This window comes from Paenibacillus sp. J31R34 (assembly GCF_059383715.1).
Genome location: NZ_JBXENU010000007.1, coordinates 115,343 through 230,685, shown reverse-complemented (window position 1 = coordinate 230,685; position 115,343 = coordinate 115,343). Strand labels below are relative to the sequence as shown.

Below are 115,343 nucleotides of genomic sequence, written 5' to 3'. Positions count from 1 at the left end.
ATGGCGGCATCCATTGAGGAAGTAGCCTATGAGATGGGGGGAGCGTCAGGCATTGCGATCATCGGAAGTATGTCAGGCCTTGTATACACCTTGGCTATGAAAATTCCTGCCGGACTCCAGGTTCCGGGTAATGTGAAAGACAGCCTGGATGAAGCGCTTCTGGCTGCAGAAGGATTGCCCGCACAGGCTGCCGAGGCGTTAAAAGAAGCAGGTCGTGCGGCTTTTGATCAGTCCTTTTTCGCGATTATTGCGGGGGTAACCGTATTTTTGGTGGCAGCCTCGATCATCGTTGGTTTGACGGGAGCTCGTTCAAAGAAAAGAAGCGCCGCCCAGTCTTAATCGAGTTAAATAGCCAAGTAAGTAAGGTTAACATTTTCCGTAAGGGGATGGTTTGTAAATGATTCATCAATTGATAGTGATTGCATGCATGGTAGCCGGGATCACCTATTTCATTCTCGCAGGGAGAAACATCATTAAAGAAGACAGCATTCAGCATGATTTGCTGCTTGAAAAGTTAAAGCAAAAGGAAGAGATACGGCTGAAGGTTAGCTAGAAGATTGGTTAGAAATTTGGCTGAGGAATAGATAAAATCCAAGAAAATAGATCGGAAAAATAAAATATTATTCCAAATGCCAATTTTCCACACAAATAGACTATTCAAACTGTAATCTTCTGTGTTACAATACGATTTAATCGAATATGAATCTTCAGGGCAGGGTGCAATTCCCTACCGGCGGTAAGGATGCGTTCGGAGCATCCAGAGCCCGCGACTCCTGGCTGCTTGCAGCCGGGACTGATCTGGTGAGAATCCAGAGCCGACGGTATAGTCCGGACGGGAGAAGATCAGAACCAGCTTGTTAAATGACAATCATTTAACAGGTTTGTTGATGATGCCCTTGTCAGATTGCTGACAGGGGCATTGTTTCTTTTTCATAATAAAAGAAGGTTCAATTCAAAACTTTCTCAGGAGGTTTTTGAATTGCAGAACACATTAGAGCTGGCTGGCGAGAAAGCGGGCTGGCGAACATCACGAATTGCGGGCATAAACGGTATATGGTATGTGGCGCTTGGGGCGACACTTTGGGGGCTTGACCCGCTGTTCCGTATTTTATTGCTCAAAAGCTTCACATCGGCGCAAATTGTATTTATTGAGCATATTTTGCTCGCTTTTTACGCAGTGCCTGTATTGTTTAAATTCCGCCGCACATTAGTCGGCAAGCTGTCGATTGGTGTCATTGGCGCGCTGCTATTTATTTCTTGGGGCGGCTCGGCAGTAGCTACCGTATTATTCACCGCTGCCTTTTCACATGGGAGCGCCAATGCGGTGCTGCTGCTTCAGAAGCTCCAGCCGTTATTTGCCATATTGCTCGCCAGAGTTTTGCTGAAGGAAAAGCTGCCACAGAAATTTTTCGTCTTTTTGCTGGCGGCGCTGGCAGGCACGTATTTGTTGACCTTCGGCTTTGGATCTCCGACTGTGGGCCTGCATGATCTTGCTTTGCTCAGCTGCCTCTTCTCGATAATCGCGGCGGCATTATGGGGTGGCTCGACCGTTATGGGCAAATATTTGCTGCAAAAGAAATTATCCTTTTCCATAGTGACGTCCCTTAGGTTTCTGCTTGCTCTGCCGCTGCTCAGCGTTATTTTGCTCGCAAGCGGCGACGCATGGAGTATGAACGCACAAGGCAGTCAGCTGTCGCTCATTGCCGTCAATTTATTGTTTCAAGCGTTTTTCCCAGGCTTAATCAGCATGCTGCTGTATTACAAAGGGCTTTCCTCAACTAAAGCTGTATACGCGACGCTTGCTGAGCTTTCCTTCCCTGCCGTTGGCGTATTGATTAACTGGCTCGTATTTGGCCAGTCGCTGACGTTAGGGCAGCTTAGCGGCTTCCTGCTTATCTGGCTGACGTTATGGCTCATGAGCCGAAGCAGCAATGAACAGGCAGCTCAGCAACCACAAGCTGCTGCTTAAACTGAGGCTTATTCACAACCCCTTCATTCCCAATGTCTTCATCGTATATCGCTGCTGCGTGCGCCATATACTGTATGAGGGGAATGAAAGGGGTTGGCTTGTTTATGGAACTGTTTACCGTTACGCTGCCTTCCAAGCTTCAATCAACGGCAGCTGGCTTAGCGGCCTTAATGGCACAATATACGAATGAGGATTTACATATTGAAGCAGCGCCCCAGAGTCAGTTGGTGCAGTTCGATTTGGAGTCCGAGGGCACCATTATGTGCCAGTCGGCAACGCCTTATTTTCAACTGAATAAGCATGGAGAAATACTGTACCACCGCGCTGCCAAAGCGCTCGCTGAATATGTTGTAACCAATTTGGAATCGGAAATGCTCATTAGCATCATTAAGAAAAAATATCAGGGCGGCCATTCCACTGACGTCTCCGTCATCGAAAAATATTGCAGCCAGCTGATGCAGGATACCGATCTGGATGGCTTGAACGCCAAGTTTCTGGATGCGGATAGAAAGCGACGCAAGCTCAAGGTAGCCGAAGAAATCGAACTGTATTTGAATGAAAATACACGACTTGACCTTGGCGGCATCGCTACCTTCAGGCTTCATGGGTATCGTCACGAGCTAGGCGACATTGTGGAATACGCTCTGGATGAATATGTGCTCGATAAGCAATATCAGGAGTTTATTTCGCTGCTCAAATATTTTGTTGGGCTGCAGCAATCGAAGGTCGCCATTGTCCATTTGGTTCATAAAGGCAACCATGATTTTATGCTGTATAATGACAAATTTCAATTGTTCGAGCCGAAGCCGCATTCCGACCGCCTGGTGGCCGAAATGCTGGAAACGGAAATGAACATCGAGGATATGGTTATCAGCTCGCTGATTGCCGCGTCTCCTAAGCAAATTGTCGTTCATACGCAGCATGTCGATATGCAGGTCATTCGGACGATTGAAACGATTTTTGACAACCGGGTATCGGTGTGCAGTGATTGTGTGTTGTGCTCCCACGCAATGGGGGAATGGAATGATGGTGTTACTCAGCCTTAAAATAAGTAAGTAATATGAATCAGCATGATGAACTAGCCAAATAAACTAGCTGCAGGCTCGCCGATATTCGGCGAGTTTTTTTCAAATGAAAGAAATACATAAATAATACAAAATTGTGTATTACACTATGACATAGAACTGTACTTTAAATTGGGAAGAAGGAACACGCATGACGACCGTACTCGTAGTGGATGACGATCCGCATATCCGGCAGCTGCTCCGTTTGTTTTTGGAAGATGAAGGAATGGACATTATAGAGCAAAGCAATGGCGTAGACGCTTGGGACTACTATAGCAATCATCCGGTTGATCTTATTATTCTCGACATTATGATGCCGCAGATGGACGGCTGGGAGCTGTGCAGAAGAGTGCGCGAAGCGGGGGACAAGCCGATTATGATGATTACCGCCAAAGGGGAGGCGCCCGAGCGAATTAAAGGCTTTCGGCTGGGCACCGACGATTATATGGTAAAGCCTTTTGACCCGATGGAGCTGGTGATGCGGGTGAAGGCGCTGTTGAAGCGATATCGCATTTCAATCTCACAAATTGTGCGTTTAGGACAAGTAACACTTGATAAAACGAGCTATCAAATTCGCTATAAGGATACAGGCTCAAGTGAATCCATACCGCTTAAGGAATTTGAGCTGCTGTTTTTGCTGGCGAGCTATCCGGGCAAGCTGTTCAAGCGTGATTCATTAATTGAGCAAATATGGGGCTACGATTACGAGGGCGATGAGCGGGCTGTGGATACGCATGTTAAGCGACTGAGAGAGCGTTTTGCCGCGTATGAGCAGGATTTCAAAATCGTGACGATCTGGGGACTTGGCTACCGGCTGGAGGTATATCGTGATTAAATCGCTGTATGTCCGCTTTATTCTTATGTTTGTCGCATCGGTTATGGCGAGCGTCATTTTAAGCTTTTTCATGACCCATTTTCTGTTTAGTCATAAGCTTCGAACCTACGTTCAGGACAATTTAATTGTCAGCGGCAAAACGATAATCGAATCCTACAAAGATTCGTACCCCAACAATTTGGATGCTTTAATGGAGGGCATAACCGCGCTGCCGATTTTCACCTTTATCGTCTATGACGAACAAGGCAGACCGCTTCACGCAACCGACAAGGTTGCCGGACATAAGTTGAATGTGGATGGGGAAAATTTGCGCAGCGTGCTCAGCGGCGGTGTTTATCGGGGCGGGGCGGACAAAGATTATGACCGGCTCGTCGTCGGGCTCCCTTTTCAAATTGAAGGACAAGCCTACGCCTTGTTTATAAAGCCTGAAACGAATGGCGTTGCCAACCTCGCTTTCGGCTATTTCCGCATGCAGCTTATTCTCGTTCTATTAATTGGTACACTTCTCGTCATCGTGACCTCCCGCTATATGGTGCGTCCTTTGAAGCATCTAACCTCGGCTACCCGAAAAATGGCGAAAGGCGATTTCAGCATCAGGCTCGCTACAAAACGCAAGGATGAAATCGGCGAGCTGACGGCAAGCTTTAATCAGATGGCCCAGGAGCTCGATTCGCTGGAGCGGGTGAGAAGGCAGTTCGTCTCGGACGTCTCTCATGAAATTCAGTCTCCGCTTACTTCAATTAAAGGCTTCACTATGGCGCTTAAGCAGAAAAAGCTGGATGAGGAAAGCCGTCTTCGCCTGCTCACCATTATTGAGGAGGAGAGCGACCGCCTATCACGGCTGACGCAGGATTTGCTTAAGCTGTCCTCGCTTGAGCATGACCAAATTCAGCCGAATATGAGCAAATATCGTTTGGATGAGCAGCTTAAGGATGTCATGATTGCCAGCGAGCCGCTTTGGTCCGCCAAAAGCATTAAGCTCGAACTGGATCTGGAGCCTGTAACTATTTCGGCAGATGAGGATAAGCTGAGCCAGCTTTGGACGAATCTGCTGAGCAATGCGATTAAGTTCACAGGGGCTGGAAGCGTCATTGCAATTAGCTTGGCGGCAAGCCAGCATAGCGTGACCGTGTCGGTTGCTGACAGCGGAGTGGGCATTCCGGAGGAGGAGCTTCAGCATATTTTCAAGCCCTTTTATAAAATAGATCAAGCCCGCGAGCGTGCGGTTGGCGGAAATGGCATCGGCCTCTCCATTGTTAAGCGGATTGTCGAGCTCCATGCAGGGGAAATCAGGGTAGCGAGTACGATGGGCAAAGGGACGACGATGACAGTCGTACTACCGCTAGTTCCTCCAGATAAATCCAATTAGGGCTGCCAGCGTCCCTGTACATAATTAGTACAAAATTACTCGCTATGATGAAGGAGGTTATACAGCGAGAGGAGAGATATACTTTGAATAGACTGACCAAATTTAGTTTGAAAAATGGCGTTGCCGTCATTTTATTATGCGTTTTGGTGCTGGGGTATGGCTTGTATGCCTCCACGCAAATTAAGCAGCAGACGTTTCCGGATTTGGATTTCCCGGCCGTGTTCGTACAGGCGATTCAGCCTGGCGCCTCTACGGAGGAGATCGAGTCAGAGGTTGCAAAGCCCATTGAAGACCATTTGAAGCGTGTGCAGGGCTATGAGTCGTTAACGAGCACCTCTGCTGAAAATGCAGCCAGTATTTTTATCCAGTTCCCATTTGGTACTGACATGGATAAAAAATACAGCGAAGTTGAAGCTGAGCTCAGCAAGCTGAAGCTTGCCAATAATGCCAGTGTAACGGTGCAGCGCTTGTCGGCAAATAGCCAGCCTATTTATCAAGCGGCTGTATTCGCTGCCGAAGGAGATTCGGCAAAGCTAGCTGATGAGCTGCAAAACAGCATCGTGCCTGAGCTGCAAAAGCTAGCTGGAGTAGGAAGCGTTACGCTAAAGGGCGGTACGACGAATGAGTTAAGCATTGTTGTAGATAAAAATAAAGCGGCGCAGCATGGCATTACGCTCAGCTCCATCCGCACGGCGCTTCAGGCGCTAGACTACGCCCTGCCACTGGGCTCGGTGTCGCAGGAAGAGACGGTTATACCAATCCGGTTGACCGGCAGCCTCGATACCTTGAAGCAGCTTGAAGAGCTGAAGCTGGCGGCAACGGCTGGCGGCGGCACCGCAGGCTCAGCGACAGGCAGCGCTGGTGGAGCGGGTGCTGGCGGTATGCAGGGCAATGCGGCTAATCAAGCTGCTCCTGGCAGTGCCACAGGTTCTGCATTAGGAAACGTTGCCGGGTCAGGCGCAGCATCAATTGGTTCTGAAGCTTCAGCCGGTGCGGTCACCTCAGCTGCTATCACGCTGGGTGATATTGCCGACATTAAGACGGTATCGGAGCAAAATGAAATTACCCGCTTTAATGGCGAGCCGAGCTTTGTTATCTCGATTCAGAAGACGCAGGATGCCAACACGGCGGATGTGTCTGACAATGTGAGGGAGCTGCTCACCACTTATCAAGGCAAAGGCGAGCTGGAGTATCATGTCATTGTAGATCAAGGACAGGAAATTAAAGAATCCGTATCCGGCCTCATTCGTGAAGGCTTGTATGGCACATTGTTTTGCGTGCTCATTATTTTCCTGTTTTTGCGCAATGTAAGGGCGACGATTATTTCGATTTTGTCGCTGCCGATTTCTATTTTTGCCACGATTGCGATTATGGATCAAATGGGCTACACGCTTAACATTATGACGCTGGGCGGCATCGCGGTTTCCGTCGGGAGGATCGTCGATGACAGCATCGTCGTTATAGAAAATATATATAGATGGCGGCAGGAAAAAGGCGAGAAAATGAGCGGCAAGGAGCTAGCCTACCAAGCGACCCGCGAAGTGATCGGGGCGGTAGCCTCTTCCACGGCGGCGACGATCGTCGTCTTCGCTCCGCTCGCTTTTGTCAGCGGGATCATTGGACAGTTTTTCCGTCCGTTTTCGATTGCTGTCGTTCTCTCCATTACGATCTCGCTATTAGTGTCGATGATGCTGATACCTGTGCTGGGCAGCCGCTTTTTCAGAAGCGTTAAGCCGCATACGAAGGAAAGCAGACTTTCAAATGGTTTTGAAAAAATAATCCGCAGCGCACTGAAGCGCAAAGCGCTCGTATTAGGATCTGCTGTCGTGCTGCTAATAGGCTCGCTGGGTTTGATTCCTTTAATTGGTGTTGCTTTTCTGCCGACAAGTGCGACTCCAAGCTTAGCTATTGATGTTGCCCTGCCAGCGCAAAGCAGCCTGAAGCAGACGGACGATGTCAGCGGCGAGGTGGAGGCCTATTTAAGTAAGCTGGAAAACGTAGAGAGCTACGAGGTTTCCGTTGGGGGGGCAGGCGCTAACCCGCTGCTATCTGGCGGCGGCAATAATAAAGCGACAATCACGGCTCAATTTACCGAAGGAAGCGATATGGCGGAGTTGACCTCGAAGCTGCAGACTGAGCTGCTGGCAGTGGTCACTGCGAAGCAGGCAGGCACGACGCTCAATATTAAAGCGGGCGAACAGCAGGGACCGCCTTCGGGTAACAATATTGATGTCAGCATTTATTCGGACAGTGCGGACAAGCTGGCGCAAACGGCCATTCAAATCGAAAAGCTAATGAAGGAAAGCAGTGATTTGAAGGATATTACGAACAATATGGATGAGGTAACGCCTAAATGGGTCGTTTCCCTTAACCAAAGCGGAATAGATGCCAATATTAGCCCCTATCTAATTATGCAACTGACCGGCGAGCAGCTTCGACCAGTCGATGCGGGCACTTACAAAATCGATAATAAGGAACAAGCAATCACGTTGTCGTATAAACAGCAAATTGCCACTAAGGAAGAGCTCGAAAATATACAGATTCCTACTGCAGCGGGCATGAAGAAGCTGAAGGATATCGCAGATATAACCGAGCAGAACGCCTGGATCAAGGTTAGCCATGACGATGGCAAAATGTACGCTCTTGTCAGTGGAACGGTGAAGGATGACAGTGCCGTATCGGCAGTGACTAAGCTGGTGCAGGCGGATATCGACAGTCTGACAATACCTTCTGATGTGGAGCTCAAAGTAGGCGGCGGCCTGCAAATGATTAATGACGGGTTCTCAAGTCTCGGCATCGCCATGGCGGCAGCGATTGGCCTCGTGTTTATAATTATGAGCATGACGTTCGGAGGCTTGCGGACACCGCTTATTATTTTAGCCTCGCTGGTGTTTATTCCGATTGGCTCACTGAGCGCCTTGCTTCTGACAGGCCAGTCGCTGTCTATGAGTGGCATGATTGGCATGCTGATGCTGGTCGGTATCGTCGTCACCAATGCGGTCGTACTGCTTGATCGGGTGGAGAAAAATCGCAAAGCGGGCATACCGATTACTGAAGCGATCGTAGAGGCGGCTAGAACAAGGCTTAGACCGATTTTAATGACGGCTTTTGCGACGATGCTTGCGCTTGTTCCGCTTGCGTTATCCGGCTCCTCGACGAGCCTCATTTCAGGTGGACTTGCGATCACGGTTATTGGCGGCTTGTTCAGCTCGACGCTGCTTACACTGATCGTCATGCCGGTCATTTATGAAATGGTGTGGAAAAAACACAAGGTTAATGAAGCGGATATGTTCGATGACTAGGAATGAGGAAGAGGGAGTGAGACCGATGACTGGACGTAAAGGAAGAAGATTTATGATGTTTGGCGTGTTTGCTGTACTGATGCTTGGGGCTGCTTTCGCTGAGGTGCCGACTCGGCAGGGCAGCGGGGTGGCGCTGATGCCGCTCTTCCTCATTCTGCTTTCTATCAGCGTATATCGGATCGTTCGCGTACGCCGCCGCAGCATCTATAAAGGAAAAGGATTGTCGTAGGCCTCGCATAATAAAGACGCTTAAGGCAATGTGCGTCCTAACGCTTGACCTGCTTGCTATTCAGGACTATAATTATGCTGATATAAGATGAAAAGGCATTGATAAAGACATGTATTTACACATTCAACTGGTTCAGAGAGAGGAAACAAGGCTGAAATTTCCTTCCAGATCAATGTAAATATACCCCTTTGTAGCTGTATAGCCGAACGTGCTTCAACTAGTGAAGCGCCATTAAGCTGTACCGGAAATCTCCGTTACCAGATGAATCAAGGATTGGCTGCAGCCGGGATGAAATACGCTGATAAGCGTTAGGCGAGCAATCGAATTAGGGTGGAACCACGAGCTTACAAGCACTCGTCCCTTCGCGGGATGCGTGCTTTTTTTGCGTTCAGAACGCAGCAGCTTGGAAGCTTAGCGAATGAAAGGATGATAACGATGGCGATTAAAGTAACTTTGCCGGATGGCGCAATAAGGGAATATGTTGCAGGAACAACAATTGAAGAGGTGGCTGGCTCAATCAGCAGCGGACTGCGCAAAAATGCAATTGCCGGTAAAATTGACGGGAAAACCGTTGATGTTTACACACCTATTAGCGAAGATGCAAAGGTTGAAATCGTAACCTTGGATTCGGCCGATGGACTGGAAGTATACCGTCACAGCACAGCGCATTTGATGGCACAGGCGATCAAGCGCATATATGCCGATGTTGATCTTAAGCTCGGTATTGGTCCCGTTATTGAGGATGGCTTCTACTATGATATCGATATGGAGCAGTCGATTACTCCGGAAGATTTGGTGAAAATCGAGAAGGAAATGGATAAAATTGTTCAGCAAAATCTCGACATCCGCCGCCGCGTCGTCAGCCGTGATGAAGCGATTGCCGTATTTACCGATATTGGCGACACGCTTAAGCTGGAGCTCATCCGCGATCTTCCTGTGGAATCGGAAATTACGATTTATGATCAGGGCGAATTTTTCGACCTATGCCGTGGGCCTCACCTTCCGTCTACTGGACGGATTAAAGCCTTCAAGCTGCTCAGCGTAGCAGGCGCTTACTGGCGCGGAGATTCCAAAAACAAAATGCTGCAGCGTATTTACGGAACAGCGTTCCCTAAAAAAGCACAACTGGATGAGCATTTGCACTTCCTTGAGGAAGCGAAAAAACGCGATCACCGCAAGCTTGGACGCGAGCTGAAAATGTTCACGTTCTCGCGCGAGGTTGGCCAAGGCTTGCCGCTCTGGCTGCCGAATGGCGCGAAAGTTCGCCGTACATTGGAGCGCTACATCGTGGATATGGAAGAGCGTCTTGGCTATGAACATGTATATACGCCAGTACTGGCTAACGTAGAGCTTTACAAGACATCCGGCCACTGGGAGCACTACAGCGAGGATATGTTCCCGAAAATGGTGCTGGATAACGAAGAGCTTGTTCTTCGTCCAATGAACTGCCCGCATCATATGATGGTTTTCAAAAGCGATATGAGAAGCTACCGCGACTTGCCGGTGCGTATTGCAGAGATGGGAACGATGCACCGTTATGAAATGTCCGGTGCCCTGACTGGCTTGCACCGCGTTCGCGCGATGACGCTGAACGACGCGCATATTTTCTGCCGTCCGGACCAAATCAAGGAAGAGTTTGCCCGTGTTGTCAACCTAATTCGCAAGGTATACGAGGATTTCGGCATTAAGGAATATCGGTTCCGTCTATCGTACCGTGATCCACAGGATACCGAGAAATATTTCCAAAATGATGAAATGTGGGAAATGTCGCAGCGTATGCTTCGCGAAGTTGTCGAGGAGCTGGATCTGCCATTTTTCGAGGCAGAAGGCGAAGCGGCTTTCTACGGTCCGAAGCTGGACGTTCAGATCAAAACCGCGCTGGGCAAAGAAGAGACGCTGTCCACAGCACAGCTGGACTTCCTTCTTCCAGAGCGTTTCGAGCTGGAATACATCGGCGAAGACGGCAAGAAGCACCGTCCAGTCGTTATTCACCGCGGCATCATCAGCACAATGGAGCGCATGACGGCATTCCTGCTTGAGAATTTTGCTGGCGCGCTGCCGCTGTGGCTGTCGCCGATTCAAGCGAAGGTTATTCCGGTTTCCACCGTTTATGAGGAATATGCGCGTGAAGTGGCTGAGAAGCTGCAGGAAGCGGGCATTCGCGTAGAAAGCGATCTTCGCAATGAGAAGCTTGGCTACAAAATTCGCGAGGCGCAAATTGAGAAAGTGCCGTATATGCTCGTTGTCGGGGAGAACGAAATGCAAGCTGGCTCGGTCTCGATCCGCAAGCGCGGCGAAGGCGATATCGGTGCAAAATCGATTGCCGAAACAGCTGAATTGCTGGAGCAAGAAATCAAAACAAAGGCAATATAAGAGCAGCTAGCAGCAGCTCGTCTGCATAAAGCTTGTGCCACTTGGGTAATCTTCTTCAGAGGAGGAAGTGCCCAAATGGTTACAAGCTTTTTTCAATATAAAAAAATGCTGCTCGCAATTGCGGCGCTCGTACTGCTTTCGATCTGTATAACGACATTTCCAGACAAGAAGCCCGATCAGGCGGCATTGACGCAGCATATGCCGGCAATAGTCGCTCCAGAGGCGCTCCCGCTTCAAACCGTCAAGCAGCAGTTAGCGCCGCAAAAATCGGCATACGATAAAGTGAAGGTCGTCGCAACGGGCTACACCGCCGGAGTTGAATCGACAGGAAAGCGGCCCGGCCATCCGAGCTATGGAATTACTTATTCGGGCGTGAAGGTTCGCAGGGATATGGTTTCCACGATTGCGGCTGATCCGAGGCTGTTCCCGATTGGCTCCCTGCTCTATATTCCCGGATACGGGTATGGTGTTGTCGCCGATACGGGATCAGCTATTAAGGGCAGCCGAATCGATTTATATTTCGAGACGACGGCTGATGTGTTCAAGCAATGGGGCAAGCGTACAGTGGAGGTAGAGGTCATTCGCAAAGGCACCGGCAAGCTGTCTCAGGCTTGGCTCAATAAGGTAAACAAGGCTGCTGAAGCTGGAAAAGGCTTGCCCGAGGCTTACCTTGAATCGTAACAAAAGCATGCATATTAGAGCCATAACCCGCCATACTAACATGGACGGGGAGGTGAAAAACCAACATGGCCAAGAACAAAAACAATAAAGCAGCTCAATCGAACCAAAAGCTGAATACCGAGTTTGCACAAGAATTTGTGCAAAACAATGAAACGAGCAATACAGCCGCTAAATCGACTCAAAAAAAGCAGAAATAACTCGCTGCCCCAATAAATAAGCGAGAAAAGGAGCCGCTATGGCTCCTTTTCTCTAACCTGGCGAATGGGTATTGAAATGAGGAGATAAAAAACAGTTTTCAAACGAACCTGTTTTATTGTATGATTACGGTGTAACGAATAATCACATGATAAGACAGGTGAACTCTCATGACTGATCCTATAACATTCACAAACTATTCGGCTTCAGAGCATCGCAGAGCTGCTGAGGTGCTTCCATTCATTGACGCTTATATCGCCAAGAAGGAACAGGAAATTATCGAGATCGAGCAAATGGTCGAGCGTTACGAGAATCGCCGTCTCAAGGAAGAGAGGGCTTATCAATCGATGTCTGCTTTCAGACGCATGTTGTCGGGAAAGAAGCCGGATCATCATTTGGCGGTAGAGCATATCCATTTCGTGCGCAAGCCGATGGAGAAGGTTCGTGCGCTAAGACTTGAAATTGAAAAAGTACGCATCATTCAAAGCAGCTCGGCTCCAACTGATATGGTCACGGTTCCCTTTGAGCTGGCGAATGATTTACTATAATTTGCTATAGGACATAGAAGAGAATTTTCAATCCTTTTCAATAAAACAAAACCTCCACTTTCCCGGATGCTTGGCATCGCTGGGGTTGTGGAGGTTTTTTGTAAACTTATACCGCTGTCAATTGCTGCTTTTATGGCGGTCTACATCAAGAAAATCCGTATCGTAGCTGTAAGCGGGAACGCCGTGAATACCAACGTCCAGACCGATTAGCTCCTCGTCTTTGGAGACGCGAACCGGCATGATTTTGCGGATAAGCCATAATACGCCCCAAGTGAATACGAAACCCCATACAGATACGGTGACGAGGCCAAGTGCTTGTACACCTAGCAGCTTCAAGCCGCCCCCATAAAATAAGCCGTAATAGCCTTGTCCAACCTCGCTTGCGAGCTCTGGCTTAGCGAATAACCCGAGTGCCAGCGTACCAATGCTGCCGCTAATGCCGTGTACCGCGAAGGCGCCGACAGGATCATCGATTTTTTTGCTTTCCATGTATTCCGTCGCGAGCACCATCATAATGCCGCAAATCGAGCCGATGAAGATGGCAGCGCCGTCAGAGACGAATGCGCAGCCAGCGGTAATGCCGACAAGCCCGGCAAGCGAGCCGTTAATAACCATCGGGGGATCGGCTTTTTTATAACGAAACATCGTAAACAATATGCAGGTGGCTCCACCCGCTGCAGCGGACAGCATCGTCGTTACGGCGATATGCCCGATGGAGGTGTTCGTCGCGCTTAATGTACTTCCGGCATTAAAGCCGAACCAGCCGAACCAAAGGATGAATGCGCCAACGGATGCGAGCGGCAAATTGGAGGGCGAAACAATATTCACCTTGCCATCCGGGCTGAACTTGCCAATACGAGGCCCGACGAAAATGGCAGCAGCAAGAGCGGCAAATCCGCCAAGGGCATGGATAACAGCTGAACCGGCAAAGTCAATCATGCCGAGCTTGCCAAGCCAGCCGCCCGTTGACCATACCCAGTGGCCCGCGAGCGGGTAAATGAGTCCGGTCATGGCGATCGTCAGCAAAATGTAGGCACGGAAGTGGATGCGTTCAGCCACGGCTCCGGATACGATAGAGATGACCGCTATAACGAAGGCGCATTGGAACAGCCAATACGTTTCATTGGAAATATTAAGTACAATATGAGAAAGATCGCCGCTCAGCAGGAAGCCGCTGGAGCCAAACAGGCCGCTTACGTCTTTGCCGTACATAATAGCGAAGCCGAAAAAATAAAAAACGAGCGCTCCAAAAGCAATATCAACGAATACCTTCATAATGATGCTGACGGCATTCTTTTGACGGACGAAACCTGCCTCCAGTAGAGCGAAGCCGCCCTCCATCAGCAAAATCATAGCCGCTGTCAAGACAACCCAGATTGTATCGAGACCTCTCGACAGTTCTGACAACTCCATTGCGTAGGCCAACCCCTTATTATCGGATATAAAATGATGTTACTTTTCTAATTCGTTGATCATTATAATGAGTCAGAGTTGACAATGTCAACGCTTTTATGTAATGTTTCGTGACGCATGTCAGGTTTGGCTGGTGTAATATTCCTTTGTCTCGGTCTAGAGACCGAGCTGGATTTCAATCGGCCGTCCCTTTCTTGTGTTTGGAGAGTCCGTTATACTTAGACGTATCAAGTAATGAACCAATTGAAGGCAGGAGTTGATTACCTTATGAATGGCAGCTTTTTCAATCGATTTATAACAGCTGGTATCGTTATTGCGATAGGTGTTGTCTTTTTTCTTAATCAAACGGGTATCATTTCCACCCAGCTCAGTATTGGAGAAATGATCTCCAACTTCTGGCCGCTTATTTTAATCGTCATTGGGCTAAAAGGGGTATTTTCGAAAGATTCCCATAAGCATGGCGGCGGCTTCTGGGTGATGATTATTATTGGCGTCGTGTTTCTTGCCCGTAACATGGGCTGGTCGGATTGGGCCATAGGCGATATTATTCCGTATATTTGGCCGATTATTATTATTTTGGTCGGCATTAATATGCTTCGCAAGCCGAGCAGGAAAAGACGGAAGCAGGATGTGCCTCCTTCCGATGACTGGAAATCTTATGATGGTTATGGGGACGGCGATGTACCTCCGGCACCGCCGCTGCATCCGGGCCCAACCGATCCTTTTTCTCCTGAGCAGGAGCAAAAACAAGCTGGTTCCGTTAATGGAGCACCATTTCAGCAAAATGGCTTTGAAGGTGGTAAATCTAAAATAAATTTAGAGAAGGAACAGCCGATTGGCAGCGTGTGGAAAGAGCAGGCCAAGCAGCATTACCGCGATCAGCGTAAAGAATGGAAGCAGCAGTATCGGGAACAGCGCAAAGAGTGGAAAAATGAAAAAAATCACTACAGCGGTAAAAGCGAGTGGTGGAACAATGATCCGAATACACAGACCCGCTCTAATTTCATTGGCGATATTCATATCGGCCATGATCATTGGGAGCTGCAGCCAATCAACATTTCGCATTTTATCGGCGATACCGTTATTGATTTAACGAAAGCACAAATTGCTTACGGGGAAACGAAGATCACGGTATCCTCTTTTATCGGCGATGTGAAAGTATACGTCCCTAACGATTATGAAGTGGGTATTCACGTGCAGAGCAGCGTCTTCATTGGCGATGTGAAGTTTCTTGGCAAAAAGGAGCAAGGCATGTTCAAGTCGATGGATATGGCATCACCTTCCTATGCGGAGACGGATAAAAAAATAAGGCTGGTCGTTAGCTCGTTTATTGGCGATGTGCGTGTCACGAGGGTGGGATAAGCGTTTATGATGGTTCGGTTGCTTCGCAGTGGAAAATGGGAATTGATATCCATGTTTGTGCTCGCTGCTGCTCTGGCTTATGGAGCGGCGGCGATGATCGCTTATGGACTCATGCCAAATGCAGGAAGATGGGAGCTGGGGCTGACAGCCTCAGCCGTCTTCCTGCTTGTTGCTGCGTCTTGCGGTTATTGGGCCGGGAGGCGCATACAGCGCAGAGTGGATACGCTTCAGCTTGCGATGAAGCAGGCTGTTAACGGCAATTTTGAAATTCGGATTGCCGAGCGGGGCGGCTTGTCCTTCACCGAGCTTTATGAGGAATTTAATGTGCTTGCGAGGCAAATGGAGGAGCGGATGACTTACATCCAGCGCACAGGCGAGGAGCAGGTTATGGCCGAGGCTGCCTCTAATGAAGCGGCGGTGCTGGAGGAGCGTAAAAGGCTTGCCCGTGACTTGCATGATACGGTAAGCCAGCAGTTGTTTGCGATGCATATGTGCGCCTCTTCGCTGCCAAAGCTTCAGCAGGTGGATAGCGAACGCGCGGCTGAGGTGCTGGGCCAGTTAATCGAGATGTCAACGCTTGCCCAGAAGCAAATGCGCACCTTTATCGCCCAGCTTCGTCCGATGGAGCTTGAAGGCCGTACGCTGCGCCAAGCGCTGGACAAGTGGTTTCCTGATTATTGCCGGCAAAACCATCTGCAAGGCGAGCTGGATTGGCGTCTGACTGAGCCGCTCTCGGAAGCGAAGGAGCATCAGCTTTTTCTCATCGTGCAGGAGGGGCTAGCCAATATCGTAAAGCATGCGAAAGCCGTAGGCTGCTCGCTAACGCTATCTGAAAATGAACGGCAAATTGTGCTGAGCTTGCAGGATGATGGAGCGGGCTTTCGGGTAGATGAGGTCAAACGGGGGTCTTATGGGCTGTCAACGATGCACGAGCGTGCCCAGAAGCTTGGTGGGACGGCAGAAATTATAAGCAAGCCAGGCAGCGGGACGAGGGTCAAGGTGTCTATTCCAAAAATATGGCGGGGGAGCGATAAAAAATGAACAGCCAGGAAAAGTTGAAAATCATGATTATTGATGACCATGATATGGTTCGAACAGGGCTGCGCACGTATTTAATGCTGGAGCCAAAATTTGAAGTCGTTGCAGAGGCTGGCAGCGGGCAGGCTGCGCTTGATAAGCTTGATGCCGGCATTCCGAAAGGGATGCCTGATGTCATGCTGATGGACTTAATGATGCCTGAAATGGATGGCATTGAAACGACGAGACGGGTCATGGCGAAATATCCGGATGTGAAAATCGTCATGCTGACGAGCTTTTTGGAGGATGATAAAGTGTATGCTGCTATTGAGGCAGGGGCGGTCAGCTATGTGCTGAAGACGGTTTCGGCCGAAGAGCTTATTTATGCGCTAAATGGCGCTTCGAAAGGCATGCCAGTAATGACCGCTGATGTATCTCAGGCTTTGACGCGTGGCCTCCGGCAGCGTACAGCGCAATCAGGTGATGAAGGACTGACGGAGCGGGAGAAGGAAGTGCTGCTGCTAATTGCCGAGGGACGTTCTAACAAGGAAATTGGCGAAGAGCTGCACATTAGCATTAAGACGGTCAAGACGCATGTCAGCAATCTATTAATGAAATGCGAGCTGGACGATCGGACACAGCTCGCGGTGCTCGCTCATCGCAAGGGCTGGGCCAAAAGCCAATAATCAGTATTCAAAAATAAACCATATCGTTTTTATCTATCACATAATGCAGCAAAAGGCGGGCTATACTAATGATGTACAGCGGCGAGCTGAGCCGCACTAAAGCGTACATAAAAGGAGCGTCTTGCTATGATTTTGCTGTCATCGGAGCTGGAAGCCAGCCATCAATCCTTTATTGAAACCCGCGATATGCTGACGCAGCATACGTTCGCTTTAGGCGGCAATTGGGATTATGCTGCTGGTTCGTTCGATCGCCCATTGGATGAAGCTCATAAAGTATGGCTGCGGATTCCTTTTGAAGTGACAGATGGCACCATCGATAATAGCTCTTCGGATACGGATGCCAGTATTAAGCTGGGAACGCCTTATGTGCTTAAGCATTTATATAATGAAGGCAATGACGAGGAAGCCTCGGTGCGGCTGGTAGGCGCCTTATTCGATCAATTTCAATCGCCGATTGATCCAGATGCTGACATTGAAAGCGAATGGGTCGAGCGGGCCAAGGACATATTGCAGCAGGTAGAGCGGGCATTGTCCTGAGCTTGAGCTGACATTTGAATCGTAAAATTAGCATGAAAAACTCCCTCTCATTGGTGATTGGGAGTTTTTTTTATGTATGTTTAAATGTCTTTTAAGATTGTTTTAAGGTAGAATGTGCATGATAGGAGTACAACAATTAACCAGCAAGCAGACTCTAGAGACTGAATTGCTTCATTGTATACCGATGAGGAGGAAACGGGAATGGACGATCAGAATAAAAAGAACGGCTTTGATGATTTTTTCCAAAATCGTGAGGACGGGCAGCAGAAGCAGGAGGACAACGTTCAGCCAGTCCAAGCTGATGAAGCATCTGCTGATTCTTCTGAACAGGCAAGCAAGCCTTCCTACTACTATTCTTACGGACCGTTTAAGTCGGGCGCACCCGATAATAATGTGCTAACTGATGGGTCAGGAACAGGCAATCAGCCTATTTCAACTCCAGCACAGGCATCCAGCCAGGAATCTGCTGCGGCATCCCAGCCGTACAGCCAGCAGCAGGGGGATCAGGCAAGCTTTGCTGATTCTATGCCTCCTGCCCCAGTAAGGCCGTTCAGTTCATCGCAGTCATCCGCAAGAGGCGGCTGGCAGGTGAAGGAGCCGCAGCGCAGAACGTCATTCAAAGCGATGTTTTCTTCGTTTATAGCTGGGGTTTTAGTAGTAGGCTCTTTAATGTATGCGGCGGATGTGAATAATTGGTTTAGCAAGCCGGCGGAAGCGACCGTATCCCAGCAGGGAACCGCTACAGCGACGGGACAAAACAGCGGGCTTACAGCAGCATCCGACAGACCGGACGACATTGCTAAGCTGTTCGAGGCATCAAGCCCGGCTGTTGTGAAAATTGAGACCTTTGCTTCGCCTGCAAGAAGCAATGGCGGTTCATCGGCTGATTCTTTCTTTGAGCAGTTTTTCGGTCAAGATTATCCGGGAGCAGGCAGCCAGGAGCAAAACAACAACAGCAATGGATTGCAGGCAACGGGCAGCGGTACCGGATTCTTTTTCGACGCCTCCGGTTACATTCTGACGAACCAGCATGTTGTTGGCGGTGCAGAGAAAATCGAAGTCACGGTGCAAGGTTATGACAAGCCGCTAACAGCGCAGCTGCTGGGCTCTGATTATAATTTGGATTTGGCTGTGCTTAAAGTAACGGACACAAAAGCTTTTCCTACTTTGAAGCTGGGCAGCTCCGACAGCATTAAAATCGGCGATTGGGTCGCGGCGATCGGCAATCCATATGGCTTCGACCATACGATTACCGTTGGCGTGCTGAGTGCGAAGGAGCGTCCAATTTCCATTCCGGATGAGCAAGGAACACGCAACTACGAGCATTTGCTGCAAACGGATGCCTCGATTAACCCAGGCAACTCTGGCGGACCACTGCTTAACGTAAATGGCGAAGTAATCGGCATTAACACGGCTGTAAGCTCCCAGGCGCAAGGAATCGGATTTGCGATTCCAACAAGCACGATCCAAGGCGTATTGGAGAATTTGAAAAATAACGTTGAAGTTCCGAAGGATCCAGTACCGTTCATCGGAGCAGAGCTGGCTGATGTAACGGATGCTATGGCGAAGCAGCTAGGCATGGATAAAGCGGAAGGCTCCATTGTCAGCAATGTGTATTATAACTCTCCTGCCTACTTGGGCGATTTGAAACAATTTGACGTTATTATCGGCATTGACGGCAAAGTGTACAACAACACGCAGGACTTAATCGCGGCGATTAAGAAGAGAGCGGTTGGCGATGAAGTGCAGTTGAATATTATCCGCAAAGGTGCGAAAATGGATTTGACGGTCACCATTGGCGACCGCAACAAGTTCAACGCAGAATAATAAAGCAAGCAGCATATCGGTGCAGCCGGTGCTGAATGGTTAATCAGGCGCAGAGGCGAACAATCTCTCTGCGTCTGTTTTTATGAAGCTTAAAGAATATGGGGGCGTACGGATGAGAACACAAATTATAGTTGTGGACGATGATGAGAAAATCACCTCTTTATTAAGACGGAGCCTGATTTTTGAAGGATATGAAGTGACGACTGCAAGCAATGGCTTAGAGGGGCTGAAGCTGCTAATGACAGCGGAGCCGCAGCTGCTTATACTCGACGTTATGATGCCGCATGTAGACGGCTGGGAAGTATGCCGCAGAGTACGCGAAGGCGGAAGCACGGTTCCGATTTTGATGCTGACAGCGAAGGATGATATTACCGATCGGGTGAAAGGGCTGGATACAGGAGCTGATGATTATCTGGTGAAGCCGTTTGCACTCGAAGAGCTGCTTGCCAGAGTTCGAGCGCTGCTGCGACGCAAGTCGGACAAGATTGAGGATACGGGCAGCAAAATCGTCTACGAGGACCTGGCACTTGATCAAGATGCCCGCGAAGCGATTCGAAATGGACGGCGTATTGAGCTGACAGCCAAGGAATATGATCTGCTGCTGCTCTTTATTCAGAATCCGCGCCGCGTATTGACCCGTGATGTCATTATGGAAAAAATATGGGGCTACGACTTCAGCGGAGAGTCGAATGTGCTTGAAGTTTATATTGCGATGCTGCGCCAGAAAATGGAGGAGGGCGGCGGCAAGCGCATGATTCAAACCGTTCGTGGTACAGGCTATGTGCTGCGGGGAGAGGGCTGATCAGCGATGACCATACGGCTGCGTTTAACTTTGTGGTATTCAGCTTTGCTCGCGATGACGCTGCTGATATTTGGTTTTGCCATCTATATATTTGTTAATTTTAATACTTATGGGCAGATGAAAGATCAGCTGAAGGGCGAAGCGGACAGCTACAATGTATTTGTGCGGGAAACGGAATCCAATGAGCTCAACCTATTGATTGCCCCTTCACAAGGGCGGTTTTATGAGCGTTCCTTTTATTTGCAAATTGTCAGATATAAAGAGGGCATTATTAATGCGAGCAAGGAGCTGCTCAGCTCAGGCATAAAATATCCGATTCCTGACGTGAAGGATAATGTGCAGGCAGGCTTCATAAAGGCTAACATTAAGGTAAATGATGCGAATGTAACGTTTTTAATTTATCAACGTCCCATTTACAGTGATGATTCCCAGACGGACCTGGTTGGTCTTATACAGGTTGGTGCCATCGTTACTAGCGAGGAAAGTTATTTGAAGGCTTTAAAGACGATTTTGTTTACCGCATCGGTTATCGCTGTCTTGATAGCCTTTACAGTTGGCTTGCTGCTGGCTCGACAGGTGCTTTGGCCAATTGAACGCGTCATTAAATCAACTGAGAAAATTCAAAGCGGTTCTGATCTTAGTGTGCGTATTCCAATGAGTGGCCCTAATGACGAAGTCGGACGGCTTGTCTATAATCTCAACGTCATGCTGGCCCGTTTGGAGACGGCCTACAATGAGCTTGATGAATCCTACAAAGCGCAGCGCAGATTCGTCTCGGATGCGTCGCATGAGCTGCGGACGCCGCTGACGACGATTCGAGGCAATATTGAGCTGCTTCAGCGAATGTGGGAAAAAACGAAGGACCCGAATGCATTGGATGGCATCGTGCTGGCGCTTGATAACCAGCGCTTCGGCCTTACGGTTGAGGCCATGCAGGATATTGCAGCGGAATCCCGCCGTATGTCGACGCTTGTTAATGATTTGCTGGCGCTTGCCCGTGCGGATGCCGGCTATGAAATGGAGAAGACGGTTGTATCGATGCAGCCGCTTGTCGAGGAGGTTGCACGTCGTGCCCAGCTGCTCCCGCGTACTGCTGAGTGGCGCGTAGGCGACCTGTCTCCGCTCAGCGGTATTGAGGTCAGAGGCAATCAGGATTATTTGCAGCAGCTGCTGTTTATTTTTATTGAGAATGCTTTCAAATATACGGTAGAAGGCCATATTGAGCTTAGCGTGCGCAGCAAGGACAATCAAGTCGGGATTACGGTCAGCGATACGGGCATGGGGATGGACCCTGAGGAAGTGCCGCATATATTCGACCGTTTCTATCGCGTGGACGAATCACGCGGCAAAACGGTTGGAACGGGGCTTGGATTATCCATTGCAAAATGGATTATTGATGAGCATCGCGGCTCCATTGAAGTGCTGACGCGCACAGGTGAAGGGTCGGAGTTTACGATCTGGCTGCCCATAGTCTTTTCTGAGACGACAGATTCGTCTATAATAGAAGGAACGGATCGAACTTTGGGCTAATGCCCACAGTTCAGAAAGCAGGTGCACCAACATGCAAATTGTTAAAATTTCACCGCGGGGCTATTGCTACGGCGTCGTTGACGCTATGGTACTCGCACTGCAAACGGCTAGAAACCTTGAGCTGCCGCGGCCAATATATATTTTGGGAATGATTGTGCACAATGCGCATGTGACGGAAGCGTTCGAGCAGGAAGGCGTTATTACGCTGGATGGGGAGAACCGTCTGGAAATTTTGGAGCAGGTTGAAAAGGGAACGGTCATATTCACCGCACACGGCGTTTCCCCAGAAGTTCGCAGGCGGGCCAAGGACAAGGGATTGACGGTTGTGGATGCAACCTGCCCTGACGTAACGCGGACGCATGATCTGATTCGCGAGAAGATGGCCGAGGACTACCACATTATTTATATTGGCAAAAAAAATCACCCGGAGCCAGAGGGTGCCATTGGCGTAGCCCCAGACCGGGTACATCTTATCGAACGTGTTGAGGATATCGATTTGCTGGAAGTGCCGGAAGGCAATATCGTCATTACGAATCAGACAACGATGTCGCAATGGGATATTCGCCATATTATCAGCAAGCTGATTGAAAAGTTTCCAACGGCGGAAGTCCACAATGAAATTTGCCTGGCAACGCAGGTTCGCCAGGAGGCCGTAGCAGGACAGGCAGGGGAAGCCCAGCTATGTCTCGTCGTGGGTGATCCGCGCAGCAACAACTCCAACCGCCTGGCACAGGTGTCGGAGGAAATTGCAGGCGTTACCGCTTATCGTGTGGCGGATGTGTCGGAAATTAAACGGGAATGGCTCATTGGCATTGAGCGTGTAGCCGTTACTTCGGGCGCTTCGACCCCTACGCCGCTTACGAAGGAAGTTATTACGTATTTGGAGCAATACAATGACGACGACCCTGCAACATGGGAAATCGTACGTACTGTCAATATGGAGAAGCTGCTTCCCAATGCCCGCAAAAAGTCAGTTGTTGCGCGCCCGGAAGTGCCAGAGACGCCGTAAGGCGTCTTTTTTCTGCCTTTTACCCTTGACGGGAAGCGCCGCTTCTTATATAATCACTTTAACAAGTAAAAGCATAAAAGCCGCAAAGCATAGAAGCGTCGAAGCGAACAAGCGTTTAAGTGAAAAAGGAGAGATTAAAATGATCGTTATTACTAACCCACATATTGAAGAAGCAAGAATTGCTGAAATTGTTACCCATATTGAAGCAGCAGGTGTTCAAGCCCATGTATCAAGAGGAACAGATCGGACCGTAATTGGTATTATAGGGAGCGCGACACCTACACTAGCCGAGCATCTTCGCCAGCTCAAGGGCGTTGAAAATGTGATTAAAATTTCCAAATCCTACAAGCTTGCAAGTCGTGATTTTCACCCAGATGATACCATTATTGACATTAAAGGCGTTAAAATTGGTGGAAATCATTTAGTTATTATGGGCGGACCATGCGCAGTTGAAACACCAGAGCAAATCGATGAAATTGCTCGACTGGTTAAAGCGGCAGGCGGGCAGGTGCTTCGCGGTGGAGCCTTTAAGCCTCGCACAGGCCCATACAGCTTCCAAGGCGTGGGTGTTGAAGGCTTAGTCATGATGGCAGAAGCGGGACGCAAGCATGGCTTGCTAACGATTACCGAAGTGATGACGCCGGAATACGTAGATGTATGCGCCGAATATGCGGATATTCTCCAAGTCGGCACGCGCAATATGCAAAATTTCGACCTGCTCCGCAAGCTGGGAACGATTCAAACCCCTGTATTGCTGAAAAGGGGCTTCAGCTCAACGTACGACGAATTCCTCAATGCAGCGGAATATATTCTTGCCGGAGGCAATCCGAACGTTATGCTGTGTGAGCGCGGAATCCGAACATTCGAGACCTACACAAGAAATACACTTGACTTGTCAGCTATTCCAGTATTGCAAAGCCTCAGCCATTTGCCAGTGATCTCTGACCCGAGTCATGGCACGGGCCGCCGCGAGCTTGTAGAGCCAATGTCGAAGGCATCCGTAGCTGCTGGAGCGAATGGGCTGATCGTCGAAATGCATACAGATCCAGATAATTCGATGACTGGGGATGGGGTACAATCGCTGTTTCCTGACCAGTTCGCTAATTTATTAAAGGATTTAGAAAAGCTCGCACCAATTGTTGGAAAAGAATTTAACACGGAGAAGGCGCCAGCAGAAGCTTTCAAAGAGTGGAAAATATAATCGACCTATAAAGCCGTTAATTCCTATGAAAATAAAGGGATTACGGCTTTTCCTTTTGCCGTGTAGGAGGAATTGTGAACAAATGTGTAAACCTGTAAGTATAGCTAACATGCGAATAAAAAATACCTCACATAACTATTGACGATGATAATATCGTAGTTTTATAATAACGTCATGGTTTGGAACGATAGGAGAACGTTACCCGTTCAATACTAAGCAAATGTTCGGAAATGGAGGAAATATCTGATGTCAGTTCAAAATGTTTTGGACACAATTAAAGAAAACAACATTCAGTTTGTAGATTTCCGGTTCGTGGATCTTTTTGGTCATGCGCACCACATTACCCTTCCTTCGACAGAAGTTGACGCCGATACTTTCGTAAATGGTGTAGCTTTTGACGGTTCCTCGATCCCGGGTTTCCGTGGAATCGAAGAGTCGGATATGGTTATGATGCCAGATCCTGAATCGGTATTTATCGATCCTTTCACTGATCACCCAACTCTAAATGTAATGTCTAACATTCATACGCCTGATGGCGAACGCTACGAGCGCGATCCGCGCAGCATCGCTCAAAAAGCGGAAGAGTTTCTGCAAAAATCCGGTGTAGGCACGACAGCATTTTTCGCTCCTGAATCCGAATTTTTCATCTTCGACGATGTTCGCTACGAAAGCTCGATGAACACTTCCTTCTATTCGGTTGATTCCGAAGAAGCTGGCTGGAACACTGGCCGCAAAGAAGAAGGCGGAAACCTTGGCTTTAAAGTTCCAGTTAAAGGCGGTTACGTTCCAGTAGCTCCGGTTGACTCCCAACAAGACATCCGCAGCGAAATGGTTCGCCTGATGCAAGAAGCTGGTCTTCGCGTTGAGCGTCATCACCACGAAGTAGCAACTGCTGGTCAAGCAGAAATCAACTTCCGTTTTGATACGTTGACTAAAACAGCTGACAATCTATTGCTTTACAAATATATTGTTCACAACACAGCTCGCCAATATGGAAAAGTTGCAACTTTCATGCCTAAACCGCTGTTTGGCGATAACGGTAGCGGTATGCACGTTCACTCCTCCATCTTTGATGGCGACACGCCTTTGTTCTTTGAAAAAGGTGCTTACGGCAACCTGAGCCCGCTGGCTATGCACTACATCGGCGGAATTTTGCACCATGCTCCAGCTTTGATCGCGCTCACTAACCCGAGCACTAACTCGTTCAAACGTCTGGTTCCTGGCTACGAAGCTCCAGTTAATCTGGTGTTCTCCAAAGGTAACCGTTCGGCTGCGATCCGTATTCCAATCGCTTCCGTTACACCTAAAGGCTGTCGTATCGAGTTCCGTACGCCTGACTCCACAGCTAACCCTTACCTTGCGTTTGCAGCAATGCTGCTTGCAGGTCTTGATGGTATTAAGCGCAAGCTTGATCCAATTGCTTTGGGCTATGGTCCTTTCGACAAAAACATTTACGAATTGCCAGAAGAAGAGAAGAAAGACATCCGCAGCGTACCTGGTACGCTTGACGAAGCGCTGAGCGCTTTGGAAGCAGATTCCGAATTCTTGACTGAAGGCGGCGTATTCTCCGAAGACTTTATCGCTAACTACGTTGCATTCAAACGCAACGAAGCGAAAACTGTTTCAATCCGTGTTCATCCGCACGAGTACAGCCTGTACTTCGATTGCTAGAATGAACGTTGAAGGAGCCTCCTATGGGGGCTCTTTTTTTTCTACCTAGTCACTGGAGTGAAAAGCATCCTTTAAAAGAAGCATTGGCAAGCCGATAGCGGAAACCGATGATCTTTTGTATACATATTTGTTGAAAAACCGAATATTAACAAGAAATCAATAATAAAGTGTTCGACTTTTGTCACGAAAAGACGGGATACTACTTGATGCGGGCCTCTAAAATTGCTATTATAGCGGTATCATGTTAATAACTAAAGGTGGTTATCCGAAGATGAAGAGAGCATTCAATTTTAATGCAGGACCAGCCGCTTTACCGCTTGAAGTACTTGAGCAGGCTCAGCAGCAATTCGTAGAGTATCAAGGCGCGGGCATGTCCATTATGGAAATGTCGCACCGTAGCGAGCTGTATGAGCAAGTTAACAATGAGACGCAGGCTCTTTTTCGCGAAATTTACGGCATTCCTGACAATTATCATGTTCTGCTGCTGCAAGGCGGCGCAAGCACGCAATTTGCAACCATTCCAATGAATTTTCTCACCCCAGGCAAAGTTGGCGCTTATGTGATGACTGGCGCATGGGCAGAGAAAGCAATCAAGGAAGCGAAGCTTGTCGGCGAGACAGCGATAGCTGCTACTTCAGAGGCTCACAAGTTCAACCGCATTCCGGCACTTTCCGACATTCAGCTGCCTGATCAAGCCGCTTATTTGCACATTACGACAAATGAGACGATTGGCGGTACGCAATTTGCTGAATTCCCGCAAACCGGCAATGTACCGCTAATTGCGGACATGTCGAGTGATATTTTGAGCCGTCCGGTCGATGTCAGTCAGTTCGGGCTGATTTATGCAGGAGCTCAGAAAAACCTTGGTCCTTCGGGCGTGACGGTTGTCATCGTTCGTGATGATCTCGTCAAAGAAAGCCCTAAGACGATTCCAGCTATTTTCCGCTATGATACCCATGTGAAAGCAGGCTCGCTGTACAACACGCCGCCTTCCTTCTCGGTTTATATGGTCAATCTGGTGCTGAAATGGATTAAAGCAAGAGGCGGAGTTGCCCAAATCAATCAATATAATCGCGACAAAACAAACCTCATTTACAATACGATTGATCAAAGTGGCGGCTTCTATTATGGCTTTGCAGCTCCGGAAAGCCGTTCGCTCATGAACATTACATTCCGTCTGCAGGATGCAGAGCTTGAGAAGAAGTTTATTAAGCAATCGGAAGCGGAAGGTTTTGTTGGCTTGAAAGGACACCGTGATGTTGGCGGGCTTCGCGCTTCGACTTACAATGCGGTTCCACTGGAAAGCTGCAAGGCGCTGGCTGAATTTATGGCTGAATTCCAAAAAAACAACGGTTAATCGCAGCTCCCAGTGCTAAAATGATAGAAAAACCGCCCGCCCCTTTCACAGATGAAAGGAACGGGCGGTTCTTTCGTGTAATTAGGCAAGGGTTTGCTCCAAAGCGCTTGGGCCATGCAGCTTGTAGCCTACGTTGCGAACGGTCATGATATATTCGGGGGTTCGGGCATTTTTTTCGATTTTATCACGGAGATGGCTAATATGGACGTCTACGATACGGGTATCGCCGAGGAAGTGATAGTCCCATACGCCATGAAGCAGCTGCTGGCGGCTCAGCACCTTGCCTTTATGCTTGCAGAGGAAGACGAGCAGCTCGAATTCCTTCGGCGTCAGCTCGATCAGCTTGCCGTCAATCAGCACTTCCCGCTCATCTGGGCGAACCGACATGCGGCCAATGTCAATGGCACTTGATGGTACGGCTCCAGGCAGCGATTGCAGTCTGCGGAAAATCGCTTGAATGCGCGAAATCAGCTCCTGCGGGCTGAAGGGCTTGGTCATATAATCGTCAGCGCCATTATCGAGGCCGGCAATTTTATCGGTAACATCCTGCAGGGCGGTCAGCATGACGATGGGAACGGCGTTGTTTTGCTTGCGCAGCTCGCGGCATACTTGAATGCCATCCATTTTCGGCAGCATTAAATCGAGAACGATGAGATCTGGTCGAAAGGGGCGCAGCATATCAAACACGGCTTCTCCGTCATCTACGCATCTGACGTCGTATCCGGCTAGCTTCAGGTTGAATTCAATCAGCATGGAGATGGAGGGCTCGTCATCGACGACGAGAATTTTCTTTTTCAACATGTTGTCTTATTAAGCCTCCCTTATCCTAAACATGTCTTTGCTCATAACTACATTATGAAGATAGACGTTCAAGTGGGGATTAAGAGTACGTTAACGGGATGTAAAATTTCATTCCTATTTCAAATAAAATAGTAATTCATGTATAATAGGCAAGGGACAAGGGGTGACAACAAGAAGATGGCATTTCATATTGTGTTAGTAGAACCGGAAATACCCGCTAACACGGGCAATATTGCGCGGACATGTGCGGCAACAGGTGCGCATCTGCATCTGGTGCGTCCGCTGGGCTTTCAAACGGATGACAAGACGCTGAAGCGGGCGGGCCTGGATTATTGGCATGCGGTTCATGTCGAGTACCATGATTCCTTTCAGGAGCTGCAGGAGCAGTATGCTGATGGGCGGTATTTCTATGCCAGTACGCGAGCGGTCAAAGCCTATAATGAGTTTCAGTACCAGGATGGGGATTTTTTCGTATTCGGCAAGGAAACGAAAGGTCTGCCCCAAGAGCTGATTGAGGCGAATTTAAGTACATGCATTCGGATGCCGATGACGGATAAGGTCAGATCGCTTAATTTATCCAATTCGGCGGCGATCGTCGTGTACGAAGCGCTTAGACAGAACGATTTTCCCGGACTGTCTTAAAATAGAGGCGGCTTGCGAATCATTTTAGTTCTTGCAGATTCAAAGTTTGTTGGCAAGGTGAAGAATTTACTTAAGGATTTTTTTAACGGATTACTTAAAGAGAGAAGCAACAATGGGGAAACAGAGGCAGAGCGTTAAGGCAATGAACTGTCGGTGTTTCACGGAAATGGCTTGCAAACTAGACACAGGAGAGGTGAACAACGATGAAACCAGCAGGTGTAGTAAGAAAAGTAGATCAACTCGGACGTATCGTTCTTCCAAAATCGTTGCGTAAACGTTACCAGATGAATGAGGGAGATCCGGTTGAAATTTTAGTGCAGGGCGACCATATTATTTTGGAGCGTTACCGTCCGAAATGTGTGTTCTGCGGATCAATGGAAGAAGTACGCGAGTTTAAAGAACGTTTTTTATGCGGCGTTTGTGTGGCTGAAATGAGCCAGCTCGCCCGCTAACCTCATACATGCTTAATAGGTAGTAAATAGGTAAGAACCAAAAGAAGCTTCCCCATGGAGCAGCTCAGGCTGCGTTCCTTCGGAGAAGCTTCTTTTGGTGTAAGCTGATGGTTCGGCTTACAGGCCTTTGGTTTTGTCATCGTTGTAAGAAGACGTGAACATAGCCGTCAGAAACAAGACGAATACAGTCATTACAATAATGAATGTGATGGACATTAATGGCACCTCCAAAATCCTCATGCAACTGTTTTCATTATACCCAACCTGCCCGAAAAAGAAAACTTTAAATATGGGCTGTACCTTGATAACATAGAGCTATAAGCGTTAAAGCTTGCATCTTAGGAGGAGTCGAACCATGGATTACCGTTTTTCATCACGAGTGACCGCTCTCAAATCATCGGTCGTAAGAGATATACTTAAGCTGACGCAGGGCAAGGATATGATTTCATTCGCTGGCGGGCTGCCGGCCGAGGAGCTGTTCCCCGTGCAGGCCATTCGCGAAGCGGCCGATCGGGTGTTTACGAAGGGCGCAAGTGCTATGCAATACGGTTTGACCGAGGGCTTCTTGCCGCTGCGTGAGCAGCTGTGCGAGCGTATGGGTCACAAGGGCATGAATGTTCGCCCTGACGAAATGCTGCTAACGACAGGCTCCCAGCAGGCGATCAGCCTCATTATTGAAGTGCTGACCGAGCCTGGCGATACGATATTGGTAGAAAGGCCGACTTATCTCGCTTGCTTGCAGGTATTTGAGATGAATGGCTTAAATGTCATTGCAGCGGAAAGCGATGAGCATGGCATTGTGGCCGAGGATGCGGAGCGGCTTATTCGCGAGCATCGTCCAAAGCTTGTGTACGCCGTGCCTACCTTCGGCAATCCGACGGGACGTGTCTGGAGCACAGAGCGCAGACAACAGCTGCTCGCGCTTTGCAGCTCTTATGGTGTGCCGATATTGGAAGATGATCCATACGGAGAAATAAAATATGATGTAAATGCGGTTTATCCGACATTGTTTGCGCTTGATCAGCAAGCTGGCGGTTCGGGCTCGGTTATTTATACGAGCACGTTCTCTAAGACGGTTGCGCCAGGGCTGCGCACAGGTTGGGCAATGGGACCAGCGGAGGTTATTGCGATGATGGCTAAAGCGAAGCAGGCGGCCGATTTGCATTCCAGTGCGATAGATCAGCAAATTGTCAGCGAGCTGCTGGATAGCTTCCCGCTGGATGAGCATATTAAAGTTATCTCTGCTTCCTACGGTGAGCGGATGCGCGAAATGCAAGGGCTGCTGGCACAGCAGCATATTGAAGGCTTGCGCTGGATTGAGCCGAAGGGCGGCATGTTCTTATGGCTGGAGCTGCCAGAAGGTCTTGATGCAGAGGCGCTGCTTAGGGCCTCCGTGCAGAAGGGCGTTGCTTTCGTACCCGGAAGCTCCTTCTACGCTTATGACCCGCAGCGCAATACGGCGCGGCTCAACTTTACTTATAACATTGGAGCCAAAACGGCGCTCGGCGTAGAGCGCTTCGCTGAAGCGGTCCGCGAGTTTACGGCCCGCTCCTAACCTGATTGCTTGGCAAAGCGGCGACCCAATCGGCGATGACTTCAGCGTATTCGATCAAGGCGGCTGCTCCAGCGGGTAGCAGCCGGTATTTTCCGCGCTGCTCGCGCTCGAACCAGCCGTAGTGATTGTCGCGCAGCACAGCGCCGCTGCGCGGGAAGCTCGTCAGTGCAGCAACCTGGCTAGGCGATTGCGCCTCCCCCAGCTGCTGGAGCGCGTAGGCGCAGCGCAGCGCCTTCTCGCGATAGGCGGTCACCAGCTTGCGGCCGGTACTGCCGCCTACATTATAATCGCCGCTGCGCTCGCGAAATTCAAGAAGCAGCCTAGCCTGCTTCTTGCGGCGGGTTCCGCGCTGCGGCGCCTCGCCAGGCTCGCACAGCACATCAATGACAGGCGCCTTCGTCTTGAAGAAGGTGACGGTCATCAGGCCAATGCCGAGCATGCGGCACAGCTCGGTAATTTCACCGAAGCGCTGGTTGTGTGCGCCGCTTTTTTTACGATTGCGCTCGACTGCGAGCACAACTTGATCATTTATACGAAGGCGTTCAATCCCCTGCAGCAGCAGGGCGAGATTGAACGTCTTTTTCATTTCAACGATAATGGTTTCTTCGGTATCGGCGTGCCTCGCAACGAGATCGCAGTGCAGCACCTCGCTTTTGACGACGAAGCCGCGCGCCTCATAATAAGCTTTTATCGGCTTGTAAAGCTCCTCTTCCTTACCCACTGCCACGTGCATTCCCCCGCTTTCTTCTAACTATTATAACAAAAGGATAGGGAGCGCGGGCAGATCGAATGGATTTGTCCAAGCGTAAACGGCTGAAGCTGTCCTCTGGCGGCAAAGCAACCGTTTCGCGATGAAATATAAGCCTATTTATAAGGGAAAAACTTATAAATTCTTATATTTCAAGGTGAAACGGCCGAAAGCCGTCCTCTGGCGGCGCGGCGCGTTTCAGTCCGAGAAATATAAGCCCATTTATAAGGGTAAAACTTATAAATGCTTATATTTCAAGCAAACCCGCGCTGCAAGCGTATTTGTCGCAATATGCATGATTACCGCCTAAAATAGTGGTCAATTTCCACGCGGAATACGCATAGACATGTAATACTTCAATAAAGTTTGTTCCACTCGCAAAGGTTCTTACAAGCAAATGCCGAGCGAAGAGAAAAAATTGCGTATTGCGGAAGCGATGGGAGGAGGCACGGCATGGACATTTTCAAGCGAATATCGGAGTACCAAGCAGAGAGTGAGAAGCTGGCCTGGATTGGATCTTTCAAGGAGTATATCGAACTGCTGAGACAGGATCCATCCCCGGCCATGACGGCGCACGCGCGTGTCTATGAAATGATTGAATCCTATGGAGTCGAGGAGAGGGATGGGAAGAAGCGGTACAAATTTTTCGAGCAAGAAATTTATGGGCTGGACCGCTCTGTTGAAAAGCTTGTGGAGGAATATTTCCACTCCTCGGCGCGAAGGCTTGATGTGCGCAAACGGATTTTGCTCCTCATGGGCCCTGTCAGCGGAGGAAAATCGACGCTGGTTACGATGCTCAAAAAGGGGCTTGAGAAATATTCCAGAACGAAACGCGGCGCCGTCTATGCGATTAAAGGCTGCCCGATGCATGAAGAGCCGTTGCATCTCATTCCGCATGAGCTGAGAGGCGAGATTGAGCAGGAGATTGGAGTTAGGATCGAAGGCAATCTATGCCCTTCCTGCCAGATGAGGCTGCAAACCGAATATGGCGGCGATATTCAAAATGTTCAAGTGGAGCGCGTATTCATCTCTGAGGATAACCGTGTTGGTATCGGAACCTTTAGTCCGTCTGATCCAAAATCGCAGGACATTGCCGATCTCACCGGCAGCATTGATTTTTCCACGATTACGGAATTTGGCTCGGAATCCGATCCGCGGGCTTATCGTTTTGACGGCGAGCTGAACAAGGCGAACCGGGGACTTATGGAGTTTCAGGAGATGCTGAAATGCGATGAAAAGTTTTTGTGGAACCTGCTGTCCTTGACGCAGGAGGGCAATTTTAAAGCGGGACGGTTTGCGCTCATTTCCGCTGATGAATTAATTATTGCCCACACGAACGAGACGGAATACAAATCCTTCATTAGCAATAAGAAAAATGAAGCGCTCCAGTCGCGGATGATCGTCATGCCGATTCCGTATAACCTGAAGGTATCCGAGGAAGAAAAAATTTATACGAAGCTCATCGGCCAGAGCGACATGAAGCATATTCATATTGCTCCGCATGCACTGCGCGCTGCTGCTATTTTCTCCATACTTACCCGTCTGAAGGAGACGAAGAAGCAGGGCATGGATTTGGTGAAGAAGATGCGGATGTACGACGGCGAGGAAATCGAAGGCTTCAAGGATGCCGATCTTAAGGAAATGCAGACCGAATATAACGAGGAAGGCATGTCTGGCATCGATCCTCGTTATGTCATCAACCGGATTTCGAGCGCGCTGATCAAGCAGGATATGCAGTGCATTAATGCGCTAGATGTGCTGCGCGGCTTGAAGGATGGCCTCGACCAGCATCCATCCATCACGAAGGAGGAGCGGGAGCGTTATTTGAACTTTATTTCGGTTGCCCGCAAGGAATACGATGGCCTGGCCAAAAAAGAAATTCAGAAGGCCTTCGTTTATTCCTATGAGGAGTCGGCGCGAACGCTGTTTGAAAACTACCTCGACAACATCGAGGCTTATTGCAACTGGGCTAAAATCAAAGACCCGCTCACCGGCGAGGAGCTTGATCCGGATGAGCGCCTGATGCGTTCTATTGAGGAGCAGATCGGCGTTTCTGAAAATGCGAAAAAAGCGTTCCGCGAAGAAATTTTGATTCGCATCTCTTCTTATTCCCGCAAAGGGAAAAAATTCGATTTTACCAGCCACGAGCGGCTGCGTGAAGCGGTGGAGAAGAAGCTGTTCACCGATCTGAAGGACATCGTGAAAATTACGACCTCCACGAAGACGCCGGATGAAATCCAGCTCAAGCGGATTAATGAAGTGACGAAGCGGTTAATTGATGAGCACGGCTATTGCCCGGTATGCGCCAATGAGCTGCTGCGTTATGTGGGCAGTCTGCTTAATCGCTAACGAACCCAATAGGAGTGTATCAGGAAGTTCGGTGGAGCAGCTGCCCACCGAACTTCTTGGCGTTGCCTAGATGAGGAATCGTTGTGAATGAGCTATAATAGGTTGATAGGACTGGAAAAATGGGACTATAGATTCAGCTTTTTATTCGATTTTTGTAGAGATCTAGACAAATTCTCTTGAATTATTAAAGAAATGTCTACCTATATGAAGCTGAATGCCGATATACTTAATATAGCAGTTGTTATTTATTTAGAGACAGGGGGTTTTTCAATGATTAATGTCACAGTAGAACGTAAGCGACAGCTAGATTATACAGGAATCAAGGAACAGGATTTACAGCTACTTTCCGAGTGCAAGCCTATTTTTAAGCAGGTAGTCAATGAGGTTGTTGATCGCTTTTACGATAATGTGGGACTCTATCCCGAAATGGTAGCTTTAATGAAAAAATTCAGCAATGTGGATCGTTTGAAAGGAACACAGCGTGAATACTGGCTGTCCCTTGCAGACGGTGTAATTGATGAAGCGTTTATTGAAAACCGAATTAAAATCGGGCTCGTGCATTCTCGAATCGGCCTGACAACCGACTGGTATCTAGGTACATATATGACTTACTTGAACATTGCAACGGATGTATTTGAACGTGTGCTACCAGATGGATGGAAGCCGGTTATTCACTCGCTGTCCAAGATGTTTAATCTGGACTCGCAATTCGTGCTTGAAGCCTATAACCGCGCAGAGCAGACGAAGGTGCAGGAGCTTGCGGATGAGCGTGCAATTATGCTAACAACGGTAACGGAAGCGGTGCAGCAGCTCGCAGGCCTCATGGTCGAGCTGGAAGAGGGCGCCCAGTCGATTGCTGCAACAGCGCTGTCTACTTCGGATTCACAAGAGAAAGCGCATTCTTTGCTTGGCGAGCTGCAGGGCGAGCTTGACGGGATTACGGAGATGGGGACGATGATTCGGGAAATAGCCGATCAGACGCATTTGCTGGGGCTAAATGCCGCCATTGAAGCGGCAAGAGCCGGGGATCATGGCCGAGGCTTCGAGGTTGTTGCCAATGAGGTGCGCAAGCTGGCCGCGTCGTCACGCGGAGCCCAGGAAACGATTCAAAACAAGCTTAGTGAAATTGAGAAAAAGGTGAATTCGGTCCGCAAGGAGTCCGATCAGACGTCAGCAGAAGCGCGTAATCAAGCGGCAAAATCGCAGGAGCTTGCTGCTTTTGTGAAAATGGTCGATGACGTCGCCAAAGATTTGAGCAAGCTTAATGCAGCATCCGAATAGACTACATTTTGTAGAAGATAACCTTATAAAAAAGCCGAAATCCTCAAGCACGAGGTTTTCGGTTTTTTTATATGACATATAAGTTGACATGAATATTCGGTTTTAGTATGATTGAGCTACAGAAATGGACGGTTTTATGAAATTTAACGTCATAAAAACTAACATTAATATGCCGTTGGATCAAAAACGATCATTATTGTTACAGGATTTAGATGTAAGGTTGAGCCATCTTGGAGGAGGCGGTTGGCATGTCGACGGCCAGACAGTCGCAGTCGCATTATTATGATTCACAATCATTTTATGACGAAATGTTTGAAAAGGATTTTTCGGTTCGTCCCCACTATGAAAGTGTTCATCGCTTGTTCGGGAAAATTAAACCTTCGGAGCTGAACATTCGTCAGCATGCCCTTAATCAGCGAATGATGGAGGAAGGCATTACCTTCACGCTGTACAGCAGCAATCAAAATGAGCCTCTGGAGCGGACGATTCCGTTCGACTATATTCCCCGTGTCATTCCCCGGCATGAGTGGGACAATATTGACCGCGGCGTGCGTCAGCGCATTCGCGCGCTTAACGCCTTCACCCATGACATCTACCATCAGCAGCACATTGTAAAAGATGGCGTTATCCCCCGCAAAATGATCGTGTCCAATACTTATTTCCGCCCGGAAATGGTTGGGCTGGATGTGCCGTCAGGCGTGTACATTACAGCCTCGGGAATCGATTTGATCCGAGATGAGAAGGGACGTTACTTCGTGCTGGAGGACAATTTGCGTTCTCCTTCCGGCTTCTCTTACTTGTTCAAAGGCAGAACGCTGATGAGCGAGCTGTTTCACGACCTGTATTTGTCCTCTTCTGTCCAGAGCATCGAGCGCAGCCTCAACTGCTTCCTCAGCTCGCTTCGCGCGCTTGCCCCGAGCGGCAAGCGCGATCCGCTTATTGTGCTGCTTACGCCGGGCTCCTACAACTCGGCCTATTATGAGCATACTTTCCTCGCTCAGCAGCTTGGCATTCATCTTGTGGAGGGTCGTGATCTCGTTTATAAGGATCACAACATTTATTTGCGGGATTTGCGCGGACTTCGCAAGGTGGATGTTATTTATCGGCGGATCGATGATGAGTTTATAGATCCGCTTGCTTTTCAACCGGATTCGCTGCTAGGCGTTCCTGGGCTGATGAATGCGTATCGTGCAGGCAATGTGGCGATTGCCAACGCTCCAGGCACCGGGGTTGCCGACGATAAGGCTGTGTATGCGTATGTGCCGGATATGATTCGCTATTATTTGGGCGAAGAGCCGATTTTGCATAATGTGCCAACCTATATTTTGTCGCGCAAGGAAGAGCGGGAATATGTGCTGGATCATCTCTCGGAGCTGGTCGTCAAGGAAACCTCGCTTTCCGGCGGCTATGGCATGCTAATTGGCCCAAGCGCGACAGCAGCTGAAATCAAAGCATTTGCTGAAGCGATTAAGCTCGATCCAGAGCGGTATATCGCCCAGACGACGATGAAGCTTTCGCGAGCGCCGGTAATGATGGATGGCGTCATGGCACCGCGCCATATTGATTTAAGAGCTTTTGCGCTAATGGGCGAGGAAACGCATGTCATACCTGGCGGGCTGACACGTGTCGCAATGACGGAAGGCTCGCTCGTCGTCAATTCATCGCAAGGCGGCGGGGTTAAGGATACATGGGTACTCAGCCGCTAAGCCTGAATACTTCGAAACCTCGAAGCGGTAATGCTGCTAAGCCGGTGAGCCGGCAGGGAACAATGAGGCGGGAAGCCCAATAATCGGAGGGATGGCTATGCTTAATCGGAATGCTGAGGCATTATTTTGGATTGGACGCTACATGGAACGGGCGGAAAACCATGCGCGTTTAATCGATGTCCACTATCATTTGCAGGCAGAGGATGGTGCAGATTCGGAGGCGGTGGTTCAAGGGCAGGGAGCTGCTGCTCCGACCTGCAAATGGTCGCGCATCGTGGATGCGCTGGGCAGCAAGGAGTCCTATGTCCAGCAATACGGCAGCTACAGCGAGCAGGATGTGCTGCGGTATATGACACTTGACCGCGACAATTCGAATTCACTTGTGTCCTGCGTCAGCCATGCCCGGGGCAATCTGCGTACGCTGCGTGAGAAGGTGCCGAGCGAGATGTGGGATGCGGTCAACGGCTTTTATTTGTGGCTGCGGGAGAAGCAGCCAGAGGATTTAATTTCGGAATCGCCGCATTTATTTTTCGGCAAAATCAAGGAATGGACGGCGTTGTTCCAAGGCATCAGCCAGTCTGTCATGCCACGTGAAAATGAGTGGCATTTTATCGAATGCGGCCGCTATCTGGAGCGGGCTGAAAACACGCTGCGCATTATTAAAGCAGCTTATAATACGGTCATGGCGAGCGGAGAGAGCTGGAGCAATGCGACAGGCGCATATTCATACTTGCAGGCCATGCTGCGATCGCTGAGCGGCTATCAGGTGTTCCGGCGTTATTATGCCGATGGCATGTCGGTGGAATCGATAGTCGATTTTGTCATCTTGAATGAAGTGTTCCCGAGGTCGGTGCATTTTGCGCTGCATACGCTGGATGAGCATATGCGGGATATACGTTTTCAGGATATGCAGCTGCGCTCGGCGCATGACAAGGTTATTCGCCAGGTAAGCAAGGTGAAGGCGGATCTGGCCTGCCTGGATCGGGAAGATGTTGCGCTGGACCGTGACGGGGCAATCGTCGGCCATTTGCTGGATGCTTGCCAGACGCTGGGCGGCACCTTCGCCAAAACCTTTTTTCGCATGGGGGAGGCCAGTGCATGAAGCTGAATATTTCGCATGTGACGCAATACGATTATGGCACGCCGGTTACGGACAGTGTCAATGAAATTCGGCTGACGCCGAGCACGGATGAACGCCAGTCCTGCTATCAGCAGTCCATTGCGATTGAGCCGAATGCGCCGCTGTTCAGCTATGAGGATTTTTTCGGCAATCGGGTGCATTCATTTTCGGTGAACGGCTCGCACCGCAAGCTGACGATTCGCTCGCAAATGACCGTTGTGACGAAGGAGGCACTTACACCGGAGCAGCAGGCCGCAGCTCTGAACGGCGGCGGAGCAGCCGAAGTCGCTTGGGAGTGGCTGCAGTCAGAGGATGCGGGCAATCGTTTCGTGGAGTTTCTGCTGCCTACCGCCTATACAGCGCTGAGTCCGGAAGTCGAGATGTATGCAGTGGGCGTAGAGGATCGGAAAAATAATGGGCTGAGCGTATATGGCTGGCTGCTGGCGCTCTCCCAAAAAATTCACGCCGAGTTCGTCTATGATCCAGATGCTACTACTGTGGAGACGAAGGCGAGCGACATGTTTGAACGCAGGAGGGGCGTATGCCAGGATTTTGCCCATCTGATGATTGCCTGCTCCCGCTCTCAGCAGGTTCCCGCCCGCTATGTGAGCGGCTATCATTTCGTTGGCGATTTGCAAGGCGGAACAGCAGATTTCGAGCAGGCATCCCATGCATGGGTGGAAGCATATGTACCGTCGCTCGGCTGGTGCAGCTTCGATCCGACGAATGAAGCTCCTGTTGGCGAGCGTTACGTAAAGCTGGGCCATGGACGCGATTATAAAGATATCGTTCCGGTAAAAGGCGTTTATCGCGGAAGCGGGCAGCAGATGCTTAAGGTGACGGTGGATGTGCGCAATGTAGAGGAATGAAGCGGGGAAATTTGAGAAAAGCCCTATGGGCGCATGGCTGTTGCTGCTTAAGCTTTGATGCAGCTGCATATGCGCCTGAAGGGCTTTTTTGTAAATATAGGAAAGTAAATGATTTCGTCATACTTTCTCTATATTTCATCGCGAAACGAAAGCTTTGCCGCCAGAGGACGGCAAAGCCGTTTACGCTTGTATGTTTTTGGAAGGCCTAAATTCGTAGGCTTGGATTATTGGAGAATGGTAAAATCATCAAAGTTCAAGCGGCTGCCGGATGTGCCGGCGACTACGATTTTGAAGCGTACCGCTGCACTTTCATTTACAGTAATCGTCTGTTCGGTTAACGACTGGCTGCTGGAGTAAGTGCTGCCGACATCCGTCCAAGTGGAGCCGCTATTAAGCGACTTCTGAAGCTTCCATGTCGCTCCCGTATCACTGCCAAAGCTCGCATGCTTTATTTTGACGCTGGTCGCGCCGCCTGTCACATTGAAATTCATATAGATGGACCCTGCTGACCTGACTCTCGCGGCCTTAGTTCCGTTTTTCTTATCTGTAGCTAGATCGCCAAGCAGCGCATTATCAAAGGTCCACGAGCCTGAGCCGAGCGTAACCGAACCCACCGTATAGGCTGCTTTCGTGCCTGTCTCGAAGGTTTCGTTTACAGCTCCGGATGTTGGCGGCTGCGACGTTGAGGCATAGCCGTAGGAGCCTTGCTTGAAGGTGGAGCTGTCCCACCATTTGTAACCGGTAGCCGGTGCTGCCCATGGTTCAGCCTGCGGCTGGGTTGACGTTTGCGGCGTTTCTATAGCAAGCAGCGCTGTTGCATTGTCAAGCGTGAGGCCGCTTACTTGATTCAGTGCTGTGTAGCTTTCTTTAACAGCAAGCCAGTCCACAAGCTGCACGAGCAGCGCGCCATTGCTTGCTTCTGTGAAGCCGTCGTAAGTCGTTTTGGTGCCGCCTGTTTCCTCGCGCAAATATTTAGGCGTACTGTCTTCGACAGGAGAAGAGTCGCCGATAACGGCTACTTTGCCGAGGCTGTTTTTTCCAATTGCCACATAAGGGCCTTCAGCAATTCCTCCGCCATTATAGACACCTTGATCGACCGCATTGCCCCAAGCAGCTGAAGTCTGCTGCATGTAGACGATTCCCTTTGCTTTAGTCGGATCTGTAATGGCGATGGTCGATCCGGCATGCATCGTCACCGAAGTAACGCCGCTAGTAATGCCAAAAGATTGTGACGACGGCACGATCGTTCCTGAATTTACATTGCCTAGCGCATTGTAACGGATGCGCATGCCGAAGTTGCTCGACAGCCAGTCGGAGCTGGCTACACCTTGCATAGCGGTTGAACCGGCTTCCGCTGTGCTCATGCCCAGCGCAGGATTTGACCACGCTCCCCGTCTGTAGCCGTTGAATACTTCAGAGGAATCCCATCTGTTTTTATTGCGATCCGCGTTATAGTGGTCTGCGATGAAGAAAATGCTGCCTCCGCCCTGGACATACGAAAGCATAGCCTGCTGCTCGCTCGTCTTGAACGGCACGTTCGCTTCAGGAATAACGAAGACGTCATAGCCGCTTAAGTCTGTTAGCGTAATCGGGCCGCTTTTGCGAAGCTCCTTGACGTAATAGCCTCGGCCTGCAAGAGCTTGTCCAAAATCGGAAAAGCCGCCGTCGATGACCCAATCTGCCGCCCCTGCTGTTTGGGCATGGGCATTGTCGAACAGAATTTTTTTGCCGTTGGCACTTCCTGAGGGCTGTAGGACGGGAGCTGGATCAGATGGCCCTTCCGCTAAGGAAACTGCCGTACCCGCTGACAAAGACATTGCTAAGATAAGTGCTCCTGCCGTCAATCGCTTCAAAAAATTACCCTTCATCATCAAACCTCCGCTTCTAGTAGTTGGTTCAATTAGAGCGGCCTCCTTGGTTGGAAGCATAAGGTAATTGTACTATTTTTTCTAAATAATAGAAATAGATTCGCGTGAGAAAACCAGTACATAAAATGTTAAGTTTATGTAAGGAGTGTTGGAAGAGTTGCTAAACGTTGCTAATCGTTGCTGAACAGCTCGTTCAATACATTTTTTCTATTTTCAAGAAAGCGTCGGGTTAGCTGGTAGTGTGCCGTGTCCTCGTAGCGAATTTCTTCAACGGGTTTGGCGTCAAAATTGTAAATTTGCGCGTTCGGATACCCAAGCAAGATCGGCGAGTGAGTCGCAATGATAAATTGGGCATCGTGCTCCAAATCTTTAATGACGCGAAGCAGCGCGAGCTGGCGGGCTGGAGAAAGCGCGGCCTCGGGCTCGTCGAGCAAATAGATCGCTTTTTTGCCAAAACGGTGCTTAAACAACGATAGAAAGGCTTCGCCATGTGACTGCTCATGCAGCGATTTGCCCCCGTAATAGGGCAGGCTTTCGGGCATTGTATCAAGATAAGAGGCGAATTGATAGAATGTTTCTGCCCGCAGGAAAAAGCCATTCGTGAGCTTGGGCATCCAGGAAAGCCGGATATAGGGACCAAGTGCGGATTCAGAGGCATCCACGTCGTAGATGTTGTTGCGCCCGCCACCAGCGGTGTTAAAGCTGCATTGATAGGCCATAGCCTCTAAAAAGGTGGACTTTCCGGAACCATTTTCGCCTACAAAGAAGGTGATATGGGTATGAAAATAAAGCTTGCTCATTGACCGGATGACAGGTATGGAAAAGGGATAAGTGCTGTAATTGGGAATACGCTCCTTGAGCAGCTCTGCACTCCGTAAATACAAGGCGTTCAGCTCCTTTGGCAGAAGGGGTAGTTTATTTTATTTTAACAGATAGAAGGTGGGGGTGCATGTGGAGGGGCAAGGGGGGGGATATTTTGCGAATTATTGTGATAGTCCAAGGTCTGAAAAACATATGACCTAATATAGACTATTAAGTTTAAGGGGGATGTTCTTGTTGGGTTCCTATAAGAAGCGAATGAGCAAAATATCCTCATGCGATAACCCGAAACGTAAGCCGAGAAAAAAAGCTAGATGCGAGCATAAGAAGAAACGTCCTTGTAAACGAAAGACCGCTCATAAACATAGACTTCCGGAGTCGCAATGCTGTCCTGATCCTGTTGTAGGGCCGACTGGCCCTCCGGGTCCAAGGGGTGCTGATGGCAAGCGTGGGCCTCAAGGTGTGCAGGGAGAGCAGGGCTTTGAAGGGATGCAGGGAGCAGATGGCCCGCTCGGGATGACTGGAGCTACCGGAGCGACGGGAGCTACAGGTGGGGAAGGCGTTGCAGGAGTTACTGGCCCGACAGGAGCTACAGGGGCAACTGGAGTTACTGGGCCGACTGGCAGCACGACGGGTCTAACAGGAGCAACCGGCGTGACGGGATCGACTGGGACGACGGGGGTTAGCGGGGTAACAGGAATAACGGGAGCGACAGGGATAACCGGATCGACGGGAGCAACCGGACCAACGGGTGGCGCAACGGGAGATACTGGTGCAACAGGCTCAACAGGCGAGACCGGTGCGACAGGAATAACAGGAGTGACTGGGCAAACAGGTTCAATAGGAAATACAGGGGCCACTGGCCTGACAGGAGCAACCGGAGCGACGGGTGATATAGGAGCAACGGGAACAACCGGTCAAACAGGAGTAACAGGAAATACAGGGGTTACGGGCGTGACTGGACAAACGGGAACAACAGGTACGACTGGTACTACTGGTGTGACTGGACCGACAGGTCCAACCGGGGCAACAGGAACAACGGGCCCTACAGGAACGACTGGACAAACAGGTGCGACGGGCGACACGGGAGCTACAGGAATCACAGGAGCAACAGGTCCAACGGGTGTAACCGGTTCAACAGGCGAGACAGGAGTAACTGGAAGCACAGGAGCGACGGGCCTAACGGGAGCAACCGGTTCAACAGGCGATACAGGAGCAACGGGAAGCACAGGAGTGACGGGCCCAACGGGAGCGACGGGTTCGACGGGAGCAATCGGTTCAACAGGCGATACAGGAGCAACGGGAAACACAGGAGCGACAGGCCTAACGGGAGCAACCGGTTCAACAGGCGAGACAGGAGCAACGGGAAACACAGGAACGACGGGCCCAACGGGAGCAAACGGTTCAACAGGCGAGACAGGAGCAACGGGAAGCACAGGAGTGACGGGCCCAACGGGAGCAACCGGGGTAACAGGCGAGACAGGAGCAACGGGAAGCACAGGAGTGACGGGCCCAACGGGAGCAACCGGGGTAACAGGCGAGACAGGAGCAACGGGAAACACGGGAGCGACGGGTTCGACGGGAGCAACCGGTTCAACAGGCGAGACCGGAGCAACGGGAAGCACAGGAGCGACGGGCCTAACGGGAGCAACAGGTGCTACGGGAGTGACAGGAGCGACAGGAGCGACCGGTCCAACCGGAGCCACGGGAGCCACTGGCGTAACCGGGGCGACTGGCGCAACGGGAGCAACCGGAATTACAGGTGTAACTGGTTTAACAGGTACGACTGGTCCGACAGGGGCAACTGGGGTCACAGGCGAAACGGGTGCAACGGGAATTACAGGTACGACTGGTCCAACAGGAGCTACGGGAATAACAGGAGCGACAGGTCCAACGGGAGCAACCGGTGCAACAGGTATAACAGGAACGACCGGTGCAACAGGAGCGACAGGCATAACAGGTCCAACAGGCCTGACAGGAGCAACGGGCCTGACAGGAGCGACAGGTCTAACAGGAGCAACAGGAGCAACAGGAGCAACAGGAGCAACGGGGCCTAACTTTGCTACGCAAGGGTTTTCAGCGTTTCTTGCAACACTTACGACTTCTGCTAGTACGCAGCTAACGAATTGGTCAACGGCTAGTCCCTATTTTAGCGATCCCAATTTTAATGCGGTTACAGGCAATTACACGGTGCCTGTAACAGGAAGGTATGCAATTAAGGCCACTATCAACTATGCAACTACGGCTGTTCTTTCAATTACCCTTGGAGCAGCCGTTAATCCGGCTTTTGTTGTCCAGCGGACCTCGCCTACTGCCACGGTCCTGATCACAGGGCTGTTCCCGGTTCTCAATGTCAACATTGCTCTTGTCTTAACCTTAAGAGCGATTCTAGGCAGTGGAACGGTCACTTTAGCTGGAGACGTGACGCTTAATGCTGGCGATGTAATCGGTCTATTTTACGCAGCAAATGGGCTTACTCTGTCCTTGAACTTAGGCAGTGGTGCAACCAATGGTATCGTTTGGTCCATACACGAATTGACCTAACGCAGGAAGGCTGCTATTAGTCCGAATTATAAGATCGAGGTGAGCAAAATGATTTCCATTAGCCTTTGTATGATTGTCAAAAATGAAGAAGACACCCTCGGCCGCTGCTTATCTTCCATCCACGATTTAGTTGATGAAATTATTATTGTAGATACGGGCTCGACTGATCGTACGAAATTCATCGCCAGCAACTATACGGAGCTGATTTTTGATAGGGAATGGTCGGATGATTTTGCTGCTGCTAGAAACTATGCGTTCAGCAAGGCTGGGAAGGACTATATTTTTTGGCTCGATGCGGATGATATCCTGCTTGAAAATGATCGTGAAAAACTTGCTGCGCTAAAAGAATCGCTGAACCCAGAGACCGACTCCGTCCGAATGAACTATCATTTAGCCTTCGATGAATATGGCAATCTGGCATCCAGCATTAGCCGCAACCGACTTGTCAAAAGGGCGAACAACTACCGATGGATTGGCGCGGTGCATGAGTATTTAGAGGTGTGGGGAAACATTGAAAGCAGCGATATTGCCGTGATCCATAACAGTCTTCATCATGACCACGACCGTAATTTAATGATTTATGAAAAACGTTTGGAGCGCGGCGAGACATTTACCCCTCGTGATCTTTATTATTATGCGAATGAGCTTCGCGACCACGAAAAATATGAACAAGCGATTTTGTATTATGAAAAATTTCTTTCGACGGGCGAAGGCTGGGTGGAGGATAATGCGGCGACATGCGGCAAGCTGGCTGATTGCTATAACCAGCTTGGAGATACAGAGCGGGAGCTTGAATCGATATTAAGATCGTTTCAATATGGCAGTCCGCGGGCGGAATTTTGCTGCCGGCTGGGGTATTATTTTTTGCAGCAAAAAGATTTCGAGACGGCTGGTTTCTGGTATAACCTTGCAATTGAGCGTGGGCAGTCCGACCAACGGCTGGGCTTTGTCAATATGGCCTGCTCAACCTGGCTGCCGCATCTTCAGCTATGCGTCTGCTACGATCGTTTAGGTGATTACGAGCTGGCCTATCGGCATAATGAGGCTGCCCGAACTTTCCGACCAGATGATCCGAGAGTGCTGCAAAATAAAGCTTACCTGAAGTCGTTGCGGGTGAAAGCGGAATAACACTAATCATATAAAAAAGCAGCAGCAGACTAAGTATAGCCTTAGTCTGCTGCTGCTGCTGTATCAGCCTGTTTAAGCTTTAGCCGCCCATATTTCAATTTCTATTTTTATTTCGGGCAGTCCTAATTCCGAAAGATAACCAATCGTCATAGATGGATAATGAATGCCGAATAGTTCCGCCCATTTTTCGTAGAGATAATCCCAATCTATTTTTTCGGTGGCCCATATGTTCACCTTAATAATATGATCGGAGGTTAATTGTTCGGATTTCAGTAAAAAGTTGATGTTAGCAAACGTATTGTCGATTTGTTCATTCAAAGTGTTCGGAATGTTGCCGTTTTGGTCCGTTCCGATTTGACCGGAAGTCACATACAGCTCTGAATTTCTCGGGATTTTTGTAATATGGCTGTAATTTCCTACTGGACTAGGCATACCTGCTGGATTTTTTCTGGTGATCCCTAAATTATTCATACATCTTCGCCTCTCATTTTAAGATTTCTGCCATTTTCAACCAGTCAATTTGGGCACACTTCACCCGTGAAATGACTTTTAGAAAAAAACAGCAGTCGAGTATCCGTAGCCAAAGGATATGAAAAGCAACGATTTTTTCTTCATGAACGGACACTCCTTTCTCTTAGAATTAGGAAGCTATAATCTACGTTAAAGTGTAAGCGAAATGATCGATGGAGTCAAATTCAGCGTTTTTTCTGGAAACATAAAGCCGATTCCCATTAATGAACTGGGTTAGGATAGAGGGCTTGAGCTAAAGCTAAAGGGGTTGTTTTCTCTTAGGGCCGTTATCCCCTTAGCTCAGAAAAACAGATAGGGTAATTGGAAATAGGTTAATGGCCTACTCGAAAAAAGATTCCTTTATTCGCGATGGATGTGGCAAAGCACGTTCTGAGCTAAGGGGATAACCTGCAAAAGCAGAGCAAAAGGGAACTGGTTTAGGGAAAGGGAGAGGTGAGGCGAGGGGGCGAGCCGGCAATCGGATTGCGTTTATTACTTGCAAAAAATGCGAGAAGTTGCCTCAAGGCCGCTTCCCGCATTTTTTTAATTATTTTCTGAGCTGAGGGGACATTGTCCCAAAACGTCATTAAGTAGGGTCAAACATTAAACAAACTTGCGGCTCGTCTTTTTGCCGTCGCAGCTGAACACGATTTTTTTGTCCTCGACGACGGTTTCGAGATGGACCGTTTTGCCCCAGAGATGGACGACATGGGGCAGCGTGCGCTCGACATATTTCAGATCAAGCTCCATGCCTTCATATTTGTGCAGCAAATACAGCTCACCTACACGGTTGAAATCGCCATCTGTAACGAACAGGCTGGGGAAGCCTCCGTTCACTTTGGAATAAACAAGCTGGTCGCGGATGTTTTCCCACGATTTATCGGTTATTTTCCACTCGGGCCCCTTCTTCTCGAAAACATACAGGTCCAGCTCCTTTACCAAATCCTTGGTTAAATAGTTGCGGAGGAAAGAAATATCTGAATCGAGCTCGCGTACCTCGAACATTTTTTCTCGGCCCTTGCCCGGCACGCGCCCGAAGCGCCGCTGCTCCTCTACCGTCGGCTTATCCCAACGCTTCTCAATATCCTCGAAAATTTTCAGCCCTAAATAATACGGATTCAGCGTGTGCCGGGATGGTACGACGACCGAGGAATTCAGCTTGGCGAATTCAATCGTTTCCTCGCTTGTCAGGTCGAGCTCGCGAATAATGCGCTGATGCCAGTACGACGCCCAGCCCTCGTTCATAATTTTCGTTTCCAGCTGCGGCCAGAAATACAGCATTTCATCGCGCATCATAGACATAATATCGCGCTGCCAGTCTGTAAGCTGGGGCGAATATTCCTCGATAAACCAGATCAAATCCTTTTCCGGAGCTGGCGGGAAATGCTTTGGCGGCGGCGTTTGATCCTGTCGCTTTGCATCATCCGGGTCAAGTCCCCATAAATCCTCATATTCGGATGGGGTCGCCGTATTGACAGAGCGGTTCTGCTCCGTCGTCAGCATTTCAATATAGCGGGTTTTATCGAGCTGGTATGGCTTAATAATAGCCGAGTCCACATGCTCCTGAATGGCAAGCACGGCATCGATAAATTTCTCGACCGCTTCTAGGCCGTAATCCATTTCATACTGCTGAATGCGTTCTGCTGTAGCGGACATGCTTTCGACCATATTGCGGTTGGAGGTACTGAAACGGGCGTTATTTTTGAAAAAATCACAATGGGCGAGAACGTGCGCGACGATCAGCTTGTTCTGAATAAGTGAATTGCCCTGCAGCAGGAAGGCATAGCAGGGGTTAGAGTTAATGACGAGCTCGTAAATTTTACTAAGTCCAAAATCATATTGCAGCTTCATTTTGTTGAAGGTTTTCCCAAAGCTCCAGTGGCTGTAGCGCGTCGGCATACCATAAGCGCCAAACGTATAAATAATGTCGGCTGGGCAAATCTCATACCTCATCGGGTAGAAATCGAGGCCAAAGCCTTGAGCGATTTCCGTAATTTCATCGATGGACCGCTCCAATGCGCGGATCTCATCCTGGTTCATCAGCCATCCCCCCGTACTTGATAATACCGTTCATACCATAGGTATGTGCAGTGGGCCAAGTTTATGACGTGTTGGGGGAAGAGTATTGAAAGACTTTAATGAAAAGTTCAACCTCTATCAAAAATATGGGGTGCAGGAATATTGGATTGTCGACCCGGGAAACCGGACGGTCCATGTTTATGCGCTGCAGGACGGCAGCTATCAGGTGCGTCTTTTGTTTACGGAGCAGGAAGTGATTCAATCCAGCATATTTAAAGATTTACAATTAACTATGAACAAGCTGTTTCATATGGAGTAATTTATAGTTAAAACCGACTGGAGCTGCACTCAGCCGGTTTTTTTTGCCTATTAGCGATTGTATTGAAAAGCTCATAATTTCAGCCTCCAAGCATATATTGGCAGATAGTGACTGCTGGGTGCAGTCTACCCATGTACAGGAGGCTGGTCATTTATGAGCGAATCTGAAAATACGAGGCAAGGCTATCCGCATATTCCCCAACCGATTCGCAGCGATGGAGCAGGCGGCCCGGATTTGGGGCCGCGCGATGTGTTGCGGGATTTGGAAAATCCGGATATGTTTGTTCCGCCTGTAACGGATGCGGGTCTCGTTCCCAATATGAAATTCTCATTTTCAGATGCCCATATGCAGTTGAATCAAGGGGGCTGGTCCCGCGAGGTGACGGCACGCGAGCTGCCGATTGCGACAACGCTGGCAGGCGTCAATATGTCGCTAATTTCGGGCGGGGTAAGGGAACTGCATTGGCATCAACAGGCAGAATGGTCCTACATGCTGCTTGGAAATGCAAGGATTACAGCGGTGGATCAGAATGGAAGGAACTTCATAGCTGATATTGGACCGGGTGACTTGTGGTATTTTCCGCCGGGAATTCCGCATTCGATTCAAGGGCTGGAGGGAGGCTGCGAATTTCTGCTTGTGTTTGACGATGGGAATTTCTCAGATTTAAACACGCTTTCGATTTCCGATTGGTTTGCCCATACGCCGAAGGAGGTGCTGTCGGCTAATTTTGGCGTGCCTGAGAGTGATTTCGACCATATTCCAGATGATCAGGTTTATATATACAAAAGCACAGTTCCCGGCTCCATTGAGAGCCAGAAGGTAGAATCGCCATACGGAACAATCCCGCAGTCCTTTAAGTTTGAGTTGTTGAAGCAGACCCCTATCATTACGCCTGGAGGCAGTGTGAGAATCGTTGATTCCTCCAATTTTCCAGCATCTAAAGCGATTGCGGCAGCACTTGTAGAAATTAAGCCCGGCGCTATGCGCGAGCTGCATTGGCATCCCAATAACGACGAGTGGCAATATTATTTATCGGGCCAGGGCCGAATGACTGTATTTACTGGCAACGGAAACGCGCGGACGTATGATGTGCGGGCAGGCGATGTCGGTTATGTGCCCTTTGCGTGCGGTCATTATGTGCAAAATACCGGCAACAATACTTTATGGTTTCTGGAAATGTTCAAAAGCGACCGCTTCGCAGACGTTTCCCTTAACCAGTGGATGGCGCTTACTCCAGCGGAGCTTGTAAAAAGCAATCTCAACGTAGATGAAGCGTTTGTATCTAAGCTGCGCAAGGAAAAATGGCCCGTTGTTAAATATCCGGGCTTTTAAAGCTGGACTATGGCTGGACAAATGTAGGCAAACTCGCTATTATGAATAATAATTCAAATTAGTGAATTTTTATTCATAAAGGGAGTGTTAAGCTTGCAGCATTTTTTATCTTTTGAGCATACGACGAAGGAACAGCTTCTGAGTATCATTGAACAGGCGATTGAGATTAAGCGCAACCCGCAATTCTACAGCAAGGCGGCTGACAACAGGGGGCTGCTGATGCTTTTTCAAAAAAGCTCGACTAGGACGAATCTATCATTTCAATCCGGTATTAATCAGCTTGGCGGCTATGCCGTCCCGATGGATTGGAACAGCAGCAATTTCAGTATTTCGCCAATTCAATACGAATCGCGATATGTCTCCCGAAACAGCGACATCATGATGGCAAGGCTCAAAAATCATGCCGATTTGCTGGAGCTAGCGCGTTATGCGACCGTCCCAGTCATCAATGGCTGCTGTGATAAATACCATCCTTGCCAGGCTCTAGCTGATCTGATGACGATCTATGAGGTGGCGGGAACGTTTTCCGATGTAACGCTAACCTATGTGGGCATTCATAACAATGTGGCCAATTCGCTGGTAGAGGGCTGCATGCTGCTCGGCATCAAGTTGCTGCTTGTTACACCGATCATTAATGAAGCATCGCGGGATCAACTGCTGATGGAAAAAGCGCTCCAAAGCGGCTGGGTGGAACAGCTTAACAGCTTGCAGGATGCAGCCACGCGATCTCAATTTGTATATACGGATACATGGATCGATATGGAGTTTTATAAAGAGGAGTTTTATCAGGAGGAGAAGCGGCGCCGCATCAAGGTGATGCTTCCTTATCAATTGAACAGCAGCACGCTTGCTGGCTGCACGCCTTATATTATGCATGATATGCCGATTCATCCGGGCTTTGAGATCGCAGAGGAGCTGGTGGAATCGGAGCATTCGGTCATTTATCAGCAGGCGGAAAATCGAATGCATGCGCAAAAAGCGCTGCTGCTGCAGCTCCTCCAATAAGTCTCCGGCTTCGCCAGCGGGACATGTCTTCTCGTAAAGTTGAAGAGCATGTCCTGCCGGCGGGCCGGAGTTTTTTTATAATGGAAACAGTCGGCCATTGGCAATGAAAGGTTATGTATAGTAATATAAAATTGTGATCTTATCAAATTTTAAATACAATTTTTGTAAGAAATTATTAAATGAGAGAGAGTATGAGGATAAAATTGTGCTTCATCTTACTTTAGAATCTATCATTCACGGGCTGTTGTATATTATGGCGGCTGCACTCATGTTTATTGTTTTTGCCCCAAGATCGCTGGCCTCTACTATGAAACGGAGGCTGCTTTTTGTAGGGCTGCTCGTCGTATTTACAACGGTATTTCTGACCTTGGAGGAAATGGATTCCCTAGTGTATGCGCTGTATCTGACCTCGGTCTCTCTGGCGCTTGCTGTGCTTTATGAAGGACTGCTGCCAGGCGTAGCTACAGGAATGGTGTTTTTCTTTAGTGGTACTTTGCTTTATGGAAACCACTGGCTGCCAACAGGAACAGCTATTAGCGTGCTGCTGCTGACGGGGTTGCTGTTCCACTTTAAGGTAAAGCCAAATACTCAGCAAAAGCTAAGTCTTGTTAATCTGTTCCTCGTCTCGTTACATATGCTGGCCTATATTGGTGTTTCCTTGGCGCTTGGACATGATTTTAATAGGGTGCAGCTCATTGTTATCGCTGTTGGAGCGGCGTTTTCGTCGTTGCTGATTAGCTTTATTTATTTTAATGTAAAAAACCGGGAGTGGTACGAGCAGATGCTCGTCATCTCCGAAAAAAATCAAATCGTTGGCCAGCTTGCTGCCTCCATTTCGCATGAAATCCGCAATCCGCTTACAACGACGCGTGGTTTTCTTCAAATGATGGGTAGCCAGAAGCTCGATCGCGAGACATTCGAGCGCTACCGCACCTATGCTTTTGAAGGTATCGATCATGCGAATGCGATTATTACTGATTATTTAAATTTTTCGAAGCCTAGTGAAGACAAGCGGCTGCTGCTGAATGTGCAGGATGAAATAGATGGTGTTATTCCTTGGCTGAAGCCTTATTCCGCAATGTCGAACATTACGGTCGAGGTTTATCATTTATCGAAGGAGCCGCTTATTATTTATGGAGAGGTTAAAAAATTTCAGCAGTGTATGCTCAATATCATAAAAAACGGCATTGAGGCTATGCCTGAAGGTGGCAAGTTGACGGTGCAGACCGAGCTGGTGCGAAATAAAATTCAAATTCTCGTCCGCGATACGGGCTGCGGGATGAGTCGAGCCCAGGTTAAACGGTTAGGTTTGCCTTATTATACGACAAAAGAGCGGGGCACCGGGCTCGGGCTGATGGTCGTCATGAATATGGTTAAGGACATGAACGGCAATATATTTTTTCACAGTAAAATGAATCAAGGCACGATATGCGAGCTTCAGCTCGAACGGGCTTCTGCTGCTCCTGAATAGCGAATCGAGTAAGCAGGTCAGAAAGCGTATAGCGGAAAAAGACGGTTGAAGGAGGCTGCCGAAGCAGCTCCTTAACCGTCTTTTTTTATATGGAGAAAATGATTGGAAGCGTTATTAATTCGTGCTTGCGTTCTGCTGCTGCATAGTGTTTAATGAATATATACATTGTAAATTTATTATCTGGTTAACAAAAACATTAATCTTATGAGGTGAGCTGAACATGTCAAAACAAGCAAAGCTGATCGTTGATAAGGATTTTGTAGTAGGTGAAGTCGATAAAAGAATTTATGGCTCGTTTATCGAGCATTTGGGCCGGGCGGTATATGGCGGTATTTATGAAAAAGACCATCCACAGGCGGATGAACAGGGTTTTCGCTCCGATGTGCTGGAGCTTGTAAAAGGGCTGGATGTGCCGATTGTACGATATCCCGGAGGAAACTTTGTTTCAGGCTACAACTGGGAGGATGGCGTTGGCCCGCTTGATCAGCGTCCAAGACGTCTGGAGCTTGCTTGGCGCACGATTGAGCCGAACTGGATTGGCTTTAATGAATTTATGGACTGGTGCCGCAAAGCGAATACGGACGCGATGATGGCGGTGAATTTGGGGACGAGGGGCCCTGATGAGGCACGTAACCTGCTTGAATATTCTAATCATCCGTCTGGAACGTATTGGAGTGATTTGCGTGTGCAGCACGGCTACAAAGACCCGCATAACGTCAAAACCTGGTGCCTCGGCAATGAAATGGATGGCCCTTGGCAGATAGGCGCTAAAACAGCTGTCGAGTATGGACGTATCGCCAGCGAGACTGCAAAGGTCATGCGTTGGGTCGATCCAACGATTGAACTGGTCGCCTGCGGCAGTTCGGCAATCGGCATGCCGACCTTCCCCGATTGGGAAGCGACGGTGCTGGATTTAGCTTATAATGACGTGGATTATATTTCCCTGCATCAGTATTACGGCAACCGCGAGAAGGATACCGCGAATTTCCTAGCGCAATCTGTGGGAATGGACTCCTTCATTAATACGGTCATTTCGACAGCCGACTTCGTACAGGCGAAGAAACGCAGCAAGAAGAAAATCAATCTCTCCTTCGATGAGTGGAACGTGTGGTTCCATTCCAATGAATCGGATAAAAAGCTTGATCCTTGGCAAATTGCTCCACCGCAGCTGGAAGATATTTATACGCAGGAGGATGCGCTAGTTGTCGGCTGCATGCTGATCAGCCTGCTCAAGCGTGCTGATCGGGTGAAGATGGCTTGTATTGCTCAGCTCGTCAATGTCATCGCTCCAATTATGACGACAAATGGCGGAGCAGCCTGGAAACAGACGATCTATTATCCTTATATGCACGCAAGCTTGTTCGGAAGAGGCGAGGTGCTTGTACCGCTCATGAGCTCGCCTAAGCATGACACTAAAGATTTTACAGATGTGCCTTATATTGAAGCTGTAGCGGTGCATAATGAAGAGAAGCAAGAGGTTACTGTGTTTGCCGTGAATCGCCATCTGGAAGAAAGTATTGCATTCGATATCGACCTGCGCAGCTTCGGTCAAGGACGAATTTTGGAGCATATTGTTTTGGAAAATGAGGATTTGTCCGCTTCCAATACAGCAGATGCGCCTAACCGCGTTACGCCGCACACGAATGGCAGCGCCGCATTGACGGATAAAGGGCAAATCCAAGCTGTGCTGAATAAAGCGTCATGGAATGTCATTCGAATTAAATTGTAAATTTTAGAGGGGAACAATCGCAAGCTTAGCTCGGGTGAGAGGGCTAAGCAGGCGGTTGTTCCCTCTCGTTTCATTTTATGCGATGATAAGGGAGAGGAGGGTGAACAAGATGATTAAAGCCAATACAGATATAGCTTGGCTGCCGCTCTATGAGGCGCTGTCTAGCCATGTGCGGCTTCATATTATAGATTTGCTGGCAGTAAGCCCGATGAATGTCAAAGAGCTTGCAGAGGCGCTGGGACTCAGCAGCGCGATTGTGACCATGCATATCCGCAAGCTGGAGAAGGCGAATCTCATTGAGACGAAGATGGTGCGCAAGCAGGGAGGCACGCATAAAATATGCACGCTCGCCGAGCAGCATATTGAAATCGAGCTGCCCCATCACACACGAGAAGTGAAAAAAATGCATGAGAGCACGGTGCCGATTGGACATTACACCGAATATGAAGTGCATCCGACCTGCGGCATCGCGACGGTGGAGAAGGCCATTGGCCAATTCGATGACCCGCGCTTTTTTCTAGAGCCGGAGCGGATGAATGCGGGCATTTTATGGTTTGGCCGAGGATACGTTGAATATAAAATCCCTAATTATTTGCTGCCGGGGCAGCGCCCGAGCGCATTCGAGCTTGTGCTGGAGCTGGGCTCCGAGGCTCCAGGCTACAATCCGAACTGGCTGTCTGATATCAGCTTCAGTCTAAATGGAACGACCATTGGCAAGTGGACAAGCCCTGGTGATTACGGGGGGACCCGCGGCAAGTTTTCTCCTTCCTGGTGGCATAGCAACCTGAATCAATATGGCTTGCTCAAAGTGATTCGCGTGCAGGAGGATGGCACCTTCGTGGATGGGCAGCAGGTAAGCGACACTAGCGTGCAGCAGATTACACTGGATCGCAATCACTGGACGCTGCGCATTGCGGTAGATAAGGATGCTGCGCATGTAGGCGGCCTTACACTGTATGGCAAGGGCTTTGGCAATTACAATCAGGATATCATGTTCCGGGTTTATTACGAGGAATAAGCACATGAATAAAAGCCGTATCGCAGTCAGGTTGGGGGAGACTCTGACGATTGCGATACGGCTTTTATTTTGTAGAGGCGTTTGTGTGAGTTAGAGCAAATTGGTGCTAAAGCACGCGACGTGCCGTTGCGTAATTTTTGCTCCACCAGCTGGAGCTCAAACTCGTAACGGTCACTCCAGGGGCACCGTATGTATGAATAATTTGATTATTGCCGATATAAATGCCGACGTGATGAATAGGAGAATAGAAGAAAACGAGGTCGCCAACCTTCAAATTGCTTCGAGATACGAACGAGCCGACTTTTGATTGATCCTTCGAGCTTCTCGGCAAAGAAACGCCAACCTTGGCAAAAACATATTTGGTGAAGGAAGAGCAGTCAAAAACGCGAGTCGAACTAGTGGGAGCGCTGAATTGATAAGGTGTTCCCATAAAGCCCTTTGCCACCGAAACGATCTTGGATTGGGTGGAGGCGGATGCCGCATAAGCTGCCGGTGCTTGTGTAAAAGGAACAGCAGATAAAGTAAGCGATGCGGTAAGTGCAAGGGATGCAGCCAGTTTACCAAAACGAAGTTTTTTCATGATGTGAATGCCCTCTCTTCTCTGGGTTGATAGCTTGTCTATTAATATGTTCTTAGCTATACAATACCACAATTAAAATTGAGAGTAATTTCCTCTGAGACCATAAAACTAGATTTAATGGTGTTTTGATACCAATTGTTAAAAATAGATGAGAAACTTCTCATTCAAATTCAGGCTTAAATGAGAAGAATGATGAATGATTACGCATTCATTAGTTATTTTTTGTAAGTAAAAAATAACCCCCATGACCTTTAAGGCCATGGGGGTTATACGTGTCATAATCTATTCGTTCACCGCTAATGCTTATTAACCTTCAAGCAGAAGCGTTTCTGGATCTTCAAGCATTGCTTTCACTTTAACGAGGAAGCGTACCGCCTCAGCGCCATCTACGATGCGGTGATCGTAGGAAAGGGCGATGTACATCATTGGACGGTTCTCGGAGCGCTCAGCATCGATAGCAACTGGACGAAGCTGAATTTTGTGCATGCCCAGAATACCAACTTGTGGAGCGTTAATGATTGGCGTGGACAGCAGCGAGCCGAACGTACCACCATTTGTAATTGTGAATGTACCACCTTGCAGGTCAGACAATCCGAGCGAGTTCGTACGGGCTTTGCCAGCAAGGTCAACGATTGAACGCTCGATTTCAGCGAAGCTCAGGCGGTCCGCATCACGAACAACCGGAACCACAAGACCTTCTTTAGCCGATACGGCAATACCGATATCGTAGAACTGCTTTACAATAATATCTTCGCCTTCAATTTCAGCGTTCAGCAGCGGGAACTCTTTCAGAGCGCCAACGACAGCTTTCGTGAAGAAAGACATAAAACCAAGACCAACCTCATGCTTGTCGAGGAACGATTGTTTCCGGCGTTTACGGATATCCATAATAGCGGTCATATCGACTTCGTTGAACGTTGTCAGCATTGCTGCTGTTCTTTGAGCTTCAACCAGACGATTCGCAATCGTTGCGCGGCGACGCGACATCTTTTTGCGCTCGTAAGGCTTGGCCGATTGGAATTTAGGCGCAGCTGGCGCTTTAGCGGCAGGAGCAGCCGGTGCTTGCGGCGCTGCCGGCTGTGTGCCATGCGAACGAACATCATCGGAGCTAACGCGGCTAAGCGGATCGCGGGATTGAACCTGTGTCAGGTCAATGCCTTTTTCTCTTGCGAGCTTTCTTGCAGCAGGGGAAGCGGCAACTTGACCGCCTTTGCTGTCTGCTTCTGCTACAGGAGGCGCGATAGGTGCTGCTTGCGCCGGAGCTGCTGCTTCAACAGCTGGTGCAGCCTTCGCCGGCTCAGCTGCAGGAGCGGATGGAACTGCTCCACCTGCCGCAATGGAGCCGATAGCTTCGCCGATTTGAACGGTATCGCCTTCGCTGCGTGTAATCTCTTGAATCGTGCCATCCTGCTCGGCGCTGATCTCGATGTTGACTTTATCAGTTTCAAGCTCCAGAAGCACATCGCCTTGCTTAACCGAATCTCCAACCTTAACAATCCACTTGGAAATCGTGCCTTCCGTAATCGATTCTCCCATTGCGGGTACTATAATTTGTTGCACAGTAGCTACCTCCCTGAGTTGTATGTCAATGACGGACTATGTTTCAATGTTTGCAAAATAATATGCTGCTGCTCAAAAGCGTGTACTTGCTGGAAGCCGCTCGCTGTGCTGGAACGCTCGGGGCGTCCAATGTAGCTTACGCTTGTACCATCAGGCGCAATCGCGCGGATGCGCGGATCGGCATAATGCCAGGAGCCCATGTTTTTCGGCTCTTCTTGAACCCACACAATTTCCTTCAGTTGAGGGAAGCGGGCGATAATTTCAGCAATTTCCTTCTCAGGGAACGGATAAAGCTGCTCGACACGAATAATGTGCAGCCAATCGAGGTCCTTCTCTTGTTCCTTCTCAATGGCATCTTCAAGGTCGATTGCAATTTTACCTGTGCACAAAATCAGGCGCTCTACGCGCTCTGGCCTGCTGCCAAGGTTCGGCTGCTCAACGACCAGCTTGAACGAGCCATTGCTAAGCTCGGAAACGTTGGAAGCGACGCGCGGGTTACGAATCAAGCTCTTAGGAGCCATAATAATCAATGGACGTGCGGCTTCGCTTTCCGTTATGGAAGCTTGGCGGCGCAAAATATGATAATACTGCGCAGCGCTCGTCAAGTTGGCAACCGTCCAGTTTTCCTCGCCTGACAGCTGGAGGAAACGCTCCAGACGTGCGCTGGAATGCTCAGGCCCTTGGCCTTCATATCCATGCGGAAGCAGCATGACGATGCTGGATTTCTGCGACCATTTCGAACGGCCTGCGGAAATGAACTGGTCAATAAGCGTTTGAGCGACGTTGGTGAAATCGCCGTATTGCGCTTCCCAGATGACCATCGTTTCCGGCGCGTGTACGTTATAGCCATATTCAAAGCCTAGCACAGCAGCTTCGGAAAGCGGGCTGTTATGAATGGCGAACGATGCTTTCGCATGCGGCAATTGGTGAAGCGGGCAGAAGGTATCGCCTGTTACTGCATCATGCAGCACGAGATTGCGGTGAGCAAATGTTGCGCGCTCGACATCTTGGCCGCTAAGCCGGATCGGCTTGCCATCAGCAAGAATGGTTGCGAAGGCAAGCGTTTCCGCATGGCCCCAATCAAGCTTCTCGCCTTCGTTCAATGCATTCGTGCGGCGCTCCAAAATCTTCTGCAGCTTCGGATATACAGTGAAGCTGTCAGGGAAACGAAGCAGCTCAGCATTAATTGATTGCAGCGTTTCAATGGATACAGGGGAAACGGAAGTCGTGTTATCCTTTTCTCCTTGCAGTCCTTGTGTCTGATGAACAGGCTCTTGGCCATCACGAGCTTTCACTTCGTCATAAGCTGATTTCAGGCGGTCTACGACGCCTTGCTTAAGCTCTGCTACTTCAGCCTCTGTAATAGCGCCAGCAGCAATCAATCTATCGGAGTAGATCGTGCTTACCGTTGCATGAGCCCGTACTTTTTTATAGATAAGAGGTTGAGTCGTTTCCGGATCATCCGTCTCATTGTGTCCATATTTACGGTAGCCAATTAGGTCAACCAAGAAATCCTTCTTGAAAAGAGTACGATATTCGCTGGCCATCCGCGCTGCAAAAATACAAGCTTCCGGATCATCAGCGTTTACGTGCACGATTGGAATTTCATAGCCTTTGGCTACATCGCTTGCGTATTGCGTCGAACGGGAATCATGGCTTTCTGTTGTAAAGCCAATGCGGTTGTTGACGATAACATGAAGCGTACCACCGCTTGTATAGCCTTTCAGCTGAGCGATATTCAATGTTTCCGCTACAATGCCTTCACCAGGGAATGCTGCATCACCATGCATAATGATGGAGGCAGCTGAATCCAGGTTGGTTACCGGATAGCCAGGCTTGCTGCGATCATCCTGTGCTGCACGAGCGAAGCCGCCGACAACCGGGTTGACGAATTCAAGATGGCTCGGGTTGTTCGCAAGCGTAATGCGGGTTTCAACCGTTTCGCCAGTCTTGAACGAACGATTGGCGCCCAAGTGGTATTTCACATCACCAGTCCAGCCATAGTTGATGCCGATGGAGCCCTCGGACGGGATAAGCTTCTTGTTCGGCGAGTTGTAGAACTCGGAGAAAATTTTGGTATAAGGCTTGCCCAGCACATGCGCCAAAATATTAAGGCGCCCACGGTGTGCCATCCCCATCGCAATTTGGCTCACACCGTCATTCGACAGCTCGTGAACCAATTCATCAACAATGGCGACAAGCACGTCGTTGCCTTCAACGGAAAACCGTTTTTGACCAACAAAGGTGCGCTGCAGAAAATCTTCAAATTGCTCTGCTTCGAATAGCTTGACGAGCAGCTTCTTGCGTTCTTCCTTGTTGAGTGCAGCAGAAGGCAGCTGGCGTTCAACACGCTTCTTGAGCCAAGCACGCTCCGCTTCATCATGCACATGGCTGAATTCGAAAGCAAGCGTGCCTGTGTACGCTTTAAGCAGCTTCTGGATAGCTTCCCATGCATTAGCAACATCGGAAGGAGCATTCGTCCATACGAGCTCAGCAGGCAAAGCCAGCAGATCCGTCTGTGTGATGCCATACGTTTCAGGACTCAGCATCTTCGTATTCGATTTAGGTCCGATATCGAGCGGATCAATATCAGCCGCCAAATGGCCGAATGCGCGAATGTTCCATACGAGCTTGCCGGCAGCGACCAAATTTTGAAGCGTTTTCGCATCGATCGAAGCAGTGCCTACCGTTTGTGGTGCAGCGGCAGTTTGGCCTGCTGCATAAGCAGGCGGCTCGCCAAAGCGAGTAAACAAATCGCGGTATTCAGATGTTACCGTTTCAGGGTTTTGTTTAAAAAGCTCATATTGTTCTTGGATGTACCCATAGTTGGGACCATAATAGCCTTCCCACGGGTTTTGGTTAGTTTCATTGCCAATCGACATTTTCGACAGATACCTCCGTCATTGAATTTTGTAAGTTTATGGACGGAATCAGAACTAGCATATGACTTCATTATAGTACAGAACGACATGGAAACTTAAATAACGATTATGTATCATAACTATCTTGAAAATAGATCAATCGGAATGCCGCCAGTCCATCTTCTCAGTCTCTCCCATTTATCGGTTATTCAAAACCGAATGTTAAGGGCTTTGAGCAAAAAATGTATGCCCTTTCAATTTATACGAAGCAGCCTGCTAAAAGTTTCAAGTGTCCATCTTTATGGGCGACGAGAATTTTCTCTTTTATAAGTTGTCCCCTTAGCTCAGAAAAGGGCCTGACGGCGTGTTTTTTTTTCAACACGTACCACGAGTTAATCAAGGTCCTTTTTTTTATTGCAATGGACGTGTAGGCGGTTTGAAGGATTAGTGCTGCTCATGCGGCAAGCGGCCATCTGTTTCTGAGCTAAGGGGATAACCGCCCAAAGCGAAAGGAGACTGCAACCTTTTTGAAACAGGCATCGTTTATAGGATTAGAACGCGTTCAACAACTAAAGGAGATTGATTCTAATGAAGAAACGTATCGCAACAGCATCTATTTCTGCTGCCGTGGCTCTATCGGTAGCGCTGACAGGTCAGGCTTTCGCAGCAAGTTCATTTCAGGATATCGCAACCTCCCCGCAAAAGGCACAAATTGAGACGCTGCAAGGGCTCGGCATTGTAAATGGCGTATCGCAATCGCTGTTCCAGCCGGAAGAAAACTTAACAAATGCACAAGGTATTTCGCTTATTGTGAAGACAACGCAAATTAGCCTTGCCGCCATTTCATTTAATAAAGCTCCAGAAGCAGAAGGCATCTTTGAGCATGTGAAAAATAATGCCTGGTACGCGGACAGCTTCATCATTGCGCACTACAACGAGCTCGACATTCCGGCTAATATTGATCCGAATGCGCCAATGACGCGCGAGCAATTCACGCATTACCTCGTACAGGCGCTGGAAAAGACCGGCCAATATCCGTTGATCAAAATGTACGTCGTTATTTCGGATGAGAGCGACATTACGACTGAATATCAAGGCACCATACAACGCGCTTTGCTGTACAAGCTTACTGCCTTGGATGAGAAAGGTGAATTCCATCCGCAGCAAGTTTTAAACCGTGCTGAATCCACCGCCATGCTGTACAATGCGCATCAATTCATTAAAGAGCACAATGAGCAGCTCGAAGCTGAGACGGGTGACCAGTCTCTTGAAGAGCAAGGGGTAAAGCCAGCACAGTAAGAAGCGTTTAGAAACGACACAATGAGCCTCCAACCCGCTGTAAGAAGTGGGCTGGAGGTTTTTTTGCTGCGTTTATGCCATGAAAACGCTATTTTATTGATGGATTTTTCCGTTCAGGCCTAAACGCGTGCTTGTTTGCATATACAGGAAGATGCTAGACTAAAGTTATAGGGAATTTATCTGAATAACTCCGGCTTTTTCAACATAAAAAAACACGATGCATCTATAGATAAAGGCAGGACGATCTCGAACCTGGAGGTGTACATTCATGAGCCTGATTCAAAAAGCGATTGATTACGCAGCGGTGCTGCATGGGAATCAACTTCGTAAAGGGTCAAATATTCCTTATATTTCACATCCGTTCGGTGTGGGTATGATATTAATGGAGGCTGGTTGCCAGGCGGAGTGGGTTGCTGCGGGCATTTTGCATGATACGCTCGAAGATACGGAGGCGACGGAGGAAGCGCTGCTGGAACGTTTTGGCCCGGAAGTGACGCGTATTGTCGTTGGCTGTACGGAGCCCGACAAATCCTTATCTTGGGAAGAGCGGAAGCAATATAAACTGGATTATTTGAAAAAGGCACCGCTCGATATCAAAACGGTAGCCTGCGCGGATAAGCTTCATAATATGGGCTCGACGCTTGCGGCCTATGAGCGGGAGGGCGAGAAGGTATGGGAACGCTTCAACCGCGGCAGAAAGCAGCAGGAATGGTATTACAAGGCGGTGGCAGACAGCCTCGGCCATGAAGGCGGCTTTCCGCTGCTGGATGTTTTAAATCAAAAAATTGAGGCGATGTTTGGTCAAAGGGAAAGCGGGGACAGGTCATTATGACATTGATTAACCAACTGGTGAGCGGAGACGATTTTACCGGATTTTATTTACTTAGAGAGCTAGAAGTGAAGCAGACAAACGGGGCAACGCCGAAAGATTATTTTGACATCGTATTATGCGATGCCAGCGGCCAGCTATCCGCTAAATATTGGGATGTATCAAGTGCGGATAAGGAATCCTTTTTCCCAATGGGACTGGTGAAAATTCAAGGCAACGCCCACACCTACCGGGAGAAGCTGCAAATCAAAATTTCGCGCATGCGCAAGGTTACGGAAGAGGACGGGGTAGCCCTGACGGATTTCATCCGCTCCGCGCCGGTTCGTCCAGTCGACCTCGTGCATACGATTAAGCAGGTAACCGCCAGCATTGCCGATCAGGAAATTCGGACCATCGTCACGTATTGCGTGGATAAGGTCGAGGACAGACTGATGCATTATCCGGCTGCGAAAACGCATCATCATGCGTATTTTGCCGGGCTTGCTTATCATATTGTGCGGATGCTGGAAATTGGCGCTTTTATTTGCAAGCAGCGTCCATTCCTGAATGCCGATTTGATCAAGGCAGGCATTGTGCTGCATGATATTGCCAAGCCTGAGGAGATGGTCGCCCAACTCGGCATCGTTTCCGAATACAGCCTGTCTGGCAAGCTGATGGGACATATTTCGCTCGCGTCCAACTGGATTACGGAAGCAGCTATTCGCTGCGATATTGATCTGGAATCGGAAAAGGTGCTCGGCTTGCAGCATTTGGTGCTTTCCCATCACAATTTGGGCGAATGGGGCAGTCCGGTTCAGCCTCAGACAGCTGAAGCGGTTGCATTGCATCATATTGATGCTATGGATGCCAAGCTGCAAATGGTCGAGGATGCTCTGGATACGACGCCAGATACGGAACCATGGACCCCATTTATTCGCGGGCTAGAAAATAAGCCTATCTACCGGATGAAGCTGTAAATCTACTTAAATCAATAGGCAACAAACATATCTATAAAAATTTGAGGTGACAATAACGGGTAAGCAGGCTCACGCTTGCTAGGCCCGTACAATACCAATGGCAGAAATCATACAAACGCCGATCAAGCAGTGTGCGTACTGTAACGAAGACAAGCCGCTTGGCGATTTTTTGCGCCGTACCGGCCGGCGCTCGGGTCCTGACTCGCGGCGCGGCGCCTGCCGCTCCTGCAGGAAAGAAAGGGCGAGCTCGCAGGCCGCGCCAGTAGCTGTTGTGGAGGCGCCAGTTGTACAAGCAGGCGCCGCAGATGAGTCTAGGCCGGAAACGGCGTCTGCTGGCGTCCTGAAGAAGTCCCGCAGGAAACGCGGCGGGAGGAGAAGGCGGGCGAAGGCTGCAGCGGCAGTAGCCGCCGCAGCGGAGCAAGCCGCGAAGGAGACGGGCGGCAGGGAAGCTGCGAAAGCCAGCGCAGCCGCCCCGAAAGCTGGTGCCCAGCCGCTGGTAACGGATTCAGCGGCGGTGGCGGTGGCGCAGGAGTTCAGCGCGGCGAGCAGGCCAGGCGCCGTACGCAAGCCGGAGAAGAAGGCGCCGCGAGCGAAGACAGCTGCCCGCTTGCCGAAGCAGCGTCCTCTGCCTAAGCCGTCGAATCATTCGCCGACGGATCCAACCTATTTGCGTCCTTCCGGGCAAGGCACGGTATGGATGAGGGGCAAGACCGATAAGGGCAGGCAGTGGTATCAGGAAATTGAACTGGAGCTGGCCGTTATACTCGTTAACGAGCATGCCGCCGTTGTCGTGAATCGCCGGACAATTCGCAGGCTATTCAGCAATAAAGATTTTCGCAAATATATTTTAACGCGGGATAATTATACTTGCTTCTTCTGCAAGCAGTATGGGGATACGATCGACCACATGCTTCCGCGCGCCAAGGGCGGCCATACGACGCCGGACAATTGCGTTTGCGCTTGCCATATGTGCAATCAGTCGAAGGCAGACAAAAACCTTGAGGATTTTATGCGGGAAGTGTAGCTCCCGCATACGAAATGCGCCAACATACGAGCGTGCAGCAATCGCTGCGCGGTATGTTGGCGCTTATTTGTGAGTATGGAAGAGTTGGAAGTGGGGATAGAGCTGGAGCCAGCCTCTACAAGTTTAATGCGTTGACAAGCTGGATGGAGGCATTGTAGTAGCTTTCGTTCCAGCTATAGTTGTACATGCTGTCCTCGTAGCTCAGCATGCCAATTATAAAAAGTAAAAACAGCAGCAAGCTGAGGAATAAGCTAATGGCTCCGCAAATGAGGCCGGCAATCGCCATACCGCGTCCTTGCTCGCGCGTTTTGGGAATTTGATTCAGCGAAACGATACCCATTACGATCGCGACAATGCCGAGCAGTATACCAATGAATGGAATAAAGGATGTAATGCCGCAAACGAGCGCGGCAATTGCAGCACCATTCGTCTTCTGCACAGGTGGCTGGAATGGTGGCTGAAATGGCGCATGGTTTTGATAGTTATGCCCATTGTTATAGTCGTTCAAGGGTGGTTCCTCCTAAGCTTGGAAATATGATGAAATCAGGGTTTCCATCATTATACGTCTCTTTTAGCCCGAAGGCTATACATTACTTGGCAATGAGTGGGACAAAACGGGCTTATCGAGCGATTATTCTGGCTCAATGTCTACCTTCGCTGCTCCATATCTTGCGAGCGCAAGGGAGGACGCCTCCCGCATGCGTCGCTGCAAATAATCACCTTGGGTCACTTTAATCCGCTTCCCGAGAAAGCGGATTTTCGACAATACATATTCGGCTTCATTGTTAGGAAATGTCAGCTTGATCGTATAACGATTAAGCTGGTCATCGTAGGAGACAGCTTTCTCAAAGCAGGAAAAAGCATACAAAATCCGCGACAGCTCCGCATTATACATTTCCACAACCTGAATGATGGCGGAAGTGCTGCGTTTAGCGAGCAGTGCCTGGGTGGAGGCGGTAAGCTGTATATAACGCTCGGGCAGGCAAGGTACATCTTCAATAGCGAGAATCGTTTGCAGCTTCGTGCTCATTAGTGACCTGTGGCGCTGATGGTACCAGAGCAAATACCATTCTTTTTTTACCATGGAATATTCCAGCTTATAGGGCAAACCGAATTGGTGATTGTTCTGTCTGCCGTTTTTGATCATATAGCTTAGCTTGATCTGGTTGCGCTGCATAATCGAGCGTCTAAGCTGGCGCAGCAGCGGATGGTACACTTGCAGCTCTTTGCTGGCGGCTTTCTGAATGAGCGGTCCGGCGGTTTCCATCACGCTGTCCTGCTCAAGCAGGCTTTCGAGCTTCGCGAGTGTTCCAGGCGCAAAAGCCTGCACCGCTTCAGGATGCTGCAGCATCGCCTTGAGCCAGCTTCGTTCATTCCCGGTCACCATAAAGGTGCCGGAGTCTTCAAGGCGGGACATGAGCTGATAGTTGAAAATTTTCTCAAACGGATTCATAGTAGCCAGCAATCTCCTTCCATTCGTCAATCATCTCTTTGCGCAAATGGAGCGGCTCCAGCACCTCACAGCTTGAGCCGAAGCTGCGCAGCCAAGGCCTTATTTCGAATGTGCCGTTCACTTCAATCTCATATAAGAAAGAATCTGCCCCAGCCTCCTCGCTAATGCGTCCCCACTGGCCCTGCAGCAACACGCGTTCCTTAATGAAGTTTTGCGGTGCTCCTACAGGATGGAAGAAACGGGCACGCACCGTAACGGTTCTTCCCGTATCAATGAGCCAGCTTTGCGCCGTGCGTGCTTCCAGCTGCGCCAGATGCTGCTCAAATTGCTCCTGCGGCACTGCTTCGCCCTCCTGAATTTGCGTCATGCCTTCCATCCTGTATTTCACAATGACTTTGTCCGCGCGGAAACCGAGCAAATACCAGCGTCCATACTGGTGGTCATATACGACTTTAATCGGTATGGTAACCTCCTCCTTGCCCGTTGTATCGCGCTCGAACAATGGGTTGGTGTTTCGGGAGGCGTAGCTGGTTTCTTTTTTCGGTGAAAAATACAGAAATTTCACCTTGCGGCGTTCGCGAATGGCCGCCAGCAGGCTAAATAAATGGGCTTCATCCAGCAGGCGGGAGTAGAAGTGGTATTTATATAAAAAAGCGTCCAGCGTCGCTGCGTTCTCCTGCGTGCGCAGCAAATGCTTCTTCAAGCTGTCGCGAAGCATATAGCCCTGCACGGAAGGGACATGCGTATTCGCCATGACATCGGCAAAATCGTATAAATCCAGCAGCTCATCCTCCGTCAGCTCCTGCACCAGCTCGTTTGCCAAGCGGTAGCGGTACGGGCGAGGCCCTGGCTCTTTGCGGATGACGCCGACCTCCTCCAAATATTTTAAATCGCTGCGAATCGTTTTTTCATCCGGTGGCGCCAGCTCAGCGGGTATATTGTCGCAGCAGGCGTCCATCAACTCCATGGCAGTTAGTGCACGACCGCTTTGCAGCGCTTCCAGCAGCAGCGAAATACGCTTGCTTTCGGTCTCCTTCAGCGACTTGGCGCGGAATAGAAAAAGCAGCATATGATCGGCGGAATCGAAATAGCTATAGCGAACCGTCTCGGCAAATTCCTTGCCTTGTTCCTCGGGAAGCTGCTGGTAGACGGCGTTTACAATTTCTTTGAGCTTTTTAATCGTTTTGTCAAATGTATGAATGGAGATGCCGAGCCGATCTGCGAATTGCTGCCGATTGTAGGCCCCGCTCGTCAAGACAAGCATGCGCAGAAACTGAATCTCTTTATCGAAGCTTTCTTTAGCCACCTGTGTTCCCCTGCCTTCCAGCTTACTCTCGCTATCTATTGTTTTATTCTATGGAGGATTAGTAGCGTTGTCAAAAAAGACCATAGGCGCGAATATTCGTTATATTTTTCCTGCTCGTAATACTTTCGCCATGTTCGCGGGAGGGATTTTAAGGCAAAATCAGATCTATAAGGAAGGCCACGGAGCGTCAACGACGCGATCAGGATGAAGGAGGAACGGCAATGACCAATACAATGAATAACCAAGCGACTGCCAATAAGGCAGCAGAACAGGTGCTACAAAAGATTATTCAGCTTAAAGGAACCAATCACCGCGAGCTCAGCCTTCCGAGTGGAAAGCTGCATGTATTTGCAAATGATGAAGTATTTGCAGCACTTGAGCCTAATGCCTATACGATGGCGGACAACAATCTGCGAATCCCGCGCAATCAATATATGAGCTATACGCCAGATGCGCACATCGGAGTAGGAACATGCATTGGCACAACAGCGGTGTGGAATATGAAGGACGGCTTTATCTCGCCGTCGATAGTCGGCTCAGATATTGGCTGCGGGATGCGGGTTCACACAACGCCGCTGCATAAGCGAGATATTCAAGATAAAGAGGTACGCCGAGCACTGATTAGTGCGATTGAAAAATACGTGCCAACCCATGAGCGGACGAATACGAATTATGAGGATATCGACATTATGAGCGTTGTGCAGCATGGGCTTAAAGGGCTGCCAGACAAATATGTGCCGAATGAGCAATGGCTGACACATGTAGAGCAATCGGCATTCGCCTTTGATCATAAAGCATTGGAGCATTTGCCGCCGCGTATTAAGCGCAGTGCCCACGGGCAGCTTGGATCGCTCGGCAACGGGAACCATTTTATTGAGCTTCAATATTTGGACATCAACGAGGAATACAGCGAATTGGCGAAAAAATGGGGCTTGTTCGACGGCCAGGTCGTCGTCATGATTCATTCCGGTTCGCGTGCATGGGGCGCAATGGTTGGCCGAGAACACAACAAAGTGATTAAAGAAGCGATGAATCAGTGGGGGATTAGTAGCCCCGATCCGAATTTGGTGTATGCCCCGATTGCAAGCTATGAAGGGCAAATGTATTTGAACCTGATGTATTCGGCGCTGAACTTTGCCGTCAGCAACCGCCATATGATTGCTTTTGGCGTCCAGCAAGCGTTCAGGGATGTTTTTGGCCCTGAGATGCAGCTGCCTGTGCTGTATGATCTCATGCATAATTACGCGCTGAAGGAGTTTCACCGCAAGCAGCCGATGCTTGTTCACCGGAAGGGCGCGACGCGCGCGCTGCCGCCGAACCATTTTCTAAATACGCCTGCTTATAAGGAGACGGGGCATCCTGCCCTCATTCCAGGCTCGATGGGAACGGCATCCTATATTATGGTCGGCAAGGATGAGGGCTTAAAAAACTTTTATTCCATCTGCCATGGAGCAGGCCGCGCCAGATCGAGACGGGCGACAAAGCAGCTGGTCACCGTCGATCAATTCGAGCAATCGCTGCGCGTCGGAAGCGACGATGAGATTTTGGTCAACCACCGCTCGCTGCAAGACATTCTCGATGAATGCCCGCAAGCCTACAAGGAGGTGGATCAAATTATCGACAGTGTGGTCGGCGCATCGCTTGCCGCTGTCGTTGCCAAATGCCAGCCGATGGCTGCCATTAAAGGCACTTAACACTGCTATTTAAGATAACTTCAATAATAGATTGGGCTGCTAGCTTATGGCTTTGCCATGGCATGGATTTCAATAGGATCCAGCAGTACGAGTGCACGCTGTGCGCTTGTGTGCTGCAAAGTGCATGAAGCTTCATCCCCACCAGCTTTAGAACTTGGGTTCGAATCCCAACCGTTTTGATACGGAGCATTGGAGCAGCTGTAGCTATGCTATAGCACACATCAACTCCCTTCCGAGGAGCGAAAAAATTAGAGACTCTTGCAGCAGGAATGCTCATGCCGGCCTGTACGGCGGCGCTGCGGCACGGCTATGCAATCGGTGGATACCGAGCAGGGTAAGCGGGTACATTTTGCGGTAGGCAGAGCGAAGGATCGGCCGGTTGAAGTTGAACGCAGCTGTATGCTTCGCAGAGCACCGCACAGATTACTGCGCCTAACGATGCTCTTAAGCCTGATTCCGCTTTATCCGCAGGAAGCATTCCTGATTGTAAGAATCCCAACTGATCAACCAACCTGAATGAGGTGGCTTTATATGACGACTAAAATCAAAAATCCATTGATTATACAAGACGACGAGCGTGCGCTGCTGTTCCGTAAAGGCGGTTACGTTAAGCTTTTGCAGCCAGGCAAATACCGCTTGTCCGCATGGCGCGAGGAAACGGTGATTGTGCTGAATGTAACGAAGCGTTTTCAAATTCCAGGCAAGGATGCCGAGTTGTTTCTGCATGATCAGGAGCTGCTCGCCCAGCTGACAATCGTTGAGGTGCAGGATTATGAATACGTGCTGCACTATGTGGACGGCAAGTTTAGTGCCCTGCTGACGGCGGGCAAGCATATTTTCTGGAATGTGCTGAAAAAGCACACGTTCATTCATGCGGACATCCGCCAGCCTGAGATTGGCAAGGACATTAATCTCGCGATTATGTCGAAGCTAAATGGCTACTACCAGTGCGTGGAGGTAGCGAATTATGAGACGGCGGCGCTGTTTTACAACAATGTCATGCAGCGCGAGCTGGCGCCGGGCAAATATTATTTTTGGAATGGCCCGACGACGGTGCTCGTCCGCAAAACGGATCTCCGCCAGCAGCAGCTTGATCTCACTGGTCAAGAAATGATGACAGAAGACAAAGTAACGCTGCGGCTTAACTTCGTCTGCCAATACAAAATCACCGATCCGCTTAAAGTGCTGATGATCAAATCATTTGAGGATCAGGTGTATATTGCGCTGCAGTTGATTTTGCGGGAGTATGTCGGTACGCTGCGCCTCGATGACCTGCTGAAGATGAAGCAGGAAATTGCCGCTTTCGTGCTGTCACGCTTGAATGAGAAAGGCGATGATTACGGCGTCCAGTTTCTGTCCGCTGGCGTGAAGGATATTATTTTGCCGGGCGATATTAAGGATATTATGAACACGGTGCTCATTGCGGAGAAGAAGGCGCAAGCCAATCTCATTACCCGCCGCGAGGAGACGGCTTCGACCCGCAGCCTGCTGAACACGGCTAAGCTGATGGATGAGAATGTGACGCTGTACCGTCTCAAGGAGCTTGAATTCATGGAAAAGATTTGCGAGAAAATCGGCACGATTTCGCTGTCCAGCGGCGGCAATATGCTGGAGCAGCTTAATTCGCTGCTGAGCGCAAAGCATGAGTGATAAGGCGAAATCCAATACTAATCGATAGAAGGGAATAGCGATGTAGATAAATAACGCTCTCCGCTGTCAGGAAGCACAACGACGATGGTTTTGCCTGCATTGTTTGGTCGGTTGGCAATTTGTGCTGCTGCATATGCAGCAGCGCCGGAGGAGATTCCGGCCAGCAGGCCCTCGGTTCGTGCAAGCAGTCGTGCAGTTGCAAACGCATCTTCTTTTTTAACTTTGAAAATTTCATCGACATATTGGCTGTGGAAGTTGTCTGGAATAAATCCGGCGCCAAGTCCCTGAATAGCATGTCTGCCCGGCTTGCCTCCAGATAGTACTGGCGAATCGTAGGGCTCGATCGCAATAATTTGCACAGCGGGCTTACGTTCCTTCAAGAGTCTCCCTACGCCAGATATGGTACCGCCTGTTCCTACACCAGCAATGAAAATATCAACTTCACCGTCCGTATCGCGCCAAATTTCTTCTGCGGTCGTGCTGCGATGAGTTTCCGGATTGGCCGGATTATTGAACTGCTGGGGGATAAAAGAATTTGGCGTCTCGGCAGCAAGCTGCTCGGCCCGTCTAATAGCGCCCGTCATGCCTTCCGCTTCTGGTGTTAAAATCAGCTCGGCACCAAGCGCAAGCAGCAGCTTTCGCCGTTCAATGCTAAACGTTTCAGGAAGGGTAATAATTAGCTTGTAGCCAAGAGCTGCCGCGGCAAAAGCTAATCCGATTCCGGTATTGCCGCTCGTTGGCTCGATAATGACCGAGTTTTTATGAATGAGTCCTTTTTCTTCGGCATCTTTAATCATGGCAAAGCCTATACGATCCTTTACGCTTCCAGCTGGGTTTAAATATTCCAGCTTTGCTAATACAGTCGCTTGCAGGTTTTGCGAGTTTCCATAATTAACAAGCTCAAGCAGCGGCGTATTTCCAATTAGTTCGGTTAAATTTTTATGAATATTAGCCAAATTTTCTCCTCCTGCTTTGTTTAATCCTACTATTTAACTATGATTTAAACAGTACTAAATAATCAAATGATTTGCAAGGCAGCAGTAACCATCATGAATTAGTTAAAAATGGGTTGACAAATGCTGGGGACGCGAGTAAGATAAACGAAATAACTTGAAGGGAGGCCGAAACAAATGTCCGTAAATATGATGATTATCCTACAAACCAATTTCATATCTATCGTCCATGCGGGTCGGCCTCAGCGGAACCAACTGCTGTAAGTCGAAGGAGTATAGGTCAGCTGTGCGCTGTCTATACCGACTTGCAATAGCTCTATTCACTTAAGAAGCTATGGACGATGCTCGAATGTCCGTGGCTTCTTTTTTGTTGCCAAAAAAACAAAGGAGGGCTTCGGATGAGCGATTATAAAGCTAAAATAGCAGCCGAGCTGCGACAAATAGAAGTGGAGGAACGCGTGCGTATTGTGTATGCCTGTGAGTCAGGCAGCCGCGCATGGGGCTTCCCGTCGAAGGACAGTGATTACGATGTAAGATTTATTTATGTACGGGAGACGAATTGGTATTTATCGATTTTTGAGCAGCGCGATGTGATTGAACGCCCGATTAGCGACATGCTCGATATTAACGGCTGGGATTTGAAAAAAGCGCTGAATTTATTCCGCAAATCGAACCCGCCGCTGCTGGAATGGCTGCAATCGCCGATCAACTATTTGGAGGAGACGACGATAGCGGAGCAAATTCGAGAGCTGCTCCCGGCGAGCTTCTCGCCGCGCTCCAGCATCTATCATTACCTGCATATGGCGAAAGGAAACTTTCGTGAGTATTTGCAGGGCGACCAAGTAAAAATCAAAAAATATTTCTACGTGCTGCGCCCAGTGCTCGCCTGCCAATGGGTTGAGGAACGTGGCGGCGTACCTCCCTTGTCCTTTGAGGAGCTGGTGCATGAACTGCTGCCGGAATCGTTGCTTAAGCATGAGGTGCTGACGCTGCTTGAACGCAAGAAAGCGGGCATTGAGCTGGATTTGGAGCCGAAAATCGGCGTAATTAACGATTTTCTCGCTAGGCGCATCGCCTATTACGAGGAAGTGGCAAAGCAAGCGCCAGCTTCGGGGCAGAAGCAGGATCAAGCGCTGGATGAACTATTTCGCTCGGCACTCCGGGAAGTATGGGGGCCGGGCGCGGAATAGGGCGACAGGTAAGGCGGCAGGGCGCAGCCGCAGCATAGGAAACGAGGAAATTTAGATTATGTTACAAAACTATTATCAACAAGTGAAGCTGCCTTCGGGGCAGGTGCATGTATATGCGGGGCCAGAGCTGTTCGCGGCGCTGGATTATAAGGTTTTTGAGCTGGCAAACAACAATTTACAAATACCGAATCAAGTTTATATGGGTTACACGCCTGACGTTCATGTTGGCGTTGGTACGTGCATTGGAACGACCGCGGTATGGAATATGGAGGACGGCTACGTCTCGCCTTCAATTGTCGGAAGCGATATTGGCTGCGGCATGCGGGTTCATATGACCAATTTGCACAAGGACGAATTGAAGGATGTGAAGCTGCGCCGCAAGCTGGTGAAGGCGATTGAGAAATATTTGCCGATGGAAGAGCATGGGCGGGGCCATTTTTCAGATATTCGCTTAGAGCATGTTGTGAAAAAAGGATTGCATGGCTTGCCGAAAAAATATATTCCGGACGCCTATACACCTCGTAAAGCGACTTCGCTGACGCATGTGGAAAGCAGCAAATTTTATGTAGAAGGCGGCGCACTCGACTTGTTCCCGGAACGGGTATGGCATCGCTCGCATCGCCAGCTCGGCACGCTTGGCGGCGGCAATCATTTTGCTGAAATTCAGGCGATTGAAATTCCCGAGGAAAACCGCGAAATCGCGGAAGCCTGGGGCTTGAGCGACGGTCAGGTCGTCATTATGATTCATTCCGGCTCACGTGCATGGGGCGGCTCGGTCAGCCAATATTGCAGCAGCAATATGACTAAAATGATGAAAGCCGAAGGGATGGGCACCGCTGATCCCAAGCTGGTGTTCGCGCCGCTTGCACATCCACTGGGCAAAGATTATGTAGAGCTGATGTATTCTGCTCTGAACTATGCGGTCGTCAACCGTCATCTGATCGCTTATGCGATTCGCGAGGCGGGGAAGGATGTTTTTGGCAGCAAATTTGAAATGTCGACGCTGTATGATCTCATGCACAATTATGCGTGGGAGGAAGAGCATGATGGGCATTCGTATTTTGTTCATCGCAAAGGGGCGACAAGAGCGCTCCCCGCGCAGCACCCGGATAACCCAGAACCATACAGGGAAACCGGGCATCCGGCGCTTATTCCCGGCTCGATGGGCTCCTCCTCCTACATTATGGTGGGCAAGCCGGGAGGCCGCGACAATTATCACTCCATCTGCCATGGAGCTGGACGCATCCGTTCGCGGAGTGCGAGCAAACGACTCATTACAGTTGAAGAGTTTGCCGCATCGATGCGGGTAGGGCTGGAGGATGAAATTGTTCTCAACCAGCGCTCGCTGGAGTCGATGGTCGATGAGTCGCCGCAGGCGTACAAGGATGTTGATCAAATTATTGAGAGTGTCGTTGGTGCTGGACTGGCCGAGGTTGTGGCCAAATGCAAGCCGCTGGCTACGATTAAGGGGGCTTAAGCGATGTTGACGGATAAACGGGAAAAAAGCCTCAGCAAAATGATGACCAAAATTTTGCGGCATGCGCCAGAAAAGTTTGGCATTCTGCTCGATGAAGCGGATGGCTCCTGCTTGCTAAGCGAGCTGCTGGCTGCCATTAACCGGCAGCCGGATTGGAGCAGCATAACGGAAGCGCATATCCGTTATGTTGTGGAGCGATCATCTAAGCAGCGCTTTGAGCTTGCAGACGGGCGCATTCGCGCCCGTTATGGGCATAGCGTGCAAAAGGTCAGTTATCCGGCAGCGGTGCCGCCGGAGATTCTGTATCACGGCACAAACGAAGCGGTAGTGGCGGCGATTTTGCGCGAAGGCATTCAAGCGATGGGCCGCCAGTATTGCCATCTGTCGGAGGGGCTGGATTTTGCAGCCCTCGCGGGCAGCCGCAAAGGCAAGCTGGTGATTTTGGAAGTGGATACGCAGCTTGCTGCAGAGCATGGCGTTATTTTTTATTATGCAGGCCATGAGGTTTGGCTGGCGGAGGAGATTCCGGCGGAATGCTGCAGCGTTATAGCTTATAAAAATTAATGAAAATGAGCGCATCGTTCCGCAGGAACAAGCGCTCATTTTCTCATTTAAGGCACGGTTTTCATATTGATGGATATGGATTCGGGCGTACGCGTCTAAAGGAAACATCTTGATGAGGTTGACCTCATCAGGATGTTTCCTTTGTCTATATTGTGCTATTCGATGACTTGAAAATCAAGGAATACAGTATGAAAGCGCTATACAATTGGTAGTGAGGGGCGCATGGAAACCTTTCTTCAAATGTACGGTTGTGGGTATAACCAATTATGAGAGGAGGTGAGGCGGGAAGTCTATCATTTGCTCGATGATTAGTAGTGATGTATCAACGAACAGGTAAGGCGATCAGAAAATGAATATGGAGGTAATACTGAAAATGAAAAAAATAGTAGCTATTCTCGTAAGTATTGCAGTCGCAATTACTCCTGTAATCGCTCCAACTACAGTGGTACATGCAAGCTACGGCGCTCCGGCTGGGTGGCGAAACCTTCCAGACTATTATGTATTCAAAGATACTTATCATGGCTGGTCCGGGAGCAGCGGTGGATTGGTAACGGTAAACGGCGCTTTGCCTGTTGACTCGCAAGAAACCTATGATAATTTACCTTCATTGAAGTTAAGTGTTACAAACCAGGTAGATTGGATGGAGTCCATTCTTGTAATGGCTGAATGGGCAAATCATGATATTCACAATTATGTTCCGAACGGATACCTGGAGTTTTATGTAAAAGGCAAGGATGGCGGGGAACAATTTAAAATCGGCGGCGATGACCATGTCGAAAGACGTGCATCGGGTGTTGAACATAGAGTATTAAAACCGATAACGGATTACGTTGCGGTTACGACGGAGTGGCAGCATGTAAAGATCCCCTTAAAGGATATTTACAATGACTCATCGGTTGACCTGGACGAATACAATGCAAAGGCTATTCATCTGAACAAAGTAAACAATGAGCCCTTTACAGTATGGTTAAACCAAATCAAATTAACTTCTCCTGATAAGGAAGCGGGATTTTCAGCTATAAAGGTAAATCAGGTTGGATTCCGGAATTCCTCCGAGAAATATGCCAATGTTTCCGGCTTTGAGGATGAGCTCACTGCCGATGTCGGAACGCCCTTCCAGGTAAGGAAAGCTTCTGATGACACAGTTGCCTATAGTGGGCAATTGATCCTCGTTAAGGATTACGACATTGATTCCGGAGAAAGGGTTTTAAAAGCTGTATTTACGGACCTTGAAGACGCGGGGAATTATTACATTACTGTAAGTGCAGCAGGTATAGAAAGGTCTCCTGCATTTAAAATAGGAAATGACGTATATAAGCCTCTATTAGTCGATGCGGCAAGATATTATTACTATCAACGTTCAGGAACTGCACTTGAACCAGCGTACACTCCGGACTTCCCAAGGGCAGATATAACGCCTATGGATACGGCTGCACCTTTTGAATCCAATTCTGCGATTACAAAAGACGTATCGAAAGGATGGTTTGACGCTGGCGATAAAGGGAAATATGTAAGTGCCGGAGCGGGTACGGTTATGACTCTATTATGGTCGCATGATTTATTTCCGGATTCTTATACAGATAATCAGTTTAATATTCCAGAAAGCGGAAACGGTGTTCCTGATATCCTTGATGAAGCCAGATGGGAGCTGGAATGGATTCTAAACATGCAGGACTCTAATAGCGGCGGTTTTTACGCAAAAGTCGAGTCAATGGATAATGATAATAATACGAGGGCTATTAGGGATAAAAGAGATAATGTCACGAATATAAGGCCGACCAATGATACGGCTTGGGCCGCAGCTGCTTTAGCTCATGCTTCAATAGTTTATGCACAGTATGATCCATCGTTTGCTGCTCAATGTCTAGCGGCTGCCCAGAGTGCATGGTTGTATCTCGAACAGAATCCCAATAATATTAAAGGCCCATCAGGAGCTTATGATACGGACTCCGATAAGGACTCTAGGCTTGTGGCTGCCGCAGCCTTGTATAGAGTTACCGGTGCTGCCAAGTATAACAATTATTTCGTGAATAACTATTCACAAAGCGAGGATAGATTTGTGAATCCGCAAGGAGATTGGGTCGGCAGCTGGCATTACGCATTTTTCCATTACATGGAATCAGATAACCGCAACATGAATGTTGTGAACTGGTATGAAGAAAAGTTTACAATCTGGTTAAACAAAGAAATAAATAGATATCAAAACAATGCTTGGAATAACACGATATATGAAGGCAATTACTACTGGGGCAGTAACAACATGATACTCGGTACGGCTACAGAAGCCCTGATTGGTTCCAGCCTTCTTGGAATGAATAACGAAACCATTAACAATATGGCGCTTTCCGCATTAAACTATATTCTTGGCGTTAATCCATTGAGAAAGAGCTTTGTAACGGGACATGGCGAGGACAGTCTTCAAACCGTATACGCGATAATGAACAATGACCCTAGACCAGGAGTGCCTAAGGGGTTTATGCCGTTAGGGGCTAATAAGTACAACAATCCGGGTATTTCCATCTTCCCTGCCAAAAACTTTATGGATTGCGCTGTCGAGTGGACTACCAATGAGCACGCTGTTGGTTCGACGGCCAATCTAGTGTTTATCAGTGCGTTTGCTAACAGTGATCTAACTACACCTTGATCTGACAGTCAGCATTAAGCGATTATGGGGCTCATCCCTCAATCATCATTAGATGACTGGGGGATGAGCCCCTTTATTCGATTAGCATATTGATAAGTATATTTAGACACTCCGTCTATAGGTCTTAGGCGGAAGTCCATACACTTTGTTAAACAGGCGGGTAAAATAATTGCTGTCGTTAAATCCACATTCATATGAAATTTCTGTAATGGAAAGCTGCGTACGCTTCAACAACGTGCATGCTCGTTCTAAACGGAGTCGTTGCAAATAGAAGATTGGAGTCGTTTGATAATAGGAGCGAAAGATGCGGTTCAAATGTCTGACCGAAATATTCGATCTAGCAGCGATTTCTTCCAGTGTAAGCGGATCGAGATAGTGATCTTCCATATAGGAGATGGCATTCGCCAAATGCATCAGATTGCTGTCAGTGCCCATCTCCTGATGGTTATACTGTCTGGACAAATAGACTGCGAGCTCCATAAATCGGGCAATCAACATCGTCTGATACCCTTGAAGCTTGCCGTTGTATTCATTAATCATAACGGAGATAAGAAGCGAGACATATTCCAGACTGGGAATTGGCAATCTGAGGCTGCTCTTATACGAGTGAATATTGCGGTAAAACGGTTCCAAAACGAAAAGCGACTGAAAACCGTTGGAAGTTCTTAGATCTAGACCGGCCGATAGCAGCATTTCTGGGCGGTACATAATATTGCAAATTCTAAAATCATGAGGTTCTTTGTAAGCATGAGAGGTTGCGCCGCTTATGACAAATACATTTCCCTTCTTAATAAAGAAGGTCTCATGATTGACGATGTGCGTAGCGTTTCCATTCAGGACAATGACAAGCTCGGAGAAGTCGATGTGCTTATGCAGCTCCAGGTCATCGTCGTGTCCGCCATAATGAATAAAGAAAGGGAAATCCTTATCAAGTGTAAACCACTCTAAGTAGGTATCACTCAAATCCTCCCTCCTCTTCCAAAAATAACGTATTTGATGTCTATATTATGCTATTCTGTGACCTGAAAATCAAGGTTCTATGTTAAAGCGTGCTATATGATCTGATAAGAGAAACATGGAATGAGGAGAGTGATTTAAGTATGCCTCATACACAGCGACTGTCATGATGTTATGGTTGAGCAAGAAGCTATATTTTAAGAAGGGGGAAATGGCGTGCAATTCGATTCCGTAAAAATCATCTCGCCTGCAAAAAAAAGTAAGCGGTTACGCAAGCCAGTCAAGCATGGCAGCTATCGGTTGTTTTTTATGGCTTTGCCGTTCCTGATTTTAGCCTTTTTATTTTCTTATTTGCCTTTGTATGGCTGGATTTATGCATTTTACGATTATAGTCCGGCTCTAGGCATTTCCCAGTCGCCTTATGTTGGATTCAAATGGTTCACCACAATGGTTTCGAATGAAATGCAGCGTGCGGAAGTGCTGCGTGTCCTGCGTAACACCTTTGGGATGAACATATTAGGTCTAATGACTTCGGTATTTCCGGTCATCTTCGCCCTCTTCTTGGTGGAGATCAAATCAACCTGGTACAAAAAAATGGTTCAGATTTTAACCACGCTGCCCAATTTTATCAGTTGGGTGCTCGTCTATGCTTTTGTGTTCATGCTTTTCTCCACTCAGAGCGGCTTTGTCAATCAAGTGCTGATGAATTTAGGATGGATTTCGGAGCCGATCAATTATTTGGCCTCAGACAGTCATATCTGGATCAAAATGACATTGTTGGGCTTGTGGAAAGGGCTGGGCTGGGGGGCGATCTTGTACATCGCAGCCATTGCCGGAATCGATCAGGAATTGTACGAAGCAGCCAAAGTGGATGGGGCAGGAAGGTTCAGATTGATGCGGCATGTGACCGTACCAGGGCTGATACCGACCTTTTTCGTTTTGCTGCTGCTGTCCATCGCCGGGTTCATCAGCGCAGGCTTCGAGCAATTTTATGTGTTTCAGAATGCGGTCAACGCGAATGATATCGAAGTGCTGGATTTGTACGTCTACAATATCGGAATCGCGAACTCCAGTTTCTCTTATTCGACGGCGGTAAGCATCCTGAAATCGTTGGTCAGTGTTGTCCTGCTTTTCATTGCAAACCGGTTATCAAAGATGATCCGGGGAGAAACGATCATTTAATTCACAGTCGCCAGGAAAGGAGAACCAACTATGGCCTCGTGGGAAAAATCCCGATTCAGTTTGTTTTCAATTCTGAACTACACCATGTTCGGATTGTTTACGCTGCTATGTATATTTCCGTTCTACTATTTGTTTATCAACACGATTAGCGACAATGATCTAAGCAGCAGGGGGCTGATCTTGTTCTATCCGGAAGGGATACATTTTCAAAATTACTTGAAAGTGTTTCATGTTCAGGGCCTTAAGCTAGCTCTGCTTGTATCGGTGGGCCGGACCGTTCTGGGGACCATATTGACCGTAGCGGCATCTGCTTTTCTCGGTTATCTATTCACACGGAGCGAGATGTGGGGACGCAAGTTTTGGTACCGCTTTCTTATCCTGACGATGTACTTCAATGCAGGGATTATCCCTTGGTTTATAACGATGAAAAATTTAGGACTGATGAATAATTTTTGGGCGTACATCATACCAGGAATAGTCGTGCCTTTCAATATTATTCTGGTGAAAACGTTTATCGAATCGACACCGATCGCGCTGCAGGAATCGGCTCAAATCGACGGTGCAGGTTATATAACCATTTTCTATAAGATTGTCATGCCTTTGATAACTCCGATTCTGGCGACGTTAGCGATATTTACGGCTGTTGGGCAATGGAACAGTTTTACCGATACGCTGTTTCTCGTTAATGATTCCAAGCTGTTCACGCTGCAGTTCATTTTGTATCGATATTTGAATGAGGCGAATTCACTTGCGGAAATGATGAGGAACGCTACGGTTGGCCAAGTAAACCTTTCTCAAATGCCGACTCCGATGACCATCCAGACGACCGTTACGATTATCGTCGTTGCGCCAATCCTGCTCGTCTATCCTTTCTTCCAGCGTTTTTTTGTTAAAGGCATCATGATCGGCGCAGTAAAGGGTTGACCTTTTTTTGAAATGCGAAGAGAAGGATCAAGGGATATAAAAATACAAATCTGAGGTGAAATGAAATGTTCGCAAAAAGAAAAAGGTGGGCTTTCGTGATGTGTGTATGGAGTGCTGTTCTTGCTTTATCAGCATGCACCGGCAACAGCAATGGGGGGAATATACCATCTGGTACGTCTAGCGTAACGGACAGTTCAAGCGGCGAACAGCTGCCCGAATTAACGATTAACGTACTCTCTCAGCTTACTAGCTACGCTGGCCCGCAAGAGGGTTGGTTCGCTAAGGTCGTCAAGGATAAGTTCAATATCAAGCTGAATATCCAGAACAGCACGGGTGAGGTAGTTGCTTCAAGGATGGCTTCGGGCGACTTGGGTGATCTTGTTGTGTGGGGTAACAATAGCAAAGAATATACGGATGCCATTAAAGGAGGCCTGCTGCTGGACTGGAACAAGGACGGTCTGCTGGAGAAGTACGGAAATCATATGAAAGAGAACGCAGGTCAAGCGATTGAAGCAAATAGGAAGCAGTTCGGCGACGGCAAGCACGTTTACGGCATTGGCCACTCTGTCGGTTCCGGTGAAGGCTCGTCCGAAAGCAATAAGCTGACGTTTGGTCCGAGTATCCGTTGGGATCTGTATCAGAAGCTTGGCAGTCCGAAAATAACCAAGATGGAGGATTACTTGCCCCTCCTGAAGCAGATGCAGGGGCTGGAGCCAAAGAGCGACTCCGGCAGGAAAACGTACGGATTTTCACTCTGGTCGGAATGGGACGGCAATTCGATGAATCTAGGGAACATCGGGGCTTACTACGGCTACATCAATGGCGATGGCTTCAACCCGAGCGATATGATCCTGACATCTGTGTCGGAGCAAAAATACCAGGGTCTTATCGACGACAGCAGCTATTACATGGAAGGTCTGGCGTTCTATTATAAAGCCAATCAGATGGGCCTGCTTGATCCGGACTCGGTGACGCAGAAATTCGGGGACGTTTCCAACAAGCTCAAAGATGGCCAATTTTTCTTTACTCCGTTTACATGGATGGACGATACGTACAATACCCCGAATCATCTTTCAACAGGCAAGGGCTTGATGCCCGTGCCGTTCTCGGAAGAGAAGGCGGTTACGTTCGGCTATACGCCGTATGGCGGCGAACGTGTTTGGTCGATCGGCGCCAAAGCGAAAGACCCGGCTCGCATTATGATGTTCCTTGACTGGTTGTACTCACCTGAAGGCATTATGACGGTGAACAATGGCCCGAAGGGCCTTGCTTGGGATATCAAGGACGGCAAAGCTTACGTGACCGATTACGGCTGGGGGGCATTCCCGTCTAATGAAACGCCGGTTCCGGAGGAATACGGCGGAGGCACTTTCAATTCGGGTGTGTCTAAGATCAATAACACCACAATATCTAGCATGATGATCAACCCGGAAACTGGTGAGCCGTATAACCGCGAAATGTGGTCGTCGTCGCTCGGCCATAACCCGAATCAGGTTGATTTGAGCTGGCGCGATGCGATGGGGGTAAGCACGCAGAAGGAATACTACACCAATAACAATATGGTCGCCATAACGAAACAGACTTTTACAGGCGAAGCACCGATTCAGCTTCCTACTGACATTCAACAAAAGCAGAACGAAGTCGGCAAGGTGATCAAAGAATACTCTTGGAAGATGGTTATCGCGAAGAACGACACCGAATTCAACAAACTGAAGCAGCAAATGCTGGAGAAGGCCAAAGGTCTTGGTTACGACGAAGTTGTCGCTTGGCAAATCGAGCAAACGAAGAAGACGGTTTGGGCGCAGAATCCGTAATCGCAATTTGACTAAACAGCTTAACTTTACAAAAGAGTAGGAGTGCAGTGTCGTGCAATATACCAATCCGGTCATTTCCGGCTTCCATCCCGACCCGAGCATTTGCCGGGTCGGTGAGGATTACTATCTGGTAACCAGTTCATTTGAATATTTTCCTGGTGTCCCTATTTTTCACAGCAGGGATCTTGTCCATTGGCGCCAGATCGGACACTGTCTCACGTCCGAGCGACAACTGCCGCTTGCAAACGCCTGGAGCTCGGGCGGAATCTTCGCCCCGACAATCCGCCACCATGAAGGTTGGTTTTACATGACAACGACGAACGTAAGCGGGATGGGTAACTTCTTTGTTCGAAGCCTTCAACCTGTCGGACCATGGTCAGACCCCATTCGCGTTGCTCAGGGCGGTATTGATCCTTCTCTATTGTTCGACAATGACGGGACAGTTTATTTCCAATCTACATGTACGGGCGATCAGGGAGATGGCATCTATCAATGTGAGATTGATATTGCGACCGGTCGAATGTTGACGGAGAGCCGCTTGCTCTGGAAGGGAACGGGCGGAGCACACCCGGAAGCGCCCCATCTTTACAATATCAACGGACTCTATTATTTGCTCATTGCCGAAGGTGGGACTGAATTTGGCCATATGGTGACAATCGCGAGAAGCAGCGCTCCTTACGGCCCTTATGATTCATGCCCTCATAATCCGATATTGTCTCACAGAAGTATGAACAGCACCATACAAGCAACCGGGCATGCGGATCTGGTACAAGCGGAGGACGGCAGCTGGTGGGCGGTTTTTCTGGGCATCAGGCCCGTCTCCTATCCCAAACGGCATCATCTGGGAAGAGAGACGTTTTTGGCGCCCGTAACCTGGACGGATGACGGCTGGCCGATCATCGGCAATGGCGGACGCGTTGAGACGATCTTGGATTGTCCGGCGTTTATAGGAAATCCATGGCCGCTTCAGAAGATCAGGGATGATTTTGAGGAAACGACGATTGGTTTGGACTGGACATTCCTTCGAAATCCGGTGCCCGGCAGCTGGTCTCTTTACGAAAATCCAGGGTATCTTACGCTGCGGGGGACGAAGGCTTCTCTTGATACTGCCGGCGCACCCGCTTTCGTGGGCCGTCGTCTGCGCCATATGTCATGCAAAATCTCCGCTTTGCTGCATTTCGAACCGCAACATGAAGGCGAGGAAGCCGGACTAACCGTGTTTATGAACGAGAGGTATCATTACGATCTGGCCGTGAAGCTCAAAGAGGGACGAAAGATTATTGTATTCCGGCGAAGCGTTGGTTCGATGAAAACAGAATGCGAGCTAGACTGCGCATGGGGATCGGTCGTGCTGATGATTGAGTCCCAGCCGGAATGGTTTGTGTTCTCCTTTCAGCAAGAGCAATCTCGCATTGAATTGGGATCAGGAGAAACGCATCTGCTTTCTACGGAGGTAGCGGGCGGCTTTACGGGAATATTCATTGCGATGTATGCCGTTTGTGATACGGAGCACAGTTCCCCGGCACTTTTTGATTGGTTCGATTATGCGCCAACCTAAAATTCATATTGGAGAAGCAAAGCGGGTCAGGCGAATACACAGCCTTGACCCGTTTTTTTTAACTATCCAATAAGCTAATAGGGCTCCGTTAAATCTACTCTCCTAATAGGTTAGGACTCTTGCAACTTTTACCAAAATATAACGTCTATTCTTTTATGGAAAAAATTGAATTTCTACAGAGAAGAGAGGTTGCAATGATTCAAAAAAAGTCACATTTGCAGGAGAGTATGATGAAGAAGCTTGGTTTTTTGATGGTATTATTTATTTTTTTGTTGGCGCTTCCAGACAAAAGCTTTGCAGCAGCAGTGGATACGAAGGTGATTTTGGACGGGACGGAGCTTGTTCAGCCTGAGAACACGAAAGCCGAAATTATTGACAAAAAAGTGATGGTCCCGATTCGGGTCGTATCGGAAAACTTGGGGTACGACGTGCTCTGGAATAAGCAGACCCAGACCGTCACGATTAGCAAAGAAGGCACGCACATTGAAATGACGGTAGGCCAGAAAGCGGCAAAGGTCAATACGGAAACCGTAGATATAGATGCTCCTCCTGTAATTAAAAAAGGAACGACACTCGTTCCCCTGCGCTTCATAGGCGAGCAGATGAACCTCAAGGTAGGCTGGAACAACAAGGCGAAGACGGTCACTTTAACGAGCCCGATTCCCGAGGTGGTCATCGATGAGGGGGGAACGGCCCCAGTTACTCCGCCACCTTCCGAAACGGGAGGCACCATTATTGATGGAGCTAGCTCGAGTGGCGTGTCAACCGTTAGCGCTATCAGCTTTAATGACAACCGCCTTATCGTCACCACAAGCGGCAAAGTAGGGCCGAAAATTTTCGCGATGAAGGCGCCGGATCGCCTTGTCATTGATTTGCCAAATTCGTCTTTTGCGCCGTCGTTTGGCGATGGACAAGCTTTGAATGGCAGCCAGATGGGCGAGCTTGTGATTACGGACAGCTCAGATGTTACGAAGGTGCGTTATTCTTTGTTTACCCGCGAGCCATCGGCTATTCGCATCGTTTTGGATTTGAGACAGGCGACCTCCTATCAGCTTGTCAGCGATGATTCTGGCCTTTATGTTGTAGACCTTAATGTGGACGGCGACGTAGGCGAAGCACCGATTTTGCCGCCAATCAGTTCAGACGGCAAAAAAATCGTCGTCATTGATCCTGGACACGGCGGAGTGGAGCCGGGCAAGGTGGCGCTGACAGGGCTGCAGGAAAAAATAATCAATCTGAAGCTTTCCTTGAAAGTAGAGCAGCTGCTGAAGCAGGTGTCTGCCATTAATGTGGTGATGACACGAAACGATGATACGACACTCAGCCTTTCGAATCGTGCGAAGCTGGCAAATGCACTGAATGCCGATTTGTTCGTCTCCCTTCATGCCAACGGCTACACGACATCTACAGCTTCAGGCACGGAGACGTATTATGCGCGGGATTCGAGCATACCATTAGCTAAGACGATTCATCGCTATTTGGTGGAAGCGACTGGACTGAGAGATCGCGGAGTGAAATACGGCAACTATCACGTCATACGAGAGACAACCATGCCAGCGGTTTTGCTCGAGACAGGCTTTATGAGCAACGCGTCGGATTTGGCGGTTATAACGAATGAAACGGTGGAAATGCGTATGGCAATAGGCATCGTTGAGGGAATTAAAGAATATTTGGGTATTAAATAGTACAGCTTGTTTCTTTCAATTCCCGAGGGAGGTGGAGTTTGAATGAACACAAAGATTGCTATTTCGGCGCTCCTGTTAATCGTTATGACGACTGCAGGCTGCGCGGACAAGTCATCAGCCCATCCGGTGCAAGAGGTTTCATTAGAAGCTATACAATCCAAGACGGTCACAGCTGCCACAGTCGTGGAGCCGCAGCAAACGGCCGAGGCTCCGGTACCGACTGCGGAAGTGAAGACGCGGACCATTGAAGTTTTTTTCTCAGACCCGCAGGGGGAAAAGCTGAATAAAGCGGGTTTGCAGATTTCTTTTTCCACACCTGCTCAGAAATATACGGCAGCCTTTAAAGCTTTGCAGCAAAGCGACAATGCCGAGCTGATACCGCTCTGGTCGAAAGAGATCGAGCTGAAATCAGTCCATTTTAAAAACGGAGCGCTCACGCTCGACATTCATATGCCTGACACGGCGCGCCAGGGATCTGGCAGTGAAATACTCGCTTTGGATGCATTAACATGGACGTTGTTTCAATTCGTTGAGGTTGAAACGATTGATCTGCTGGTCGATGGCAAGCAGCTGGAAAGCTTAATGGGACATGCCGATTTAGAGCATCCCATCACGAGAGGGAAATAAGCTTGGTGAAAGCCGATTGCTGTATCGCCATGTTTCATAATTTCTCTTAAGAGGTAAAGAGACCTATAACCAAAGAGGAGATGATCATATGACAGCTTCAAGTAATGGTTTAGGCGATAAAATAAAAGGCAAAGTCAATCAAGTAAAAGGCGAGATTAAAGACCAGATCGGTAAAGCGACGAACAATGAATCGCTGCAAGGAGAAGGCAAGCTGGATAAAGTGAAAGGTATTGCCCAAGAAAAAATCGGCGAGCTAAAAAATAAAATCAGCAAATAGATGGCGGTTGCAAGCTTGACTATAGCCACTTATAGCTGCATCATTCATCAAGAAGCCAGCCTTCACAAATCGTGGAGGCTGGCTTCTTGCGGCGCATAACGATTAAGAAGAAGCCGGAGGAGAGCTGGCCAACGAAGCAACGGAGCGTTCGCCGCTGCAGTGCAGGTTGGCAAACGCTCCGTTGCTTCGTTCTATTTTAAAAGTGGTCAGGAGGCATTTCGGTGGGGAAGTCTTGCCCTCGGGCTAACCAAGAGCGGAAAACGATGGTATTATGATGGGATAACAGATTTATTATGATGCAGGAGATGAACCATGGATTTTGCGAAGCTGAATTCCTTAACGAAATATCCGAGTATCCGCACCTATCACCAGCTTGGGGAGCGCGGCCGTTTAAACGATAGGTTAACTGAAGGCGAGGCCTTCGATTCGGATAAGCCCGTTTATGTTTTTGAAAAAGTAGACGGGGAAAATGCGCGTATTATTTTGCTGCATAGTGAAGCCGGAACGGACTATTTTATTGGCTCACGGGAGGAGCTGCTTTTTGCCAAGGGTGACCGAATCGGCAATCCTTATGGCAATATGGCGACCTTGTTAACTCCGATTGCAGAGCGAATGCAGGCCAGCCTGGCGGATGGAAAGCTCGGCCTGACGGTTATTTATCAGGAAAGCTATGGCGGGAAAACAAAGGCGGCTAAAAATTATACGTCAAGCGGGAGCCAAGGCTACCGGGTGTTTGATCTATTTTCGCTGTCGCATGAAGAGCTTCAGCATCTGCTGGCACTGCCCATTGACCAAATTGCCAACTGGCGTGATCATGGCGGCCAGCCATTTTATCAAGAGGCGGAAAAGGCGGCGTTTATCGAGCGCTGGAGTCTCGATGCTGCACCGCTGCTGGCTGTGCTGGATGGAGCGGCATTCCCAATCGGACTGGAGGAGACGAGCCGTTTTCTCAGCGATTTTGCGGCCACGCGTGTGGGAATGGATGCAGCCGGAAAATCAGAAGGGATCATTGCGCGTACCGCAGATCGTAAAATAATACGTAAAATCAGGTTCGAGGATTATGAACGAACCTTTAGAAATGTGCCGAAGGCATGAACAATTTGCTAGTGTCGGGCTACCGCGCGCATGAGCTGAACATTTTTAATCAAAAGCATGAGGGTATTGCCTATATTAAGCAGGCGATAACGAATAAGCTGCTGCCGCTCATTGATGATGGCTTGCAGTGGGTCATTACGCCCGGCCAATATGGTGTTGATCTGTGGGCTTGCGAAGCAGTCATTGCGCTTAAGCCGCAGTATCCGCAGCTCAGGCTTTCTATTATTACGGCGTACAGCAATCCGGAAGAGAAGTGGAAGGATGACAAGAAGGAATATTACGAGCAGGTGCTGAAGGGCGTTGATTATTATGCGTCGGTCAGTGACAAGCCCTATGATGGCATTTGGCAGCTGCAAGCGAGGGATGAGCTGCTGTTTCGCAAAACCGATGGCATTTTGCTCGTGTACGATGAGGATGCGGGGGAAGGCAGTCCGCGCTACTTCAAGGAGCGTGCGCTTCGCCGGCAGCAGTCCGACGGTTATCGCTACATCAGCATCAGCTCGGATGATATCCAGAGCATTGCTGATGAGGCGAATTATCGGGATATGGACTAGCACAATAAGGCTGCCAGTGCTTAGGGCGGTTTGACATCAGGAGGAGGATGCAGAAATGGAAGATCAGGATGATAAAAAGCAGCAGGAGCAGCTTTCGGATAATGGCCGGCCGTTCGATTTAGAAAAGAGTGAGCCCGCGAGCCAGGCGGTGCATGTGTTCCGCCAGCCGCGGGATTCGCAGCAGTCACAGGCGGCAGCACAAGCAGCAGCCCAAGCTGCGCGGGAGGAAGCGGCGCAGCGGGCCGAGGCAGCCCGCCAAGGGGAAGCGGCAAGGCAGGCCGAGGCAGCGAGGCGTTCAGAGGCGGCGAGGCAGGAAGAGATTTTGCGGCGTGCGGAAGCGGCACGGCAGGAGGAACTAGCGCGCCAGGAGGAAGATGCGCGTTTGCTTGAGGCTTTGCGGGAGCAATCGGCTTTGCAGGAGCACGCGATTTTGGGAGAAGAGCCGGAACAACGGGACAGATACGGCGAGTATGGGGAATATGGCGAATACGGCAATGACAATAGCGAATACGATGCAGCAGCTGATGCAGAGACAGCGGGTGCGGCGGCATCATCAAGGAATGAAGCGGCCGGAATGGCAGGCGCAGCTGGTGCTGGTGCCGGGACTGGCGCAAGTGCAGGAGTGAAAAGTGGCGCGGCAGAGGCTGCAAACAAGCTGCTGCAAAATGTGTCCGGCTCATTTAAGCAAATCGATATGCAAATTTTGCTGAAGCTGCTGAAAAACCCGCTGGAGGGGCTGAATTTAAATCCGGCTAAAGATTTAAGCTACGGTATAATAGGCATCGTTAGTGCGATCATAGGCTTCTTATTGTTTGGGCTGCTTACGGGCAGCGCCATCCAAATATTTTTTGGCTATGGGGTGTCCGATCTATTGCGTGAGGGAAGCGGCATGAGTGCAGCTCTATTCGGCAAAATCTTGCTGCTGTCGCTAATTTCGACGATTGCCTTCCTCGGTTCATTGTGGGGAATCAGCTTGTGGAGAGCGACGCAGCGTCTAACAATCAGAGCGTTTATTACGTCGATTGGAGCGATGCAGCTTGCTTCTGGCGCTGGATTTTTAATCGCGGGCGTCGTTTCGCTCATTAGCTTCAAGCTGGGTATCTTTGTAATGGCGGCGGCTCTGCTGTCTACACTTGGCATTTCCTTGGTCGGCGCGTCGGTGGCCAGCCAGGTGACCAAGGAAAAGCTGTGGTCTTATATTGCTCTTTCGGTTTGTGCGTACTTATTGCTGTTTGGCCTGTTCGCTGATTTGATTTTGTAAATCGCTAAGCATATTGAATGATGACGTAATGTTTTAACGTTGTTTCCCTTTGCGGAAGCAACGTTTTTTATTTATTTTAAAATGCCTCTGTCCGTTATTTTGGTAAATTTGTTATGGCGGTTTGAAATCATAATTGGAGCAGTTAATGATTGAAGTTCGATAAATTATGACAGAGATCAAAAAAATAATTGATGAATTTTCAGTAAAATGGAATGATTATAGAGGATTTTAGCACTTTATGTAGAAATTTTAATAGCTATAGATGATAGGGGGGATTTACCATTATGAAAAAAGCTATTTTTGCAGCTGCCGCAATGCTCGTCATGGCTGGCTGCGCCAGTCAAACCCAGGATTTTTCCACAGAGGTCAGTCAATTAAAGGAGCAAGTGAGCCAGCTGAGTGCTGAAAATGAGAAGTTAAAAGCACAGCTTGCCGAGTCTCCGGAGACCGCTGCCACAAGCGAGGCTTCTTCAGCGCCACAGCCGGAGCCGTCCGCCGACACTGGAAATGTACTGGAATTGAAAAAAGCGCTCGTTATTGCTGACTTCGCAGAGGTGACGCTCACGAAGACAGAATTCACGTCCAAAGTCGTTCCTCCGAAGCCGGACAGCTTCTACACGTATTACGAGGTGAAGGATGCCGAAAATATTTATTTGGATGTCGTCCTTAAATTCAAAAGCTTGCTCAGCTCCTCCAAAAGTGCAGATGATTTTGCCTCTGTACAAGTGAAATATGATAGCAAATATGAGTATAAAAGCTTTTCAACCATTGAAGAGTCGGGTGGAGGCAACTTTACCTATACGAATATAACGAGCATTGAGCCACTAAAAACGGGAGTTCTCCATTTTATCGCCGAGCTTCCTAAGGAAGCGGCCAAAGACAAGAAACCGATTGATATTATCGTTACTATTGAAGGCAAGGAATACGTCTATTCGTTGCGCAGTGAATAGTCTTTTCACGAAATATATAAATAGAGGGAGAATTAGATATGAAACAGAGAGTAATTACAATTTTGCTGGCTATGGTCATGCTGCTGGCAATCCCAACGGGGCTTTCGGCCGCTAAGGCGGAGAGCCAGACTGTTTTTGTGAACGGCAAGAAAGTTGCATACGCGCAGGCACCCATAAGCGAGAACGGCACAACGCTTGTATCGGCAAAAGAAACGATTGAAGCACTAGGCCTTGCCTTCAGCTGGGACAAGGGCAATAAGCGAATCATCGCCTCAAGCGGCGAAATGACGATTTCGATTATTTTGAATGAGCCTGTTGCTACGGTCAATGGCATTTCTGTATTTTTAGGCACGCCTGCTGTAGAGCGAAATGGACGCACCATGGTTCCACTTCGCCTGTTGACAGATGGTCTAGGCGCTTCTATGGCAACGAAAGGTCAGCAAATCAGCATTAAAACGGTAGACCCAAGTAAAAGCAAATATTATACAGGCCTTCCGCTGCAAATTACGAATTCCGCAGTGAAAAATCTAGGCACGGAAAAAATCATTGTTAATTATGTGGAATATTATTATGCCGGTGGCGCTGTGCAGGCCTATGATTTTACGGCATCGTTGAATGCACGCGGCAAAGCCGCTTTTAACAATGCGACCGTCAAGCCTGGAGATAATTTTGAATCGAATGGTACGAACTATACCTTTTTTGGCAGAGCCATCTACAGCATAGAGACTGGCGAAAAAGAAACGGTAAGCAAAAGCTACAATCTGGCTAAACAGCTTTACAATAATGGTGGCACGATTGAAAAGCAGATGAGAGCTCTCTACAAACAGAAGAGTGAGGAATACAAGAAACAGCTGAAAGAGGAGCTTAAGAAAAATAATAATGTTCCTTTTAAAATTGTGGGCCATAGTATTACGAAAGATTCCTACAATTATCCTGATGCCAATATAAAAATGGTTAATTTAACGGATAAAGCCATTGTTTCCTTCGAGCTTTCTTTCAGCACGTATGATGTTTATGACGATCCTGTAAAAGGCGGATATCCTTATACTAACCGTTTTTATGGCAGGGGCAATGATGTACGAGTGGAAAGTGGGGAACAATACACCTTTTCTTGGGACTTGTCCTCCTATTACAATACGTCAAAGCTGAAAAACATTCAGATCGATAAAGTAGCCTTCTCCGACGGCTCTGTCTGGAAACGTAAATAATCGTTGAACTAGCGAGTAGAAGGTTTAGCCTGACAAAGAAAAAGAAAACGCCGCAGCGCTTGTATCTCCTGCCCGCAAGGGAAGGACAGCAGCGCTGCGGCGTCTTTTGCATTAAAGGGAGGAAACCCGGCGCAGGAAATTATTATGCGCAAAGCCCCGCACCTGCTCCTCAGAGTAATGCTTAAGCAGCTCATTGATCAGGTTTTGGCTTTTTGCGGCGTTTTCGAGATTTTGCACGTAAGCGCCAATGCCGTCAAAATCGGAGCCAAGGCCAACCTGATTTACACCGCCAATAGCGCAGTAATGGTCAATATGCTTAATTAAATCGGGGATCGTCGTAATGACTCCCGACTCGGGCTTAATAAACTCGGGATAGTAAACAACATGGACGGTCGCATTTTTGGCAAACAGCGCTTGCGCCTGCTCATCAGACAATCCTCTTGGATGATCGAACACCGACTTTGCATTCGAGTGGCTGGCAATCAAATAATCAGCCGTTTCCACGACGTCCCAGAAGCTCTGCTCATTCAAATGGCTGACATCGGTCAAAATCTGGTGCTCATTGTGGAACTGTACCATTTTGCGGCCGAGGGAGGAGAGTCCAGCCCCGCGAGGCTCCAGCACCCCATCAGCCGCCAGGTTGGCGAAATTCCAGGTCAGGCCGACCGACAACACGCCAAGTCGGTGAAAGATATTCAGCTTATGCAAATCATTGCCGACCGGATCGACACCTTCAAGCGTGAGAAAAGCGCCAATTTCGTGCTCCGCCAGCTTGCCGATATCCTTCCATTCCTTTATGTGCTTGATATCCGGATTTTTTCCTAATACTTCCTCATAAAAATAATGCACCTGGTCGAGCGCCGATTGAAACTTCTCTGGATCAGTCAAGTTCGGCATGACAAAAATGGCGAAGCCTTGTACTTTGACTCCTCCTGCGAGCAGGCGCTGCTTGTTTGTATCCAGCTCAGGCGCATCGTTGAAGGAAAGGCTGCCTTTCTTATCCGCCAGCTTCATCAAAGCATCGCAATGCAAATCGATAATATTCATTTAAAAACTCCCTTCACCGCCATCTACAGCGGTTTAATATCCCAAGCTTCGCTTAGGAAAGCGAGAATCCGGTCAACAGAGCGCTGTACGAATGCCTCGCCTTTCTCGGCTGTCGCGACAGACGGATATCCAACGACGCCGGATTTGGAAAAAGAAGATAGACGGTTGTATTTGATGATTTCGGGAAAAGGATCTTCAATCGCAGGCAGTTCGTCGATGATAATGGACTGGTTTACAAGCTGAGGGTATAGATGAAGCAGGACAGAGGTGCCAATTTCACCGGCATGGCCGTTTGAAAATTTTCCGGATTCGGAAATGCCGTCATCCTGCGCCTTGATGAACCGCCAGCAATCGATCTGGGCTGCCAATACGTCGCTATGCTGCTCCTTGATCTGATGCACGATCTGATTGATTACAGGTACATTTCCAGCGTGGCCGTTAATGAAGAGTATACGTTTGAAGCCCCATTTTAACAAGCTGCTTACGATGTCGCCGAGATAAGCCTTCAAGCTTTCGGGTCGAATCGTAATTGTTCCGGGAAATTCATTCAGAACGGTGGAATCTCCAGCCTCTACGGTTGGTCCAATCAGTGCGCCAACTCGCTCGGCAACGAGCTCCGCCAGCTTGTCTGCCAGCAGCCCATCCGAGCCAAGAGGCAGATGGGGGCCATATACCTCAATTGCTCCTACAGGAACAATGACCAGCTCCGTTTGTTTTTTGTATTCCTCAAATACCGTCCAGCTGATGTCGCGTAATTTGCGGCTTTTCGTCATAATGTTCTCTCCCGTTTGTATGAGTTTTAGGATAGGGCTGTTTAGGCTTAATTGTACAAATGGCAGGCGACCTGCCGTCCGCCGACATCCCTCAGCTCCGGCTTATCCGTACGGCAAACGGCCATGCAGGCATGACAGCGGGTGTGAAAGGCACAGCCTGAGGGAGGATTGGCAGGGCTTGGCACATCGCCCGGCAGCACGATTCGGCTTTTCTTCGCCAGCGGATTTGGGCTGGGTACGGCGGACAGCAGCGCCTGCGTGTAAGGATGCAGCGGCTCCGTAAATAAGTCGCGTTTGTCCGCAAGCTCCACGATGCCGCCTAAATACATCACGCCAATCCGGCTGCTTATATGCTTAACTATGCTTAAATCATGGGCGATAAATAAGTAGGTAAGCTTGAACTGCTCCTGCAAATCCTGAAGCAAATTAATAATTTGCGATTGAATGGAAACGTCGAGGGCGGAGACGGGTTCATCTGCGACAATCAGCTTGGGGTTCAGCGCAAGTGCGCGGGCAATGCCGATCCGCTGCCGCTGTCCGCCGCTGAACTCATGGCCGTAGCGATCCGCATATCGGCTGTTTAAGCCGACGATCTCCAATAGCTCATCAATCCGTCGGGCCTGTTCCTTGCCGCTTGCTGCTTGATGAATGTCGAGCGGCTCGGCAATCAGCTCGCCCACCGTCATTCGGGGATCAAGCGAGGCATAAGGGTCTTGGAACACCATTTGCATATCCTTCCGCAGCCTGCGCAGCTCCTCGGGTGGGAGTCCCAACATATTTCGTCCTTCATAATTAATTTCTCCAGTTGTCGGGCGAAGCAATTGCAGCAGCGTGCGTCCTGTCGTGGATTTGCCACAGCCGCTTTCTCCCACAAGGCCCAGCGTCTCGCCTTTGAAAATCGTAAAGTTAAGGCCATCGACCGCCTTAACATGACCTACTGTCCGATTGAAAAGGCCCTTTTTAATCGGAAAATATTTGGTTAAATGATTTACCTCAAGCAGCGGTTCATTCATTGGAACGCCTCCTTCGCTACGGCTGCATGGAGCCAGCATCTGGCTGAATGCCCAGCAGCCCCGACTGCTTCCAGCTGCGGATGCCGCTCATGGCAAATCGCCTGCGCAAATTCACAGCGGGGGCTGAACCTACAGCCTTCCCGCAAGCTTCCGGGCGGTGGAACGCTGCCGGGAATGGAATACAGCCTGCGCTCATCCGTTTCAAGCGTAGGCATCGACTTAATTAAGCCTTGTGTATAGGGATGCTTGGGATTTGTGAAAAGGGTAAGCACGTCGCATTCCTCGATAATTTGTCCCCCATACATAACGGCTACGCGGTCGCACATTTCCGCAACGACGCCAAGATCATGCGTGATCAGCAAGATGGAGGTGCCATGACTCTTTTTTAGCTGCTGCATGAGCTCCAGAATTTGGGCCTGTATCGTAACGTCTAGTGCGGTTGTCGGTTCATCGGCAATGAGCAGCTTGGGATTGCAGGCCATCGCAATGGCGATCATCACCCGCTGCCGCATCCCGCCGGATAAGCGATGGGGGTACTCCCGCAGCATTTGCTCCGGGCGTGGAATGCCAACCAGGCGCAGCATTTCAATTGCCCTTGCTTTCGTTTCTGAGCGGCTAATCTTCATATGAATGCGAATGGCTTCAAGCAGCTGTTCGCCAATCGTAAACACAGGGTTGAGCGCGGTCATCGGTTCTTGAAAAATCATCGCCATGTCATTGCCGCGCACGCCCCTCATTTCCTTCTCGGAAAGCGCAAGAATATCCCGGCCATCGAAGGTGACAGAGCCTTCAACTACTTTGCCCGGCGTTAAACGCATGGCGGTCAGCGAGGTCACGCTTTTGCCCGAGCCGGATTCTCCGACAATACCGACCGTCTCGCCTTCATAAATTGTAATATCAATGCCGTCGACAGCAGGAACGACGCCATCGACCGTATAAAAATACGTTTTGAGCGCCTTCATTTCCAATAGTTTGCGTTTCACAGCGGGTCCTCCTTAGCTAAACAGTCATCTAAACCTTCATTTTTGGATCAAGGGCGTCGCGCAGCCCATCGCCGAGCAGGTTGAAGCCAAGAACAACGAGCATAATGGCAATACCCGGCACGATGGACAGATGGGGCGCGGTTCGCAGAAATTCCCGGCCTGCGCTCAGCATGGCCCCCCATTCCGGAGATGGCGGTTGAGCGCCCATACCAAGAAAGCTTAGTCCCGAAGCTGACAAAATAGCGGTAGCTACGCGCAGCGCCGAAAGCACAATAATCGGAGCAATGCTGTTCGGAAGTATATGCTTCAAAATAATACGCCTGTGCTTGGCGCCCATAGAACGCGAGGCTTCGATATATTCTTTGTTTTTAACCGACAGCACAGCGCTGCGGGTAATCCAGATGAACGATGGCACGGAGAAAATGCCAATGGCAATCATTAGATTCACCATCCCAGGGCCAAGCACGCTTACAATGGCAAGCGCCAGCAGAAAGCCGGGAAAGGCCATGAAAATATCGGTGATTCGCATAATGACCGACTCGATTTTGCCGCCAAAATAACCCGCTATTGTACCGAAGGCTACGCCAAAAACGACAGAAATGACTACGCCGACAATGCCTACCATCAGCGAGATGCGTGAGCCATAAAATATCCGCGACAAAATATCCCGCCCATATTCGTCGGTTCCGAATGGATGGCTAAGGGATGGCGCCTGCAGCAGCTTATCCATATTTTGCTCCAGCGGATCATAAGGGGAGATCCACGGTGCCAGTATGGCGATAATGATAAAGAGGCTGACCATCCATAGGCCGAGCAGGGAGCGTTTGTTGTTTTTGAGCCGCTTGAGCACCTGCTTGTAAAGAGTCCCTCGTCTGGCAGGCACATCGTTATAAGTCGCTGGCATGCTTTGGGCAGGCAGCGATGCAGCCTTGGGTTCACTCATTGCTAGGCCTCCTTCCGGTCATAACGGATTCGCGGGTCTACAGCGGCATAACATAAATCAACGAGCAGATTGACGATGACGAAGAGAAGCGCAACGAATAAAATGCTGCCCTGAACAGCCGAATAATCTCTAAACTGAATCGATTGAATAATATAGCGGCCCAGACCATTCATGGAAAAGACCGTCTCCGTAAGTACTGCGCCGCCGAGCAGGTTGCCGATCTCCATGCCGATGACGGTAATAATCGGAACGAAGGCATTTTTAAGCGCGTGTTTGTAAATGATGAGCCACTGACGGACACCTTTGGCCTTCGCGGTGCGGATATAGTCTTGATTAATGACCTCAAGAATGCTGGAGCGAGTGAGCCGGGCGAGCACAGCGGCAGAGGAAATGCCAAGCACGAGCGCCGGAAGCACAAAATGCTTCAGCTCGCTGCTGCCTCCAGAAGGCAATATCGGAATATAATAGGCAAAAACAAGAATTAAAATAATGCCCAGCCAAAACACAGGCATAGATATGCCGAACAAAGAGAAAGCCATGGCGGTATGGTCGCGGACACTGCCGGGTTTGGTTGCTGCGATAATGCCAGAAAACAGCCCGATGACGACGGTAACTAGCGTTGCCAATATCGTCAAAATCACTGTGCTCGGGAACCGCTCCATAATTTCTTGCAGCACCGGATTGTCCGAACGCAGCGAAGTGCCGAAATCACCTTGCAGCAGCTGCCAATTATAATCGATATATTGCTCGTAGAGCGGACGGTCGGTTCCGAGCCGCTCCCGAATGATCTGCACTTCCTCGGGACTGGCATCCAGCCCCGCAATTAATTCAGCGGGATCGCCAGGGACAAGCTGTAAAATGATGAAAGAGAGCAGGGAAACGCCGATTAGCGTCGGTATCATTTGCAGCAATCGTTTTAATACATAGTTAAACAAGGGAAAATCTCCTTCCTGTCCGCTCGAATGAAGCGGGCAAGCGATTAGCCGTACAAATGCGCCTGCCGATGAAGATGCGAAGGGAGCTTGGCGCGAACTTCGCGCACGCGTTCCAGATCAATCCGGTAAGGGATAAGCGTTTCGGTCTCTGCGCCGCGCGCCACGACAACGCCCATTGGATCGACGATCAGGCTCTGGCCAATGTAAAATTCATTAACCTGATTAACGGCAACGACATAAGCGGTATTTTCCAGCGCCCGCGTCGTAACGAGATTTTCCCAGTGGAGCTCCTTGACCGGACCGCGCACCCAGCCGGATGGCACAATAATGATGTCGGCACCATGCAGCGCCTGGTAGCGGGCGATTTCCGGGAAGCGCAGCTCATAGCAGACGAACAGTCCCAGCTTGCCAAATGGCGTATCAATCGGCTCGAACAGCGCCGTGCCGGGCTTAATATCTCGTGATTCCTGCGCGCCGAATGCATCAAAAAGATGCGTTTTGCGATAATGGCCAGCTATTTGGCCCTCGGCATCTATAATAACTGTGGAGTTGTATACCCGATCATCTTCGGAATCCTCCGTCGTCTCGCGCGTTCCGAAAATGACCCATACGCCGTAACGCTTGGCAAGCGACTGTATCGTCGTAACGAAATGGCCATCCAGCGGCTCGGCATCCTCCAGCTTGCGTTCTCTTGGCGTTCCAATTTGATAGAAGCTCATGAAGGCTTCGGGAAAAACGACCAGATCTGCCCGGTGAAGGGAGGTCGCTTCCTGCAGCGCTTTTTCCGCCTTGTCCAAATTTTCCTGTTTGCTGCTTGAAGAACCGAACTGTGCCATCACGATTTGAAAGGTCATTGCTGTTTTCACTCCTGTAGTCATTTTTTTGAAAAAGCGGGCTTTCCATGCGAATGGTGCCGCTCGCGCAGCATCACCGGGCTTACTTGAAATTCACACCGCGCAAGTCCCAGAGCAGGGAAGGCAGAAACGTAATGCCTTCGATTTTGCTGGAATATGCAATTTGAACCGTATCCTCATACAAGGGGATCCAAGGTGCGTCCGCTTTGATGAGCTGTAAAGCTTCGCTATAATTTTTCTGGCGTTCCGCTTTATCAAGCGCTTGCCCTCCCGCAAAAATGAGCTCGTCTACTTTGGGATTGGTATAGAAGGCATAATTGGATTTGCTCGTCGAGAGGAAGCTGTCCCGCAGCAGAGCATCGCCGTCGCCTGTAACGGAAGATGCGCCACGGACGAATAAATCATAGCTATCCGGATTTTTCAGCACATCGAGATAAGAAGCAAGCTCCAGCACCTGCAGCTCTGCTTTGAAGCCCAGCTGCTGCAAGCTGTTTTGCACGAATTCGGCGGCAGGGCGATCCTGCACGGCATTTGCCGCAAGCACGATTCGCAGCGTCGTTCCTTCCTTCACACCAGCCTCCTGCAGCAGCTTTTTCGCTGCTTCCACATCATAGGCGTATGCGCCTACGTCAGTGTAGCCAAAGGAATTTTTTGAAATAAATGAAGTGGCGACCTCGACTCTGCCTTCATAAAGCTTGTTGACCAGTGTCTCACGATTGATCGCCAGATTGAGTGCAGTGCGCACTTTAACATTATCTAGAGGAGCATGCTTCGTATTAATGCCGATATAGCCAACACGGTTGGTAGAGCGAGTATTGACGGTGAACTTACTGTCATTTGTCAAGCGCTCGATATCGGTTCCCGGCACTTTATCGATAACATCGGCCTCGCCGGATTCCAGCATAATAACGCGGGCAGCATTTTCGGTTACCGTTTTGAACGTAATTCCGCTTACACCTGGCTTGCCTCCCCAATACTGCTCATTCGCCTCCAGTACAATCTCGTTGCCTGAGCTCCAGCTTTTAAGCTTAAAGGGGCCTGTGCCTACAGGCTTCTTGGCAATGCCTGCTGCATCTTCCTGAATTGATTTAGAGCTAATAATGCTGCCAGAGGTGACGGCAATATTGTTAAGGAAAGCGCCCTGCGGCTCTTTGAGCTGAAAAATAACGTCGGAATCGCCGTTCGTGCTGACGGATTCAATAAATTGTCCCAAGGTAGCGTATTGGGACAGCTTGTTATCCGGGTTGATCAGACGATCAAAATTGGCTTTCACCGCTTCGGCATTAAAAGGGGTACCGTCTTGAAAAGTCACGTTTTGACGCAGATGGAAGGTCCAAGCTTTGCCGTCTGTCGAGGTTTCCCAGCTTTCAGCAAGCTGAGGAACGATTTCAAGCTTATCGTTGAACGTAACGAGGCGGTCATAAATTTGGTAATTAATAAAGCTGGAGATGGAGTCGGTCGCATTTTGCGGATCAAATCCGATGGCATCACCCGTCAAGGCGATCGTCAGGCTCTTGGCTGCCGCCGCATCGGAAGCTCCACTTGTGCTGCTTGATGCTGTATCCGGCGCTGCGGTATTCGTATTCTCGGTGCTGTTTGCTCCACTTCCATTGCCGCAGCCAGCAGCGAACAGGGATAAGGCAATAAGGGCAATACCCAGCTTGTTTTTGAAAAGATTCCTGCTCATCTAGTTGATTCCCCCTTGATTATCGGTTGCCGCCGGTTGATCTGCATATGCAGCGAGCAGCTTATCGTAGCCGAGTTCCTTTCGGCGCTGTTGTTCCTTGTGCTGCTTTTCCTGAGCAATGAGCCCAAGCTCTTTGGCATGCAGCGGATTGATGACAAACACGCCATCATCATCGCCGACGATGAGATCGCCAGGCTGAATGCTTACACCGCTAACGCTAACGGGCGTATTTACTTCGCCTTCAAGCTGGAGCGAGCGGGTAGTCAGCGCGCTGATGCCCTTGGAATAGACCGGAAAACGAAGCTGTGTGATCGGCCGCACGTCGGTGACGCAGCCGGATATAATGGCTCCGGCAATCTTTTTGTCCAGAGCAGCATACGTCACAAATTCTCCCCAGCAAGCACGCTGGTCATCACCGGACATATCAATCACTAAAACATCTCCTGGCTGTGCCAGCTCGAAGGCATGCCGAATGGCGGAAGCGTCAATATGAGGAATTCGTACGGTGACTGCATTGCCTAATAGGCGAATAGGGCGAAACAGTGGCTGCAGGCCGGTTAGAAACCCGAAATCCGTCAAATGGCCGATCGTTGAAGGGCTGATAGGTTCATAAAGCTCAAGTAATTCAGCCGTTACTCCTTGTACTCGTGGTTCGATGCGAAACATTAGATGTGTTCTCCTCTCACTCGAAACATTAATTTGATAAATCTTATGTGATTAGTATGTTTTAACTTGTTGAAAACAATAGCATTGCTCGTTCCTGACCGTCAATGCAAAAACCTATAGATAATTTCAATGGTCAATTGGAAAAAACTATCGGATTGCTATAGAGTGATGGAAAAGGCAGGCAGGGCCTGCTCTTTTCCTTGTATCGCCAGAAAAACAAAAAAGCATCCAAATGGATATTGGATGCAAGAGGCTAATGCTTATTGGAAAGTTCCTTATCTGTCCTTACTTACCGTAATATTGTTTATTTCCACATCGGGATCAAAGTCAATATGGCTCGGCACATTGATAATGAGCATGCCCCCAAAAATCGTTTCCCAGTTGCCGCCGCTGTCGGCGACCCGGTTTTTGAAAGCGGCAAGCTCCTCGGAAGAAGCGACGTCCTGGCTGAGCAGCCACGAATATCTTCTTAAGCGAGATTTGCGAACCGTCTCTTTATAAAAATAAATGTTGCCTTGCTGCTCCAGCTTGACAATATCACCGAATGATACCATTTCCGTAAATAATGGATTTTCTTCAATGCGGTAGCGCTGATCGTCAATCGGCGTTACCTTGAGCATCTCAATCTCTTGCCCGGAGGAATGAAAGGAAATGCCAAGCTCAACAGATGGATTCATAATAGGCACCTTCTTCGTTAAAATAAGCTTAGGTCAAATGTTCGCGACAACGTTTCGAGCAAATGAACGCCTGCAATGCTGTTGCCCTTGCGGTGCAGGGATGGCCCAACGACGCCGATGCCGTAGCGACCTGGAACGATCGCGAGAATGCCGCCGGATACGCCGCTTTTGGCCGGCAATCCCACTTGAATCGCGAATTCGCCCGAGGCATTGTACATGCCGCAAGTAATCATAAACGTTTTGGCGATTTGCACGTAACGCCGTGGTATCAGCTGGGCTCCAGTGACGGGATCGGTTCCGTTATGCGCCATAACGAGCGCCATGCGAGCCAAATCCGCGCAGGTGACGCTGATCGAGCAGTGCCGGAAATACACGTCGAGCACTTCCTCGACTTCCCCCTGCAGCACCTGCTTATCCTTCAGAAAATAAGCCATCGAGCGATTCAAATTTGCTGTTTTGGCTTCTGACAGATATACCTCGTTATCATAATCCAGCGTAATATTACCTGAAAGATTGCGGAAAAAATCGAGCACACGGGCCGATTTCTCCTCCCGGCTGCTTCCGGCAATCAGCGAAGAAATTGCAATCGCTCCAGCATTGATCAGCGGATTAAAGGGAATGCCGGGCTGCACAAGCTCCAGCTTGAGCATGGAGTTGAAGCTGTCCCCGGTTGGCTCCATGCCAACCTTGGCGAAAACCGCCTCTTCGCCATTATCCATTAACGCCAGGATGAGCGTGAAAACTTTGGAAATGCTTTGCATAGTAAAGGATATGCCGCAATCTCCTGCAGATGCTACTTGACCTTCTGCACCCACAATATGAATGCCCAAGGCGTCCTTGGGGGATTTTGCAAGCTCAGGTATGTAGGAGGCCACTTTGCCATGAAGAGCCTGCTGGCGGGAGGTTTCTACCCATTTGGGCAGCAGGGAGTGCATATGTTTAAGCTCGCTATTTGTCAATTCGTTTCCTCCTGCTCGCCAGTTTGGCATGAATGGCTCTATTATAATACATTTTGGTAGTGAAGCGCATCAGGCTTACGCAGGGCGATCATGATTGAAGAAAGCAGGAAATGTTGTAAAATCATCCATTATATTCACATTGTATCCTGTTCTTCTGCTTGCGGTGAATTTATAATCAGAAGCGTATCCCGTAGTTAACGATAGAAAAGATATGGTGAAGGAATCGGTAGTCCCCCCATTGCCAACGCTGCTGATGCTTCTTCACCATAGGCTTGAAAGCCTATCCTGCTAGGGAACGGTTGTTGAAACTCATTTATGTAAGCGGATACAATCTTGGGTATGCCAGTCGGGGCCAAATCCGGCAAACTATTAAAGGAAGAGGGAATGTTGAAAATGAAAAAAAGACTCAAGCTGCTCGTTTTCGCTATGATGATTATCGCCCTTATTACGGTACAGATGCCGCTTCAGCAGGCCGAAGCGGCTCCTGCCTTTGCCAAAGGGACGGATATTAGCTGGGTTCCCGGTCTTGAGGCGCAAGGCTACACCTGGAAGGACAAAAACGGCACGACCAAGGATATCATTCAAATTTTGAAAAATGACTACCAGATTAATTCGGTTCGAATTCGCGTATTCGTAAATCCTTCGAGTAATTATGCAAACGGTTACTTGGATATGAACCGGGCCGCAGCGCTGGCACAGCGGGCGAAAAATGCAGGCATGAGCATTATGCTGACGCTGCATTACAGCGACTCATGGGCCGATCCAGGGCAGCAGACAAAGCCTGCTGCTTGGAATAGTTACACATTCCAGCAGCTGATGGATGCGGTCTGGAACCATACGCGGGCGGTTATGACCGCGATGCAGGCGAAGGGCGTAACGCCGGATTGGGTGCAGATCGGCAATGAAACGAATAACGGCATGCTGTGGAATGACGGCAAAGCGACTGTCAGCATGCAGAACTACGCATGGCTGGTCAATACCGGCAACAATGCGGTAAAATCAATCTCTTCCGGTACGAAGACGATCGTTCATCTGGCAGGCGGCAATGATAATGCTTTATTCGTTTGGAATATCGGGGGGCTGATCAGCAATGGCGCGACCTTTGATATTATCGGCATGTCGCTGTATCCATCGGCTTCAGATTGGTCGGCCAAGGTAGATCAAACGATCAGCAATGCCAATAATATGATTGCCCGGTATGGCAAACCAGTTATCATTTCTGAAATTGGCCTTGAATATAACCAGCCAGCTGCTACGAAGAGCTTCGTTGCTGCGATTAAGACGAAGGTTCGCAATATTTCTGGCGGCAAGGGGCTAGGAGTCTTTTATTGGGAGCCGGAGGCGCCTCCGGGCTACAATGGCGGCTATAACAAAGGCGCTTGGCAGGCAAACGGCCAGCCGACGATTGCATTGGAAGGTTTCTTGAACTAGCAAGCTAGCTCCTAAGCAGTCCAGCTATTCATTCCCCTGTTATTTCACTTATAATAGAAAGCAGGACGAATCTATTTGGAGAAACGGGGGAGTTTGTAGGTGGAAGCCGTAAATAGCAAACCTTTTACCATTGATTTGGAATCAAACCTGACGCTGCGAGGGGACGTTCGAGTGTCAGGCGAACCGGGGAAGAAGCCGGTTGTTATCGTTGCCCATGGCTTCAAAGGGTTTAAAGATTGGGGATTTATACCCTATGCCTGCGAGCAGCTTGCAAGGCAAGGCTATGCTGTCATTTCCTTTAATTTCAGCTGCAATGGCGTAGGGGAAACGGACTTTGACGAGCTGGATAAATTTGCGGTTAACACATATTCCCGTGAACAGCTGGATCTTGATACAATCATCACGCAGCTGCTGGAAGCGAAGCTTCCTTTCGCCGAGGAGCTGAATACGAACCGGATTGCCCTGCTTGGACATAGCCGTGGGGGCGGAAATAGTATTTTGGCCGCTGCGAGGTACCCGCAGCTTCAGGCAGTTGTAACATGGAATGGCATAGCCGATGTGAATCTCTTTACGGAGGCGTTTCGGCAGGAGGTGCTGAGCCGCGGCGTCGGTTATGTACCCAACATGCGCACAAAGCAGCAAATGCCGATATCGCCTGTGTTTTTTGAAGACCTAGAGCGCCATGCAGCGGCGTTTAATATTAAACAGGTGCTGGCCACCCTAGCAGTTCCAGCACTGCTGATACAGGGGGATCAAGATTCGGAGCGACTGGTATCAGGCTATGAACAAATGCGTGAGGCTGCGCCGCAGCATACGTTCGTTACACTAACGGGAGCGGACCATACCTTTGGGGCAAAGCATCCCTTTGCCTTCACAACTGCGAATTTGGAGGAAGCGCTTCGGCTGACGGTGCTTTTTCTAAATGAGCGCCTAAAGTAGGGGAATGTCAGATGGATCAAAAATCCCCGAATGTGCAGTGGCAATCGTATGAGCTTGGCGGATTGCAGCAGTCTGGCCAAGTGGCCTATTCCGGCAGCATTGTATGGTTAACAGGGCTGCCTGCATCAGGAAAGTCATCTATCGCTGCTTCGCTTCATAGACAGCTTCAAGCAAGCGGCGTGCGAACGGCGATACTGGATGGCGATAATTTGCGGCATGGGCTAAACCGCGATCTTGGCTTTAGTGCAGAGGATCGCCGCGAAAATGTGCGCCGCACCGCGGAGGTGGCGGGGCTGTTTGCTGGCAATGGAAGCATTGCCATAGTGGCGCTCGTCTCGCCGCTGGAGGCGGATCGAGCACTGGCGCGAGCAATTGCAGCTCCACTGCCCTATGTGGAGGTGTATGTAAATTGTCCGCTTGCGATATGCGAGCAGCGTGATCCGAAGGGGCTTTACAGCAAGGCGCGGTGTGGAGAAATTCCGCTGTTCACGGGCATATCTGCTCCTTACGAGGCGCCGCTCGTTCCAGACCTGGAGCTGTTTTCGGGCATAGGAAATGCAGATACTGCGGCTGAGGCGGTTATCCGCTGCTTGCAGCAGCGCGGTATTTTAACTGAGCGGGATTAGCAAAACAATCGGGCAACCTATGCTCTTGTGATACGCTCTGTAAAATCAAGCAAAAAAAGCTTCTTCTTCGGGAACGCCCGAAGAAGAAGCTTTTTTTGCTTGATATAATGAGCTTGAGCATCGACTTCGCTTGTGCCAGCAGCCTGCTGGATGAAGTCTAATGCATACTTTTAAGCGCCGCTTGCCGGCTTGGAGAAGAAGGTTTTAAGCGCGTTATATACTTCGCCTTTATCCTTAATAATCGAATACATAAATTTTTTATTGCTTATGTTTTTATATGCGGACATTAAGGTACTGCTGCGATTATATTGATTCACCTCGCCGTAGCCGAACAGATTGGCCCGTTCCAGCAGCTTGTCGATGAGCTTCACGCATTTTTCGTTATCGGAGGTCAAATTATCGCCATCGGAAAAATGAAAGGGATAAATATTCCAATTGGCCGACGGATAACGGCTGTCGATAATATCAAGCGCCTTCTGATAGGCAGAGGAGCAGATGGTGCCGCCGCTCTCGCCGCGAGTGAAAAATTCCTCTTCGGTTACTTCCTTCGCTTCGGTATGATGCGCTACGAATACCATCTCAACATGCTGATATTTCCGGCGCAGAAAGCGAGTCATCCAGAAGAAGAAGCTTCTGGCACAATATTTTTCAAAAGAGCCCATGGAGCCTGAAGTGTCCATTAGTGCCAATACGACGGCATTGGATTGGGGCTTTACGATTTCATTCCACGTTTTAAAACGCAAATCATCCGGCGAGATGCCGCCAATGCCTGAGCGTCCTTCATTGGCATTGCGCTTCAAATTTTGAATGAGAGTCCGTTTTTTGTCGATGTTGGACATAATGCCTTTTTTGCGAATATCGTGAAAGACGACCTCGGTAGTTTCCATTACATCCTTCTGCTTTTGCTCCAGATTAGGAAGCTCCAGCTCCTCGAAGAGCATATCCTCCAACTGGTCAATGCTGATTTCTGCCTCCACATAGTCCTCGCCCGGCTGATCGCCCGCTCCCTGTCCTTTGCCCGGACCTTTGGCGGCCCCAGGATCAACGCCGAGCACATCCCCTACCTGTGAATCGCCATCGCCTTGTCCAACATGCTGCTTCTTGTTGTAGTTGTAGACGAAATGGGATTCATCAATGCTTTTAATCGGTATTTTCACCGTTTGCTTGCCATCGGATAATACAATGCTTTCATCGGTCACAATATCGGGAAGATTTTGCCGAACAGCTTCTCTTACTTTTTCCTGGTGCCGGGCTTGATCTTCGTAACCTTTGCGATGCAAGGTCCAATCCTCCTGTGACACGATAAATAACGGTTCTGCCACGAGCGTCACACTCCCATCTTTCATCAATAAGATCTGGAACAGGGCCAGGTGATCTAATTTTTCGTTGAAATATAAGAATTTATAAGTTTCACACTTATCATTTGGCTTATATTTCTCGGAGTGAAACGTGCCTTGCCACCAAAGGACGGCGATAGCCGTTTCACCTTGTTATTCAATATATTCACGTCTGGGAAGGATATGTGAGTCAAAAGCGATCTGATTCTAGCTAATTAATCGCATGAATCTCGGTTTTTTTAACAAAGAACTCTGTTTTTTAAGTAGTAAAATGTCGGAACACAGGCTATCATCGACAATGAAAGCGATTCCAAATTATGGTTTTGATTCATAAAAACGTGTGATTTATCAAGGAGGTGGATGCTTGCCCGAATCCTTAAGCGTTCGTAATCCTGAAAATTAAAGGAATGACACAGCTTTCATTTTCAAATAATTTGGTAGCGCTTTCAATTGTGGGTGTTGATAAAATATCATGTGCGAAAAGGAGCTGAATAAGAAGAGATGAACGTGAAAAACGTGATTCGCAAAACAATAATGCTCTCTGTTGCTGCTTTGCTGGTTATTCCTGCTTTTGTTGTGGAACCAAAGGTCAGTGCTGCCGCCCCAAGGCAGATGGAAGCTTTAACGAGAGGAGTCGTTGCTGTAAAAGTAAGTGGAGGCGTATTTGTCAGCTGGCGGCTGCTCGGCGGCGAGGCGGCTAATACAGGCTTTAACGTTTATCGCAACGGGACGAAGGTAAACAGCAGTGTTATTACGACGAGCACAAATCTTCTGGATGCTGGCGGCAGCAACTCCTCTACCTATTATGTCCGAGCCGTAATTAATGGCGTTGAACGCCCAGCCTCCAATACGGCAACCGTATGGGCGAACAACTATAAAGATATTCCGCTGGACAAGCCTGCTGGCGGGACAACACCGAGCGGTGAAAGCTACACCTATAGCGCAAATGATGCAAGCGTAGCCGACCTTGACGGAGATGGCGAATACGAAATTGTCCTCAAGTGGGACCCGTCAAACGCCAAGGATAACTCCCAATCGGGGTATACCGGCAATGTTATTTTTGATGCTTACAAAATGAATGGACAAAAGCTGTGGCGCATTAATATGGGCAAAAATATTCGCGCAGGCGCCCATTATTCGCAATTTCTCGTCTATGACTTTAATGGCGACGGCAAGGGCGAGGTGGTCATCAAAACAGCGGACGGCACCGTGGATGGAACAGGACAGGTAATAGGCAGCTCGACTGCCGATTACCGCAATTCTTCGGGCTATGTGCTGTCGGGTCCGGAATATTTGACTGTTTTTTCAGGTCAGACGGGGGCTGCGCTGGCGACAACGAACTATGTGCCGGCCAGAGGCACCGTATCGAGCTGGGGTGATAGTTATGGCAACCGTGTTGATCGCTTTCTAGCTGGCGTTGCTTATTTGGATGGTGTTAGGCCAAGCATCGTCATGTCGCGCGGCTATTATACGAGAACCGTCATTGCTGCTTTTGACTTCCGGAATGGCTCGCTGACGAGCCGCTGGACGTTTGATACGAACAGTTCCGGCAATTCTGCTTATGCGGGACAGGGCAATCATAGTTTGAGTGTGGCGGATGTTGATAATGACGGCAAGGATGAAATTGTATTTGGCGCAATGACCGTTGATGATAATGGCCAGAAGCTATATAACACAAATATGGGGCATGGCGATGCGATGCATGTCAGCGATTTGAACCCGAACCGTGCTGGTCTTGAGGTATTTAAGGTAAACGAGGACACGAGCAAGCCTTATGGAGCCCAAGTCCATGATGCGGCTACAGGTCAAATTTTGTGGGGTGTCCATACGGGCGCGGATACGGGACGAGGCATGGCGGCCGACATCGATCCTCGTTATCCGGGAGCTGAGGTTTGGGCTGGCAGTGGTGTAGGGCTGAGGACGATTACGGGGCAGCTCATTTCCAGCACGCCTCCATCCTCGCAAAATTTCGGCATCTGGTGGGATGGCGACCTGCTGCGCGAGCTGCTTGACCATGTATGGTCGGGAAGCTCTGGAGTTGGCGTCGGCAAAATTGAAAAATGGAATTACAATACCGGTGCAGTCAGCCGCCTGCTAACGGCAACGGGAACTTACTCCAACAATACCACAAAAGGGAATCCTAGCTTGCAGGCTGATCTGATTGGCGATTGGCGCGAGGAAGTGTTGTGGCGTACGGAGGACAGCACTAAGCTGCGCTTGTATACAACCACAGATGTTACGACATATCGTTTCTACACGCTGATGCATGATGCCGTATACCGTTTAGGTGTTGCGTGGCAAAATGTAGCCTACAACCAGCCGCCGCATACGAGCTATTTCCTTGGAAATGGCATGAGCACGCCTCCTGCACCAAGCATGTACACGACTCTGCCACAGGCCTCGTTTACGGAAGTAGGCACGGCCAATGCCTTGCTCGCTGAGGAGGCTGCTTTGGAAGAAGCAGTGACTGCCCCTGAACAGGAGCCAGCTCCGCAAACGGAGCCGGAAACAGGATCGGAAACAGAACCTGGAACAGATCCTGGAACAGAACCTGGAACAGAACCTCAGACAGAGCCGGTAACGACACCCGTTCCTGAACAACAGCCAGACACCAGTGTGCCAACCGGCCCGGTTAATCCAAATGCAGCAGCTCAAGTGGCTTCAGGCGCAGCGCTAAGCGCAGTCCATGGACAAGCCGCTCCTATTTTGTAGAGCTAGGGTTATTATCCCCTCAGCTCAGAAACGCAAAAAGAGGAACAGGTGTATCTATTTAACCGGACTTCCGTTTTTCTAGTAAATCTAGCATCTCTAGTATCTTTAGTATCTCTTCGTGTAACTATAAGTATCAGGCTTGGGCAGACTGTTCCTATTTTTTAAAGCTTGAGGTATTATCCCCTTAGCTCAGAAACATTGAGATCGGAATCTGTCCAAGACATTTTATAAAATAACAGCGTAAAGAGAAGTGAAAACTGCAGAACTGCAGAAGTAAAGAAGTAACAAAGCAAATAAGCAAACAAACAAAAAGCTAGGGAAGAAGCAAAGCCGTATGTAGTAGAACTGGATTGAGGCACCGCCAGCAAACGAAAAGGAGCGGTGCACGAGAGCAACTTAATCGACATGGAAGCTGAAGCTGTGCTATTTTTGAAAGCTTCCGGAGTTTAATTGGGGGAAGGGGGAAGAACATCGGTAAATCGAGAATTCAGCTTGTAGTCATTTGGTAAAGTTCACTCACTCAAAGGTATTCGAATATCGAAATGACCATTATACGATTTTTGCATAAATGAGAACTGGATATTGTCATAGCATTCGAATCGCAACTGCAATGGGATGGAAAGCCTTTTGTGCTTGGAGAACGGGGAGAGCTTGGAGAGCTGTTTGGGCGGTGTGATCAGGCATGTTGCCGGATTGGGCCGTTCAAGCGGCTTTTCTGAGCTAAGGGGATAAGGGACAAAAGGCGAAGAAAACGCTGCAACCCAAACAAGCCAAGCCAAGCAAAGTCATAGTTGAAAAATAAATCGGCTATTCCGCGACAGCAGGCAAGCGCCGGACTGCGAAAAAAGCAGCCGCGCTGCCGCATGCTTGCCGTTCTATATGCCGTCTACGATTTTCCGTGCTCGAATGCCCGCCTCGTAAAGCAGTACCTCCTCGTCTATCGTCAGCAGCTCGCGGCCTTGCATCAGGAGCTTGCCGTTGACGATGGTCGTATCGACATCGCTGCCATTCACGGCGTAGGCGAGAAGCGACTCCACATGATGGACGGGCTGCAAGTGGGGCTTATTCATATCGACTAAAATGAGATCGGCTTTTTTGCCAGCCTCGAGCGTTCCTGTATCATGATCGATGCGCAGCAGCTTGGCGCTCTCGACTGTTGCCATCTCCAGCACCTGATGGGCTGGGAAAACGGATGGGTCGCCGGCTGCTATTTTTTGCATCCAGGCCGCTGCTTTAATCCCTTCAAACATGTCGACTGTGGAAGCACTTCCTGATCCATCCGTACCGAGTCCAACCGTAATGCCAGCATCGATAAGTGCTGCCACTGGGGCAATGCCGCAGCCGAGCTTTAAATTGCTGACCGGATTGTGGGAAACGCCACCTTTCATGCCACTAAGCAGCTGAATGTCGTCATGTGTTAGATGCACGCCATGGGCCAGTAAAGTGTGGGCCTCGGCAAATAGCCCGAGATTGTGTAAATAAGCGGCTGGCGAGCAGTTGTATTTGGCTTTGATCTTGGTGACTTCCTCTACCGTTTCCGCTAGATGGATATGGATAGGCAAATCTTTTTCGGCGGCGAGCTTTATGATTTCTGCAAGTGGTTCTGGCGGGCATGTATAGGGGGCATGGGGGCCGAACATCGTTGTAATTCGCCCATCGGCCTGGCCATGCCAGCGGTCAATAAGGTCAAGCGCTTCAGTTAACCGTTTGCCGCCGTCATTTTGCAAAAATACAAGTCCCCGTGTTAAGGAGGCGCGCATCCCTGTTTCCAAGGCAGCAGCAGCAATCTCGTTCATATGCACATACATATCGGCAAATGCCGTTGTGCCGGATTTGATCATTTCGGCCATGGCAAGCTTGGCTCCCCAATAAATATCCTCAGGCGTCATGCGCGCCTCGGCAGGCAGCATTTTATGCTCCAGCCACTCCATCAGCTTGTAATCATCGGAAAAACCTTTCAATAAGCTCATTGGCGTATGCTGGTGGGCATTAATGAGGCCAGGCATCGCTAACATGCCTTTTCCATCGATGATTTTGTTTGCTTTAGCAGCGGACTCAGGCAAACTCGTGCCTATGGCCGCAATGCGGTCATTTTCGATCAGCAGCTCGCCGTGAAAAAGCCTTTCGCCTTTTTTCATCGTTAAAATTTGAACGTTTTGAATTAGTGTTCTCATCTTTGTCCCCTCCTTGGTATACTTAGGAGGATAAACGTTGACGCTGCGTTAAGGTCAAGGGCAAGAAAGGGTGTTTCGCCATTATGAAATGGTTCCATACCGCAGACTGGCATCTAGGCAAGCTGGTTCAAGGTGTTTATATGACAGAAGATCAGCGTTATGTGCTGGAGCAATTGATTGCCGATATTGAACGCGAACGCCCAGATGCAGTCATTATTGCCGGTGATTTGTATGATCGGGCCATTCCACCTATTGAGGCAGTAGAACTGCTCGATGAGGTGCTGCAGCATATCGTTATTAAGCTTGAAACGCCGGTGCTGGCTGTGGCTGGCAATCACGACAGCCCGGATCGAATTGATTTTGGCACGGCGATGATGGCAAGCCGGGGGCTGCATATTGCCGGAAGAATGAAGGGGGAGCAGAAGCCTGTTGTGCTCCGCGACGAGCATGGCGAGGTGCATTTTCACCTCGTGCCTTATGCGGATCCTGCACACGTGCGTTATGCGCTCGGCGATGAGAGCATTCGCACGCATGATGATGCCATGAAATCTTTGACGGAGCGGCTGCGGCATCAGCTTGATCCTGCTGCGCGCCATGTTTTTATCGGCCATGCTTTTGTTACGTCAACCGGAGAGGCGGAGCCGAATACGAGCGATTCGGAGCGTCCGCTGGCGATTGGCGGGGCGGAGCATGTGCGTGCCAGTTATTTTGCGCCATTTCATTATACGGCGCTCGGCCACCTGCATCAGGCGCATTATGTCAGCGACGATAAAATTAGATATGCGGGCTCTCCGCTTAAATATTCGGTTTCCGAGGAGCATCACACCAAAGGCTATTATGTAGTGGAAATGGATGACAAAGGCGCAGTAACGGTAGAAAAGCGGCCATTCCAGCCGCTGCGCGATTTGCGCCGTGTTTCCGGAACGATTGAAGAAATTGAGCAGCATGCGAACAGCGAGGATTATGTATTTGTTACGCTGCTGAATGAAAATCCAGTGCTGTTTCCGATGGAGAAGGTGCGTGCCATTTATCCGAATGCGCTGCATGTCGAGCGCAGGCCGGAGGCGGGTCTGCTCGCTGAGGCAGAGGCTTCCGCTGATGGTGCAATAGAGGCGGTTCGCCGCCGAGAGGCAGATCCGGTAGCCTTATTCGCTTCCTTTTATCAGGAGGTCAAGGGAAGTCCGCTCAGTGAGAGTAAAAAGCAGCGTTTCGCCGATGTCTTCGGGAAGCTGCTGCATGAGGAAGGAGGCAGCGCATGAGACCGCTCAAGTTAACGATGAACGCTTTCGGCCCGTACCGGGATGCGGAAACGATTGATTTTGCCCAACTGGACGAGCATCGGCTGTTCGTTATTTCCGGCAGCACCGGAGCAGGTAAAACCTCGATTTTTGATGCGATTTGCTTTGCGCTTTATGGTGCAGCCAGCGGAGAGGATCGCTCGGAGGCACGCATGCTGCGGAGCCATTTTGCCGGGGATGATACGCATACGTCGGTTGAATTTCATTTTGCAGTTGCGCAGCGGGAATACCAAGTATTTCGCCAGCTTCCGCATCGTAAAGGCTCGAACAAAAGCGAGACAGGCGGCAAGGCAGAGCTGTATGAGCTTGTAGATGGACAAGCTGTGCCGCTTGTCGACCGTTTTCAAGTTCGCGACGTCGATGCAAAGCTGGAATCGATTATAGGCCTTACGAAGGAACAGTTTAATCAAATCGTGATGCTGCCGCAGGGAGAGTTTCGCAAGCTGCTCACCTCGGATACTGATAATAAAGAAGAGATTTTGCGGCGGATTTTTCGCACGGAGCTGTATGAGAAGCTGGAGCTGAGGTTTCAGCAGCAAAACCGCGAGCTGAATGAAACGCTCAAGGAAGCGCGGCTGCGCAATGACATGTACATGAAGCAATCGGGCGATGCGCTTCCTCAGCGCGAGGGAAGCTTGCTGGCAGCGACGCTGAGCCAAGAGGTGTATAATGCTACGCAATTGCTTGCCAGCTTGGAGCAGGAGGCAGCTTATTATAGCGAGCTGGTGCAGCAAGGCGATGTGCAGCGGCAGCAGATGGACGAGCAGCTGCTTGCGCAGGAAGAGAGGCTGCGCGCCGCGCTGGCGCTGAACGCGCGGTTCGAAGAGCTTGCGGTGGAGCGAACCAAGCTGGAGCAGCTGGAGCTGGGCCGCGCCGCGCAGGAAGTGAAGGGGCGCGAGCTGCAATTGGCTGAGCGGGCCGCGCTGCTCACGCCTTATGAGGAGCAAGCGAGCCGCGCCGGCAAGGACGCGGAGGCGAAGCAGCAGGCCAGCGAGGCGAAGCAGCGGGAAGCGGAGGCTGCGAAGCAAGCGCTGGCAGCGGCGTCGCAGCGGCATGCGAGCGAGGAGCAGCGTGAGCCTGAGCGGCGGGAGGCGGAGCGTGAGCTGAACCGGCTGGAGGAGCTGGCGCCAGCGGTGCAGCAGATGGGCGAGCAGCGGCAGGCCGTGACGGAGCTAAGGGCAAGGGCGAAGCAGGCCCAGGCGCAGCTGGAGAAGGAAGATGCAACTATTGCGGCCGAGAAGGAAGCGAAGCAGCAAGGTGCTGCGCGGCTGAAGCTCATGGAGAGCGACGGCCAGCAGCTGCAAGCGAAGCAAGAACAGCTCAGGCGCGTTGAGCAGCAAGGCAAATACGTCTCCAAGCTAATCAAGCTGGAGCAGGAGCTGGCTGAGTTCAAGCGGCTGGAAGCGAGCCAGGAACAGGCGCTCTCCATCGTTCGTGCACGGCACGATGGGTTGGAACAGCAATGGATTGAAGGCCAGGCAGGCTTGCTCGCCACTCATTTGCATGACGGGAAGCCTTGCCCAGTATGCGGCAGCGTCGAGCATCCCGGCAAAATTCAAACTGCTGCTGATGTGCCCTCACGAGAGCAGCTTGCACAGGCAAAGGAGCAGCTTGCTGTCTGCGAGCGCGAGCTGAATGCGTCAAGGCTGCAAGTAGCGGCAGCCCGTTCCGGCTGGGAAAGCAGCGCCGCCGAGCTTGCGGAATACGGCGCCTCTGCCGAGCATCTCGCCGAGCAGCAGGCTGACCTCCGCACGCAGTGGAAGCAGTTGAAGGATGAGACGGACCGGCTGCAGCAGCAGAACGAAGAGATGCGCTTGCTTAAAGAGCAGGCTGAAAAACGGGAAGTGGAGCTGGAGCGGCTCATCCGGAATAAAGAGCAGCGGCAAGCGGTTTATCAGCAGCTGCAAATTGAACTGGGCGCGAAGGAGTCGCTGCTCGCCAGAGAGCTGGAACGCATACCCGAATCGCTTCGCGAGCCCGAACAATTGCAGCAGGCGCTGGCTGCCCAGCAGATGAAAGTTCGTCAGCATGCAGATGCCTGGCAGGCTGCTGTCAAGCAGCTGCAGCAGGCCCAGCTTAAGTTGGCGGAAGCTTCCGTCCATGCCCTGCAGGCTCGCCAACAATTTGAAGAAGCGCAGCGAAATGGGGAAGAAGCTGAGAAGCGGCTGCTGAGCGAGCTGAAGGCTGCAGCATTTGATTCATTGGAGGCTTATCGCGCCGCCGCGAAAACGCCGCAGGAGCGGCAAGCGCTCAAGGAGCTGCTGGACGCTTATAAATCTGCGGTTCAGGCGCTGACGAGCCGTGTAACGGATATGCAGCTGGAGCTGGCTGGAAGGCAGCCTGCGGATATTCAGGAGCTGCATGCAGCAGGCGCTGAGCTTAAGCAGCAGTTGGAGACGATTGTCGCTGCACTGCAAACCGCTGCGCGTCATGGCGAGGAGGCTGTTCGGCTCATTGCCCAGCTCACAGCGACGAGCGAGCGAGTGAAGCAGCTCGAAGCGGAGCTGGAGCAGGTGCTCGACATCTATCAAATGCTTAAAGGAGACAATGCGCTTAAAATTTCCTTTGAACGTTATATATTGATTGAGTTTTTGGAGCAAATTTTGCAGGCGGCAAATGTGCGTCTGCAGCGGCTTTCAGGCGGGCAGTTTATGCTGCAGCGCAGCGATCGTTTGGAGGTCAGAGGGAAGCAAAGCGGTCTTGGCCTGGACGTGTATGATGCGTATACAGGACAAAATCGCGATGTGAAAACGATGTCCGGCGGGGAAAAGTTTAATGCGTCTCTCTGCCTTGCTTTAGGAATGACCGATGTTATCCAGGCGCATCAAGGCGGTATTTCCATTGAAATGATGTTTATTGACGAAGGGTTTGGCTCCCTGGATGAGGAGGCGCTGAACAAGGCGATCGAGGCTTTGGTTGATTTGCAGCGCGCCGGCCGCATGATTGGCGTCATTTCACATGTGCAGGAGCTCAAGCAGGCTTTTCCCGCCTGCCTTGAAGTTCATAAGACGAAGGAAGGCTACAGCCGCACGGCCGTAACCGTTCGTTAATAGAAAAAGGCAGGAAACAACGCGAACGCTGTTTCCTGCCTATCTTTCTGAATGTTAGTAGCCGGATAATGCGCTTGCTCCAGCAGAGAATACAGCAATGGAAAAAATAAAAAAGACAACAGTGCCCATTACGCCAAGTCCGTTCAGAATAATACCGATAACCGCAAAAACTTTGCGGCGCTGCTTGGAGCATGCACCAATAATACCAAGAATTAGGCCGACAAACGTAATGCCGACGCTGACGACAACCGCTACAATCGATGCCATAAAGGAGCCAGCGCCTCCCATAATCAACTCCTCAAGGTAGGCAGTGTCTTCAAGTAGGTACTCATTTCCTGTTGAAATGAGACTGCCAATGGCTGTGAAAAACATGATGATGCTAACAACGCCTATTAGAATAGATGCAATGGCCATAATGAAGGAAGCAATGCCAAGGCCTGAATGCTTTAGCGGCTGGCTCGGCTGATAAGGTGTAGGATCGGAAAAGCCTGTTGATGGTGCAGATCCGTAAGGATTATAATCCGGTGTCTGAGTCTGGTCCGTATCCGATTTCGTAAATGAAATCGGTGTGGAATTGTTTTTATTTTCTTCCATTAAAGTGTTCTCCTCCAGTATATGTACGTCGTGTTAAAACACAATTACAGTAAATTATACTCAATTCTGAAAGGAATGAAAACAGATGTTCCAAAAATATTTCACAATCGGCGCTATTGGTGCCGCTATTGCCGTAGGATTAGGGGCCTTTGGCGCTCATACTTTAAAGGAAATATTGCCAGCTGATTTGCTCGCTATTTTTGAAACGGGCGTACGCTATCATATGTATCATTCGCTTGGCCTTATGCTGG

General features: G+C 49.4%; 96 protein-coding genes, 1 pseudogene and 1 riboswitch (2 of these 98 running past the window's edge). Of the genes and pseudogenes, 68 read left to right on the top strand and 29 right to left on the bottom strand.

Annotated features, from left to right (window positions below; translation table 11 throughout):
• The 12 genes from AC50YG_RS20335 to AC50YG_RS20280 form a co-directional block, all read left to right on the top strand.
• Positions 1–339: the 3' end of an MFS transporter gene (locus AC50YG_RS20335; protein ID WP_494829095.1), read on the top strand. It extends 1,161 nt beyond the left edge of the window; 339 of the gene's 1,500 nt are visible here — the last part of the coding sequence; the start codon falls outside the window, past its left edge; it ends in the stop codon at positions 337–339.
• 58 nt (positions 340–397) lie between these two features.
• A complete protein-coding gene (locus tag AC50YG_RS20330; RefSeq protein WP_473762113.1) occupies positions 398–553 on the top strand; it encodes a hypothetical protein in 156 nt (51 codons plus the stop codon).
• A gap of 146 nt (positions 554–699) precedes the next feature.
• A riboswitch (FMN riboswitch) is annotated at positions 700–848 on the top strand.
• A 131-nt stretch (positions 849–979) separates the two neighbouring features.
• The gene (locus AC50YG_RS20325) at positions 980–1,969 is read left to right on the top strand and encodes a DMT family transporter (RefSeq protein WP_494829093.1); all 990 of its coding nucleotides are present in this window, start codon (positions 980–982) and stop codon (positions 1,967–1,969) included.
• A gap of 104 nt (positions 1,970–2,073) precedes the next feature.
• On the top strand, positions 2,074–3,015 hold the full coding sequence (locus tag AC50YG_RS20320; protein WP_494829091.1) for a putative sporulation protein YtxC: 942 nt from the start codon (positions 2,074–2,076) through the stop codon (positions 3,013–3,015).
• 169 nt (positions 3,016–3,184) lie between these two features.
• Positions 3,185–3,868, top strand: a complete 684-nt coding sequence (locus tag AC50YG_RS20315) for a response regulator transcription factor (RefSeq protein WP_341281590.1) — start codon at positions 3,185–3,187, stop codon at positions 3,866–3,868.
• Positions 3,861–5,237, top strand: coding sequence for a sensor histidine kinase (locus tag AC50YG_RS20310; protein WP_494829089.1), 1,377 nt, complete (start codon positions 3,861–3,863; stop codon positions 5,235–5,237). Before AC50YG_RS20315 ends, AC50YG_RS20310 begins: the two co-directional genes overlap by 8 nt.
• An 83-nt stretch (positions 5,238–5,320) precedes the next feature.
• On the top strand, positions 5,321–8,539 hold the full coding sequence (locus AC50YG_RS20305; protein WP_494829087.1) for an efflux RND transporter permease subunit: 3,219 nt from the start codon (positions 5,321–5,323) through the stop codon (positions 8,537–8,539).
• A gap of 25 nt (positions 8,540–8,564) precedes the next feature.
• Positions 8,565–8,768: a hypothetical protein gene (locus AC50YG_RS20300; protein WP_494829085.1), complete on the top strand. Its 204-nt coding sequence runs from the start codon at positions 8,565–8,567 to the stop codon at positions 8,766–8,768.
• 435 nt (positions 8,769–9,203) lie between these two features.
• The gene (gene thrS / locus AC50YG_RS20295) at positions 9,204–11,141 is read left to right on the top strand and encodes a threonine--tRNA ligase (RefSeq protein ID WP_341282895.1); all 1,938 of its coding nucleotides are present in this window, start codon (positions 9,204–9,206) and stop codon (positions 11,139–11,141) included.
• Between the two features lie 75 nt (positions 11,142–11,216).
• Positions 11,217–11,822, top strand: coding sequence for a 3D domain-containing protein (locus tag AC50YG_RS20290; protein WP_473762097.1), 606 nt, complete (start codon positions 11,217–11,219; stop codon positions 11,820–11,822).
• A 65-nt stretch (positions 11,823–11,887) separates the two neighbouring features.
• Complete coding sequence (locus AC50YG_RS20285; protein ID WP_341281595.1) at positions 11,888–12,019, top strand: hypothetical protein; 132 nt, start codon at positions 11,888–11,890, stop codon at positions 12,017–12,019.
• A gap of 168 nt (positions 12,020–12,187) precedes the next feature.
• Positions 12,188–12,565: a hypothetical protein gene (locus tag AC50YG_RS20280; protein WP_341281596.1), complete on the top strand. Its 378-nt coding sequence runs from the start codon at positions 12,188–12,190 to the stop codon at positions 12,563–12,565.
• Positions 12,566–12,682: 117 nt separating this feature from the next.
• Here AC50YG_RS20280 and AC50YG_RS20275 read toward each other — a convergent pair whose 3' ends face one another.
• Positions 12,683–13,978, bottom strand: a complete 1,296-nt coding sequence (locus AC50YG_RS20275) for an ammonium transporter (RefSeq protein ID WP_473762095.1) — start codon at positions 13,976–13,978, stop codon at positions 12,683–12,685.
• Between the two features lie 267 nt (positions 13,979–14,245).
• On the opposite strand from AC50YG_RS20275, the gene liaF reads away from it, so the two are divergent.
• From liaF to serC, 11 genes are all read left to right on the top strand, one after another.
• A complete protein-coding gene (gene liaF / locus AC50YG_RS20270; protein ID WP_473762093.1) occupies positions 14,246–15,340 on the top strand; it encodes a cell wall-active antibiotics response protein LiaF in 1,095 nt (364 codons plus the stop codon).
• 6 nt (positions 15,341–15,346) lie between these two features.
• Positions 15,347–16,381 carry a sensor histidine kinase gene (locus AC50YG_RS20265; RefSeq protein ID WP_473762091.1) on the top strand — a complete coding sequence of 345 codons (1,035 nt, stop codon included), beginning with the start codon at positions 15,347–15,349 and terminating at the stop codon, positions 16,379–16,381.
• Positions 16,378–17,043, top strand: a complete 666-nt coding sequence (locus AC50YG_RS20260) for a response regulator (RefSeq protein ID WP_473762089.1) — start codon at positions 16,378–16,380, stop codon at positions 17,041–17,043. Before AC50YG_RS20265 ends, AC50YG_RS20260 begins: the two co-directional genes overlap by 4 nt.
• Before the next feature lie 126 nt (positions 17,044–17,169).
• The gene (locus tag AC50YG_RS20255) at positions 17,170–17,580 is read left to right on the top strand and encodes a YugN family protein (protein WP_341281601.1); all 411 of its coding nucleotides are present in this window, start codon (positions 17,170–17,172) and stop codon (positions 17,578–17,580) included.
• A 201-nt stretch (positions 17,581–17,781) separates the two neighbouring features.
• Entirely contained in the window at positions 17,782–19,407 is a 1,626-nt protein-coding gene (locus AC50YG_RS20250) for a S1C family serine protease (RefSeq protein WP_494829081.1), read from the top strand.
• Between the two features lie 112 nt (positions 19,408–19,519).
• On the top strand, positions 19,520–20,209 hold the full coding sequence (locus AC50YG_RS20245) for a response regulator transcription factor (protein WP_341281603.1): 690 nt from the start codon (positions 19,520–19,522) through the stop codon (positions 20,207–20,209).
• A 6-nt stretch (positions 20,210–20,215) separates the two neighbouring features.
• On the top strand, positions 20,216–21,739 hold the full coding sequence (locus AC50YG_RS20240) for a sensor histidine kinase (protein ID WP_494829078.1): 1,524 nt from the start codon (positions 20,216–20,218) through the stop codon (positions 21,737–21,739).
• A 31-nt stretch (positions 21,740–21,770) separates the two neighbouring features.
• A complete protein-coding gene (locus tag AC50YG_RS20235) occupies positions 21,771–22,748 on the top strand; it encodes a 4-hydroxy-3-methylbut-2-enyl diphosphate reductase (protein WP_473762082.1) in 978 nt (325 codons plus the stop codon).
• A 139-nt stretch (positions 22,749–22,887) separates the two neighbouring features.
• Positions 22,888–23,949 (top strand): 3-deoxy-7-phosphoheptulonate synthase, encoded by a 1,062-nt coding sequence (gene aroF, locus AC50YG_RS20230; RefSeq protein ID WP_494829076.1) that lies wholly within the window; start codon positions 22,888–22,890, stop codon positions 23,947–23,949.
• A gap of 246 nt (positions 23,950–24,195) precedes the next feature.
• A complete protein-coding gene (glnA, locus tag AC50YG_RS20225) occupies positions 24,196–25,620 on the top strand; it encodes a type I glutamate--ammonia ligase (RefSeq protein ID WP_494829074.1) in 1,425 nt (474 codons plus the stop codon).
• A gap of 271 nt (positions 25,621–25,891) precedes the next feature.
• A complete protein-coding gene (serC, locus tag AC50YG_RS20220) occupies positions 25,892–26,977 on the top strand; it encodes a 3-phosphoserine/phosphohydroxythreonine transaminase (protein WP_341281608.1) in 1,086 nt (361 codons plus the stop codon).
• 81 nt (positions 26,978–27,058) lie between these two features.
• On the opposite strand, the gene AC50YG_RS20215 is transcribed toward serC, so the two are convergent.
• Positions 27,059–27,778, bottom strand: coding sequence for a response regulator (locus AC50YG_RS20215; RefSeq protein ID WP_338555107.1), 720 nt, complete (start codon positions 27,776–27,778; stop codon positions 27,059–27,061).
• A gap of 177 nt (positions 27,779–27,955) precedes the next feature.
• Here AC50YG_RS20215 and trmL point away from each other — a divergent pair, with 177 nt between their 5' ends.
• The 3 genes from trmL (at position 27,956) to AC50YG_RS20200 (ending at position 30,427) form a co-directional block, all read left to right on the top strand.
• Positions 27,956–28,420, top strand: coding sequence for a tRNA (uridine(34)/cytosine(34)/5-carboxymethylaminomethyluridine(34)-2'-O)-methyltransferase TrmL (gene trmL / locus AC50YG_RS20210; protein ID WP_338555108.1), 465 nt, complete (start codon positions 27,956–27,958; stop codon positions 28,418–28,420).
• 203 nt (positions 28,421–28,623) lie between these two features.
• On the top strand, positions 28,624–28,872 hold the full coding sequence (locus AC50YG_RS20205; protein WP_046228684.1) for an AbrB/MazE/SpoVT family DNA-binding domain-containing protein: 249 nt from the start codon (positions 28,624–28,626) through the stop codon (positions 28,870–28,872).
• Positions 28,873–29,227: 355 nt separating this feature from the next.
• Positions 29,228–30,427 carry an aminotransferase-like domain-containing protein gene (locus AC50YG_RS20200; protein ID WP_473762076.1) on the top strand — a complete coding sequence of 400 codons (1,200 nt, stop codon included), beginning with the start codon at positions 29,228–29,230 and terminating at the stop codon, positions 30,425–30,427.
• Here AC50YG_RS20200 and AC50YG_RS20195 read toward each other — a convergent pair.
• Positions 30,411–31,154: a DUF2161 domain-containing phosphodiesterase gene (locus AC50YG_RS20195; protein ID WP_494829070.1), complete on the bottom strand. Its 744-nt coding sequence runs from the start codon at positions 31,152–31,154 to the stop codon at positions 30,411–30,413. The two genes, AC50YG_RS20200 and AC50YG_RS20195, sit on opposite strands and share 17 nt — an antisense overlap.
• Positions 31,155–31,628: 474 nt before the next feature.
• On the opposite strand from AC50YG_RS20195, the gene AC50YG_RS20190 reads away from it, so the two are divergent.
• From AC50YG_RS20190 to AC50YG_RS20170, 5 genes are all read left to right on the top strand, one after another.
• A complete protein-coding gene (locus AC50YG_RS20190) occupies positions 31,629–33,524 on the top strand; it encodes a PrkA family serine protein kinase (RefSeq protein ID WP_473762071.1) in 1,896 nt (631 codons plus the stop codon).
• Positions 33,525–33,794: 270 nt separating this feature from the next.
• Complete coding sequence (locus AC50YG_RS20185; RefSeq protein ID WP_473762069.1) at positions 33,795–34,805, top strand: protoglobin domain-containing protein; 1,011 nt, start codon at positions 33,795–33,797, stop codon at positions 34,803–34,805.
• Between the two features lie 248 nt (positions 34,806–35,053).
• The gene (locus AC50YG_RS20180) at positions 35,054–36,511 is read left to right on the top strand and encodes a circularly permuted type 2 ATP-grasp protein (protein WP_341281613.1); all 1,458 of its coding nucleotides are present in this window, start codon (positions 35,054–35,056) and stop codon (positions 36,509–36,511) included.
• Between the two features lie 97 nt (positions 36,512–36,608).
• Positions 36,609–37,613 (top strand): alpha-E domain-containing protein, encoded by a 1,005-nt coding sequence (locus AC50YG_RS20175; protein WP_494829067.1) that lies wholly within the window; start codon positions 36,609–36,611, stop codon positions 37,611–37,613.
• Positions 37,610–38,500: a transglutaminase family protein gene (locus tag AC50YG_RS20170; RefSeq protein WP_494829065.1), complete on the top strand. Its 891-nt coding sequence runs from the start codon at positions 37,610–37,612 to the stop codon at positions 38,498–38,500. The genes AC50YG_RS20175 and AC50YG_RS20170 overlap by 4 nt, the downstream gene beginning before the upstream one ends.
• A 224-nt stretch (positions 38,501–38,724) precedes the next feature.
• Here the strand turns inward: AC50YG_RS20170 and AC50YG_RS20165 are convergent, their stop codons facing one another.
• Positions 38,725–40,368, bottom strand: a complete 1,644-nt coding sequence (locus AC50YG_RS20165; protein WP_494829063.1) for an Ig domain protein group 2 domain protein — start codon at positions 40,366–40,368, stop codon at positions 38,725–38,727.
• Positions 40,369–40,538: 170 nt separating this feature from the next.
• Entirely contained in the window at positions 40,539–41,252 is a 714-nt protein-coding gene (locus AC50YG_RS20160) for an AAA family ATPase (RefSeq protein WP_494829061.1), read from the bottom strand.
• Positions 41,253–41,676: 424 nt separating this feature from the next.
• On the opposite strand from AC50YG_RS20160, the gene AC50YG_RS20155 reads away from it, so the two are divergent.
• Together AC50YG_RS20155 and AC50YG_RS20150 are read left to right on the top strand one after the other, a co-directional pair.
• A complete protein-coding gene (locus AC50YG_RS20155) occupies positions 41,677–43,731 on the top strand; it encodes a beta strand repeat-containing protein (RefSeq protein ID WP_494829377.1) in 2,055 nt (684 codons plus the stop codon).
• Between the two features lie 48 nt (positions 43,732–43,779).
• Positions 43,780–44,859, top strand: coding sequence for a tetratricopeptide repeat-containing glycosyltransferase family 2 protein (locus tag AC50YG_RS20150; RefSeq protein ID WP_494829059.1), 1,080 nt, complete (start codon positions 43,780–43,782; stop codon positions 44,857–44,859).
• 72 nt (positions 44,860–44,931) lie between these two features.
• Here AC50YG_RS20150 and AC50YG_RS20145 read toward each other — a convergent pair whose 3' ends face one another.
• Together AC50YG_RS20145 and AC50YG_RS20140 are read right to left on the bottom strand one after the other, a co-directional pair.
• A complete protein-coding gene (locus tag AC50YG_RS20145; RefSeq protein WP_341281618.1) occupies positions 44,932–45,330 on the bottom strand; it encodes a RidA family protein in 399 nt (132 codons plus the stop codon).
• Between the two features lie 642 nt (positions 45,331–45,972).
• Positions 45,973–47,409: a SpoVR family protein gene (locus tag AC50YG_RS20140; RefSeq protein WP_494829057.1), complete on the bottom strand. Its 1,437-nt coding sequence runs from the start codon at positions 47,407–47,409 to the stop codon at positions 45,973–45,975.
• An 85-nt stretch (positions 47,410–47,494) separates the two neighbouring features.
• Here AC50YG_RS20140 and AC50YG_RS20135 point away from each other — a divergent pair, with 85 nt between their 5' ends.
• The 6 genes from AC50YG_RS20135 (at position 47,495) to AC50YG_RS20110 (ending at position 54,262) form a co-directional block, all read left to right on the top strand.
• Complete coding sequence (locus AC50YG_RS20135) at positions 47,495–47,707, top strand: Uma2 family endonuclease (RefSeq protein WP_494829055.1); 213 nt, start codon at positions 47,495–47,497, stop codon at positions 47,705–47,707.
• A gap of 153 nt (positions 47,708–47,860) precedes the next feature.
• Entirely contained in the window at positions 47,861–49,039 is a 1,179-nt protein-coding gene (locus AC50YG_RS20130; protein ID WP_494829053.1) for an oxalate decarboxylase family bicupin, read from the top strand.
• Between the two features lie 93 nt (positions 49,040–49,132).
• Positions 49,133–50,044, top strand: coding sequence for a Rossmann-fold NAD(P)-binding domain-containing protein (locus tag AC50YG_RS20125; protein WP_494829051.1), 912 nt, complete (start codon positions 49,133–49,135; stop codon positions 50,042–50,044).
• Between the two features lie 205 nt (positions 50,045–50,249).
• Positions 50,250–51,515, top strand: coding sequence for an ATP-binding protein (locus AC50YG_RS20120; RefSeq protein WP_494829049.1), 1,266 nt, complete (start codon positions 50,250–50,252; stop codon positions 51,513–51,515).
• 220 nt (positions 51,516–51,735) lie between these two features.
• Positions 51,736–53,244 (top strand): arabinosylfuranosidase ArfA, encoded by a 1,509-nt coding sequence (gene arfA / locus AC50YG_RS20115; RefSeq protein WP_473762040.1) that lies wholly within the window; start codon positions 51,736–51,738, stop codon positions 53,242–53,244.
• A gap of 109 nt (positions 53,245–53,353) precedes the next feature.
• On the top strand, positions 53,354–54,262 hold the full coding sequence (locus tag AC50YG_RS20110) for an ArsR/SmtB family transcription factor (protein WP_473762039.1): 909 nt from the start codon (positions 53,354–53,356) through the stop codon (positions 54,260–54,262).
• A 106-nt stretch (positions 54,263–54,368) separates the two neighbouring features.
• Here AC50YG_RS20110 and AC50YG_RS20105 read toward each other — a convergent pair whose 3' ends face one another.
• The 3 genes from AC50YG_RS20105 to AC50YG_RS20095 all read right to left on the bottom strand — a co-directional run bounded on the left by AC50YG_RS20105 (position 54,369) and on the right by AC50YG_RS20095 (position 59,284).
• A complete protein-coding gene (locus AC50YG_RS20105; protein ID WP_341281630.1) occupies positions 54,369–54,842 on the bottom strand; it encodes a C40 family peptidase in 474 nt (157 codons plus the stop codon).
• Positions 54,843–55,148: 306 nt separating this feature from the next.
• A complete protein-coding gene (gene odhB / locus AC50YG_RS20100; RefSeq protein WP_494829046.1) occupies positions 55,149–56,402 on the bottom strand; it encodes a 2-oxoglutarate dehydrogenase complex dihydrolipoyllysine-residue succinyltransferase in 1,254 nt (417 codons plus the stop codon).
• 5 nt (positions 56,403–56,407) lie between these two features.
• Positions 56,408–59,284, bottom strand: coding sequence for a 2-oxoglutarate dehydrogenase E1 component (locus AC50YG_RS20095; protein ID WP_494829044.1), 2,877 nt, complete (start codon positions 59,282–59,284; stop codon positions 56,408–56,410).
• 567 nt (positions 59,285–59,851) lie between these two features.
• Between AC50YG_RS20095 and AC50YG_RS20090 the strand changes: the two genes are divergently transcribed.
• From AC50YG_RS20090 to AC50YG_RS20075, 4 genes are all read left to right on the top strand, one after another.
• The gene (locus tag AC50YG_RS20090; RefSeq protein ID WP_494829041.1) at positions 59,852–60,562 is read left to right on the top strand and encodes an S-layer homology domain-containing protein; all 711 of its coding nucleotides are present in this window, start codon (positions 59,852–59,854) and stop codon (positions 60,560–60,562) included.
• Positions 60,563–60,830: 268 nt separating this feature from the next.
• Positions 60,831–61,394 (top strand): HD domain-containing protein, encoded by a 564-nt coding sequence (locus tag AC50YG_RS20085; RefSeq protein ID WP_494829037.1) that lies wholly within the window; start codon positions 60,831–60,833, stop codon positions 61,392–61,394.
• Positions 61,391–62,347, top strand: a complete 957-nt coding sequence (locus AC50YG_RS20080; protein ID WP_473762028.1) for a 3'-5' exoribonuclease YhaM family protein — start codon at positions 61,391–61,393, stop codon at positions 62,345–62,347. Before AC50YG_RS20085 ends, AC50YG_RS20080 begins: the two co-directional genes overlap by 4 nt.
• Positions 62,348–62,444: 97 nt before the next feature.
• Positions 62,445–63,371 (top strand): HNH endonuclease, encoded by a 927-nt coding sequence (locus AC50YG_RS20075; protein ID WP_494829033.1) that lies wholly within the window; start codon positions 62,445–62,447, stop codon positions 63,369–63,371.
• Between the two features lie 115 nt (positions 63,372–63,486).
• Here the strand turns inward: AC50YG_RS20075 and AC50YG_RS20070 are convergent, their stop codons facing one another.
• From AC50YG_RS20070 to AC50YG_RS20060, 3 genes are all read right to left on the bottom strand, one after another.
• Positions 63,487–63,879, bottom strand: coding sequence for a DUF4190 domain-containing protein (locus AC50YG_RS20070; protein WP_341281637.1), 393 nt, complete (start codon positions 63,877–63,879; stop codon positions 63,487–63,489).
• A 123-nt stretch (positions 63,880–64,002) separates the two neighbouring features.
• The gene (locus AC50YG_RS20065) at positions 64,003–64,824 is read right to left on the bottom strand and encodes a WYL domain-containing protein (protein ID WP_494829030.1); all 822 of its coding nucleotides are present in this window, start codon (positions 64,822–64,824) and stop codon (positions 64,003–64,005) included.
• A complete protein-coding gene (locus AC50YG_RS20060; RefSeq protein WP_494829027.1) occupies positions 64,811–66,130 on the bottom strand; it encodes a helix-turn-helix transcriptional regulator in 1,320 nt (439 codons plus the stop codon). The genes AC50YG_RS20065 and AC50YG_RS20060 overlap by 14 nt, the downstream gene beginning before the upstream one ends.
• Before the next feature lie 233 nt (positions 66,131–66,363).
• On the opposite strand from AC50YG_RS20060, the gene AC50YG_RS20055 reads away from it, so the two are divergent.
• Both AC50YG_RS20055 and AC50YG_RS20050 read left to right on the top strand, forming a co-directional pair.
• Complete coding sequence (locus AC50YG_RS20055) at positions 66,364–67,824, top strand: RtcB family protein (protein ID WP_494829375.1); 1,461 nt, start codon at positions 66,364–66,366, stop codon at positions 67,822–67,824.
• A 531-nt stretch (positions 67,825–68,355) separates the two neighbouring features.
• On the top strand, positions 68,356–69,474 hold the full coding sequence (locus AC50YG_RS20050; protein ID WP_494829022.1) for a slipin family protein: 1,119 nt from the start codon (positions 68,356–68,358) through the stop codon (positions 69,472–69,474).
• 17 nt (positions 69,475–69,491) lie between these two features.
• Here the strand turns inward: AC50YG_RS20050 and cysK are convergent, their stop codons facing one another.
• Positions 69,492–70,430 carry a cysteine synthase A gene (cysK, locus tag AC50YG_RS20045; RefSeq protein WP_494829020.1) on the bottom strand — a complete coding sequence of 313 codons (939 nt, stop codon included), beginning with the start codon at positions 70,428–70,430 and terminating at the stop codon, positions 69,492–69,494.
• A 395-nt stretch (positions 70,431–70,825) separates the two neighbouring features.
• Here cysK and AC50YG_RS20040 point away from each other — a divergent pair, with 395 nt between their 5' ends.
• From AC50YG_RS20040 to AC50YG_RS20025, 4 genes are all read left to right on the top strand, one after another.
• Complete coding sequence (locus AC50YG_RS20040) at positions 70,826–71,617, top strand: nucleotidyltransferase domain-containing protein (protein ID WP_494829018.1); 792 nt, start codon at positions 70,826–70,828, stop codon at positions 71,615–71,617.
• A 58-nt stretch (positions 71,618–71,675) separates the two neighbouring features.
• Positions 71,676–73,094 carry an RtcB family protein gene (locus AC50YG_RS20035; protein ID WP_494829016.1) on the top strand — a complete coding sequence of 473 codons (1,419 nt, stop codon included), beginning with the start codon at positions 71,676–71,678 and terminating at the stop codon, positions 73,092–73,094.
• A gap of 3 nt (positions 73,095–73,097) precedes the next feature.
• Entirely contained in the window at positions 73,098–73,658 is a 561-nt protein-coding gene (locus AC50YG_RS20030; protein WP_494829014.1) for an RNA 2'-phosphotransferase, read from the top strand.
• A 373-nt stretch (positions 73,659–74,031) separates the two neighbouring features.
• Positions 74,032–76,302: a glycoside hydrolase family 9 protein gene (locus AC50YG_RS20025; protein WP_494829012.1), complete on the top strand. Its 2,271-nt coding sequence runs from the start codon at positions 74,032–74,034 to the stop codon at positions 76,300–76,302.
• 102 nt (positions 76,303–76,404) lie between these two features.
• Here AC50YG_RS20025 and AC50YG_RS20020 read toward each other — a convergent pair whose 3' ends face one another.
• Positions 76,405–77,265 (bottom strand): helix-turn-helix domain-containing protein, encoded by an 861-nt coding sequence (locus AC50YG_RS20020; protein WP_473761998.1) that lies wholly within the window; start codon positions 77,263–77,265, stop codon positions 76,405–76,407.
• A 210-nt stretch (positions 77,266–77,475) separates the two neighbouring features.
• On the opposite strand from AC50YG_RS20020, the gene AC50YG_RS20015 reads away from it, so the two are divergent.
• The 12 genes from AC50YG_RS20015 to AC50YG_RS19960 all read left to right on the top strand — a co-directional run bounded on the left by AC50YG_RS20015 (position 77,476) and on the right by AC50YG_RS19960 (position 90,394).
• Positions 77,476–78,441 carry an ABC transporter permease gene (locus tag AC50YG_RS20015; RefSeq protein ID WP_473761996.1) on the top strand — a complete coding sequence of 322 codons (966 nt, stop codon included), beginning with the start codon at positions 77,476–77,478 and terminating at the stop codon, positions 78,439–78,441.
• Between the two features lie 30 nt (positions 78,442–78,471).
• The gene (locus tag AC50YG_RS20010; RefSeq protein WP_494829009.1) at positions 78,472–79,365 is read left to right on the top strand and encodes a carbohydrate ABC transporter permease; all 894 of its coding nucleotides are present in this window, start codon (positions 78,472–78,474) and stop codon (positions 79,363–79,365) included.
• A 98-nt stretch (positions 79,366–79,463) separates the two neighbouring features.
• Positions 79,464–81,179 carry a type 2 periplasmic-binding domain-containing protein gene (locus tag AC50YG_RS20005; RefSeq protein WP_494829007.1) on the top strand — a complete coding sequence of 572 codons (1,716 nt, stop codon included), beginning with the start codon at positions 79,464–79,466 and terminating at the stop codon, positions 81,177–81,179.
• 52 nt (positions 81,180–81,231) lie between these two features.
• Positions 81,232–82,737, top strand: coding sequence for a glycoside hydrolase family 43 protein (locus AC50YG_RS20000; RefSeq protein WP_494829005.1), 1,506 nt, complete (start codon positions 81,232–81,234; stop codon positions 82,735–82,737).
• A 194-nt stretch (positions 82,738–82,931) separates the two neighbouring features.
• Complete coding sequence (locus tag AC50YG_RS19995) at positions 82,932–84,422, top strand: N-acetylmuramoyl-L-alanine amidase family protein (RefSeq protein WP_494829003.1); 1,491 nt, start codon at positions 82,932–82,934, stop codon at positions 84,420–84,422.
• 42 nt (positions 84,423–84,464) lie between these two features.
• Positions 84,465–85,049: a GerMN domain-containing protein gene (locus AC50YG_RS19990; RefSeq protein WP_494829001.1), complete on the top strand. Its 585-nt coding sequence runs from the start codon at positions 84,465–84,467 to the stop codon at positions 85,047–85,049.
• Positions 85,050–85,137: 88 nt separating this feature from the next.
• The gene (locus AC50YG_RS19985) at positions 85,138–85,326 is read left to right on the top strand and encodes a CsbD family protein (protein ID WP_473761982.1); all 189 of its coding nucleotides are present in this window, start codon (positions 85,138–85,140) and stop codon (positions 85,324–85,326) included.
• Positions 85,327–85,638: 312 nt separating this feature from the next.
• Positions 85,639–86,421 (top strand): RNA ligase family protein, encoded by a 783-nt coding sequence (locus AC50YG_RS19980; RefSeq protein WP_494828999.1) that lies wholly within the window; start codon positions 85,639–85,641, stop codon positions 86,419–86,421.
• Positions 86,418–86,975, top strand: coding sequence for an SLOG family protein (locus AC50YG_RS19975; protein ID WP_494828997.1), 558 nt, complete (start codon positions 86,418–86,420; stop codon positions 86,973–86,975). The genes AC50YG_RS19980 and AC50YG_RS19975 overlap by 4 nt, the downstream gene beginning before the upstream one ends.
• Positions 86,976–87,030: 55 nt before the next feature.
• The gene (locus AC50YG_RS19970) at positions 87,031–88,236 is read left to right on the top strand and encodes a hypothetical protein (RefSeq protein WP_494828995.1); all 1,206 of its coding nucleotides are present in this window, start codon (positions 87,031–87,033) and stop codon (positions 88,234–88,236) included.
• Between the two features lie 284 nt (positions 88,237–88,520).
• Entirely contained in the window at positions 88,521–89,186 is a 666-nt protein-coding gene (locus AC50YG_RS19965; RefSeq protein WP_494828990.1) for a hypothetical protein, read from the top strand.
• Between the two features lie 38 nt (positions 89,187–89,224).
• The gene (locus tag AC50YG_RS19960) at positions 89,225–90,394 is read left to right on the top strand and encodes a stalk domain-containing protein (protein ID WP_494828985.1); all 1,170 of its coding nucleotides are present in this window, start codon (positions 89,225–89,227) and stop codon (positions 90,392–90,394) included.
• A gap of 111 nt (positions 90,395–90,505) precedes the next feature.
• Here the strand turns inward: AC50YG_RS19960 and AC50YG_RS19955 are convergent, their stop codons facing one another.
• From AC50YG_RS19955 to glsA, 11 genes are all read right to left on the bottom strand, one after another.
• A complete protein-coding gene (locus AC50YG_RS19955) occupies positions 90,506–91,441 on the bottom strand; it encodes a dipeptidase (protein WP_494828983.1) in 936 nt (311 codons plus the stop codon).
• Positions 91,442–91,464: 23 nt separating this feature from the next.
• The gene (locus AC50YG_RS19950) at positions 91,465–92,214 is read right to left on the bottom strand and encodes a creatininase family protein (RefSeq protein WP_494828981.1); all 750 of its coding nucleotides are present in this window, start codon (positions 92,212–92,214) and stop codon (positions 91,465–91,467) included.
• A gap of 47 nt (positions 92,215–92,261) precedes the next feature.
• On the bottom strand, positions 92,262–93,227 hold the full coding sequence (locus AC50YG_RS19945) for an ABC transporter ATP-binding protein (RefSeq protein WP_494828979.1): 966 nt from the start codon (positions 93,225–93,227) through the stop codon (positions 92,262–92,264).
• On the bottom strand, positions 93,224–94,210 hold the full coding sequence (locus tag AC50YG_RS19940; RefSeq protein ID WP_494828977.1) for an ABC transporter ATP-binding protein: 987 nt from the start codon (positions 94,208–94,210) through the stop codon (positions 93,224–93,226). Before AC50YG_RS19940 ends, AC50YG_RS19945 begins: the two co-directional genes overlap by 4 nt.
• 28 nt (positions 94,211–94,238) lie before the next feature.
• Entirely contained in the window at positions 94,239–95,153 is a 915-nt protein-coding gene (gene nikC / locus AC50YG_RS19935; RefSeq protein WP_494828975.1) for a nickel transporter permease, read from the bottom strand.
• Between the two features lie 2 nt (positions 95,154–95,155).
• Positions 95,156–96,088, bottom strand: coding sequence for an ABC transporter permease (locus tag AC50YG_RS19930; protein ID WP_494828973.1), 933 nt, complete (start codon positions 96,086–96,088; stop codon positions 95,156–95,158).
• Between the two features lie 44 nt (positions 96,089–96,132).
• On the bottom strand, positions 96,133–96,942 hold the full coding sequence (locus AC50YG_RS19925; protein WP_494828971.1) for a carbon-nitrogen hydrolase family protein: 810 nt from the start codon (positions 96,940–96,942) through the stop codon (positions 96,133–96,135).
• 82 nt (positions 96,943–97,024) lie between these two features.
• Positions 97,025–98,629 carry an ABC transporter substrate-binding protein gene (locus AC50YG_RS19920; protein WP_494828969.1) on the bottom strand — a complete coding sequence of 535 codons (1,605 nt, stop codon included), beginning with the start codon at positions 98,627–98,629 and terminating at the stop codon, positions 97,025–97,027.
• Positions 98,630–99,295: an RraA family protein gene (locus AC50YG_RS19915; RefSeq protein WP_494828967.1), complete on the bottom strand. Its 666-nt coding sequence runs from the start codon at positions 99,293–99,295 to the stop codon at positions 98,630–98,632.
• A 275-nt stretch (positions 99,296–99,570) separates the two neighbouring features.
• Positions 99,571–99,972 (bottom strand): DUF4265 domain-containing protein, encoded by a 402-nt coding sequence (locus AC50YG_RS19910; RefSeq protein WP_099516532.1) that lies wholly within the window; start codon positions 99,970–99,972, stop codon positions 99,571–99,573.
• Between the two features lie 17 nt (positions 99,973–99,989).
• Positions 99,990–100,907, bottom strand: a complete 918-nt coding sequence (glsA, locus tag AC50YG_RS19905; protein ID WP_494829373.1) for a glutaminase A — start codon at positions 100,905–100,907, stop codon at positions 99,990–99,992.
• Positions 100,908–101,324: 417 nt separating this feature from the next.
• Here glsA and AC50YG_RS19900 point away from each other — a divergent pair, with 417 nt between their 5' ends.
• The 3 genes from AC50YG_RS19900 to cysC all read left to right on the top strand — a co-directional run bounded on the left by AC50YG_RS19900 (position 101,325) and on the right by cysC (position 103,927).
• The gene (locus tag AC50YG_RS19900) at positions 101,325–102,362 is read left to right on the top strand and encodes a glycoside hydrolase family 53 protein (RefSeq protein WP_494828965.1); all 1,038 of its coding nucleotides are present in this window, start codon (positions 101,325–101,327) and stop codon (positions 102,360–102,362) included.
• A 99-nt stretch (positions 102,363–102,461) separates the two neighbouring features.
• Positions 102,462–103,301 carry an alpha/beta hydrolase family protein gene (locus AC50YG_RS19895; protein WP_494828963.1) on the top strand — a complete coding sequence of 280 codons (840 nt, stop codon included), beginning with the start codon at positions 102,462–102,464 and terminating at the stop codon, positions 103,299–103,301.
• Positions 103,302–103,312: 11 nt separating this feature from the next.
• Positions 103,313–103,927 carry an adenylyl-sulfate kinase gene (gene cysC, locus AC50YG_RS19890; protein ID WP_494828961.1) on the top strand — a complete coding sequence of 205 codons (615 nt, stop codon included), beginning with the start codon at positions 103,313–103,315 and terminating at the stop codon, positions 103,925–103,927.
• Between the two features lie 170 nt (positions 103,928–104,097).
• On the opposite strand, the gene yhbH is transcribed toward cysC, so the two are convergent.
• Positions 104,098–105,249, bottom strand: a complete 1,152-nt coding sequence (gene yhbH / locus AC50YG_RS19885) for a sporulation protein YhbH (protein ID WP_494828959.1) — start codon at positions 105,247–105,249, stop codon at positions 104,098–104,100.
• A gap of 549 nt (positions 105,250–105,798) precedes the next feature.
• Here yhbH and AC50YG_RS19880 point away from each other — a divergent pair.
• A pseudogene (locus AC50YG_RS19880) lies at positions 105,799–107,649 on the top strand (rhamnogalacturonan lyase); the annotation flags it as partial.
• Positions 107,650–108,851: 1,202 nt separating this feature from the next.
• Here AC50YG_RS19880 and AC50YG_RS19875 read toward each other — a convergent pair.
• Complete coding sequence (locus tag AC50YG_RS19875; protein ID WP_494828957.1) at positions 108,852–110,150, bottom strand: amidohydrolase; 1,299 nt, start codon at positions 110,148–110,150, stop codon at positions 108,852–108,854.
• A gap of 83 nt (positions 110,151–110,233) precedes the next feature.
• On the opposite strand from AC50YG_RS19875, the gene AC50YG_RS19870 reads away from it, so the two are divergent.
• Together AC50YG_RS19870 and AC50YG_RS19865 are read left to right on the top strand one after the other, a co-directional pair.
• Complete coding sequence (locus AC50YG_RS19870; protein WP_494828955.1) at positions 110,234–111,409, top strand: exonuclease SbcCD subunit D; 1,176 nt, start codon at positions 110,234–110,236, stop codon at positions 111,407–111,409.
• On the top strand, positions 111,406–114,498 hold the full coding sequence (locus AC50YG_RS19865) for an AAA family ATPase (RefSeq protein WP_494828953.1): 3,093 nt from the start codon (positions 111,406–111,408) through the stop codon (positions 114,496–114,498). Before AC50YG_RS19870 ends, AC50YG_RS19865 begins: the two co-directional genes overlap by 4 nt.
• A 54-nt stretch (positions 114,499–114,552) precedes the next feature.
• On the opposite strand, the gene AC50YG_RS19860 is transcribed toward AC50YG_RS19865, so the two are convergent.
• The gene (locus AC50YG_RS19860) at positions 114,553–115,092 is read right to left on the bottom strand and encodes a hypothetical protein (RefSeq protein ID WP_473761954.1); all 540 of its coding nucleotides are present in this window, start codon (positions 115,090–115,092) and stop codon (positions 114,553–114,555) included.
• Positions 115,093–115,177: 85 nt separating this feature from the next.
• On the opposite strand from AC50YG_RS19860, the gene AC50YG_RS19855 reads away from it, so the two are divergent.
• Positions 115,178–115,343 carry the beginning of a DUF423 domain-containing protein gene (locus AC50YG_RS19855; RefSeq protein ID WP_473761952.1) on the top strand. 221 nt of this gene lie beyond the right edge of the window, so 166 of the gene's 387 nt are visible here — the first part of the coding sequence; it begins with the start codon at positions 115,178–115,180; its stop codon lies off the right edge, out of view.

Excerpts from the sequence above, each read along its gene's own strand:
- AC50YG_RS20330 (WP_473762113.1), top strand. The coding sequence starts at position 398 with ATGATTCATCAATTGATAGTGATTGCATGCATGGTAGCCGGGATCACC.
- AC50YG_RS20320 (WP_494829091.1), top strand. The coding sequence starts at position 2,074 with ATGGAACTGTTTACCGTTACGCTGCCTTCCAAGCTTCAATCAACGGCA.
- AC50YG_RS20315 (WP_341281590.1), top strand. The coding sequence starts at position 3,185 with ATGACGACCGTACTCGTAGTGGATGACGATCCGCATATCCGGCAGCTG.
- AC50YG_RS20300 (WP_494829085.1), top strand. The coding sequence starts at position 8,565 with ATGACTGGACGTAAAGGAAGAAGATTTATGATGTTTGGCGTGTTTGCT.
- thrS (WP_341282895.1), top strand. The coding sequence starts at position 9,204 with ATGGCGATTAAAGTAACTTTGCCGGATGGCGCAATAAGGGAATATGTT.
- AC50YG_RS20290 (WP_473762097.1), top strand. The coding sequence starts at position 11,217 with ATGGTTACAAGCTTTTTTCAATATAAAAAAATGCTGCTCGCAATTGCG.
- AC50YG_RS20285 (WP_341281595.1), top strand. The coding sequence starts at position 11,888 with ATGGCCAAGAACAAAAACAATAAAGCAGCTCAATCGAACCAAAAGCTG.
- AC50YG_RS20280 (WP_341281596.1), top strand. The coding sequence starts at position 12,188 with ATGACTGATCCTATAACATTCACAAACTATTCGGCTTCAGAGCATCGC.
- AC50YG_RS20275 (WP_473762095.1), bottom strand. The coding sequence starts at position 13,978 with ATGGAGTTGTCAGAACTGTCGAGAGGTCTCGATACAATCTGGGTTGTC.
- liaF (WP_473762093.1), top strand. The coding sequence starts at position 14,246 with ATGAATGGCAGCTTTTTCAATCGATTTATAACAGCTGGTATCGTTATT.
- AC50YG_RS20265 (WP_473762091.1), top strand. The coding sequence starts at position 15,347 with ATGATGGTTCGGTTGCTTCGCAGTGGAAAATGGGAATTGATATCCATG.
- AC50YG_RS20260 (WP_473762089.1), top strand. The coding sequence starts at position 16,378 with ATGAACAGCCAGGAAAAGTTGAAAATCATGATTATTGATGACCATGAT.
- AC50YG_RS20255 (WP_341281601.1), top strand. The coding sequence starts at position 17,170 with ATGATTTTGCTGTCATCGGAGCTGGAAGCCAGCCATCAATCCTTTATT.
- AC50YG_RS20250 (WP_494829081.1), top strand. The coding sequence starts at position 17,782 with ATGGACGATCAGAATAAAAAGAACGGCTTTGATGATTTTTTCCAAAAT.
- AC50YG_RS20245 (WP_341281603.1), top strand. The coding sequence starts at position 19,520 with ATGAGAACACAAATTATAGTTGTGGACGATGATGAGAAAATCACCTCT.
- AC50YG_RS20240 (WP_494829078.1), top strand. The coding sequence starts at position 20,216 with ATGACCATACGGCTGCGTTTAACTTTGTGGTATTCAGCTTTGCTCGCG.
- AC50YG_RS20235 (WP_473762082.1), top strand. The coding sequence starts at position 21,771 with ATGCAAATTGTTAAAATTTCACCGCGGGGCTATTGCTACGGCGTCGTT.
- aroF (WP_494829076.1), top strand. The coding sequence starts at position 22,888 with ATGATCGTTATTACTAACCCACATATTGAAGAAGCAAGAATTGCTGAA.
- glnA (WP_494829074.1), top strand. The coding sequence starts at position 24,196 with ATGTCAGTTCAAAATGTTTTGGACACAATTAAAGAAAACAACATTCAG.
- serC (WP_341281608.1), top strand. The coding sequence starts at position 25,892 with ATGAAGAGAGCATTCAATTTTAATGCAGGACCAGCCGCTTTACCGCTT.
- AC50YG_RS20215 (WP_338555107.1), bottom strand. The coding sequence starts at position 27,778 with ATGTTGAAAAAGAAAATTCTCGTCGTCGATGACGAGCCCTCCATCTCC.
- trmL (WP_338555108.1), top strand. The coding sequence starts at position 27,956 with ATGGCATTTCATATTGTGTTAGTAGAACCGGAAATACCCGCTAACACG.
- AC50YG_RS20205 (WP_046228684.1), top strand. The coding sequence starts at position 28,624 with ATGAAACCAGCAGGTGTAGTAAGAAAAGTAGATCAACTCGGACGTATC.
- AC50YG_RS20200 (WP_473762076.1), top strand. The coding sequence starts at position 29,228 with ATGGATTACCGTTTTTCATCACGAGTGACCGCTCTCAAATCATCGGTC.
- AC50YG_RS20190 (WP_473762071.1), top strand. The coding sequence starts at position 31,629 with ATGGACATTTTCAAGCGAATATCGGAGTACCAAGCAGAGAGTGAGAAG.
- AC50YG_RS20185 (WP_473762069.1), top strand. The coding sequence starts at position 33,795 with ATGATTAATGTCACAGTAGAACGTAAGCGACAGCTAGATTATACAGGA.
- AC50YG_RS20180 (WP_341281613.1), top strand. The coding sequence starts at position 35,054 with ATGTCGACGGCCAGACAGTCGCAGTCGCATTATTATGATTCACAATCA.
- AC50YG_RS20175 (WP_494829067.1), top strand. The coding sequence starts at position 36,609 with ATGCTTAATCGGAATGCTGAGGCATTATTTTGGATTGGACGCTACATG.
- AC50YG_RS20170 (WP_494829065.1), top strand. The coding sequence starts at position 37,610 with ATGAAGCTGAATATTTCGCATGTGACGCAATACGATTATGGCACGCCG.
- AC50YG_RS20165 (WP_494829063.1), bottom strand. The coding sequence starts at position 40,368 with ATGAAGGGTAATTTTTTGAAGCGATTGACGGCAGGAGCACTTATCTTA.
- AC50YG_RS20155 (WP_494829377.1), top strand. The coding sequence starts at position 41,677 with ATGCAGGGAGCAGATGGCCCGCTCGGGATGACTGGAGCTACCGGAGCG.
- AC50YG_RS20150 (WP_494829059.1), top strand. The coding sequence starts at position 43,780 with ATGATTTCCATTAGCCTTTGTATGATTGTCAAAAATGAAGAAGACACC.
- AC50YG_RS20145 (WP_341281618.1), bottom strand. The coding sequence starts at position 45,330 with ATGAATAATTTAGGGATCACCAGAAAAAATCCAGCAGGTATGCCTAGT.
- AC50YG_RS20140 (WP_494829057.1), bottom strand. The coding sequence starts at position 47,409 with ATGAACCAGGATGAGATCCGCGCATTGGAGCGGTCCATCGATGAAATT.
- AC50YG_RS20130 (WP_494829053.1), top strand. The coding sequence starts at position 47,861 with ATGAGCGAATCTGAAAATACGAGGCAAGGCTATCCGCATATTCCCCAA.
- arfA (WP_473762040.1), top strand. The coding sequence starts at position 51,736 with ATGTCAAAACAAGCAAAGCTGATCGTTGATAAGGATTTTGTAGTAGGT.
- AC50YG_RS20110 (WP_473762039.1), top strand. The coding sequence starts at position 53,354 with ATGATTAAAGCCAATACAGATATAGCTTGGCTGCCGCTCTATGAGGCG.
- AC50YG_RS20105 (WP_341281630.1), bottom strand. The coding sequence starts at position 54,842 with ATGAAAAAACTTCGTTTTGGTAAACTGGCTGCATCCCTTGCACTTACC.
- AC50YG_RS20095 (WP_494829044.1), bottom strand. The coding sequence starts at position 59,284 with ATGTCGATTGGCAATGAAACTAACCAAAACCCGTGGGAAGGCTATTAT.
- AC50YG_RS20090 (WP_494829041.1), top strand. The coding sequence starts at position 59,852 with ATGAAGAAACGTATCGCAACAGCATCTATTTCTGCTGCCGTGGCTCTA.
- AC50YG_RS20085 (WP_494829037.1), top strand. The coding sequence starts at position 60,831 with ATGAGCCTGATTCAAAAAGCGATTGATTACGCAGCGGTGCTGCATGGG.
- AC50YG_RS20080 (WP_473762028.1), top strand. The coding sequence starts at position 61,391 with ATGACATTGATTAACCAACTGGTGAGCGGAGACGATTTTACCGGATTT.
- AC50YG_RS20075 (WP_494829033.1), top strand. The coding sequence starts at position 62,445 with ATGGCAGAAATCATACAAACGCCGATCAAGCAGTGTGCGTACTGTAAC.
- AC50YG_RS20065 (WP_494829030.1), bottom strand. The coding sequence starts at position 64,824 with ATGAATCCGTTTGAGAAAATTTTCAACTATCAGCTCATGTCCCGCCTT.
- AC50YG_RS20055 (WP_494829375.1), top strand. The coding sequence starts at position 66,364 with ATGAATAACCAAGCGACTGCCAATAAGGCAGCAGAACAGGTGCTACAA.
- AC50YG_RS20050 (WP_494829022.1), top strand. The coding sequence starts at position 68,356 with ATGACGACTAAAATCAAAAATCCATTGATTATACAAGACGACGAGCGT.
- AC50YG_RS20040 (WP_494829018.1), top strand. The coding sequence starts at position 70,826 with ATGAGCGATTATAAAGCTAAAATAGCAGCCGAGCTGCGACAAATAGAA.
- AC50YG_RS20035 (WP_494829016.1), top strand. The coding sequence starts at position 71,676 with ATGTTACAAAACTATTATCAACAAGTGAAGCTGCCTTCGGGGCAGGTG.
- AC50YG_RS20030 (WP_494829014.1), top strand. The coding sequence starts at position 73,098 with ATGTTGACGGATAAACGGGAAAAAAGCCTCAGCAAAATGATGACCAAA.
- AC50YG_RS20025 (WP_494829012.1), top strand. The coding sequence starts at position 74,032 with ATGAAAAAAATAGTAGCTATTCTCGTAAGTATTGCAGTCGCAATTACT.
- AC50YG_RS20010 (WP_494829009.1), top strand. The coding sequence starts at position 78,472 with ATGGCCTCGTGGGAAAAATCCCGATTCAGTTTGTTTTCAATTCTGAAC.
- AC50YG_RS20005 (WP_494829007.1), top strand. The coding sequence starts at position 79,464 with ATGTGTGTATGGAGTGCTGTTCTTGCTTTATCAGCATGCACCGGCAAC.
- AC50YG_RS19995 (WP_494829003.1), top strand. The coding sequence starts at position 82,932 with ATGATTCAAAAAAAGTCACATTTGCAGGAGAGTATGATGAAGAAGCTT.
- AC50YG_RS19990 (WP_494829001.1), top strand. The coding sequence starts at position 84,465 with ATGAACACAAAGATTGCTATTTCGGCGCTCCTGTTAATCGTTATGACG.
- AC50YG_RS19985 (WP_473761982.1), top strand. The coding sequence starts at position 85,138 with ATGACAGCTTCAAGTAATGGTTTAGGCGATAAAATAAAAGGCAAAGTC.
- AC50YG_RS19980 (WP_494828999.1), top strand. The coding sequence starts at position 85,639 with ATGGATTTTGCGAAGCTGAATTCCTTAACGAAATATCCGAGTATCCGC.
- AC50YG_RS19975 (WP_494828997.1), top strand. The coding sequence starts at position 86,418 with ATGAACAATTTGCTAGTGTCGGGCTACCGCGCGCATGAGCTGAACATT.
- AC50YG_RS19970 (WP_494828995.1), top strand. The coding sequence starts at position 87,031 with ATGGAAGATCAGGATGATAAAAAGCAGCAGGAGCAGCTTTCGGATAAT.
- AC50YG_RS19965 (WP_494828990.1), top strand. The coding sequence starts at position 88,521 with ATGAAAAAAGCTATTTTTGCAGCTGCCGCAATGCTCGTCATGGCTGGC.
- AC50YG_RS19960 (WP_494828985.1), top strand. The coding sequence starts at position 89,225 with ATGAAACAGAGAGTAATTACAATTTTGCTGGCTATGGTCATGCTGCTG.
- AC50YG_RS19955 (WP_494828983.1), bottom strand. The coding sequence starts at position 91,441 with ATGAATATTATCGATTTGCATTGCGATGCTTTGATGAAGCTGGCGGAT.
- AC50YG_RS19950 (WP_494828981.1), bottom strand. The coding sequence starts at position 92,214 with ATGACGAAAAGCCGCAAATTACGCGACATCAGCTGGACGGTATTTGAG.
- AC50YG_RS19945 (WP_494828979.1), bottom strand. The coding sequence starts at position 93,227 with ATGAATGAACCGCTGCTTGAGGTAAATCATTTAACCAAATATTTTCCG.
- nikC (WP_494828975.1), bottom strand. The coding sequence starts at position 95,153 with ATGAGTGAACCCAAGGCTGCATCGCTGCCTGCCCAAAGCATGCCAGCG.
- AC50YG_RS19925 (WP_494828971.1), bottom strand. The coding sequence starts at position 96,942 with ATGACCTTTCAAATCGTGATGGCACAGTTCGGTTCTTCAAGCAGCAAA.
- AC50YG_RS19920 (WP_494828969.1), bottom strand. The coding sequence starts at position 98,629 with ATGAGCAGGAATCTTTTCAAAAACAAGCTGGGTATTGCCCTTATTGCC.
- AC50YG_RS19915 (WP_494828967.1), bottom strand. The coding sequence starts at position 99,295 with ATGTTTCGCATCGAACCACGAGTACAAGGAGTAACGGCTGAATTACTT.
- AC50YG_RS19910 (WP_099516532.1), bottom strand. The coding sequence starts at position 99,972 with ATGAATCCATCTGTTGAGCTTGGCATTTCCTTTCATTCCTCCGGGCAA.
- glsA (WP_494829373.1), bottom strand. The coding sequence starts at position 100,907 with ATGCACTCCCTGCTGCCCAAATGGGTAGAAACCTCCCGCCAGCAGGCT.
- AC50YG_RS19900 (WP_494828965.1), top strand. The coding sequence starts at position 101,325 with ATGAAAAAAAGACTCAAGCTGCTCGTTTTCGCTATGATGATTATCGCC.
- cysC (WP_494828961.1), top strand. The coding sequence starts at position 103,313 with ATGGATCAAAAATCCCCGAATGTGCAGTGGCAATCGTATGAGCTTGGC.
- AC50YG_RS19875 (WP_494828957.1), bottom strand. The coding sequence starts at position 110,150 with ATGAGAACACTAATTCAAAACGTTCAAATTTTAACGATGAAAAAAGGC.
- AC50YG_RS19870 (WP_494828955.1), top strand. The coding sequence starts at position 110,234 with ATGAAATGGTTCCATACCGCAGACTGGCATCTAGGCAAGCTGGTTCAA.
- AC50YG_RS19865 (WP_494828953.1), top strand. The coding sequence starts at position 111,406 with ATGAGACCGCTCAAGTTAACGATGAACGCTTTCGGCCCGTACCGGGAT.
- AC50YG_RS19860 (WP_473761954.1), bottom strand. The coding sequence starts at position 115,092 with ATGGAAGAAAATAAAAACAATTCCACACCGATTTCATTTACGAAATCG.